Origin of the sequence: Pseudomonas sp. O230, assembly GCF_045447035.1 — a bacterium.
Classification (GTDB): Bacteria; Pseudomonadota; Gammaproteobacteria; order Pseudomonadales; family Pseudomonadaceae; genus Aquipseudomonas.
On sequence record NZ_JBJGXN010000008.1, the window covers coordinates 344755 to 431367 of the forward strand.

General features: G+C 58.2%; 77 protein-coding genes, 1 tRNA gene, 1 rRNA gene and 3 pseudogenes (1 of these 82 only partly in view). 32 read left to right on the plus strand and 50 right to left on the minus strand.

Annotated elements, in window-relative coordinates; genetic code table 11:
* Window positions 1-67, plus strand: the final stretch of a protein-coding gene (locus ACI77H_RS19495; RefSeq protein ID WP_407013341.1) for an AAA family ATPase. Its footprint begins 1130 nt before the window's first position; 67 of the gene's 1197 nt are visible here — the last part of the coding sequence; its start codon lies beyond the left edge, outside the window; its stop codon occupies window positions 65-67.
* Between the two features lie 117 nt (window positions 68-184).
* On the opposite strand, the gene ACI77H_RS19500 is transcribed toward ACI77H_RS19495, so the two are convergent.
* The 10 genes from ACI77H_RS19500 to ACI77H_RS19545 all read right to left on the minus strand — a co-directional run bounded on the left by ACI77H_RS19500 (window position 185) and on the right by ACI77H_RS19545 (window position 8713).
* Window positions 185-1066, minus strand: a complete 882-nt coding sequence (locus ACI77H_RS19500; RefSeq protein ID WP_407013342.1) for a transporter substrate-binding domain-containing protein — start codon at window positions 1064-1066, stop codon at window positions 185-187.
* Window positions 1063-1845, minus strand: coding sequence for an amino acid ABC transporter ATP-binding protein (locus tag ACI77H_RS19505; protein ID WP_407013343.1), 783 nt, complete (start codon window positions 1843-1845; stop codon window positions 1063-1065). Before ACI77H_RS19505 ends, ACI77H_RS19500 begins: the two co-directional genes overlap by 4 nt.
* Entirely contained in the window at window positions 1842-2501 is a 660-nt protein-coding gene (locus ACI77H_RS19510; RefSeq protein WP_407013344.1) for an amino acid ABC transporter permease, read from the minus strand. The genes ACI77H_RS19505 and ACI77H_RS19510 overlap by 4 nt, the downstream gene beginning before the upstream one ends.
* Window positions 2482-3147, minus strand: a complete 666-nt coding sequence (locus ACI77H_RS19515; protein ID WP_008148239.1) for an amino acid ABC transporter permease — start codon at window positions 3145-3147, stop codon at window positions 2482-2484. The genes ACI77H_RS19510 and ACI77H_RS19515 overlap by 20 nt, the downstream gene beginning before the upstream one ends.
* 578 nt (window positions 3148-3725) lie before the next feature.
* A complete protein-coding gene (locus ACI77H_RS19520; RefSeq protein ID WP_407013346.1) occupies window positions 3726-4508 on the minus strand; it encodes a MetQ/NlpA family ABC transporter substrate-binding protein in 783 nt (260 codons plus the stop codon).
* A gap of 364 nt (window positions 4509-4872) precedes the next feature.
* A complete protein-coding gene (locus ACI77H_RS19525) occupies window positions 4873-5802 on the minus strand; it encodes a sigma 54-interacting transcriptional regulator (RefSeq protein ID WP_407013347.1) in 930 nt (309 codons plus the stop codon).
* A gap of 60 nt (window positions 5803-5862) precedes the next feature.
* Window positions 5863-6444 (minus strand): alpha/beta hydrolase, encoded by a 582-nt coding sequence (locus tag ACI77H_RS19530; protein ID WP_407013348.1) that lies wholly within the window; start codon window positions 6442-6444, stop codon window positions 5863-5865.
* A gap of 286 nt (window positions 6445-6730) precedes the next feature.
* Window positions 6731-7132 (minus strand): biopolymer transporter ExbD, encoded by a 402-nt coding sequence (locus ACI77H_RS19535; protein WP_003220570.1) that lies wholly within the window; start codon window positions 7130-7132, stop codon window positions 6731-6733.
* Between the two features lies 1 nt (window position 7133).
* Window positions 7134-7859, minus strand: coding sequence for a MotA/TolQ/ExbB proton channel family protein (locus ACI77H_RS19540; protein WP_407013349.1), 726 nt, complete (start codon window positions 7857-7859; stop codon window positions 7134-7136).
* A gap of 44 nt (window positions 7860-7903) precedes the next feature.
* On the minus strand, window positions 7904-8713 hold the full coding sequence (locus ACI77H_RS19545; protein WP_407013350.1) for an energy transducer TonB: 810 nt from the start codon (window positions 8711-8713) through the stop codon (window positions 7904-7906).
* A gap of 445 nt (window positions 8714-9158) precedes the next feature.
* Here ACI77H_RS19545 and ACI77H_RS19550 point away from each other — a divergent pair, with 445 nt between their 5' ends.
* Window positions 9159-10079, plus strand: coding sequence for a LysR family transcriptional regulator (locus ACI77H_RS19550; RefSeq protein WP_407013351.1), 921 nt, complete (start codon window positions 9159-9161; stop codon window positions 10077-10079).
* An 84-nt stretch (window positions 10080-10163) separates the two neighbouring features.
* Here the strand turns inward: ACI77H_RS19550 and ACI77H_RS19555 are convergent, their stop codons facing one another.
* On the minus strand, window positions 10164-11237 hold the full coding sequence (locus ACI77H_RS19555; RefSeq protein WP_407013352.1) for a fatty acid desaturase: 1074 nt from the start codon (window positions 11235-11237) through the stop codon (window positions 10164-10166).
* 100 nt (window positions 11238-11337) lie between these two features.
* Here ACI77H_RS19555 and ACI77H_RS19560 point away from each other — a divergent pair, with 100 nt between their 5' ends.
* Window positions 11338-12342 carry an AraC family transcriptional regulator gene (locus ACI77H_RS19560; RefSeq protein ID WP_407013353.1) on the plus strand — a complete coding sequence of 335 codons (1005 nt, stop codon included), beginning with the start codon at window positions 11338-11340 and terminating at the stop codon, window positions 12340-12342.
* A gap of 153 nt (window positions 12343-12495) precedes the next feature.
* Here the strand turns inward: ACI77H_RS19560 and ACI77H_RS19565 are convergent, their stop codons facing one another.
* Together ACI77H_RS19565 and ACI77H_RS19570 are read right to left on the minus strand one after the other, a co-directional pair.
* The gene (locus ACI77H_RS19565; RefSeq protein WP_407013354.1) at window positions 12496-12861 is read right to left on the minus strand and encodes a response regulator; all 366 of its coding nucleotides are present in this window, start codon (window positions 12859-12861) and stop codon (window positions 12496-12498) included.
* Between the two features lie 70 nt (window positions 12862-12931).
* Window positions 12932-13618 (minus strand): Crp/Fnr family transcriptional regulator, encoded by a 687-nt coding sequence (locus ACI77H_RS19570; RefSeq protein ID WP_407013355.1) that lies wholly within the window; start codon window positions 13616-13618, stop codon window positions 12932-12934.
* Between the two features lie 84 nt (window positions 13619-13702).
* Here ACI77H_RS19570 and ACI77H_RS19575 point away from each other — a divergent pair, with 84 nt between their 5' ends.
* Complete coding sequence (locus ACI77H_RS19575; RefSeq protein WP_407013356.1) at window positions 13703-14221, plus strand: DUF962 domain-containing protein; 519 nt, start codon at window positions 13703-13705, stop codon at window positions 14219-14221.
* A 139-nt stretch (window positions 14222-14360) separates the two neighbouring features.
* Here ACI77H_RS19575 and ACI77H_RS19580 read toward each other — a convergent pair whose 3' ends face one another.
* The 6 genes from ACI77H_RS19580 to dibA all read right to left on the minus strand — a co-directional run bounded on the left by ACI77H_RS19580 (window position 14361) and on the right by dibA (window position 20783).
* Window positions 14361-15350 carry a sulfate/molybdate ABC transporter ATP-binding protein gene (locus ACI77H_RS19580; protein ID WP_407013357.1) on the minus strand — a complete coding sequence of 330 codons (990 nt, stop codon included), beginning with the start codon at window positions 15348-15350 and terminating at the stop codon, window positions 14361-14363.
* 3 nt (window positions 15351-15353) lie between these two features.
* Window positions 15354-16223, minus strand: a complete 870-nt coding sequence (gene cysW, locus ACI77H_RS19585; protein WP_131060525.1) for a sulfate ABC transporter permease subunit CysW — start codon at window positions 16221-16223, stop codon at window positions 15354-15356.
* Window positions 16224-16235: 12 nt separating this feature from the next.
* Complete coding sequence (gene cysT / locus ACI77H_RS19590) at window positions 16236-17054, minus strand: sulfate ABC transporter permease subunit CysT (protein WP_150633164.1); 819 nt, start codon at window positions 17052-17054, stop codon at window positions 16236-16238.
* Between the two features lie 172 nt (window positions 17055-17226).
* Window positions 17227-18240, minus strand: a complete 1014-nt coding sequence (locus tag ACI77H_RS19595; protein ID WP_407013358.1) for a sulfate ABC transporter substrate-binding protein — start codon at window positions 18238-18240, stop codon at window positions 17227-17229.
* A gap of 69 nt (window positions 18241-18309) precedes the next feature.
* Complete coding sequence (gene oscA, locus ACI77H_RS19600) at window positions 18310-18492, minus strand: sulfur starvation response protein OscA (RefSeq protein ID WP_007945260.1); 183 nt, start codon at window positions 18490-18492, stop codon at window positions 18310-18312.
* Between the two features lie 371 nt (window positions 18493-18863).
* Window positions 18864-20783 carry a phosphodiesterase DibA gene (gene dibA / locus ACI77H_RS19605; protein WP_407013359.1) on the minus strand — a complete coding sequence of 640 codons (1920 nt, stop codon included), beginning with the start codon at window positions 20781-20783 and terminating at the stop codon, window positions 18864-18866.
* Window positions 20784-20930: 147 nt separating this feature from the next.
* Here dibA and desA point away from each other — a divergent pair, with 147 nt between their 5' ends.
* Entirely contained in the window at window positions 20931-22118 is a 1188-nt protein-coding gene (gene desA / locus ACI77H_RS19610) for a delta-9 fatty acid desaturase DesA (protein WP_407013360.1), read from the plus strand.
* A gap of 143 nt (window positions 22119-22261) precedes the next feature.
* The gene (locus ACI77H_RS19615) at window positions 22262-23251 is read left to right on the plus strand and encodes a GGDEF domain-containing protein (RefSeq protein WP_407013361.1); all 990 of its coding nucleotides are present in this window, start codon (window positions 22262-22264) and stop codon (window positions 23249-23251) included.
* 127 nt (window positions 23252-23378) lie between these two features.
* Here the strand turns inward: ACI77H_RS19615 and ACI77H_RS19620 are convergent, their stop codons facing one another.
* The 3 genes from ACI77H_RS19620 to gabD form a co-directional block, all read right to left on the minus strand.
* Window positions 23379-24593: an HDOD domain-containing protein gene (locus ACI77H_RS19620; protein ID WP_407013362.1), complete on the minus strand. Its 1215-nt coding sequence runs from the start codon at window positions 24591-24593 to the stop codon at window positions 23379-23381.
* A 139-nt stretch (window positions 24594-24732) separates the two neighbouring features.
* Window positions 24733-26010: a 4-aminobutyrate--2-oxoglutarate transaminase gene (gene gabT, locus ACI77H_RS19625; protein ID WP_090177104.1), complete on the minus strand. Its 1278-nt coding sequence runs from the start codon at window positions 26008-26010 to the stop codon at window positions 24733-24735.
* A gap of 184 nt (window positions 26011-26194) precedes the next feature.
* Window positions 26195-27637: an NADP-dependent succinate-semialdehyde dehydrogenase gene (gene gabD / locus ACI77H_RS19630; RefSeq protein WP_008148203.1), complete on the minus strand. Its 1443-nt coding sequence runs from the start codon at window positions 27635-27637 to the stop codon at window positions 26195-26197.
* A 348-nt stretch (window positions 27638-27985) separates the two neighbouring features.
* Here gabD and ACI77H_RS19635 point away from each other — a divergent pair.
* From ACI77H_RS19635 to ACI77H_RS19685, 11 genes are all read left to right on the plus strand, one after another.
* Window positions 27986-28062: transfer RNA gene (locus ACI77H_RS19635), tRNA-Arg, on the plus strand.
* Between the two features lie 167 nt (window positions 28063-28229).
* Window positions 28230-29465 carry a tyrosine-type recombinase/integrase gene (locus ACI77H_RS19640; protein WP_407013363.1) on the plus strand — a complete coding sequence of 412 codons (1236 nt, stop codon included), beginning with the start codon at window positions 28230-28232 and terminating at the stop codon, window positions 29463-29465.
* Window positions 29466-29708: 243 nt separating this feature from the next.
* A complete protein-coding gene (locus tag ACI77H_RS19645; protein ID WP_407013364.1) occupies window positions 29709-30629 on the plus strand; it encodes a hypothetical protein in 921 nt (306 codons plus the stop codon).
* A gap of 78 nt (window positions 30630-30707) precedes the next feature.
* Window positions 30708-30974 (plus strand): helix-turn-helix transcriptional regulator, encoded by a 267-nt coding sequence (locus ACI77H_RS19650; RefSeq protein WP_407013365.1) that lies wholly within the window; start codon window positions 30708-30710, stop codon window positions 30972-30974.
* Window positions 30971-31579: a hypothetical protein gene (locus tag ACI77H_RS19655; RefSeq protein ID WP_407013366.1), complete on the plus strand. Its 609-nt coding sequence runs from the start codon at window positions 30971-30973 to the stop codon at window positions 31577-31579. The genes ACI77H_RS19650 and ACI77H_RS19655 overlap by 4 nt, the downstream gene beginning before the upstream one ends.
* Window positions 31576-31917 carry a hypothetical protein gene (locus ACI77H_RS19660; RefSeq protein WP_407013367.1) on the plus strand — a complete coding sequence of 114 codons (342 nt, stop codon included), beginning with the start codon at window positions 31576-31578 and terminating at the stop codon, window positions 31915-31917. Before ACI77H_RS19655 ends, ACI77H_RS19660 begins: the two co-directional genes overlap by 4 nt.
* A gap of 529 nt (window positions 31918-32446) precedes the next feature.
* Complete coding sequence (locus ACI77H_RS19665; RefSeq protein WP_407013368.1) at window positions 32447-32737, plus strand: hypothetical protein; 291 nt, start codon at window positions 32447-32449, stop codon at window positions 32735-32737.
* A complete protein-coding gene (locus ACI77H_RS19670; RefSeq protein WP_407013369.1) occupies window positions 32734-33021 on the plus strand; it encodes a DUF3077 domain-containing protein in 288 nt (95 codons plus the stop codon). The genes ACI77H_RS19665 and ACI77H_RS19670 overlap by 4 nt, the downstream gene beginning before the upstream one ends.
* Entirely contained in the window at window positions 33011-35893 is a 2883-nt protein-coding gene (locus tag ACI77H_RS19675) for a DUF927 domain-containing protein (RefSeq protein ID WP_407013370.1), read from the plus strand. Before ACI77H_RS19670 ends, ACI77H_RS19675 begins: the two co-directional genes overlap by 11 nt.
* 86 nt (window positions 35894-35979) lie before the next feature.
* The gene (locus ACI77H_RS19680; RefSeq protein WP_407013371.1) at window positions 35980-36822 is read left to right on the plus strand and encodes a chromosome segregation protein SMC; all 843 of its coding nucleotides are present in this window, start codon (window positions 35980-35982) and stop codon (window positions 36820-36822) included.
* Between the two features lie 64 nt (window positions 36823-36886).
* On the plus strand, window positions 36887-37072 hold the full coding sequence (locus ACI77H_RS19685) for a hypothetical protein (RefSeq protein WP_407013372.1): 186 nt from the start codon (window positions 36887-36889) through the stop codon (window positions 37070-37072).
* Window positions 37073-37264: 192 nt separating this feature from the next.
* Here the strand turns inward: ACI77H_RS19685 and ACI77H_RS19690 are convergent, their stop codons facing one another.
* Window positions 37265-40564, minus strand: a complete 3300-nt coding sequence (locus tag ACI77H_RS19690; protein ID WP_407013373.1) for a VPA1262 family protein — start codon at window positions 40562-40564, stop codon at window positions 37265-37267.
* A 319-nt stretch (window positions 40565-40883) separates the two neighbouring features.
* On the opposite strand from ACI77H_RS19690, the gene ACI77H_RS19695 reads away from it, so the two are divergent.
* From ACI77H_RS19695 to ACI77H_RS19710, 4 genes are all read left to right on the plus strand, one after another.
* The gene (locus ACI77H_RS19695; protein ID WP_407013375.1) at window positions 40884-41759 is read left to right on the plus strand and encodes a nucleotidyltransferase; all 876 of its coding nucleotides are present in this window, start codon (window positions 40884-40886) and stop codon (window positions 41757-41759) included.
* Window positions 41759-42421, plus strand: coding sequence for a hypothetical protein (locus ACI77H_RS19700; RefSeq protein WP_407013376.1), 663 nt, complete (start codon window positions 41759-41761; stop codon window positions 42419-42421). Before ACI77H_RS19695 ends, ACI77H_RS19700 begins: the two co-directional genes overlap by 1 nt.
* Before the next feature lie 81 nt (window positions 42422-42502).
* Window positions 42503-43774 (plus strand): hypothetical protein, encoded by a 1272-nt coding sequence (locus ACI77H_RS19705; RefSeq protein WP_407013377.1) that lies wholly within the window; start codon window positions 42503-42505, stop codon window positions 43772-43774.
* A gap of 1178 nt (window positions 43775-44952) precedes the next feature.
* The gene (locus tag ACI77H_RS19710; protein ID WP_226298346.1) at window positions 44953-45153 is read left to right on the plus strand and encodes a KTSC domain-containing protein; all 201 of its coding nucleotides are present in this window, start codon (window positions 44953-44955) and stop codon (window positions 45151-45153) included.
* Window positions 45154-45441: 288 nt separating this feature from the next.
* Here ACI77H_RS19710 and ACI77H_RS19715 read toward each other — a convergent pair whose 3' ends face one another.
* From ACI77H_RS19715 to ACI77H_RS19790, 16 genes and pseudogenes are all read right to left on the minus strand, one after another.
* On the minus strand, window positions 45442-45708 hold the full coding sequence (locus tag ACI77H_RS19715) for a hypothetical protein (RefSeq protein ID WP_407013429.1): 267 nt from the start codon (window positions 45706-45708) through the stop codon (window positions 45442-45444).
* Window positions 45709-45728: 20 nt separating this feature from the next.
* Window positions 45729-46331 carry a hypothetical protein gene (locus ACI77H_RS19720; protein ID WP_407013378.1) on the minus strand — a complete coding sequence of 201 codons (603 nt, stop codon included), beginning with the start codon at window positions 46329-46331 and terminating at the stop codon, window positions 45729-45731.
* Entirely contained in the window at window positions 46328-46894 is a 567-nt protein-coding gene (locus ACI77H_RS19725; RefSeq protein WP_407013379.1) for an RNA polymerase sigma factor, read from the minus strand. The genes ACI77H_RS19720 and ACI77H_RS19725 overlap by 4 nt, the downstream gene beginning before the upstream one ends.
* A 1-nt stretch (window position 46895) precedes the next feature.
* The gene (locus ACI77H_RS19730) at window positions 46896-48587 is read right to left on the minus strand and encodes a vWA domain-containing protein (RefSeq protein WP_407013380.1); all 1692 of its coding nucleotides are present in this window, start codon (window positions 48585-48587) and stop codon (window positions 46896-46898) included.
* An 87-nt stretch (window positions 48588-48674) separates the two neighbouring features.
* Window positions 48675-49235 (minus strand): YbhB/YbcL family Raf kinase inhibitor-like protein, encoded by a 561-nt coding sequence (locus ACI77H_RS19735; RefSeq protein ID WP_407013381.1) that lies wholly within the window; start codon window positions 49233-49235, stop codon window positions 48675-48677.
* A gap of 212 nt (window positions 49236-49447) precedes the next feature.
* Window positions 49448-50953, minus strand: coding sequence for a YdgA family protein (locus ACI77H_RS19740; protein WP_407013382.1), 1506 nt, complete (start codon window positions 50951-50953; stop codon window positions 49448-49450).
* Between the two features lie 282 nt (window positions 50954-51235).
* Complete coding sequence (locus ACI77H_RS19745) at window positions 51236-51871, minus strand: NADH:ubiquinone oxidoreductase subunit N (protein WP_407013383.1); 636 nt, start codon at window positions 51869-51871, stop codon at window positions 51236-51238.
* Window positions 51872-51964: 93 nt separating this feature from the next.
* Window positions 51965-53413: an efflux transporter outer membrane subunit gene (locus ACI77H_RS19750; protein WP_407013384.1), complete on the minus strand. Its 1449-nt coding sequence runs from the start codon at window positions 53411-53413 to the stop codon at window positions 51965-51967.
* Complete coding sequence (locus tag ACI77H_RS19755; protein WP_407013386.1) at window positions 53410-54297, minus strand: efflux RND transporter periplasmic adaptor subunit; 888 nt, start codon at window positions 54295-54297, stop codon at window positions 53410-53412. The genes ACI77H_RS19750 and ACI77H_RS19755 overlap by 4 nt, the downstream gene beginning before the upstream one ends.
* Complete coding sequence (locus tag ACI77H_RS19760) at window positions 54294-54503, minus strand: DUF1656 domain-containing protein (RefSeq protein WP_008034684.1); 210 nt, start codon at window positions 54501-54503, stop codon at window positions 54294-54296. The genes ACI77H_RS19755 and ACI77H_RS19760 overlap by 4 nt, the downstream gene beginning before the upstream one ends.
* Window positions 54500-56572 (minus strand): FUSC family protein, encoded by a 2073-nt coding sequence (locus ACI77H_RS19765; protein ID WP_407013388.1) that lies wholly within the window; start codon window positions 56570-56572, stop codon window positions 54500-54502. Before ACI77H_RS19765 ends, ACI77H_RS19760 begins: the two co-directional genes overlap by 4 nt.
* Complete coding sequence (locus tag ACI77H_RS19770) at window positions 56569-56997, minus strand: MarR family winged helix-turn-helix transcriptional regulator (protein ID WP_407013390.1); 429 nt, start codon at window positions 56995-56997, stop codon at window positions 56569-56571. Before ACI77H_RS19770 ends, ACI77H_RS19765 begins: the two co-directional genes overlap by 4 nt.
* A 375-nt stretch (window positions 56998-57372) precedes the next feature.
* Window positions 57373-57619: pseudogene (locus ACI77H_RS19775) on the minus strand (type II toxin-antitoxin system RelE family toxin).
* Window positions 57609-57854, minus strand: a complete 246-nt coding sequence (locus ACI77H_RS19780; RefSeq protein ID WP_407013391.1) for a type II toxin-antitoxin system Phd/YefM family antitoxin — start codon at window positions 57852-57854, stop codon at window positions 57609-57611. Before ACI77H_RS19780 ends, ACI77H_RS19775 begins: the two are co-directional and overlap by 11 nt.
* Window positions 57855-57945: 91 nt before the next feature.
* The gene (locus ACI77H_RS19785; protein WP_407013392.1) at window positions 57946-58191 is read right to left on the minus strand and encodes a DUF2789 domain-containing protein; all 246 of its coding nucleotides are present in this window, start codon (window positions 58189-58191) and stop codon (window positions 57946-57948) included.
* Between the two features lie 139 nt (window positions 58192-58330).
* The gene (locus ACI77H_RS19790) at window positions 58331-58792 is read right to left on the minus strand and encodes an aminoacyl-tRNA deacylase (RefSeq protein WP_407013393.1); all 462 of its coding nucleotides are present in this window, start codon (window positions 58790-58792) and stop codon (window positions 58331-58333) included.
* Window positions 58793-59051: 259 nt separating this feature from the next.
* On the opposite strand from ACI77H_RS19790, the gene ACI77H_RS19795 reads away from it, so the two are divergent.
* Window positions 59052-59582, plus strand: a complete 531-nt coding sequence (locus tag ACI77H_RS19795) for an NfeD family protein (protein ID WP_407013395.1) — start codon at window positions 59052-59054, stop codon at window positions 59580-59582.
* A gap of 2 nt (window positions 59583-59584) precedes the next feature.
* Window positions 59585-60343 (plus strand): slipin family protein, encoded by a 759-nt coding sequence (locus ACI77H_RS19800; RefSeq protein WP_407013396.1) that lies wholly within the window; start codon window positions 59585-59587, stop codon window positions 60341-60343.
* On the opposite strand, the gene ACI77H_RS19805 is transcribed toward ACI77H_RS19800, so the two are convergent.
* The 7 genes from ACI77H_RS19805 to bcsQ form a co-directional block, all read right to left on the minus strand.
* Complete coding sequence (locus tag ACI77H_RS19805) at window positions 60340-61890, minus strand: glycosyltransferase family 39 protein (RefSeq protein WP_407013397.1); 1551 nt, start codon at window positions 61888-61890, stop codon at window positions 60340-60342. The genes ACI77H_RS19800 and ACI77H_RS19805 overlap by 4 nt on opposite strands.
* 43 nt (window positions 61891-61933) lie before the next feature.
* Window positions 61934-62524: a hypothetical protein gene (locus ACI77H_RS19810; protein WP_407013398.1), complete on the minus strand. Its 591-nt coding sequence runs from the start codon at window positions 62522-62524 to the stop codon at window positions 61934-61936.
* Window positions 62525-62638: 114 nt separating this feature from the next.
* Complete coding sequence (locus ACI77H_RS19815; protein ID WP_407013399.1) at window positions 62639-64210, minus strand: efflux transporter outer membrane subunit; 1572 nt, start codon at window positions 64208-64210, stop codon at window positions 62639-62641.
* Window positions 64207-65268 (minus strand): HlyD family secretion protein, encoded by a 1062-nt coding sequence (locus ACI77H_RS19820; RefSeq protein ID WP_407013400.1) that lies wholly within the window; start codon window positions 65266-65268, stop codon window positions 64207-64209. Before ACI77H_RS19820 ends, ACI77H_RS19815 begins: the two co-directional genes overlap by 4 nt.
* 26 nt (window positions 65269-65294) lie before the next feature.
* Window positions 65295-66833 carry an MFS transporter gene (locus ACI77H_RS19825; RefSeq protein WP_407013401.1) on the minus strand — a complete coding sequence of 513 codons (1539 nt, stop codon included), beginning with the start codon at window positions 66831-66833 and terminating at the stop codon, window positions 65295-65297.
* A 218-nt stretch (window positions 66834-67051) separates the two neighbouring features.
* Window positions 67052-69265, minus strand: coding sequence for a UDP-forming cellulose synthase catalytic subunit (bcsA, locus tag ACI77H_RS19830; RefSeq protein WP_407013430.1), 2214 nt, complete (start codon window positions 69263-69265; stop codon window positions 67052-67054).
* 125 nt (window positions 69266-69390) lie between these two features.
* Window positions 69391-70530, minus strand: coding sequence for a cellulose biosynthesis protein BcsQ (gene bcsQ, locus ACI77H_RS19835; RefSeq protein WP_407013403.1), 1140 nt, complete (start codon window positions 70528-70530; stop codon window positions 69391-69393).
* 500 nt (window positions 70531-71030) lie between these two features.
* On the opposite strand from bcsQ, the gene ACI77H_RS19840 reads away from it, so the two are divergent.
* A complete protein-coding gene (locus ACI77H_RS19840; protein WP_407013404.1) occupies window positions 71031-71396 on the plus strand; it encodes a tryptophan synthase subunit beta in 366 nt (121 codons plus the stop codon).
* Window positions 71397-71510: 114 nt separating this feature from the next.
* On the opposite strand, the gene lapD is transcribed toward ACI77H_RS19840, so the two are convergent.
* Both lapD and lapG read right to left on the minus strand, forming a co-directional pair.
* The gene (gene lapD, locus ACI77H_RS19845; RefSeq protein ID WP_407013405.1) at window positions 71511-73457 is read right to left on the minus strand and encodes a cyclic di-GMP receptor LapD; all 1947 of its coding nucleotides are present in this window, start codon (window positions 73455-73457) and stop codon (window positions 71511-71513) included.
* 14 nt (window positions 73458-73471) lie between these two features.
* Window positions 73472-74164 (minus strand): cysteine protease LapG, encoded by a 693-nt coding sequence (lapG, locus tag ACI77H_RS19850; RefSeq protein ID WP_407013406.1) that lies wholly within the window; start codon window positions 74162-74164, stop codon window positions 73472-73474.
* A gap of 194 nt (window positions 74165-74358) precedes the next feature.
* Between lapG and ACI77H_RS19855 the strand changes: the two genes are divergently transcribed.
* The 5 genes from ACI77H_RS19855 (at window position 74359) to ACI77H_RS19875 (ending at window position 81349) form a co-directional block, all read left to right on the plus strand.
* Window positions 74359-75069, plus strand: coding sequence for a GntR family transcriptional regulator (locus ACI77H_RS19855; RefSeq protein ID WP_407013407.1), 711 nt, complete (start codon window positions 74359-74361; stop codon window positions 75067-75069).
* Between the two features lie 639 nt (window positions 75070-75708).
* Entirely contained in the window at window positions 75709-76485 is a 777-nt protein-coding gene (locus tag ACI77H_RS19860; RefSeq protein WP_407013408.1) for a DUF3050 domain-containing protein, read from the plus strand.
* A complete protein-coding gene (locus ACI77H_RS19865) occupies window positions 76482-77411 on the plus strand; it encodes a diiron oxygenase (protein ID WP_150632965.1) in 930 nt (309 codons plus the stop codon). Before ACI77H_RS19860 ends, ACI77H_RS19865 begins: the two co-directional genes overlap by 4 nt.
* A gap of 13 nt (window positions 77412-77424) precedes the next feature.
* Window positions 77425-80841, plus strand: coding sequence for an amino acid adenylation domain-containing protein (locus ACI77H_RS19870; RefSeq protein WP_407013409.1), 3417 nt, complete (start codon window positions 77425-77427; stop codon window positions 80839-80841).
* A gap of 22 nt (window positions 80842-80863) precedes the next feature.
* On the plus strand, window positions 80864-81349 hold the full coding sequence (locus ACI77H_RS19875; protein WP_407013410.1) for an SRPBCC family protein: 486 nt from the start codon (window positions 80864-80866) through the stop codon (window positions 81347-81349).
* 118 nt (window positions 81350-81467) lie between these two features.
* Here ACI77H_RS19875 and ACI77H_RS19880 read toward each other — a convergent pair whose 3' ends face one another.
* Entirely contained in the window at window positions 81468-83348 is a 1881-nt protein-coding gene (locus ACI77H_RS19880; RefSeq protein WP_407013411.1) for a methyl-accepting chemotaxis protein, read from the minus strand.
* Window positions 83349-83659: 311 nt separating this feature from the next.
* Between ACI77H_RS19880 and ACI77H_RS19885 the strand changes: the two genes are divergently transcribed.
* From ACI77H_RS19885 to ACI77H_RS19895, 3 genes and pseudogenes are all read left to right on the plus strand, one after another.
* Window positions 83660-84094 (plus strand): sigma factor-like helix-turn-helix DNA-binding protein, encoded by a 435-nt coding sequence (locus ACI77H_RS19885; RefSeq protein ID WP_407013412.1) that lies wholly within the window; start codon window positions 83660-83662, stop codon window positions 84092-84094.
* Window positions 84094-85098, plus strand: a pseudogene (locus tag ACI77H_RS19890) (FecR domain-containing protein); the annotation flags it as partial. The gene ACI77H_RS19885 and the pseudogene ACI77H_RS19890, both read left to right, overlap by 1 nt.
* Before the next feature lie 6 nt (window positions 85099-85104).
* Window positions 85105-86223 (plus strand): annotated as a pseudogene (locus tag ACI77H_RS19895) (TonB-dependent siderophore receptor); the annotation flags it as partial.
* A gap of 159 nt (window positions 86224-86382) precedes the next feature.
* Here the strand turns inward: ACI77H_RS19895 and rrf are convergent.
* A 5S ribosomal RNA gene (gene rrf / locus ACI77H_RS19900) occupies window positions 86383-86498 on the minus strand.
* Between the last annotated feature and the right edge of the window lie 115 nt (window positions 86499-86613).

Genomic DNA, 86613 nt, shown 5'->3' on the forward strand with positions numbered 1-86613 from the left:
TCTTGGCCAGACCGGGATTGTCGGGCAGCGGCTGCTGGATGAACCGGCGTGGTATTGGCCGGATTGAGCGGGTGCCGTTAAAAACCATTCGCCGGCAAGCCGGCTCCTACAGAATTGAGGTGATCCTTGTAGGAGCCGGCTTGCCGGCGATGACGGCCGAACGATCGCTGCAAAAACTACAGAATCACCCCTGCCACTTCCCACCTTCGACAATCACGCTCTCCGGCTTGGTGTCATCGCTCAGTTCTTTACGCACATATTGGTCGTACAGCTTGAGCAGGTATTTCTCTTCACCCAGCTTGGCCAACTCGGCGTTCACCCAGTCACGCAGCTCGATGTTGCCCTTCTTCACCGCCGGAGCAATCGGCGCTTCGGCGCCCAGCGTCTGGCTCAGCACGCGGTAGCCAGGGTTCTGCTTGGCCCAGCTGAACAGCACCAGATTGTCTTGCGCGTACGCATCGCCACGACCGTTGGCCAATGCTTGCAGGAACTCGGAGTTTTTCTCGAACTTGAGCAGTTTCCAGTCCGGGTGATTCTTGGTCAGCCAGATGTCCGCCGTGGTGCCGGTAGTGACGATGGTGGTGCGGGTCGCCAGGTCATCGAGGTTTTTCACCTCGCTGGCCTGTGGCACCAGCGCCTGCACGGCGACTTTCAGGTTTGGATTGGTGAATTCCACCGCTTCCTTGCGCTCTGGCGTCACGGTCATGTTGGCCAGGATCAGGTCGACCTTGTCACTTTGCAGGAATGGAATCCGGCTCGCCGGCTCTACCGCGACGAATTCGACCTTGCTCTCATCGCCGAGCAGATCCTTGGCGAATTGCCGGCCGATGTCGGTATCGAAACCGACGTAGCGCCCGGCTTCATTGACGAATCCAAACGGCGGTTTGTCGGTGAAGACGCCGACGATCAGCTTGTCCCGCGCTTTGATTTTGTCCAGGTAGCTGGCCGGTGCGGTGCTTTCGCTGGCGACTTTCGGCGTTGCGGGTGTTTCGGTTTTGTTGCAGCCGGCCAGCAGCGCGAGGCCGAGCAGCGGGAGTAGCAGTAGAGAAGACTTGGCAGTTTTCATGGCAGTTGCAGTTCCTTTGTTTGAGTCGTTTTGGGTAGTGCGGCGACGTAGGAGAACTTCTCCAGGAACTGCTGCGCTCGTGCGGTTTGCGGGTTCGTAAAGAAAATCTCGGGAGGGTTTTGCTCAAGGATTCGCCCGGCATCCATGAACACGATGCGGTCCGCCACGGCCCGGGCAAAGGCCATTTCGTGGGTGACGATCAACAGCGTCATGCCTTCGCGGGCCAGGCCCTGAATGACTTCCAGCACTTCCTTGACCATTTCCGGGTCGAGGGCGGCGGTGACTTCATCGAACAACATGACCTTGGGGTTCATGCACAACGAGCGAACGATGGCGATGCGTTGCTGCTGGCCGCCGGAGAGCTGACGCGGGAAGGCATCACGCTTGTCCAAAAGGCCGACGCGCGCCAACAAGGCTTCGGCCTGGACACGGGCTTCGCGGCGCTCGCGTTTTTGTACCTTGAGCGGGCCGAGCAGCAGGTTGTCGAGCACGCTCATGTGCGGAAACAGGTGATAGCTCTGAAACACCATGCCGATCTGCTGGCGCACTTCGCGCCAGTCGGTGCCCTTGTCCAGCAATTCGCGGCCGTTGAATTTCAAGCTGCCGCTGTGCGCGACTTCCAGCCCGTTGAGGCACCGCAGCAACGTGCTTTTGCCGCAGCCACTGGGGCCGAGAATGACGATCACTTCGCCTGACTTCACGTGCAGGTCGATGCCGTCGAGCACCTGTTGCTCGCCGAAAAACTTGTTGAAACCCTTGAACTCGATCAATGCGCTCATGCTTGCGTCCAGCGCCGCTCCAGCACGCGCGAGGCGGCCGAGAGCGGGTAGCAGATGAAAAAGAAAAACAGGAACAGCGCGCCGTAGATCAGCACGGATTCGTAGGTGCGTTCGATGATTTGCTGACCGACCTTGATCACGTCCACCACGCCGATCAGCACCGCCAGGGAGCTGGTCTTGATGATTCGCGTGTAGACGTTGATGGTCGGCGGGGTCATGCGTTTCAGCGCCTGGGGCAGCAACACGTACCCGTAGAGTTGCGGGCCGTTCAGGCCAATCGACAACCCTGCTTCACGCTGACCGCGCGGCAACGAATGCAACGCGCCGCGGACCACTTCGCCGACCTCGCTGGCGCCCCACAGCGACAACACAAGCACCGCGCACCAGAAGCTCGGAATGCTCAGGCCGAAGAAAATCGGCAAACCGAAGAACAGCAAATACAACCAGACCAGCACCGGAATTGCCCGAAACAGCTCCAGATACACGCGCAAAATTGCGTTCAGCCATTTCGAATTCAGCGTGCGCAACACGCCGTAAAGCACACCGCCGAGGGTGCTGATGGCGATGCTCAGAAAAGAGATCGACAGGGTTTGCGCAGCGCCCTTGCCCAGTTGCGGCAACGACACCCACAGCAACTCAAGACCCGAACTGGCCATGCTGGAGCCTCCTTTCCAGACGGCTGAGCAGCAGCGACAGCGGCAAAAACAGCAGCACGCAAATCAGCGTCAGCACGGCGAGCATTTCGTAGGTCTTGTAGTAAAGCGCGATGTAGCTTTTGGTGGTGTAGAGGATTTCCGGAACCGCCACCGCAGAGACCACGGTGGTTTCCTTGAGCAGGAAAATGAAGTTGGCGAACAGCGACGGCAGGCTGAGGATGCCGGCCTGCGGCAGGATCACGTAGCGCAGTAATTGCCCGTGCGACAAACCGATGGAGCGACCGGATTCCAGCTGCGCTTGGGGCACCGCGTCCACACCGGCACGCAGCACTTCCGTGAGGTAAGCGCCGCCCAGGAACGTCATGGTGATGATCGCCGCCGCGAAACCCGAGACCTTGATGCCCAGCGCCGGCAAAGCGAAGTACACAAAAAACAGTTGAATGAGCAGCGGCGTGTTGCGTGCCAGCTCTACGTACAACCCGACCAGGCGTTGCAGGTAAGGCGTGCGAAATACCAGGATCGTCGCGTTGATCAATGCCACCAGCAATGAGGTGCCGATGGCGATGAAACCGACCTGCAGCGTCACACCCACGGCCTTGAGAAACGCCGGCAGGGTACTGAGGATAAAAGCGTAATCGAAGTTCATTGAACATCCTGAACGTCGCTCGGTAAGCGACGGTGGTGCAGTCCATGGGCGGTGGATAACCTCCCGGCAGGCACCGACTTAAAAGGTATAAGAACTGGAATTTAAATACCGTTAAAGCATATTGATATCACGCAAAAAACTATCCCGCGGATTTGCTGAGACCGAGGAAGACGACTATTTTCCTTTTCGCTGTAGGAGGGATCTTTTTTTCAGAATGCCCCTCCAAGGACCCACAGCTTTTGGCCAGACTCCCCCGGCCGAACCATCACAAGGAAGAGAATATGGCTGACGTAAAAGTGCCGGAGAGGTTGGATCCGCAGGACATCGTGAAGTTGCTGGTGGCGTTGCGCAGGGCGTTGAAGGCCAGGGTGGCCTGAACCTCTGGAGCGTGTGTATCCCTGTCGGAGCGGGCTTGCTCGCGAAGGCGGGGGGTCAGTCAACATCAATTTCGACTGACCCACCGCCTTCGCGAGCAAGCCCGCTCTCACATTTGGAATGTACACACTCAATAAAAAACGCCGACGCTATTGCTAGCCGTCGGCGTTCGAAACCTTGAAGGGGTTTAGGGCTGCGTCCAATCAGAACGCCGGCAGTACTGCGCCGCTGTACTTCTTGGCGATGAAGGCTTTCACTTCAGGGCTGGTCAACGCCTTGGCCAGTTTCTGGATAGCTACGCTGTCCTTGTTGTCTGGACGAGCCACCAGGAAGTTCACGTAAGGCGAATCTGCACCTTCGATTACCAGCGCATCTTTAGCCGGGTTCAAACCCGCTTCCAGCGCGTAGTTGGTGTTGATCATGTCCAGGTCAACCTGGTCCAGAACGCGCGGCAACATTGCGGACTCAAGTTCCTTGAACTTGAAGTTGTGCGGGTTCTTGGCGATGTCTTTCGGGGTAGCCAGAGCGTTTTTCGGGTCTTTCAGCTCGATCAGGCCAGCCTTCTGCAGCAGCAGCAGAGCACGACCGCTGTTGCTGCCTTCGTTCGGGATTGCAATGGTTGCGCCGTCTTTCAGCTCAGCCAGGCTTTTGACTTTCTTCGAATAGCCACCGAACGGTTCAACGTGAACGCCGATCACGGTCACCAGATTGGTGCCTTTGCCTTCGTTGAAGTTTTTCAGGTATGGCAGGGTCTGGAAGTAGTTGGCGTCCAGACGCTTCTGGTCAACTTGCACGTTTGGCTGAACGTAGTCGGTGAAGACTTTGATTTCCAGGTCCACGCCTTCTTTGGCGAGGGTTGGCTTGATCAGCTCCAGAATTTCGGCGTGTGGGACCGGAGTCGCCGCAACTACCAGTTTCTCGCCGGCCTGGGCCAGGCCCGCGGTCAGGGCAGCCGCCAATGCGGTGAACAACAGAACCTTTTTCATGCAGTGTCCTTATCGAAAATCACGGTCGCCAATGACGACGGCTAAATGTTGAGGTGCAAGCGAAGTGCTATCGCTGGCGTGAAGCGGACAATACCGAGATTTTTTATTCCCGAACAATATCTTTTATTCACTTTCATATTCCATTTTGTTCATACAGCTCTAATTCGCGTTTTTCCCGGATCCCTCTGTAGGCGCTGGCTTGCCGGCGATGGCGTCTTTCCTGATGCACCGCGTCGTCTGGATCGCGAGCAAGCTTGCTCCTACAAGAGTGCAGTGTTTGCGGATTCATCTGTAGGAGCCGGCTTGCCGGCGAGGGCGTCTTTCCTGATACACCGCGTCGTCTGGATCGCGAGCAAGCTTGCTCCTACAAGAGTGCGGTGTTCTTGAGCAGGTTTTTCAGGGCGGCTTGTTCGGTGGCAGTGCCTTTGGTGAGGATGTGCTGGAGTTGCTGCTCGATCTGCGTCAAGGGTGCCGGTGCTTCGGGCAGGTTCAAATGTTCGGGCAAGATCTCGTCGCCAGTGCTGACCAGCAACGCAAAGTGAATGACGTTTTCCAGCTCTCGGGTATTGCCTGGCCAGCTGTGCTGTTCCAGCAAGCGCTGCGCGGCTTCGCTAATCAACGGCACCGGCAGGTCCAGGCGCTGGCTGTAGATGCCGAGGAAATACTCGGACAACGACAGGATATCGCCCACCCGCTCACGCAACGCCGGCAGTTCCAGCTGACCTTCGCTGAGGTAGTGATAAAGCCGCTCATGGAATTTCCCGGCAGCCACGGCTTGCGCCAGATCAATGCTGGTCGCAGCCACGAGACGCACGTCAACCGGGCTCGGTTGGTGAGCGCCGACACGGGTGACTTCGTGGTTTTCCAGTGCGGCGAGCAACTTGATCTGGATCGGCAACGGCAAGTCGCCGATCTCGTCCAGATAAAGCGTGCCGCCATTGGCCGAACCGAACCAGCCAGCACGACTGCTGGCCGAACCGGTGTAACTGCCGGCGGCGTATCCGAACAGTTCGGCGTCGGCGTAGGTCGGGCTGATTGCGCCGCAATTGACCGACACAAACAACCCACCACGATCACTGGCGCGGTGGATGTGCCGCGCCAACAACTCTTTACCGCTACCGGTTTCGCCACGGATCAACACGGAGATCGAACGCGGGGCCAGTTGCTCCAGTTCGGCGCGCAATTGACGCGAGCGCGGATCGACGAACACCAGCGCCTTGGCGCGGATGCTCAGCGGACTTTTTTCTGCGTCGGGAAAGGTCAGCAGCGGCTGACCGAAGGCTTCAAAACTCATGGCAGACTCCCGCCCAAAACCGCCGGGAGACGGGGGGGCGATGTTAAAAAAAGAAAAGGTTCAAGCGCGGCGCAGGGCGTGATGTTCCATGCGGTTTTGCAGGCGATACAGATAGGCAAAACCCTGCTCCCAACGCTGATGACCGGACTTCACGTTGATGTGCCCGGCACCCGCCAGTATTCCTGCCTCGGCGCCCCAGTTACGTGCCAGTTCCAGCGCACGCGGTGCGCTGACAGCGGCGTCGTTGTCGGAGCTGACAACCTGGCTCGGGAACGGCAAAAGGTTGGTCGGAATCGGCGCGAAATTGCGCAGGGCTGGCGCGCAGGCCGGGCGCTCGACGTCCGCCGGCGCGACCAGCAAGGCACCGCGCACCTGGCGCAGAAAATTCAGCGGTGCAGTGGCCGCCCAATGCGCGACCGTGATGCAACCCAGGCTATGGGCAATCAAAATCACCGGCGTACTGTCGGCGGCAATCGCCTCGGCCAATGCCGCGACCCAGTCTTCACGACGGGGCGTCAACCAATCGGCCTGCTCCACCCGCGCGCTGTTCGGCAGGCTGTTCTGCCAGTGGCTTTGCCAATGATCATCTGGCGATCCTTGCCAGCCCGGCACAATCAGATAGCGAATTGATTCGTTGCGCATGGGGGAGCTCTCCTGCTGCGTGTCTGTTCCTGATCAAGTATAGGGAGGAGAGTTATATCCGTTAAGGAATAAGAAGCTATTTATTAAGACCTATAAAGAATATAAGAAAACACACGACCTGTAGGAGCCGGCTTGCCGGCGATAGCGTTCATTCAGCCAATAGAAATATTGACTGAGGGACCGCTTTCGCCAGCAAGCCGGCTCCTACGGGTCGTGTGTTTTCTCGGGGGAATAAAAAAGGGGCCGCACCCTGCCAAGGAGACGGCCCCGGAAAATCGAAAATCGGTCAGCGCGCGGTAATCACCGACAATTTGGTAATCCCTGCCCGCTCAATCGACGCCATGGCTCGCGCCACTTCGCCGTAATTCACCCCGTCATCTGCCTGCAGTTGCACGCGGACTTCGGGATCCTTGGCCTTCGCCGACTTGAGGTTGAACTCCAGCAAGTCCGGCTGAATCTCGTCCTTGTTGATAAACAGCTTCCCGGCACCGTCGATGCTCACGACCAGCGGGTCCTTCTGCTCCACCGGCGCCACGGCCTCGGTCTTGGGCAGGTTGATCGGGATCGCGTTGGTCAGCAGCGGCGCGGTGACGATGAACACCACCAGCAGCACCAGCATCACATCCACCAGCGGTGTCACGTTGATCTCGCTCAGCACCTCATCGCTGTCTTGCGTGGAGAAAGCCATCTCAGGACGCCTCCTTCACTTTCTGCGCGCCGCCCAACGCGGCGGTTTTGTGCGCCGTCGGGTGAATCAGCACGCGGAACGAACTCTTCTGCGCCAGGCTGTAGAAGTCATGGGCGAAGTCATCCAGGTCCGCCGCCGTCAGTTTCAGACGACGCAAAAAGTAGTTGTAAACCAGCACCGCCGGCACCGCGACGGCGATCCCCACGCCGGTCGCCACCAGTGCCGCACCAATCGGCCCGGCCACGGTTTCCAGGCTGGCTGAGCCCGCAGCGCTGATCCCTTTCAACGCCTCCATGATTCCCCACACGGTGCCGAACAAACCAATGAACGGCGATGTACTGCCAATACTCGCGACCACCGCCAAACCTGTTTCCAGCGAGCGGCGCTCACGCACAATCTGCTGACGCAAGGCGCGTTCAAGACGATCCTGATGGTTGATCGCCTGGCTCAAATCCGCCGCTTGTGGCGCCTCACCTACCTGAATGGCTGCATAGCCGGCCTGAGCCACACGGGCCGCCGCGCCGGGCTGGGTCTCGGCCAGCTCTGCCGCTGAATCAAGGCTCGACGCGGCCCAGAACTGCTTATGAAACTTTCGGTCCTGCACCTTGAGCCGGCCGAACTGCACGCCTTTGAGCAACGCCAGGCCCCAGGTGGCAACGGAAAAAACCACCAGCAGCCAGATCACCGCGCTTTCGATGGATTCAAGTGGAGATGCCAGTAACGTCATGATGAGTTCCTCGTGTAAACGTTTCGCGCGAATTTGGTTGCGGTTTAATGAAGCTTGAAATCGATGGGCACGCTGACCCAGCCGTCCTGGGCGACCTCACCTTGCTTGGCCGGCACGAAACTCCAACGTTTCACGGCATTGATCGCCGCCTCGTCGAGGGAGTCGCGACCGCTGCCTTTCTGGATCTGAATCTCGCCAGGTTTGCCGTTGGCCAACACATGCACCCGCAATAACACCGTGCCTTCCCACCCGCGCCGCACGGCTTGCGACGGGTAGTCCGGCGCCGGGTTTTTCAAGTACGCGGCATTGGCTGAAGCCGGTGTCACCGGTGCGGGCGCCGGAGGTGCAGGTGGCGCTGCAGCCGCGACGGGTGCTGCCGGTTGTGGCGGCGCGGGCGGTTGCGGGGCGACTTTTTGCAGCGGTTTCGGCACGGGTTTGGCGATTGGCTTTGGCTTGGGAATCGGTTTCGGAGGCGGCGGTTTCACGGCCAGTTCGTCTTCCACCGGCGGCGGTGGCTCGATCACGGGTTGTACCGGTTGCTGTGGTGGTGGCTCGACCACGGGCGGCGCCGGACGCGAGAACTCAATCGTCATCGGCGGAATTTCCGGCGGCACAATCGGCAATGCCTTGGTCGGCTGTTGATTGACCCAATAGATGACTGCGCCATGCACCAGCAACGCCAGCACCCCGAGCAGAATCGTTTCCCGGCGACTCAGAATGCCCTTGGGCGCACGCTGCAAACGCAGCTGCCCCAAGGGCACGCGGTGCACCCGGCCGAGGTCGACCAACTCGCCACCTGGCGCCTGGCGCCACAGCACCTCGTGTGCGCTGGCGGCGGTCTGGACATTGCCCATTGATTTACTCCCTGCGGTCTCTTTGTGGATAACCGAAACGCCGTGCCAAACATCCCCCGACGACGCATCGATGGGTGAATCATTGAGGCAGACGCTTATCTCAGAAAGTAATATTTGAAGTTATGCATAGACCAAAAACGAATATAAAAGATCGCCCATCCGCTACAAGCCTTGTCCGGCAAGGGCTGCAGACAACAGACGGAAATCACATGCCTTTCAGGCATCGAAAATATTCACCAAAGGCATGATTCAAGGGCCATTTTCACGGCCACGGGGCCGTGGCGCCTGCCATTGAGCGGCAGAGACAACGCTCTATTTATATTCCTTTATCGTCTAACAGTTATTTGATTGCTTCATTGACGGAATAAGTGAATACCTTTAAAAAACCTCAACCACGCTCGTCGCACCTGCCCTCGAGGTCGTTTCAAGATGCCGGAAAAAACCTATGGATCTTCGTCAACTGCGTTACTTCATTGCCCTCACCGAACACCGAAGTTTCGTACGGGCAGCCGACGCCATGGGCATCACTCAGCCGGCATTCAGTCGCAGCATTCAAGGGCTTGAACAGGAGTTCGGCTGTGCATTGGTGGACCGTGGCAACAAGGACTTGCGCCCCACGCCGGAAGGTCAAGTGGTGCTGCAACATGCGCTGACGCTGGTACAGGGCGCAGCACTGCTCAACGCCGAAGTCACGCAAATGACCAAGCTCGACGCCGGTGAACTGCGGTTCGGCTGCGGCCCGACGCCGGCGGTAAAACTGGTGCCGGATGCGGTGGCGCAGTTCATCCATGCTTACCCGAAAATTCGCACCTGTTTTCAGGTGGATAACTGGGAAAAACTCAGCCGCGCGCTGAGCCGTGAAGAGATCGAATTTTTCATCGCCGACATCCGCCATTTCGAAGCCGATCCGAATTTCCAGACCCGAGCGCTGACCCCCAGACGCGGCGTGTTTTTCTGCCGTCCGGGACATCCGTTGCTGGCCAAGGAAAGCCTGTCGACCAACGACATGTTCGATTACCCGTTGGCGACCACACTGATCCCGCCAGGCATTCGCAAACTGCTGGCAAACCTCAGCGGCCGGATCGATTTCTCACCGACCATCGAAACCGAGCATTTTCCGGCACTCGCCAGGATCGTGCTGCAATCGAATGCCATTGGAGTAGGAACGGAAGAGGCGTTTGTCGAGGACATTGCCCAGGGTTCGCTGGTGCTGCTGCACTGGCGAAACCTGCCGCCGCACATCGAGAGCATGAGCGTGCGCTGCGGGATTGTCAGCCGCACGGGGTTCCGCTTGTCACCGGCTGCGCGGGCGATGATCGAGACGTTGGTGGCGGTGGATAAGCAGGATGTCAGCGTCGCGGTTTGAACAGAACGACCACTTTCACTGGCAACCCGGCACCTACAGAACCACGAAGACCCTGCAGCAGCTGGCTTGCCAGCGAAGAGACCCTCAGACCCGAACGCCCTCTACAGCCTGCCCCTCAATTGCCTCTTTACGAATAAACCGGTTCGCCCGCCCGAACGTCCCGAAATCGTTGAAACGCACGCCCATCTCACGCATCACCTTATGCGCCACCGGCACGGTCATCTGGCGGATGTAAAACGGTTCCTTCACCACGAAGTGATGGATGCCGTGGCTGCTGCCGAAGTTGAAGCAGAACGCCTGCAACGGCCACATCCACCACGGGTTCAGCACCTGGGTTTGCTGGATCACGTTCCCCGGTTCCACATCGCCGTAGTAATGCATGTTCGAGCTGACAAAGTGCAGGCAAAACGTGCGCAGTACGTTCGGGCCGATGATCACCACGGCCGCGATATCGATCACCTGCATCATCGAGAGCGTGGTCGCCGACCATTCAATCGGCGCTCCCAGCAGATGCGCGATGCCGTTGGCGGCGTGGAAGCCGAGAAACACGTACCACGCGCCCCAATGCACCAGCGCGAGTGGCGCATAGACCTTCAAGGCGCGTTTCATGATGCTGAACTTGTGAGCCCAGGTCTTGGCCCGCAGCATGCGGATGAATGCCGACATCACGTTGTCGCCGACCATCAATAGCCGCGCAATCCCCCAAGGTTCGCCGTTGGTGATCGCGCGCTCTTCCATGTCGGCTTCTGTGCCGGACACCTTGTGGTGGTTGAGGTGCAGATGCCGGCGAATCCACGGGTTGATCGTGCTCGGCCGCGCCAGCCACACCAGGCCCATCATCAGGTTGTGCGGCACGCGTTGTTTGCGGAAGTACATGCTATGAATCAGGTCGTGTTCCAGCTCGTGGGTCAGCGACGCAAAAAACGCGTTGAGCAGCAAGCACACCCACCAGGCCATGTGCCCGCTGATGTACAGGGCTGCCGACCCGATCATTCCCGCCAAAGCGAAGGCCAGAATGCCCGCGCCCAAGGCGTCCTGATGGTTGAGCATCGGGTAGCGTTGACGCAGTTCGACCCCTTTGGCCAACACCACTTCGCGAATATGCGCAGATCGCTGAGCTGCATTCAGTCGCTGGGGACTTGCAGAAGTACCGTCCATGCTTCCATCCTCTGGTTATTGATGTTCGCATCCTGCCTTGCGATCTCTCACAAGGCGGTAGCCGTGGACGCCAACCTGTTGACCGGAAGCGCCAATCAGCATGACTGAACCGACCTCCCTCGCCAGCTGGACCCGCGCCCTGCGCAAGCAACTCGATGCGCTGGGCCTCGACAGCACCGCCCTGTGTCACCAGGCGGGGCTCGACCCGCAATTGATGGACGACCCGAACGCCCGTTACCCGTTGTCCGGCACTACGCGGCTGTGGGAAATCGCGGTGCAGGTCAGCGGCGATCCGGCGATCGGCTTGCGGGTGTCGCGATTCGTCAGCCCGACCACCTTTCACGCACTCGGTTATGCGCTGGTGGCTAGCGGCAGTTTGCGCGAGGTGTTCGAGCGCATCGTGCGTTATCACCAGGTGGTCAGCGATGCCCTGGAGCTTGAATTGAGCCGCACCGAGGATCGCTACCGCTTTCGCCTGAAAATCGCGCCAGGCAACCCGGCGCCGGCGTTCGAAGCCATCGACGCCTTCGCCGCGATTTACGTGCGCACCTGCCGCAATCGACTGGGCCGCGACTACGCGCCACTCGCGGTGTACCTGCGACGCCCGGAACCGGCCGACGCCCATCAATGGCACAAAGTCTTCCGCGCTCCGGTGTACTTTTCGGCCGACGAAGACCGCTTGGAGTTTTCTCTGGTGGACTTCGACAGTCACCTGGACGACGCCAACCCGGAACTGGCCGAGCATAACGAAACCGTGCTCAAACGTACCCTGGCGCAGCTCAAACCCCTGACGTGGGAGCGCAAGGTCCGCGACGCCATTGAAGAACAACTGCCCGAAGGCGAGCCCAGCGCCGAACACATCGCCAAGGCCTTGCACCTGAGCCTGCGCAGCCTGCAACGGCATCTGGCAGACGAGGGCTGCCGGTTCGACACGCTGCTCAATGAAAGCCGCGAAAACCTCGCGCTGCTGCACCTGCGCGACCCGCAATGTTCGTTGAGCGAAATCAGTTATTTGTTGGGGTTTGCGGATACGAGCAGCTTCAGCCGCGCGTTCAAGCGCTGGACCGGGATGACGCCGGGGCAGTTTCGGGATGGGTTGCGGTGACAGGTCCGGAAGGTGGGTTGCATGGGCCGGCCTCTTCGCGGGCAAGCCCGCTCCCACAGGGGTCTTGGGTGTGCCAATGATTCTGTGTACGACGCTGAACCTGTGGGAGCGGCCTTGCCCGCGATGGGGCCAGGCCAGACACCGCAGTACTCCCTAACGCCCGCGATCCCGCCTTAACAACTTGCGCACCCGCGCTACCAATTCGCTCACGGCAAACGGCTTGAGCAAGTAATCGTCCTCATGCAACTCCAACCCGCGCAAGCGATCCTCGATGCCATCCTTGGTGGTGAGGAACAGCACCGGCGTCTCGCCGAGCTTGCGGATCTGTTGCTGCAACTGCCAGCCATTCAACCCCGGCAGCATCACGTCGAGAATGATCAGCTCATATTCGCCGGACTCGATGAAGCGGCGGCCGTCCATGCCGTTGAGCGCCACATCCACCGAGTAGCTCGCCTCGTTCAGGCCCTTGGCCAGGAGTTTGGCGATCTCCGGCTCGTCTTCCACTAACAGCACACGCATGGCACACCTCGATTGTCGTTGTCACAGGCTAGGCGCCTTCGCCGACAAAGCCCACCAATAACGCCGTGTTTCAAAAAATCGCCAACGCCCGCAACCGTTCTGCATCGAGAATTTCGATCTCGCCGTACTTCAGATTCAAAATCCCCTGCCCTTGCAACTCCTTGAGGAGCTGATTGGTGGTCTGGCGCGACAGTGACAGCATTGACGCCAGCTGTTCCTGCGGCAGTTGCAGCACCCGTCGCGGCGGGTCGATTTCGCCGTAACCCTCGGCGATCATCAGCAAGCGATGCGCCAACCGTGCAGGCGCCGGCATCAGGCTCAACTGTTCGAGATTGATGAAGGTCAGGCGCAGTTTCTGGCTCATCAGCAATGCCAGGTGCCGCCAGTACACCGGTTGCTCATCCAGCAAGGCCAGCAGCGCGGATTGCGGGATGTGCAGCAGGATGCATTGGCCGACGCCGAACGCATCGTGGGTGCGCGGCTGGCCGTCGAACAGGCAGATTTCGCCAAACCAGTGCGGCGACTCCACAAGGCTCAACAACGCTTCCTTGCCCTGCTCGCTGACGGCGCCGATTCGAACCGAACCTTCGAGCACCGCGTACAAACCGCACGGCGGATCGCCGCGCTTGAACAGCCGCTGCCCCGACGCCAGGCGCCGCACCTTGGCGCCGGCCAACAGACTATTCTGTAAAGGAACAGGTAGATGACTGAACCACTGCCCCGTTTCCAGGCGCGAACGCCAAACCTGCATGTCCATCAAAACTCCTGGAGATTGTCGCCTGGCTGACAGAGCGAGCGCTGAACCCGGGGCATGATCAATCACCCTACAGGAGGAATAACAATGAAAAGCCTCGTTGACCATCTCAGTCAATACGCCGCTTACCACCGTGACCCGCGCAATATTGCCAGCCACTTTATCGGTATTCCGTTGATTGTGGTCGCTGTCGCGGTGTTGCTGTCGCGGCCGCAATGGGCCGGGGGCTGGCTTTCACCGGCGGTGCTGGTCTCGCTGGCGTCGGCGTGGTTTTACCTGCGCCTGGAAGTGCGCCTCGGGGTGTTGATGACTGCGTTACTGGGTCTGTGCGTTTGGGCAGGTCACGTGCTGGCACAGCAAAGCACGCTGGTGTGGCTGGCGAGCGGCATCGGGATGTTTGTGATCGGCTGGGCGATTCAGTTTGTCGGGCATCACTACGAAGGACGCAAACCGGCGTTTGTCGATGATGTGACGGGGTTGATTGTCGGGCCGTTGTTTGTGGTGGTTGAACTGGCGTTTTTGCTGGGGATGCGGCGGGATTTGAAAGAGCAGATCGAGGCGCGGGTGGGTGGGGTACGTCTGCGTCAGAACAACGCTGCGGCGTAGGACGCCATCGCGGGCAAGCCCGCTCCCACAGGGAATTTGTAAACGACGCAAATCACTGTGGGAGCTGGCTTTCCGGCAATTGCGGTGTGTCTGACACACCGCGTTATCGTTAATCGCCAGCAAGCCGGCGCCTACAAAGTTAAATGTTGGCGACTTTCTGCCAGACCTTCGGCTTGAAGAACAACGTTTCGCCCTTCGCCAGGCCGATCAGGCTGTCGTGATCCTTCACCACTTCCGCTTCGATCAACTCGCTCTGGCCTTCGACCTTTAACGTCACCCGAGTGGTCGCGCCCAGCGGACGGATATCGCGCACTTCGGCCGCGTGGTGGTCGTCCAGCTCATGCCGCGACAGCGACACTTCGTGCGGACGGAACAGCACGTGGTTGTCTTCGCCCAGATGCAAACGGTTGGAATCACCGAGGAAGTGATAAACGAAATCGCTGGCCGGATTTTCGTAGACGTCACCCGGTGAACCGATCTGCTCGATCACCCCTTTGTTCATCACCACGATACGGTCAGCCACTTCCATCGCCTCTTCCTGGTCGTGGGTCACGAACACGGACGTCAGGTTGATGTCTTCGTGCAGCCGCGCGAGCCAGCGGCGCAGTTCTTTACGCACCTTGGCGTCGAGTGCGCCGAAAGGCTCGTCGAGCAGCAGAACTTTCGGTTCTACCGCCAGGGCGCGAGCCAGCGCAATACGCTGACGCTGGCCGCCGGAAAGTTGCTCCGGATAGCGATCCGACAACCAGTCCAGTTGCACCATGTTCAGCAATTCGTGAACCTTCACCGCGATCTGGCTTTCGCTCGGGCGCTGGTTTTTCGGTTTCATGCGCAGGCCGAACGCGACGTTGTCGAACACCGTCATGTGGCGGAACAAGGCGTAGTGCTGGAACACGAAACCGACGTTGCGATCACGCACGTCGTGGCCGGAAACGTCTTCACCGTGGAACACGATGCTGCCCTGATCAGGGGTTTCCAGACCGGCGATGATCCGCAACAGCGTGGTCTTGCCGCAACCCGACGGGCCGAGCAGCGCCACGAGTTCGCCGCTTTGAATGTCCAGGCTGATGTCATTGAGCGCCTTGAACGCATTGAAATTCTTGCTGACGTTACGCACTTCGATCGACATGAATTATTCCTCCGCGGCGCTGGCGCGCAGGCGGTTAATACGGTTTTCGCTCCACTGCTTCAGCAGCAGGATGAAGAGCGCCATGATCAGCAACAGGCTCGCTACAGCGAACGCGGCCACGTGGTTGTATTCGTTGTAGAGGATCTCGACGTGCAGCGGCAAGGTGTTGGTCACCCCGCGAATGTGCCCGGAAACCACCGACACCGCCCCGAATTCACCCATCGCCCGCGCAGTACACAGCACCACGCCGTAGATCAGGCCCCATTTGATATTGGGCACGGTGACGTGCCAGAACATCTGCCAGCCATTGGCCCCGAGCAGGCGCGCCGCCTCTTCTTCCTGCGTGCCTTGTTCCTGCATCAGCGGGATCAGTTCGCGCGCCACGAACGGCACGGTGACGAAAATCGTCGCCAGCACGATACCCGGCAAGGCAAAGACGATCTGGATGTCGTGATCCTGCAGCCACGGCCCGAACAGGCCCTGCGCGCCGAACATCAGCACGTAGACCAGACCGGCGATCACCGGCGACACCGAGAACGGCAAGTCGATCAGGGTCACCAGAATGCTTTTACCGCGGAACGAGTATTTGCTCACGCACCACGCGGCGCTGACACCGAACACGAGGTTCAGCGGGACCGAAATCAACACGGCAATGACCGTGAGTTTCAACGCCGACAGCGCGTCGGGCTCAAGGATCGCGGTGAAGAACGAACCCAGGCCATTCTTCAAACCCTGGGACACCACGATCACGAGCGGCAGCAACAGGAAAAGGGCAAACACCAGCCAGCCAAGGCCGATCAGGATTCGCCGTGAGTTGGCACTGCCACGGCGGGCAGCGTTCGAGGAAGCAGCAGCAATAGATGATTGGGACATTTCAGCGCCTCCTTATGGGGTTTCAATACGGCGTTGCAGCAAATTGATCAGCAGCAACAGGACGAAAGAAACCACCAGCATCAGTACACCAATGGAGGTGGCGCCGGTGTAATCGTACTGGTCGAGCTTGACCATGATCAGCAGCGGCAGGATCTCGGTTTTCATCGGCATGTTGCCGGCAATGAAAATCACTGAACCATACTCGCCGACCCCGCGGGCAAAGGCCAACGCGAAACCGGTTAACCATGCCGGCAGTAACGCGGGCACCAGAATATGGCGGAAAACCTGCAAGGGTTTAGCCCCCAGGCACGCCGCCGCTTCTTCGACTTCGCGGGGAATATCGGCCAATACTGGCTGTACGGTACGTACTACGAATGGAAGCGTTACGAACGTCAGCGCCAGCGTGATACCGAGGGGGGTATACGCGATCTTGAAACCCAGGTCCGCCGCAAACTGACCCACCCAACCATTCGGCGCGTACAGCGCAGTCAGCGCGATACCGGCCACGGCAGTCGGCAAGGCGAAGGGCAGATCGATCATTGCATCGATGATCTTGCGACCCGGGAAGGTATAGCGCACCAGCACCCAGGCCAGCAGCGTGCCGATGATGCCGTTGATGATCGCGGCATAGAGCGCGGTGCCGAAGCTGAGCTTCAACGCCGCGAGTACGCGAGGCGCCGAGATGATTGCCCAGAATTGATCCCAGGTGAGTTGAGAGGCGTGCACAAACATCGCCGCCAGTGGAATGAGCACTATCAGGCTGAGGTACACCAAGGTGTAGCCCAGCGTCAGCCCGAAGCCGGGTATGACGGGGGAGATACGACGCGACATAAAAGTCCTTGGTTGAAAGCAATCCGCTAAACGCACCTGTGGGAGCGGGCTTGCTCGCGAAGAGGGCATATCAGTCAACATTTACGTCGCCTGACACTCCGCCTTCGCGAGCAAGCCCGCTCCCACTTGGTGCGCGCCTAAGCATCAGGCTCGTTGTGTGGCTTGAGTCAGATTACTGCGCCTGGTAGATCTGGTCGAACACGCCACCGTCATTAAAGAATTTCGGTTGCGCGGTTTTCCAGCCGCCGAAGTCCTTATCGATGGTTACCAGCTCTAGTTTCGGGAACTGCTGAGCGTACTTGGCGGAGACGTCCTTATCACGTGGGCGATAGAAGTTTTTCGCGGCAATTTCCTGACCGGCCGGGCTGTACAGGTGCTTGAGGTACGCTTCGGCGATCTGCTCGTTGCCCTTCTTCTCGGCGTTTTTGTCGACGACGGCGACTGGCGGTTCGGCAAGGATCGACAGCGAAGGCACGACGATTTCAAACTTGTCGGCGCCACCGTCTTCTTTCAGCGCCAGGAAGGCTTCGTTTTCCCAGGCCAGCAAGACGTCACCCTGACCGTTGTTGACGAAGGTGATGGTCGAACCGCGAGCACCGGTGTCCAGTACGGGCACGTGCTTGAACAGGGTTTGTACGTATTCCTTGGCTTTGGCCTCGTCGCCGCCGTTGGCTTTCAGGCCGTAGGCCCAGGCCGCGAGGAAGTTCCAGCGAGCGCCACCGGAGGTTTTCGGGTTTGGAGTGATGACCGAGACGTCGTTCTTGACCAGGTCGCCCCAGTCCTTGATGCCTTTAGGGTTGCCCTTGCGTACCAGGAACACGATGGTCGAGGTGTACGGCGTGCTCGCTTCCGGCAGACGCTTCTGCCAGTCCGCCGGCAGGGTTTTGCCAAGCTTGGCGATTTCATCGATGTCGCCGGCCAGTGCCAGGGTCACGACGTCGGCACGCAGGCCATCGATCACCGCACGGCCCTGTTTGCCCGAGCCACCGTGGGACTGCTGGATTTTCACGGTGTCGCCAGCATGGTCTTTCTGCCAGAACTTGACGAACTCAGCGTTGTAATCCTGATACAGCTCGCGAGTGGGGTCGTAAGACACGTTGAGCAGCTCGTAATCCTTGGCAACCGCGGAACCCGCAAAAAGGGCACTGGCCAATGCGGCCAAAGCGAAATGACGAATCGACGACATGGTGAAAGCTCCTGGAATTCTTGATGTGTTGGCTTTTTTTATGAAGTGCTGGAATCGGTTGCCGGTTGTTTAGCTCGGTTTGTTGCTCGGGTTCTGCAAACGGAATTTCTCTTTACGCTCGATCTGGACCACTTGAGCGTTGTGCACGGTGATTTCCACGGCGCCAAACCGCAGATCGCGCAGGGCGCTCTGGATCTCACGCAAGATGGTGGCTTCGTCTTGACCGTCAACGCTACGTAGGGATGCGCTCATGGTGCTGCTCCTTCGACTGAGAGGTTGCCTGGCAGTGGGCGGCACTGCTTGCGGCGTGAGGGCAATAGTAGATAGGTGCGGATATTCTTAAAAAGACTATTTAAGAATGTTTATATAACCAAAATAAATTATTTGTCGGGGCGAGGGGTTACGTCTGCGCGACGGATGAGGGATCCAAAAATCGCCCCCTCTCCAGCCCCTGCAAAATCCTTGTAGGAGCCCGGCTTGCCGGCGATGAGGCCCTTGAGATTTACGCAGGACTCGAGACCGCCATCGCTGGCAAGCCAGCTCCCACAGAGGCCTGTTCATGGCGGAGATTTTTGTTCGTACGCAAACTTTTAGTCTCTGGCTGTGCACAAAGTGTGGGGGGGTTAGTGGATTTCCGGAGCATGCATCCAGTCCAGCTGCTCAGCCGGCACCGGTCGGCCGAACCAGTAGCCCTGGCCGAGATCGCACCCCTGCTCAAGCAGGAAACTCGCCTGCTCGACCTGCTCGATCCCTTCGGCATGCACCTGCATGCCCATGCTTTGCGCCAGAGCGATGATCACGCGCACGATGGCCGCATCGTCGTCGTCCAACGGCAATCCGGCCACGAAGCCCTGATCGATCTTGAGTTTCTGCACCGGCAAACGCTTGAGTCGCAACAGTGACGAATAGCCGGTGCCGAAATCATCGATGGCCAGCCGCACGCCGAGTTCGCGTAATCGATGCATCTGCTCCAAGGCCACTTCCGGGTCGTCCATCACCGCACTCTCGGTGACTTCCAGCTCCAGATACGAGGGGTCCAGCCCGGTTTCGTGCAGCACTTTCGCCACTTGCTGAAAGAGCTCACGACGAGCGAACAATCGAGAGGAGACGTTCACCGCGACAAACGACAACGCCACACCTGCCTGCTGCCACAAGCACATTTGCTGACAAGCCTGGCGCATCACCCAGCTATCGATTTCTGCGATCAACCCGGTGCGTTCGGCGATGGGAATGAATTCTGCCGGCGACACCAGCCCGCGCTTCGGATGCTCCCAGCGCACTAGCGCCTCGACGCCAACCAGGCGGCGGGTCTTGAAGTCATGAACCGGCTGGTAATAAACGCGCAGTTCCTGCTGTTCCAGCGCTCGACGCAACTCTACGGCAGTCTCGACCCGAGTCTGGGCATGGGCTGTCAGCTCTTCGGTATAGAGAGCGTAGCCATCGCGACCGGCGCTTTTGGCCTTGAACAGCGCCGAGTCAGCGTTACGCAATAGCTGTTCAGCGCTCAAGGCATCGCCGGGGAACAGGCTGATACCGATGCTGGTATTGATGAACAGTTGATGCCCGCCAATCAGGAACGGCTCTTTGAGACCATCAATGATCCGCTGCGCCAGCGCCGCAGCCTGTATCAACTGCGGACAGCTTTCCGCAAGCACTGCGAACTCATCCCCCCCCAGTCGCGCCAACGTGATCTCCGGGCCAAGCAAGGCCTGCAAACGCTCGGCCACGGCTTTAAGCAGTTGGTCGCCCACCGTGTGCCCAAGGCTGTCGTTGATCATCTTGAAGTGATCCAGATCGATCATCAGCAACGCGCAGCCGCGCTTGTTGATTTGCGCCGACGCCAATGCCTGCTCGGCACGGTCGGTGAACAGCAGGCGGTTGGGCAGATCGGTCAGCGGATCGTGATGCGCCAGGTACTTGAGTTCGTGCTCGGAATCCTTGATCGCGCTGATGTCGGAGAACACCGCGACGTAGTGACTGAGCTGGCCCTGATCATCGTGAACCAGGCGAATCGTCTGCCACTGCGGGTAGATTCCGCCGTTTTTGCGCCGGTTCCAGATTTCACCGCTCCACTCGCCGCAACGGGTGAGCGTGGCGAACATCGCCTGGTAGAAACTCGCCGGGTGATGGCCGGACTTGAACAGGCTGGGTTGCTGGCCCAGCACTTCGTCGGTCTGATAGCCGGTAATTTCCATGAAGGCGCGGTTCACATGGACGATGATCCCATGACGGTCAGTGACCAATACGCCTTCGCGGGTGCAATCGAACACGGCGGCCGCCTGACGCAAACGCTCCCGGTCATCATTGTGCTCACGTAACTTGGCGCCGATCCCCAGGCAACGGAACAATCGCGCCCTGGCGAGGAAGATCAGCCCGGCGCTGAGCACCACCCACGCGTAACCGTTGATCAGTTGCCATCGTAGTCGCTCATCGGAGCTATCGAAGAAACTGTTCAATAAGTAACCACTGAGCTCCAGCCAGACGACGGAAAGCAGCAGGTAAAGCAGCGCTGCACGCATGGCATCGCGATAGGTGGCAGGCATTCGGTCGTCCATGTCCCTACAAAAGGGTCGGAATTATAGTGTAAAGAAACATCCAGCGACTCTTATCTGAAAGGGTGACTGGTTTTATCTGTGGGCTTGGTGATAATGCAACGGCTGTTTTTTTCTTTATCGAGGGCCCTATAGCCTATGTGGTACGAAGGTTTTCTCGGCTTGTCGCCCTGGTCACTGGTGGCAGTCACCCTGCTGATGACCCACGTCACGATTATCGGCGTCACGGTCTATCTGCATCGTTATTCAGCCCATCGCTCACTTGAGCTCAATGCCGGCCTGAAACATTTCTTCCGCTTCTGGCTGTGGCTGACCACGGCGCAGAACACCCGCGAGTGGACCGCCATCCACCGCAAGCATCACGCCAAATGCGAAACCGTCGATGACCCGCACAGCCCGGTCATCAAGGGCTTGTCCACCGTTCTGCGCAAAGGTGCCGAGCTGTACCGCGCCGAAGCGGAAAACCCCGAGACCCTGCGCATCTACGGCAAGAACTGCCCCGAAGACTGGATCGAACGCAACCTCTACAGCCGTTTCCCGCTGTTGGGTGTGGCGATCATGGCCGTCATCGACCTGCTGCTGTTCGGCACCATCGGCATCACCATCTGGGCTATCCAGATGATGTGGATCCCGGTCTGGGCCGCCGGCGTGGTCAATGGCCTGGGCCATGCCGTCGGCTACCGCAACTTCGAATGCCGCGATGCGGCGACCAATCTGGTGCCCTGGGGCATCCTGATCGGCGGCGAAGAACTGCATAACAACCATCACACCTACCCTAATTCGGCAAAACTGTCGGTGAAGAAATGGGAGTTCGACCTCGGCTGGGCCTGGATCCAGGTCTTCAGTTTCCTGCGCCTGGCCAAGGTTCAACGGGTTGCGCCGATTGCCCACCGGGTCGAAGGCAAAGGCAGCCTGGACATGGACACCGCCATGGCCATCCTCAATAACCGCTTCCAGATCATGGCCCAGTACCGCAAATTGGTGATCGCGCCGCTGGTCAAGCAAGAGCTGGAAAAGGTCGATCACTCGGTCCGTCACCAGTTCCATCGGGCCAAACGCCTGCTCTCGCGGGAAACCAGTCTGCTCGATGACAACCACCACCTGCGCATCCAGACCATGCTCGAGCACAGCCAGGCGCTGAAGGTAATTTACGAGAAACGACTGGCCTTGCAGCAGATCTGGGTCAAGACCAGCTCAAATGGTCACGACATGCTGGCCGCTATCAAGGATTGGGTACACGAAGCCGAAGCCAGCGGGATTCAATCCCTGCGCGACTTCGCTGACCAATTGAAGACCTACTCCCTGCGACCTGCCGCTACCGCCTGACACCGTTGATCGGTGCGCCCCGTTCGCGGGCGCACCCTTCGGAACTTAGCTCCAATTCCCCTATCTCAAAGACACTTCGCCACTACGGCGGGCTTTGCTATGGCCGCTGTCGAACACGCGGCACGTCCTTGAGATTTGTGTCGATGGTCAATAAGAACCCGCAAGACTCATCCCTGCCCCAGTGGCCGGAAGCCGCGCAAACCCTGATGGCGCTGATGCATGCCCAAGGCGAAGTCGCGCGCCTGAGCGAACGCGAACAGCTATTCAGCTCGCTGCTGGTGAGCGTCAACGCGGTGCTTTGGGCGTTCAACTGGGAAACCCGCCAGGTGCTCTACGTGAGCCCCGCCTACGAACGGATTTTTGGCCGATCCGCCGGCCTGTTGCTGTCGGACGCCAACCAGTGGCGTGACAGCATCTACCCCGACGATCTGGAGTATGCCGAGCGCAGCCTCGCCGAAGTGCTGGCCAAAGGCGCCGTTGAAGACCGTGAGTACCGCATCATCGCGGCTGATGGCCAAGTGCGCTGGCTCAGCGACAAGTGTTTCATCAACCGGCAAGCCGAGCCGGGTCAACCTGTGATCATCGTCGGCATTGCCGAAGACATCACCGACAAGAAGCAGATGGAAAGCGAGTTACATCGCTTGGCCACCACGGACGTCCTGACCCAGAGCAGCAATCGCCGGCATTTCTTCGACTGCGCCCACCTTGAATTCGAACAGGCGAGACTAAAAGGCGCTCCACTGGCGTTTCTGTTGCTGGACATCGATGACTTCAAATTGATCAACGACACCTACGGCCATCCGGAAGGCGACAACGTACTGCAACGGATCGCCGAGTGCGGGCAAGCGGCGTTACGGCGCGGCGATGTGTTTGGGCGGATTGGTGGCGAGGAGTTTGCCGCAGTCTTCCCCGGTTGCGCGCCGGACATGGCGATGCAAGTGGCCGAGCGCCTGCAACGGGAGATTCAGCGATTGAGCTTCAGCCATGCCGACCAGACGTTCGGCATCACCGTCAGCCAGGGTTTGACCAGCCTCACTGCCGAGGACGAAAACGTCGACAGCCTGTTTTCCCGGGCGGATGCCGCGATGTACGAAGCCAAGCGACAAGGCAAGAACCGGATCATCTCCGGCTGACAGCCCCAACACAGAACCCCGTGTAGGAGCTGGCTTGCCAGCGATGACGGTGTGACAGCCAGCATCAATGTTGAATGTTGTGGACCCATCGCTGGCAAGCCAGCTCCTACAAGGGTTAGCGTCGGGCTCACTTTTTGCGCAAACGTATCAATTCCGGCAAACCAATCTTGAGCAACCGCGCCGTCCGGCTCTTGGCCAGTTCCTCGACGCCATCATGCTCGGTCAACCTTGCCATCTGCGCCGCCATGTTCATCACCAGCGCTTCGCGGGAGTAAACCCCGCCACCGAGCTGGTAGACCGCCGCAATCAGTTCTCGCAGCTCCAGGGGCAAGCGCCAGCGAGTGCGCAACGCCGAACCATAGGCCGCACCGAACTCGGCCAGTGCATCACCGACCTCTTCCCATTCATCCAGTTCTCCGCCGGACAGTCTCCATTCCTGCAGACACCGCAGCAACGCGAGGTCACCCAAGCGATGCAGCATGCCTGCGCAGTAACAGCGCTCCTGGTCCAGATCCAGCAAACGCGCCAGTGTCCGGGCATATTCAGCGGTGTGCAGCGACAAATTCCAGTAACGCTCGGCGTAATCCGCCAGCAACGGATCGCTGAGCCGCGCGCTGCGCTTGAGCGCCAACCCCAGAATCAGATTCATGCTTTGCCCGGTACCCAGCCGATGCAGCGCCTGGGACAGGGTTTGCACCGCGGCGCCGTGATGCTGGGCCGCGCTGTTGGCAGCGGCGATCAGGACAGCGGTGATCTGCGGATCAACACGGATTTCATCTTCCAGCAGATTCAGGTCAAGGCCGTTGGGATTAAGGCTGCGTTTGACCGCCAGTTGCACGTCGGTCATCAGCGGCGCGCCGTCGGCAAATTCACGACAACGCTCCAGGTACGCCGACAAGGTCATGCCCGGCGCCAACGCCGGCATATCACACGACACCTGTTCACCGGCGTTCAGCAGCAGACCCTGCAGACGGAGAGTCAGGCTTTCCATGTTCAGGGGTTTGGTCAGGTACGCCGTGGGCGCCAGGGGTAAGGCTTCGCGCACGCTGGCGCTGTCGTTGCGGCTGCTCATCAGAATAAACGGCAACGGCGGATTGCGTTTGCGCTGGCGGACATTGCGCAAGATATTCAAACCATCGACGCCGGGCAATTCCCAATCGACGATCACCAGGTCGTAAGGATTTTCCGCCAGCAACTCCAGCGCCTGCTGACCGTCGGCACATAGATCCAGGCGTGCGTCGCAGCGCACGTTCAACAGCACCTGCTTGAGCAAGTCGCGAGACCAAGGGTCAGCTTCGGCAATCAGTACACGCGGTACAGCGGGTAAAACGACAGCGGTCATCTGCATACTCCATTGGAACTGCTTGCACCTTAGTCAATGCAGGCCATTTGAAACAGTGCATGTGTTGCGCGGACACGAAAAAACCCGCCGAAGCGGGTTTTTTTGTCAATCAGGTCACAGATCGATCAAAGGCTGGAGATTACAGCTCCGAGAAGCACTCTTCGATGATCGCCAGGCCTTTGTCCAGTTGCTCGTCCGGCGAAGTCAGCGGTACCAGCACGCGCAGAACGTTGCCGTAAGTGCCGCAGGACAGCAGGATCAGACCCTTGTCGCGCGCCTTGGCCACAACCGCTGCCACTGCTGGAGCGTTCGGCTTGTGGCTGTCGCCGTCGACGAACAGCTCGACCGCGATCATCGCGCCCAGGGCACGGACTTCGCCGATCACCGGGTACTTGGCCTGAATCGCTTTGAGGCCAGTAACCAGACGCTCGCCGACTGCCTTGCAGCGGTCCAGCAGGTGTTCTTCTTCAAACACTTCCATCACGGCCAGAGCTGCCGCGCAAGCGATCGGGCTACCGGCGTAGGTGCCGCCCAGGCCGCCTGGCGCGATGGCGTCCATGTATTCGGCCTTGCCGCACACACCGGCCAACGGGAAGCCGCCAGCGATGGATTTGGCGAAGGTGGTCAGGTCGGCAGCAACGCCCATCTGTTCCATGGCGAAGAAAGTGCCAGTACGGCCAGCGCCGGTTTGCACTTCGTCAGCGATCAACAGAATGCCGTGCTGGTCGCACAGGGCGCGCAGGCGTTTCATGAACTCTTTAGGCGCGACGTAGAAACCGCCTTCGCCCTGAACCGGCTCGATGATGATGGCAGCGATGTCACGCGGCTCGGCGTCGTTCTTGAAGATACGTTCGATGCTGGCGATCGAATCGTCGATGCTCACACCGTGCAGTTCGTTCGGGTACAGCGCGCGGAAGATGCCGCCTGGCATCAGGCCCATGCCGGCCGAGTACGGCACGACTTTACCGGTCAGGCCCAGGGTCATCATGGTGCGACCGTGGTAAGCGCCGGTGAACGCGATCACGCCAGCACGGCCAGTGGCGGCACGGGCAATTTTCACGGCGTTTTCTACGGCTTCGGAACCGGTGGTGACCAGCAGGGTTTTCTTGGCGAAATCACCTGGCACCTTGGCGTTGATTTTTTCGCACACTTCAACGTACGGCTCGTAAGCCAGTACCTGGAAGCAGGTGTGGGTCAGCTTGTTCAGCTGCTCGGTCACAGCGGCGATGATTTTCGGGTGCACGTGGCCGGTGTTCAGCACGGCGATGCCGCCGGCGAAGTCGATGAACTCGCGACCTTCAACGTCGGTCACGGTGGCGTTCTTCGCAGACTCGGCGAAGATCGGGTGAATCTGGCCTACACCGCGTGGTACAGCGGCTTCGCGGCGTTTCATCAAAGAAGCGTTAGTCTTGCTCATAAAGTCCTCATTCACCGCTCATCGGGCGGCGTGGTTCAAGGAAAATGCGGCGGGGTGCGACGGCGACAGCATGCGATGATCGACTGCCACAGCGTTCTCGGCCACAGAGAAAATTCCATTTGAAACGCAGAAAGGGTCAGCGCTCTCGTGCCCTTTCCGCTTATTGCATTCCCGTCTGCCGAGCTTAGATGCCCAGGCAGAGGTATTTGATTTCCAGGTAATCTTCGATGCCGTACTTGGAGCCCTCGCGGCCCAGGCCCGACGCCTTGATGCCGCCAAACGGCGCGACTTCGTTGGAGATCAACCCGGTGTTGACGCCGACCATGCCGTATTCCAGGGCTTCCGCCACACGGAATACACGACCCAGGTCGCGGGCATAGAAGTACGACGCCAGACCGAACTCGGTGTCATTGGACATCGCGATCACTTCGGCTTCGTCTTTGAAGCGGAACAGCGGCGCCAATGGGCCGAAGGTTTCTTCCTTGGCCACGGCAGCGTTTTTCGGCACGTTGGTCAGGATGGTCGGCTCGAAGAAGTTACCTTCCATGACCTTGCCACCCGCCAGAACGGTGGCGCCTTTGCTGATCGCGTCAGCAATGTGCTCTTGAACCTTGGCCACGGCTTTTTCGTCGATCAGCGGGCCAGTGGTGGTGCCTTCTTCCAGACCGTTGCCGATCTTGAGTTTGGCCACAGCCACTTTCAGCTTCTCGGCGAATGCGTCGTAGACCGAATCCTGAATGTACAGACGGTTGGCGCAGACGCAGGTCTGGCCGTTGTTGCGGTATTTGGAAATGATCGCGCCTTCGACGGCCTTATCCAGGTCCGCGTCGTCGAACACGATGAACGGCGCGTTGCCGCCCAGTTCCAGGGACACTTTCTTGATGTCCTTGGCGCATTCAGCCATCAACTGACGACCGATTTCGGTCGAGCCAGTGAAGGACAATTTACGCACGATCGGGTTGCTGGTCAGCTCGCTGCCGATGTCGCCGGCACTGCCAGACACCACGCTGAACACGCCAGCAGGAATGCCAGCACGCTGGGCCAGTTCAGCCAGAGCGAATGCGGAAAACGGAGTTTGCGAAGCAGGCTTGAGCACCATGGTGCAACCGGCGGCCAGGGCCGGGCCGGCTTTACGGGTGATCATCGCGGCCGGGAAGTTCCACGGGGTGATTGCAGCGGTCACGCCGATTGGCTGCTTGATCACGATCAGGCGCTTGTCTGGCTGGTGGCCCGGAATCACGTCACCGTAGACGCGCTTGGCTTCTTCGGCGAACCACTCGATAAAGGAAGCGGCGTAAACGATTTCGCCCTTGGCTTCAGCCAGTGGCTTGCCTTGCTCCAGAGTCATCAGGCGAGCGAGGTCGTCCTGGTTCTCGATGATCAGTTCGAACCAGCGACGCAGCTTGTTGGCGCGGTCCTTGGCGGTCAGTGCACGCCAGGCCGGCAGCGCTTTGTCAGCGGCTTCGATTGCACGGCGGGTTTCGGCAGCGCCCATTTTAGGCACAGTGCCCAGAATTTCGCCCGTTGCCGGGTTGTTGACCTTGATCGTCTGACCATTGTCCGCATCGACCCAAGCGCCATCGATAAAGGCTTGCTGGCGGAACAACTGGGTGTCTTTAAGCTGCATGTCGGCTTTCCTTAACAGCACCGCGGCACGCGCGGAGCAAATTATGATTGTAGAAAGGCGCCTCAAAGGCTGCCGTCAGGGAAATCATTCACCGGGCTGAAGCACATAAATAGCGCACGGAATGAACTCGTGCGGTTCAGCACCCAGACAAGAGCGTTTGAAATCTCAAACGAATCCTAGGATCAAAGGGGGTAAAGGACAATAGCCTGTTCGAAAAAAAGAACGAAAACGCCGCATTTGCTGCTTTTTTCTGATCAACGTAGCAAACGCAGGTTACGCTTTGAAAAAGCGCTGTCGATTCAGCAGCATGGACGCCCGCAGTGCATATGAGTATCATGGCGCCCGCTTGCACCAGTAGCTCAGCTGGATAGAGTACTGCCCTCCGAAGGCAGTGGTCGTGGGTTCGAATCCCGCCTGGTGCACCATATAGCAGTCTAGACCTGTCTCAGACAGTCTACGAAATACCCCAAGAAGCCCGCCCTGTGCGGGCTTCCTTGTTTCTGGCTATCCATCCCTGTCTACCCCTATAACTTCACGCCGTGTATGCCCACGTGTATGCTTTGAGATTCATTGAACTGGAGGCATACACGCAGTGAAGCGTACTGAAATCAAACGCCGCCCACTGGCCGACACTACTCTTGCAGGCTTGGAGCCAGAGAGTGCGACGTATCGGGAGCAAGACGGCAACGGCTTGTATTTTCGGGTCAAGGCAAATGGGCAGAAGTCGTGGGAGTTGCGCTACAAAAAACCAGACGGGAAATGGTCCTGGCTGGGCCTAGGCGGTTACCCCGAAATCAGTGGCTCGCTAGCTAGGCAGAAGGCAGCGCAACTGCGGGAGGACGCATCGACTGGTAAAAATCCTTTAGTCAGCAAGCAGGCTCGTAAGGTTGCTGACCGGGTGGCTGCCAACAACACTTTCGAAGCATTAGGGCGCGAATGGTTTGAGGCTAGGCGCTCAAGCTGGGAGGCCGGCACGTCCCGTCGGGTCCTTGGTGCCTTGGAGCTTCACGTATTCCCCGTTTTCGGCAAACGCATCTACACAGAAATACTGCCCCTTGAATGGATGGAGTTTCTGCGCGGCATGGAACAGAAAGGGATCATTGAGCAAATGGGCAGAGTTCGGGCCTTCTGCAAAGAGATCTACGACTTGGCACGCGTGACGGGCCGAGCGATCCACAACCCCCTTGAAGGCCTCAATAAATTTCTACAGACACGCAGTGCTGAAAATTATGCACACGTATCAATAGAAGAGTTGCCTGCGTTACTTCGCGCTATCAACTCTTACCCTCACGCGAAGGATGTCCGTCTAGGCCTCCGATTGCTGGCCTTATTAGCGGCACGCCCGAGTGAGATTCGAGAAGCACGCTGGTCAGAGATCGACCTCAACAAAAAGCTCTGGACGATTCCAGCCGAGCGAATGAAGCGTCGTCGCGAGCATGTAGTGCCTCTATCTCGCCAGGCCATTGAAGCGATAACGGAGCTGCGCACGCTGACAGGGGCATACCCCCTTCTCTTCCCTGGTAGAAAAGATCGAACCATCCCCCGTAGCAATACCGTCTTTCTGATGGCGCTGCGCAGACTGGGATACGCGGGCCGGCAAACTGGCCATGGCTTCCGCCATATCGCGAGCACGATCCTCAATGAACAGGGCTTTGACGAGAACCACATTGAGGCCCAGCTTTCTCATGTAAAAGAGGGGATTGCAGGGGTGTACAACAAGGCGGTGTACCTGCCTCAGCGCAAAGTCATGATGCAGTGGTATGCAGATCATCTTGATGAGCTAGTAACTGGTAATGTCGTGCAAGGCCAATTTGGAAAGGTGGTATGAGATTGTTATCCCGCCCCCTCTCAAAAAACGGTGTTACGCGTGTTACAGGTGTTGCACGCACCTGTAACTCATTGAATGTAATAATATTATTACAAGTTACACGAAGGAATACTCAGCGCCACACGACGTGTTACGTGGTTAAATCGTGTAACAAGAATCACCCAGCCACCTCCCTGTTGGTCGAGAAGGCTCTTGTCGTGAAACGCTGGATTCATGACCCAGAGCGGGGCCAAGGGGCGGTGAATGGACGATGAGAATATGCCGATTGGCCGCCTAGAGATTGCTGGATTCGATGTCAGTAATTTGCTGGGGGAGCTAGACGACATCGAACAGGCCGTGCATGAGTTAGCGTTGTATTCGTCGTTCCGGGAGTATTTCAAAGAGGCGCTGGAGCTGGCCAATTACGCCACCTCATTCTGGCTTGAGGATGGCCGTTATCCTGATCGAGCAGGGTCGGTGGTCGCTGCGATGTTTCGACTCCGCGACGAGATCGAAGAACATGCCAGCTACGCCGATGCAGCCTCATTGCCGAGTGTCATACGACGTTTTCATAGCATTGATCGCAACGCTGCGGATTCGCAACTCGTGGCGACTTACACTCTCGTGCAGAGCATTCAAGCCATTCAAGTTCTCGCCAACTGGCTCTTTGAAACGGAACTCTACGTCTTCGACCTGGATGCAGACCTCATAGCCCAAATGCAAGTAACAGATCCTAAGAAATATTGCGCACTGGCCGAAAAGGAGCGACTAAAGGATCCAGGCGGGGAAATTGACGCTCGCGAATCCTTCCGCACATTCATGGGCGATGCCGACAAGGCGATCATGCTGGCTAGCCTCTACAGACAAGTTGAGGACATCGACGTATCGAAGGGTAACTTCAATGTGGCCAATTTTCTAAGCGAGGCGCTGAGTAAAGCGTTTTCCGCCAAGGCCTCACAAAGAGGCGCTGCTGCGGGCAAGGCCAACAGGAAGCCGGAGTCGGTAAAGCAGCAGAATGCAGCGGATCTCCGCGAGCGCGTCTGCAAGGCAGCTGATCGTCACATTTTGGCCAATCCTACTATTTCAGAGCGGGAGCTGAAAAAAGCATTGGTCGAAAAGGAGAGCATAGCGTCTGAACCTACCGTCAAAAAATACCTGATCATGGGTGGATACTTACCTCGATAAATTTCAATAAAAGCAAACCGTGTTTGCTTTTTTTCCCCTCTCTAGTCTGTGCCTGTCTCTCACCATACAGGCACGACTATGACCTCTTCCATCCAAGTAATTAATACCAAATCCCCAGCTCGCGACCCCGCAACAACCCTCATTCGTATCAACGAAGTCATTGCGATGGTCGGCCTTGCTCGCCCCACCATCTACAAGCTCATGCAGCGCCCTGACTGCAACTTTCCCCTGCCCGTCAAATTGAGCAACAGCAATGCGCGCGGCGCCCCTGTCGCCTGGGTTCTTTCCGAAGTGCAGGCATGGACCCGCAGCCGCATCGAGGCGCGTGACCAGGTGGCCGCATGAAGCGCAATTACTGCCCTTTCAAGGGGCCGTTTCTCGACTCCTACAGCATTGGATTTCGCCTCTATCAAACCGGGGCAATCAACTGGCGGCATCGCACGATTGCGGGTGTGAGCTGGAATGGGGAAGAACAAGAAGCCTTCTTTTTCAACCCTGATGGCCTGGTCCTTCCGCTTAAACCCAATCAGTGGGAATTACCTGAACTGATCCGCAAAAATGCGGTACGTCGAGAGTTTTCCTGCATCCACGGTACTGGCCATTTCGCGATAAAAGAGGGCCGCCACGCCGTTTTGAAATCGCAGGGTTTGACCGACTGGGTCACGTACTGGCTGGTCGATCAATCGGCCGTATTCGCGAACGATCCGGCGGTGTGGCGACAGATCACTGAGCAGGATCTTGCCGTGGAAAAAACCGCAAGCGAACGCCTGCACCGTGAAATGAAGTTGACCTCGGATCTGGCCAGCTATGTGAACGAATGCCTGGCTCAGCAGCGCGAACTGCTCGCGGTAGAACATCGCCGACGGTGCGTCGAGGACAGCAAGATTTTGGCTTGGCTCAAAGGTGAAACACCGCCGCCGCTGTTCACCAATATGCAGGAGGCGGCATGACACCGACCTTTCTCCCCCACCAAGCCTTGGATCTCATCGGCGCACTTCGAGAATCTTTGCCTTCTAGCGCAGAGATCAAGAGTCGCCAGCGCTTGCTTGCCCTGCGCGATCAAGCGATTTCGGCCGGTGCTCAGGTACTGATCGTCCTGTGGCATGACCTGGAGTGGACACTGTTAGCGATTCAGTCGCCAGCAGACGTGGTGATCAGCGACGCTCGCGAACTGATTCCCAACCTGCTGCGCAATCCCGAAGCGCTACAGCAGATGCGGCAACGCGCCGGCCAAGGCAACCACTTGCAATGGCTCACCCTCGCCCGCCCTGTCACCACCCAGCACTAACGAAAACGCCCCCGGGAGCGATCCGGAGGCGTTGAGGTAAATCTACATGCCCGCACAATTTATGCCGCATCGGAAAAATGCGCAAGATCTCCACACAGTTGCACTTTTGAAATCGGGACGCTACTCTTTGGCCGTCGCTGCAAATTCAGCGAACGGGTTTGGCGACCCGAGTACATACAGGCGCACAGGCGTCTCCATACCGATTGCAGGCGCTTTTTTTGTGCCTGCATTCCTGCTTTATGGTAGCTGTGCGTGGGAGACCTTCGGGTCTGCCGGGGTCCTGTATGCCCGGTTCGCCAACCTGCGCACAGCTGCCACCCTTAAATCGTTTGGCGACGATCAGTGGCAGCTCCTCACATACAGGAGCTCGACCAATGTACGCCCTCAATCCATTCAAAAATCGCGCCGCTGCACATCGTGCTATGGCTCTCGCCGCCTTACACGCCAACTCCAGCCTCACTACACGTCTTTCCCGTTACAACGCCCATATGGCCAAAGCCCGCGCTCTCGAAGCCGCAGGCGGTGCCCAATGAACCACGCCCTGAGCTTCTCCCTACCCGAAGATCTGCTCGACGTCAGCAACGATATTGAAGCCGGCATTCCTATCGACGCGATCACCTGCGCCATTGCCCGCGCCGACTCGGTGCTGACGTTGCTTGAAGATCACTTCGAAAGCGAAAGCGACAGACCGCGATTGGCCAATCACGTACTGGCGGCCGTTATTTGGGACGTGCGCGGCACCCTGGGTCTGATCAAAACCTTAACCCTGCACGGTGACGCGACTTCGGCCCCTCGGGCTAAAACCGGGGGTGCGCAATGACCCTTCAAACTAACGTCACCACCCAAGGCGCGACCAAGTTCGCTCGGTGTGGGGACACGACTCAAATGCTGTTCCGTCTCAGTGCCAATGTCCCCCTGACCGACGCGCTTGAACACGCCTCAAATCTGCTGAGCTGCGCGACTCGCATGTCACTCTTGGCCACCCACGGCGACGGTGCAGAATACTGCGCGATGGCTGCTCACTACCTCAGTGAAATGAGCAAGGCAGTAATTGATGATGTGACCACGGCCCTCCTGCGAGCGGAGGCCGGCCATGTCCAATAAGACGCAACGCCCCAGCTTTGCCGACGTAAAAGCGGCCTCTCTGAAAGAGATCTCCCGGGTACTTGCTCATTGGCTGCCCAACGGTAAACGCGTGGACGGTGGCAAGGAATACACCGCTCCCAATCCGACCCGCACCGACAAGCGCGCAGGTTCCCTCAAGGTCAACTTGAGCAAAGGCACTTGGGCGGATTTTGCCACCGGCGACAAAGGTGGCGACCTGATCGACCTGGTGCGCTATCTCGACGGCGGCACCGACGTCGAAGCCTGCAACAAGCTGGCGGATCTGCTGCGCGTTACCGCTGGGGCGGCTGAATCGAAACCAAGCCCTAGCAAAAGCAAAACACCGGAATGGCTGGCCATTCAGCCGATCCCGGCCGAGGCCATGAGCAAGTGCCCGGCCAAACACCGGCAACACGGTACGCCGTCCAAGGTTTGGATTTATCGCGACGCTCAAGGCCAGCCAGTCATGGCCCTCTATCGCTTCGACTTGGGCCCAGAGGAAGACGGCAAACCGCGCAAGGTGTTTGCCCCGTTGACCTGGTGCCAACGGGCCGACGGTCAAACGCAGCAATGGCGCTGGCAGGGTCTGCCGGAGCCGCGCCCTCTGCTGCGCCTGGATGAACTGGCGCAACGCGAGGAGGCTCCGGTCATTCTGTGCGAAGGCGAAAAGGCCGCCGATGCCGCGGCGAAGCTGCTGCCCAGCTACGTGGCCACGTGCTGGCCGAACGGCTCGAACTCCTGGCACAAAGCTGACCTGACACCACTCAAAGGTCGGTCCGTGGTGTTGTGGCCCGACAACGACGTCAGTGGCAAAAGCTGCATGGATACCGTCGCCGAACAACTGCATCAGATCGGCGCCGCGTCGGCGCGCGTGATCGCTCTGGATGTCTTCAAACGCAAGCCCACGTTCAAGAATGACCAACCGACGTTCGCCAAGGGTGGCAAATGGGAAGACGGCGACGACGCGGCCGATGCCCAAGCCAAAGGCTGGACGGCGGCGCATGTCGCCGAGCTGGAACACAGCGGCGAATTGTTCGGTGTTGAGCCTGTGAAAGCATCGGCCGAACCACCCGAAGCCAAGGCCAAGCCAACAACTAAACAGCCAGCGAAACCCAAAAACGATCTGCTGCCCGGTGGCTTTCGCCTCACGCCGGAAGGCGTGTTTTATTCCGGTGACGATGGCGAAGCGCGCCCCGTGTGTTCGCCACTGGAGATCCTGGCTCGTACCCGAGATGCGCAGGGTCATAACTGGGGTTTGCTGGTTGAGTTCGACGATCCCGACGGGGCAAAAAAGCGCTGGAACATCCCGGCGCGGACCATGACCGGCGACTTCGGCAAGGACGTGCTCGGCCCATTGGTGGACATGGGCCTGCGACTGGCCGGCAGTCGTTCCGGGCGCAATGCGCGCAACGACCTGCAAAGTTATCTCGGCGGTTTTGACAGCGCCCAGCGGGCACGACTGGTTACCCGTTTAGGTTGGCACGACAGCGCCTTCCTGCTGCCCGAACAACAGGTCGGTTCGCACACCGAACACCTGCATTTCTATGAAGCCGGTGCGCAGCTTCCACCCATCAGCGAAGCCGGTACTCTGGAGCAGTGGCAAGAGCAGATCGGCGCCTTGTGCATCGGCAATCACCGTTTGGCATTTGTGGCCAGCGTGGCATTTGCCGGTCCGCTGCTGCACATGCTCGGCCATGAGTCGGGCGGCTTTCACCTCTACGGTGACAGCTCAGGCGGCAAGACCACCCACCTGCAAGTGGCCGCCTCGATCTACGGCGGGCCGCGTCTGGTGCGCTCCTGGCGTTCCACGGATAACGCGTTGGAATCCATCGCCGCCGCGCATTCAGACGGGCTCCTGGTGCTCGATGAAATCGGCATGTGCGACCCGCGCATTATCGGTGAAACGGTGTACATGCTCGGCAACGGCACCGGGAAGGCTCGCGCGAATGATCGGGGGCAAGCCGGCCGACAGGTACAGGAGTGGCGCTTGCTGTTTCTCTCGACCGGTGAGAAGACGTTGGCGCAGCACATGGCCGAAGCCAACAAGGAGCTGAAAGCCGGCATGGAAGTGCGGATGCTCGCGGTGCCGGCGGACGCCAGCAAAGGTCTCGGCATGTTTGACGTACTCAACGGCTTCGATGACGCCGCCGCCCTCTCCGATGCGCTCAAGGCACGCGTAGCCAAGTACTACGGCACGCCCCTCACCGCCTTCCTGTCGGCCCTTTGTGAGCCCGGCAAGCGGCATGGTTGGTCAACGATCCTGCGCCACACCCTAGAGGGATTTATCGCCAAGGCGCTGCCGGCTTCGGCCAGCGGTCAGGCGCACCGTGCAGCTGCCCGTTTTGGGTTGGCGGCCGCTGCCGGCGAACTGGCCACCGCGATGGGGATTACCGGCTGGCCAGACGGAACCGCCACCACCGCAGCGCGGGTATGCCTGAGTGCCTGGATGAATGAGCGCGGCGGCGCCGGGAATCTTGAAGGGGACGCGATCATGGCGCGACTGCGCCAAGTCATCGAGCGCTTCGGCGAAAGCCGCTTTACGCGCTGGGAGTCGGCCGCCGCGAAGATCGATGAGCACGGCCCGCGCACCATCGACCGCCTGGGCTTTCGCAAAACGCTGGAGCACGGTTTAGGCGATGCATTGCACACCACCAACACCTACTACGTGTTGCCCGAATCATGGCGCTCGGAGGTTTTCAAGGGCATGAACATCAACGCCGTGAACAAGGAGCTGATACGCCGAGGTGTCCTTGAGCCCGGGCCGGATGGCAAAGCCTCCTGCTCGGTCCGCTTACCGGGCCTGGGCACTCAGCGTTGTTATGTGGTGAAGACCGTGCCGGGAACGGATGAAAGCGAGGTTCAGGCCGCCTGACGGCGGGCCTACTGACTGAGATAGAGCCGGCTCAAGTGGGCCTCGCCAGCCACTCCGAACTCCAATTAAACCATCAGGAAAAACTCATGAACCGAATTGAACAACTGAAAGACACACGCGACAAATTGGTCATTGAAATGGAAGCCATCAAAAAGGAAGTGCCACCTTTTGAGGCTGCGCTTCACAGCGAAGACGTCATTAACCACGGCCGCGAGAGCGACGTCCGCCATGAAATCAGCAGTCGAAAATTAAAGATCGATTCGCTCGATCATCAGATTTTCCGACTGGATCAGAAGTTGGACCGCTTGGAGAGGCTGGCCAACCGAGAAAGCTTGATGGAAGGCTACATTGCCGACATGGCGAACTGGATGGCGGATGAGCTGGAGCTTAACGAAAAACGGCAAAGCCTGAGCACTCGCCTGGAGGAAATTCGCCAGCAAGCGCAGGAAGAGATGGCCAGCGCACGGCAGGCTGAGACTCAGGCGGCTACTGCATACGCACAGGCCGTGGCGTGGGGCGACGTCGACGGCGAAAAAGCAGCCAGCACCGACGCTCAGAAAGCCGCAAAAAACCTCACTACCTCCACCGAACAACATCGCCGCCAGCTCCTAATCATCACCGCCTTGGAGCAAGAGCTGGCCATCGTCGACCGACACATCAGCGAGGCTCAGGTAGAACACCAAAAAATTGAGGACACAGCCTTGCGGCTGGCCCACAACGCCCTGGAGGAAGCATGGAATGAAGCCGCCCAAGCGCTACTAGATGTGGGAGGCAAGCTGTATGCCGCAGCTCGGCTGATAGGCCGTGACCCCGTGTCCTTAATGAAGCTCGACATCCCCGAGCAAGGTGAAAACTTCGGCAGCTGGAGGTGGAGCGAACTGGCGGACCGTGGCCGTCAGCATCGCACGCGCGATCTGCTCTCGATGTAACTCCCGACTCCCTGAAACAGCCTGCTTTCGCGGGCTGTTTAAAATCTCTCCAAGGATCGAAGCCATGAACTCTGCGACACAAAACAGCTCGTCCATATCCGAAGCGCTTAAAGCGAGAAAAGCCCACCTGATCGCCCTACTCAAGATCGTGGATAGTAAAATCGGAACAAGCACAGACATACAGAAGCTCACCATCACTGCGATCAAAGCAGAAATGGGGTTAATCGAGCACAAGCTGAACAAAAGATGATTTAGATAAACGGAAGCTCGCGAAAGCTTCCGTTGCATTCAATTTCGGCAGGCAGCTTCAGGCCAGACCCCTCCATATGAAGCGGAACGCCTCAAAACCCCGCTCCTCGGTGGCCCACAGTCGAGCCACCAAATGAGGCGAAGCCAATGAAGGAGTCATTGACCTACCTTGTTTTGATCACCAGGACCCAAATCAAATATTTCCAACCTCTTCAATAAACGCCGCAAGCGCCCCTCGCTGCACTCCGTTGTAACGCCATTCGTCCAATGTGCGAACCATTGCGACATCCCTCGATGGTTGGCACAAATCAACGAATTGAACCGGTAATTTTGCGGAGTCATCCATGTGATGCTCGACATGTCGGCAAAACGCGTAGATCCACATCGCGATTTCCAAGGAACAATCCCACTTGTTCCAGTTCATCGTGCTGGCCAACGGTTGTTGCACGTTCGTGCGTGCTTTCTTCAAAGTCTTTAGTAGAACATCGATTGCTTTGCCTTGGGTCTCGAAAGAACTTCTCGCAAGGAGAAACGCCGCAACTTCGGTAATTCGTCCTTCGCGCGAACGGTCGAAGCTGACGGTCTTACCAAGCAACTTTTCGTCGAGGTACGAGTACAACTCCTTCATCCACGTACTAGATAGTGCTTCCGGCGTCACTCGCTCTTCTTCCAGGAGCGGCACAATCACCTCGGCAAACAACCAAGGTTCAGACCATCCTAGCTCGCGCATGTGGCCTCGCAGGCTCTCAACAAGAAATTCAGCTTCGTTCTTGTCTAGCTTTGGTGGCAATGTGTAGTAGAGCGCTTGCCGAACAATATCCACTGCCTCACCGTTCCCTTCCTCCCATGCCAGGCCGCTTAACAACCAACACATCGTCCGAATGCTCGTCTGCCGATCAAACGATGCTAGACGAGCTACGACTTGCTTCGCCCCACCATTCTTGGAAGCATCTCTCAGACTGGCCAATCCCATCCATTTCAGAAGCCCGTTCGTGCTCTGCAACAAACTTTCCCTTTGCTCATTCGTAATCCCAAAGGCGATTGCGAGAGACACCTCCCCGACAATTTGACTCAATAGGGATAGCTTGACGGCATCTCTGTGGGGCTCTTCTCTATCGAGTGTGACCGCGCAGCGCTCCGACAAATTCACCAGTTTCTCTGGTGCGGCATTCCACAAGATCTTGATCGCGAAGACATCCGCCCATGTCAATGCTTGGTATTTAATCCGATGGCGGAAATGTTCGTAGGAGTAAGATCCGCGAAGAAAACTTTCCAAATCTTGCTGAAACAAGTGCGACTGGACCGACTCAAAAGAAGTATCTGGCGCTATGTCACTGATCCGAGAGAATGCGTTTTTAAGCGAGCCCTCCAGGAAGTCGCAGAACGCAACTTTCTGGTCGTCAGCAACGCCCCACGGAGAATCTCCATGAGTTGTGTGTGCGAGTATCTCAGCGACAATCTCCCACCTCTGTTGAGAATCGTCCTCCATCGCGTTTGAGCCACTGACACACGCGTCCATACCAGGAGTCTTAGGAAAGCGTAAAGATTCACCATCGAGTAGATCCAGCTCCACCAGTCGAGTACGCAATTCCTCGCCATGTATGCCCCGAAGCGAATTGTCCCCGATCCAAGTCGAGAGAACCGAGCCCGTCATATCCCAGCTCAGGAAACTCAATCGCTCGTTCCGCTTTCGAACAGGCTGCTCCTGACGTTTGGAATCGAAAATTGGCTCTATGTACTCGCCATCCGCGCTCGCCCCGTTCGCAGCTCTCGTTATCAATCGAGTCGCATATTTGAAGACCTCATGCAACGAATCCATAGGGATAGGAGTGATGAGTAGCGGATGATCTTCGTTTGCCTTCTGAATTGAGTTCGAAAGATTGAAACCTGCAACTGGAAGGCCTCGCCGATCCGCAATGAGCATATAGCGATCATGCAAAGCACCCGGCTTGACTCCGAATATTTTGAGGTCAATACGCTGCGCCAACCCTTGGAGTTGCTTGCAGCTCGCCAGCAGGTTGTCGATACGGTTGGAATCAGGGTCAGGGCCGGTAAAAGATTTCTGACTTTGAATTGATGGAGTCGTCGGCAGAGTTGTGGTGAAGACCACATACTCCCCTTTGTCGGACGCATTGGGGAAAAATAGGCCTATCCCAGCGTCTTCAAAGTAAGGGTCGAAGAAGATGATCTGATGGTCTCGGTGCTTCGCAAACTGTTGCTTGATCCACTCTACAAATTGTAGGCGCTCAGTGCCGTCGCCCTCGCTTAGGCGACCGAAGAAACGCGCCTCGGACTTTGGCGGATGTAAAACGCTAATCAATTCATTTATTTTTCGATTGGCCACTACCCAGGGGTCTGCTTTTCTACCACCAATTACCGAGGCAAATCCGCCATGACCGCGATTAGCTGTTTGCGCGGCTTTCACCCTGGGAGACCCTCGCAGCTTCTTCTTTAGCGCATTGTCCAACCAGCCCAATTTAACTTCTGCGTTCAAGCTTCCTAGGGTGTGTCCTGATATTGAGATCTCACGAATATAATGATTCTTCCAGGTGCAGCACGACGTGGCTGCAACGGCTCCGTCCTTCACTCCATGTATTTCGATTTCCACCGAATCGGCAATATCCCAATAACCATCCGGTAATTCGAACGTACACTCGATGACATCCGTTGCTCCTTTATCGACCGACGCAATGCTCGAAAATATGCGTTGTGCGTCGTTCATTATTTGGGCGTGGACGAAGAACTTCGAAAAGCTCGGCAGTTGCGTCAGATTTAGTTTGACCACTAGTGCCTTGCATCCGTCTGCCCAAGACACATCCAAGAGCTCTCTTTCGTGGTCGTCTAGGGTCGGGAACACTAGCAATTCCAAATCGCCAAATCGTGCCGCATCCTTGCTAGAGAAATCCAAACCGGTATCAGCGTTCATCCGTTTAACAAGGAAGCGCGCCATTTCTTGGTCAAGGCCTCGCGCAGTTGTGAACAGTTGCTCCTTGTCGACAGTGGTAATTGCGGCACTAAAAGCGGAAGCACTACCGTGAGGGCTTTGTGGACCAAGATGCTCATGCGCATCGCGATTCAAAAGCAACGCCGCTGGCCTGCATACGTAGCTATCGCTAAAGCTGAAAGTCCCGATACGCCTCTCAAGGGAATCCGACAGCTTGAGGTCGAGCGAGCTACTGATTTCCTTGATGTTGTCTCCTTTTGAAAGCTTGCCCAGCAGTTCACCTGCATGATCGCTATCAATGTAGAGAGTGGCGCGAATCACCTGAGCGCGCCAGTCACCAACAGCTTCAAACTTATCGTCGCTGGAGGCACTCCACCCTCCTAAGGAAAAGCTATACGGAAGAAGTCGACCGTAGACAAATCGATTCTCCAGGCCGTCGTCGGTTTGAATTTGCGCAATCCAAATTTGCAAAGCACACGCACGCCCGGGCATGGAAAACAACCGCGCAAGCCTAGCGTCCTTCATCAAGTCCTTTAATTCGGTTGTCATTTTTACCTCTCAGAACGTTTTTCGATGCCGCTCTCACTAGCGAGGTCCAATTTCCTAAAACCTTGGACGGGCACCGATGGGTCGTAATATGCCCTTCACTACAGGTGGCAATCGAGTAAAGCGGCCGATTTTTTATGGGGAGATTAACCCAAGGCTGGCCATAGACACACAGCCAACGACTTCGTAACCTACCTGCAGGTCTTGTCGCTTTTCTCAGATGCCATTGTCTCGTCTTTAACCAGCGACTCAATTGGCTCAAGAGATTACGAAAGTACAAGGAACGTTATTCGACGCAGTTTACGATTTCAAAGGATAAGCAATGAGCCTAGAAAATAAATTGTCCGGATGGACTGGCCCCTCTAGTGATACCGAACAAGATAAGCAGGATAGAACGGAGCGAATGATTCGCCAAGCGATAGGTGCACACGAACCTTTCAACAATTGTTCGTTGAAGGTTTATGCGAAAGGTTCTTACGCTAACAACACAAATGTGCGTTCAGATAGTGATGTAGATATAGCCGTGGAGTGTACTGAGGTTCTATATTGGGAGGAATCTGAAAAAGGGGATTACACGCCAGGCGAACCATATGATGGAATTTGGACGCCTGCAAAGCTGAGAGCCGAGCTTCTTTCAGCTATGAAGGCAAAGTTCCCCGGGCAAGTAGACTCCACGGGAACTACCGCAATACAAATAAATTCTAACTCATCGCGCGTGGATGCTGATGTCGTCCCATGCTTTAGCTATCAATATCACATGAGCCATGAAACAAGAGATGGGACTAGAATATTTAAGACGGATGGCAGTAGCATTGTTAATTATCCAGCTCAGCAGATGGAAAATGGTATAGCTAAGAACAAACGCACTGGAGGCTCATATAAAAAAGGGGCTAGACTTTTAAAACGAATTGAAAACGCAATGGCAGAAGATCGTATATTTCGCGAATTGCCATCTTTCTTCATGGAATGCCTAGCCTATAACTGTCCAGACGCTGTATTTTCCCATTCGACATGGACGGAATGCCTCAGATCTATGCTTTTTCATATTTGGGATAATCTTCAAGGTGATGAGCCGGACTCCGGGCGCTGGGTAGAAGTGAATGAATGTTTCTACCTGTTCCACTCAGGTCAAAAATGGACTCGTGAAGATGGACGCGAGTTCTCAAAAGCAGCTTGGAACTATTTCGGGTTCAAATAATGCGCAATGTGACATTGAAAAACTCGCTGTATCTGCTAGTCGGAACCTCAGCAATCGCTTGGTTTTCGATCGCTTACTTTAGCGGACTGAATCTATCAAAGGTGCTAGACTTTTTTGGGCTTATTCCAAAAGTGGTCAGCGTCGATCTTTTGGTAATAGCAGTGTTTGTTAAATGGGGATGGAAACTCAAAATATTTAGAGGATGGCTTGTTCCATTTCCGGATTTAAACGGAAGCTGGGTGGGCTTTATTTATTCAGACTGGAGAAATCCAGAGACGGGTGAAAAACCACCACCCATACCCGTTTTGCTGACTGTGAATCAGTCGTTCTTCCACATAAGCTGCATGATGCGTACAAGTGAAATGGAAAGCTCTTCATATTCTGAGGGGTTTCTTATTGACCCTGACCGACAGATTAAAAATGTAGCGTACACCTTCACTAGCAGGCCCAGACTAAGTTTGAACGAGCGGAGTATTCCCCATGACGGATCAGCAGTATTCCAGATCATTGAGAACCCAAAACAAAAGCTAGTGGGTAGATATTGGACGGAAAGACTAACAAAAGGTGAAATAATTCTTAAATATTACTCAAAAGACCTTTTAGATGAGCTTCCAGAAGACTTGGGCGAGCATCCCGTAACAGAAAATGAAAACCGGCGCTAACGAAGCGATGCAATCGTAATTTCAACCATAATCCAAGTCAATGTTTACGCTACTCGCTACGGAGTACCTGACAGGGATAACATGTTAATCGACGAATATAAATTTTTAGCAAAAAACAACTACCACTTGCAATTTACCAAGATTGAAATTTATGGCATCTCCTCTTCACAAGAAATTGCGTATCGGGGAACAGGGGCAATTAGCAGGGGAGTCGACTCCCGCCTGACGATTACGGTTTTTACATCCCCAAACTTATTTTTTGAGGAGGAAAGAGCAGAAGTATTTCGAAAACTCCGGGAGGGCCAAGTAATATCGGAGGAACTCACGTGTAGAATGAAAGCCAAAGACCAACTAGGGCGATGGTGGGATGTTTGCGACATATTTATTACAAACATAGTCAACGATGAGTCACTTTCAACAGTAACCGCTGAGATCGACACGTTTATTTTGAAAACCCCAAACGATAACGCTGACGCCATTGGTGGATCGAGAGTTGAAATTATAACGGTACACAACGGAGATCTGCCACTTCAAATAAAACAGCAGGAAGGAAAAAATTTTGAGTGGGGCGTGAACTTTACAGCTTCTGGTCTGTCGATAAAAATAACAAAGTTCATATCACACACCAAGATCACACTACATAAGAACGGTGAGATCGATCGATCTCAAATAGATATTTTGCTTGAAGCAATTTCGATATGTAGTGGTAGAGTAATAGTCCCTTTGCTGATGTCTTGGCAGGACGAAGAACACTTTAACTTAGAGGTTTCTCATGGCGAAGCCGATGAAAATCGGCTTCCGTCGATACTGGACGAGCTATCCGCTTTCAATATTGACAACTTCAAACTATTTTTAGAATGCTACCTATCAGAATTCAACTCGCCATATGGAGCAACTTACGCCGCTTGGCATCGTGCATACCTTGCATCCGGCGCTAGCATCGAAATTTCTTCATTGGCACTGTGTACGGCGATTGAAGGAATTGTTAAATACCGTTTCACTGAAGCTACTCCAGTCAGTGCTGATATTGACGACAAGCTTATAAAAATTGGAGAACACATCAATACTATAGAGTCAGAGGACTGGATAATCGAGTCAATCCTTAAACACCTTGATCGAATAAGAGAGTCTAAACCCACAATTAAAAAATCTTTAAAGCATTTCGCACAATCTCACAACATATCATCAAAACAGATACAAAGATGGGAGTCATTGCGAAATAAGATCACGCACTTTGATCTCTTGGATGACTCCCCAAAAGAAAACGAAAAACTCCTCAACGATTATAAGACTTGTCTTATTATCTTATTCAAACTAGTTGCGCACTCCGCAGGATGTAAATTGACAAACTAATATACACACCCTCTCAATTACTGCTTGATCAATAATGAAGAAGGAGTTTTTTATGCTCCCTAACACTCGAGAGTTCTTTGCAACCGTCAGCGACCCTCATGGTTAACAGAGTGCTCAAGCTGGAAGCCAGATGGTTTGTTTGTCATCATGAGTTGCTGGTTTTGGCCTAATGCGACCACCGATTTAAACGCTGCTGCAACACCTAAAGGCTTGTTACACCCCATATACCAGAAGAGCGGACGGGGTGTAACACCCAACAAAACCTAACAAATTCATGAAGATAGTGATATTCGTATCACCTGCAACACCTGTAACACGCCTTTTCGTCCCCCCAACGCCCCATAGGTGATCGCGCCGTCAGCGAAAGCAGTACTGGATTGGTATCGACTAATACAAAACTCGAACGGTCGCGGCTAGGTGGGTGCCGTAACCAATAACGGATAGGTGACTGCGGCACCAAAATCGGCTGGGACCCAGGAGGGGTTCATTAAGTACGGGGTCGGAAACCCGCGAGTTCAGGGGGCTAGCCAAAGAAAAAACTCGGGTAACAGTTAACTCAGGTTAACAGCCACCCAAATTGTGCCCGGGGGCCCCTGAGGAATTGCCCTCGACACGGGGCGAGTAACCCGCCGGACTTCGTTAGCGGACAAGTACCCAGCTTAGTGAACAGGTGAACCGGGTGAACCGGGTCAACCGGGTGAACCCAAAGTTCACCAGTGCAATTGCACAAGGTGTTGAGAGATCGCAGGGGCCCCTGGAGACTTCTGAAGGACACGGGGCATAAAACCCGCCGAATCTTGTTAGCGGCTGGATTTTCTAAGTTGGTTGACAGGTTGACGTGGTTGACACCATCCCCAAGGTTGACGGGGCTCAATCGTTCACTATCAACAACACGCTAGCCCACCTTTACCGTTGCGGTAACGATGCCCTTTTCTCTTCTATATCCTTTCAATTTCAACGTTGAAATTTCAGTAAGCTGATGAAACTGCCGCTAGCAAGATCTCGCGGGTTTCCGACCCCGTACCGTGAGAAAAGCCTCAGGGTCCCCGGCAGTTTTCCGGGTTCGGTGACAGGACTTGTCGCTTTCGCCAACAGCACGGCGCCGCGCTGCCGGTCATCGGCTAGTATCAAAAGCCAAGCTACCAGGTCGGTTGGCAATCAGTGTTAGGGAAAGCGCTATGGATATGGTTCGTGTGATCTCGTCGGCAATCACGGCTGTGGGCTACGACGCCACCACAGGCCGGATGAAAATCACGTTCAAACAAGGGCGCACATACGACTTCTGCCGCGTGCCATCAGACGTACATCAGGGTTTGATGGCGGCAGGCTCCAAAGGGTCGTATTTCGACAGAGTCATTAAAGATCGCTACCAGTGCTAGCTCGTTGCATGGGGTAAGTTTTCAAGCCAAGACCCTACCAGCAGCATGGACCGTGTATGCCCACGTGTATGCCTAACCGGAACACCACCAACCAAATCCTTATAGAACGGGGCCCGCAGAGCTCAGTTCAAACGACGCCTGGGCACCATATAGTAGAAACGAGAAAGCCTCAGGCCGTAGGGTCTGGGGCTTTTTTGTGGGCATTCTTTAATGTCACGGGCAGTCAACAAATTCAGTTGTTCGGTTTAACCGAACGACTCCACTGATAGAACCGCCGAAGCGGTTTTTTCATTCTGTCGTCCAATCAAACTCGTCGTAATCATCGTCTCCGTCGTCCTCAAACTCTTCTTCCTCAAGGACGTCCTCCTCCAGAGCTTCCTCTGCCTGCTTGGCCAGTAGAAACTCCTTACGACTCTCAGTCACTGCTCGCCTTAATTCTTCACCCTTGACCGGGCAGTTGAGCATTTGGGCGATGCGGTCGATTTTTTTTGCCACGGCATCCTCCAACGCATCGGCTATGGGTCGATAGTGCGCGCTTTCAGGTGTTGATGCCAAATCGCGGAGCACCGTTGTCCTCAGTTTTTCTTCAATTTCTCGAGTCGGGCGTTGAGGTTTTCCTTGGGAAAGCGTTTGTGCAATGTCGCCATCAAGGCATCCGCCGCGTGTGTCTGACCGGCGCTCTGCAGGCGAATCACTTCAAGCAATTGCTCATCCAGGGTTTTCGCTGGGGTGGCTGCGCGCTTGCTGACTTTTGCTTCATCGGCCATTTCGGCATTGATCGACTCACTCTGCGCAGGGGCGGCAAAATCTGCGATCGGGGCAGCGGGAGCTGGAGCTGCCAGGGAGCGCGCAACCGACGACGGTGCCTGTGCGGCCTCTTTTTTGGCGACCGGTGCGGACGCCTTGGGTGCGAAGTCGTAACTCGCGGGCTGCTCTGGGGTTCGTTGCACCAGCGCCAACATCAATGCAACGCCAACAAGACTGGCAAAAGCCACTTGCCAACGGGGTTTTTGGCATGCCTGAACCCAGCGCTGCCAAACATTCGGTTTCGGCGCGGGGACTTCACGCTGTGCAGCAGCGAGGATGAATGCGTCGAGATGGGCCGGTGGTTCGCCGGTCGAATGCTCGCGAAAATGCTGAAGCACTTGGTCTTCCGGTGTTTTTCGGGCGTCAGTCATGTCAGTACCTCCTCGGCCAGCAGCCGACGCAGTTTTTGCTGGGCGTAGCGCAAGCGACTCTTGACGGTTTCCAGCGGTGTTTCCGTGAGGGTGGCGATCTGTGGCAGGTCGAGGTCGCCGTGGGCGCGTAGCAGGAAGACTTCACGCTGGTCGGCGGGCAAGGTTTCCAGGGCGGTTTCGAGGCGCTGGTTGTCGCGGCTCAGGCTCAGCAGTTGTTCGGGGTCGGCGGCGTCATCGGCCAGGGCGTGGGTTTGTTCGTCATAGCTGTCGTGCAAGGGGTTGCGGATTCCGTGTTTGCGCCAGTGATCGATCAGGCGATTGCGGGCGATCTGGTAAAGCCACGTACGAAAATTCGCCCGACCTTGTGGCTGACTGGTGCTGCGGATCAGGCTCAGCCAGGTGTCCTGGTAAACCTCTTCGGCCAGTTCAGACTTGCCGCTGAGGCTGAGCAGGAACCGATACAGTCCTTGCCGGTGACGGGCATACAGAATTTCGAACGCGGGCCCGTCGCCTGAGCGATAGCGGGCCAGCAGAGTTTCGTCGCTCGGTTCGGGAGCAGACATGTCAGTTGTAGCCTCCTTTATGCGGCTCGCTGTTAGATGCGGTCGTGGTTCGCAGGCTCTGCGCCAACTCCACCAATTGCACGAACTCTGCACGCAGACCAAAGCGATCATCGCCCCGTGCGCCGCGAGCCAGAGTCTCAGTGTCCTTCAGGCTGAAATCACCGGTGTAACGCCCGTCCTTGAGCTGCTGGGAAAACGCCGCTACGGCCGCCGCAAATCGCAGGTCGTCACTGGCTTTGCCTTCAGAGCCAGCCGCAATCGGGCGCTCGATCAGACGACTATTCCCACCTTCCGGCGGTTGATAACGCACACGCAGCATCGCCAATTCCCCAGACTTAGCAGAAGCCGTTGATTCGACGCCGCCATACCGCAACGGCTCCAACCAACCCTTCTCCCCCTTCGGCACGATTTCGTACAACGCCGTGACCGTATGCCCTGCGCCAATTTCACCGGCATCGACCTTATCGTTGTTGAAATCCTCACGCTTCAACACGCGATTCTCATACCCCAGCAACCGGTACTCGCTGACCTGCGCCGGGTTGAACTCCACTTGCAGCTTCACGTTCTTCGCCACCACCGCCAGGGTCGAGCCGAGCTGATCCACCAACACCTTGCGCGCCTCGCGCAGGTTGTCGATGTAGGCGTAGTTGCCATCGCCGGCGTCGGCCAGTTGTTCCATCAGGTGTTCATTGTAGTTATCCACACCAAAACCCAGGGTGGTCAGGGATACGCCGGTCTTGCGTTTATCCACGGCCATTTGCTTGAGGCTGTCGAAGTCGCTGATGCCGACGTTGAAGTCGCCGTCGGTGGCCAGGAGGATGCGGTTGATGCCTTTGGGGATAAAGGCTTGTTGTGCCATTTGATAGGCCAGTTCGATGCCGGATGCCCCGGCGGTGGACCCGCCCGCCGTCAATTGATCGATGGCTGTGCGAATTTTCGCCTTTTCCCGTCCGGAAGTGGGTTCGAGCACCACGCGTGAATCGCCGGCATAAACCACCAACGACACCCGATCCTGCTCGCGCAACTGATCGACCAGCAATTTCAGGGTGCTTTTGACCAGCGGCAAGCCCTCGCGCCGGTCCATCGAGCCGGACACGTCCACCAGAAACACCAGATTCGCCGGGGCCAGTTCCGCCACCGCGCGATCCGATGCCTTGATGCCAATGCGCAGCAGGCGGGTGTGCGGATTCCACGGCGATGGTGCCAGTTCAGTGGTCACGCCAAACGGCGAGCCATCGTTGGGCAAGGCGTAATCGTAGGGGAAGTAATTGACCATCTCCTCCAGGCGCACCGCGCCTTCGGGTGGCAGGTGTCCCTGATTGAGCAGGCGCCGGACATTGGCATAAGCACCGGTGTCGACGTCGGCACTGAAGGTGGAGACCGGCGCTTCAGCGACGCTGTGAATCGGGTTATCCGCCAGCGCTTGATATTGCTCACGCGGCTCATCCTGATAACCCGGAGGTGAAGATTCCGGGGCAAAACCTGCCATGGGCGCCGGACTTACACTGCGTTTGGCCAGGGTCGCATCGGCCATGACGGCCTCACTGCGCACCAACGCACTTTGCACCGGAGGCGAAACCGGAACCGCAGCAGATTCAGGCTTGGACGAAACACCGCAACCGGCAACGGCCAGCAGCATCCCGGCGGCGAAGCCTTGGGCGGCCGGGCGGAGGACATGCAGAGGGAGGGACATGGGGGCTGACCTCAGGAGGAAATTGATCCATTCATCCTCTGAGACGGGCAGCCCGGCCGCTTCGGGTTAAACCCGCTGAAAAAAACTTCAGCGGTGATAACGCCGCACCACGCTGCTGTTTTTCAGCACATGGCCTTTGATTTTTTCCAGCAACTGCGCGCGAGTCAGGCCGGCAGGCAAGGCGTCCGGAGCCAGGTCGAGGGCATAGAGCTGGATGATGTAGTGGTGGGAGCTGTCGCCGACCGGCGGGCAAGGGCCGATGTAGCCGATGGTGCCTTTGCTGTTGCTGCCAGCCACGCCTTCGAGGGCGGATTTGGCGCCGACACCGGGCGGAATCTGGCGGGTCGCGGGTTTGATGCCGTAGTGAATCCAGTGATCGACGCCCTGGCCTTTCTGGCCGTCCGGGTCGTGCATGACGATGGCGTAGCTCAACGTGCCCGGCGGGGGCGCGGTCCAGATCAGCGCCGGCGACTGATTCTTGCCGCCGCAACCGGCCGCATCACTGGCCGCCGCCGAGGTGAACAGGCGGTTGTCGGTGACACCGGGAATGCTGACGGTGAAGCGTTCTGCGGCCTGTGCCGGAAACTGCACGCAAAGGGCGACTGCAACGGCCGCCAGCCAAGGGTTCAGAGAGGTCAATCGGGTCATACCGGAGCACCTTTTGCGGGTGGGGCCGTGGTCGGCGTGCAAACTATAGCTGGACCGTTCGTGCGGTGGCAGTGGGAATTGGCTGAACCTCGGGATAAGCGCCAAACTCTTAAGTGAAGGATGAAGAGTGGGCGATGGCGATGCTGGCCGAGCGAATGAAACAGCCGCCGCCTGTTGACGAGGCATGGCGGCTGATTCGGGAGGTCTAGGCGTTACTGGACGGCGCCAGCACCACCGAGCTTGCTCATCACGAAGCCGACAAACTCTTCGACGGTCATTTTCTGGCCGTTGAATTCCACTTGATTGTTGGCGTAATGCAGCTTGCTGACGATGTCATTGCCGTCCGCTTTGGCGAATTGCGTGCCGACCGCCATGGCGCCGAACATGTCGGCGGTGGCGGTGGCTTGATCGGCAATGACCTTGGCGTCGGCCTGACCATCGATTTGCCCCTGGACGCTAAGCAAATCAACCAGCATCGGCTTGGACACTTTGATGTTGACGTCCAGCAGGGCGATCAGCTGTTTTGTCAGTTGATCCGGTGGCAGGTCCATGGATTGTGGCTTGGTCAGGTCGAGCACCAGGTTGGCGCGGCTTTCACCGTTGGCGGTGGTGAACGACAGGTTTTCCAGAGCCACTTGCGGGCCGGCGGCCAGCAGTTTCTCCAGACCCATTTTTACCTGAGCCTCTTCCTCCGGGGTCAAGACCAGCTCGGGCGATGGCTCACCCGCAGCAGCAGCCTCGGCGGCGGCCTTCTCGTAGGGTTGCAGTTTGGTCTGGTAGATCTGCATCAACGACATCGTCGCCGGGATGTCGAGGTTCTTCAGGCTCATGGCCATCTGCGCGGAGCCGACCGTCTTGCCGTTCAGGGACACTTCGCCGATCTTGTAATCGGCACGCCCGGAAGCGTTGGTGCCCGACTCCTCGGTCTGGTTCTTCATTTCGAATTTTTTGATGCCCAACACCGACTGTTGCGCGCCGAACGTGGTTTTGCTGTCGGTCAGCTCGACGGTGTTCTCGCCGGTGTAGTAGCCGTAGGTGCTTTTGACCAGGTTGCTGGCCAGGGTCAGGCCACTCAATTCGACTTTTACCGGTGTCTGGTCTTCAGCCACGGTAGTCAGTGTGAAGCTGTCCATGTAGCCGTTGGCTTTGACTTTCTGTGCCTGGGCATTGGCCGCAACATCGAGGTTCAGGCCGGAGAATTTCAGCTGGGACTTGTCGTCCAGCGCGACATCCAGCGGCAGCAATTCGAGGGTGCCGTTGGTGGCGTTGTCGTAGCCGATGTTGACCACGCCGGTGAGCGGCGATTTGCCCTTGGCGGCGGCGAACCACTTCTCGGTGATCGGGGTCTTTTCCAGTTCGTAGTGACTGGTGGCCATGACCGGCAACAACTTCAGCGACATCAGGCGCGAGAACGGCAGCGGACCGTGTTCGATGTGATCGACGAAGAGCAATTCGACCGGTGCCTCGCCAAACATCTCGCCCTGGCCCTTGAGGCGGTAGTGCGCGGTGCTGCTGAATACGTGGCGCTCAAGCGACACCAGTTCCAGCGACGCGGTGCCGTTGGAACCGACCAGTGCGGCTTGCAGTTCTTTGTTGGCGTCGGCGATCGAGGTGTTCAGCACCCCTTCGAGTTTGGTGCCGGTGAACCAGGCACCGCCGGCGCTGATTGCACCGATAGCCACGACAATTCCAAGAAGCACGCCTGCTGATTTATTCATGAATGACCTGTTCAATGTCCGTTGTTTGAGGTGTGGTCGTCTTCCCTGAACCCATGAAGGCGTACGGACACGACTGCGCTGAAAGTGCGAAGGAGATTAGCATCAGGCGCACCGGGCGGCCCAATGATTAAAGGTTAAAGAGTGTCTATGGACCGTGCGAAGGGGTTGAGAGTTTCGGTACACATAAAATCGCCATCGCGGGCAAGCCCGCTCCCACAGGTTCAGCGTGATCCTTGTGGGAGCGGGCTTGTCCGCGATGGCGTCAGTGCCGACGACATCAATTCAGGAATACTGCACTTCCATCTCATCCAGCTGATGATCAAAACTTTTCAGCCGCGCGGTCCACGTATACACCAGCACCTCAAAATCCCGATTGATCACCGCCCCGCCCGTCACGTCCGCGCGCGGGTCGCAGAAATCCAGCTGATAGCGCTCACGGGCCATGGCGGCAGCAACGTCGGAGAGTTCACGGGCGTTGTTCAGCCAGTGCCAGTCGTCTTCGGCGATTTGCTTGTCCAGCTCCAGACATTGCTTCTTCAGCGTTTCGAGGCTTTTTTCCAGCGGCGTGCCGGTGAGTTCGCCCATGACTTCCTGGAACGTGCGCCCCGGTTGCCAGTAACTGCCCCAGAAGTAACGATCAAACACCGTTTCGACCCGGCGCAACGCGACCTTGGTGTCCCAGATCAGCACCAGCGTCTTGCCTTGTTCGAGTTGTCTTTTTTTGATGCGCTGGCCCTGGAACGAAGCCCAGGCCACCACCGCAATTGCCATCACGGCGATCAGCGCGGAGGCGCTGTCGAGGAACACCAGTGCTTTGTCGATCTGGTGGGCCAGCATGATGCCGTAGAAATAGGTGGCCGACAGCAACACCAACGCCGCAATAGCGCACCAGAAGCCGGGAGCATAAGGGTTTTTCATTATTAGAGTCCCCATGACCAACGCGAGCCTTGATCTGCGGACTGGCGTGGCTCGTAGCGCGTCAGCCCAACAAATCAAAGCATAGCAACGGCCTCAGGGTTTGCCGGTATTCGAGCCTTGCGTTCGTCCGCTTTCCCAGCCGCCGCCCAACGCCAGGAACAAATCGATCTGACTCATGGCGACTTGCGTGTTGGCGGAAGCCAGTTGTGCCCGCACATCGGTGTAGGTGCGGGTCGCTTGCAGGTCTGCCAGGAACGATTCACGGCCAGCCTGGAAGAAGCGATGCGTCTGGTCTGCCGCCAGTTGCGCCGATTGTTCGGCATCGGCCAGCGCATCGCGGCGTTGCAGCAACGCGGAATACTGGGCCAGACCGGTTTGTGTCTCGCGAATGGCGTTGAGCACCACGCCATCGAAATGCGCCAGCGCGCCTTGGGTCGTTGCTTCGGCCTCGCGGATTCGCGCCCGCGAGCCATTGGACGGCACAGTCCAGGTCAGCAACGGGCCAAAGCCCCAGCGGTTGGTCGCCGGTTTGCCGAGATTTTCCAGAATACCGACGGTGCCGACAGTCGCGCCGATGCTGATGTCCGGGTACAACTCGCCGGTGGCAACGCCGATGCCGGCCGTTGCGGCGGCCAGTCGGCGTTCGGCCTGACGCACATCGGGCCGACGCTTGAGCAACGTGGCGCCGTCACCGACCGGCAACAGTTGCGCGATTTTCGGCAAATCGGCGCACGTGGCGGTGCCGGTCGGCAATTGGCCGACCGGTTTGGCCAACAACATCGACAAACGGAACAATCCCGCCTGACGCGCCGCTTCATAACGTGGCATGTCGGCGCGCAAGGATTTGAATTGGGTTTGCGAGCGGGTGACCTGGGTTTCATCGCCACGCCCCGCATCGCGTAAACGCTGGATCAGCGTGGTGCCCTGGGCTTGCAGGTCGAGGGAATGCTGAGCGATTTCCCGCTCTTCGTTGGCCGCGCAGACTTGGGTGTAGGCCCGGACAACGTCGGCCACGAGGGTGATTCGCGCCGTATCCGCCGCCGCTTGCGTCGCGTCGGCATTGGCCTTGGCCGCTTCGATACCGCGTTGCAAAGTGCCAAACAGGTCGAACTGATACGAGGTGGTAATGCCGATGTCGCCGACGTTGGCCACCGGCACTTTTTCCGGCAGCAAGAACGCTTCACCGGACTCCTGCAAACGCTGGGCGCCGAGCTTCACGCCGCCACTCCAGCCACCTGCGGCCTGGGCTTCATCGACCTGAGCGCGGGCGCGGGACAGGTTGGCGGCGGCCACGCGCAAGTCAGTGTTGGACGCCATGGCTTGCTGCACCAACTGATCCAATCGCGGGTCTTGATACAGGCGCCACCAATCGCTCGGCACCGGCGCGGAAATGACATTTTTGCCGTTCACCGCCAAGTCACCCTGAACGTCTTCCCGGTGCACGGCGGCCTCGTCCGGCAGGTGATAATCCGGCCCGACTACCTGACACGCCGACAGCAGCAGGCCTAATCCGGCCACCGCCAAACCCGAGGCCCTGCTCATTTGCCCGGCTCCTGCTGCTGGTCGTCGATGATCGACACCGTCGCGGTGCGCCCGGCAATCATGCGGAAGTCCGACGGTACGTCATCGAAGGCGATCCGCACCGGAATCCGCTGGGCCAGCCGCACCCAGCTGAACGCCGGGTTGACGTTGGGCAGCAGGTTACTGCCGCTGCTGCGGTCGCGGTCCTCGATGCCGGCGACGATGCTTTCGACGTGCCCGCGCAGGCGAGCGCGGTCGCCAATCACGCGGATATCGACTGACTGGCCGACATGTATGCCGTCCAGTTTGGTTTCCTCGAAATAGCCGTCGATGTGAAAGGAATTGCTGTCCACCACCGACAACACCGGGCGCCCGGCGCTGACGAATTCCTGCGCACGCGGCGCCCGGTCGTTGACGTAGCCATCGACCGGGCTGCGGATGGTCGAGCGGTCGAGGTTAAGCTGGGCGCTGTCTACTGCCACCTGCGCTTCCATCAACGCCACTTCGGCGCGGGCCACCCGCGATTGGCTCTCTTCCAGTTGCTCGCCCGGCACCAGATTGCCGAGGCCGCGGTTACGCTTGGCTTCCCGCTGCGCCTGCGCCAGGGTTTCCTGACGGTCGGCGACCGCCGCTTTGGCCTGACGCAGCGCGAGTTTGAAACGGTCCTGATCGATGCTGAACAGCACCTGGCCGCGTTTCACCAATTGGTTGTCGCGCACGTCCACTTGCTGGATCAGCCCGGACACGTCCGGGGCGATCTGCACGATGTCGGCGCGGATGTGCCCGTCACGGGTCCACGGCGCGAACATGTAATACATCACCATGCGCCAGACCACGACCACGGCGAAGGTCACGATCAGCAGCGTCAGGACCACGCGGCCGAGGGTCAGAAAAGGTTTTTTCATGTCATCAGGTATCGACTGAGTGAGTCCACGGCGCCAAGCAGCAAGGCGTAGAGAGCCACGTTGAACAATGCCCGGTGCCAGACCAGACGGTAAAAGTGCAGGCGCGTCAGCAGCCCGTGCACCAACAGGTAAATCACATACGTAATGCCCATCAACACCAGCAGCGTGGGCAGGAACACCCCGCTGATATCCAGATCACCGATCATAAAGGCGCTCCATCGATGCCATGGGGAAGCGGTTCTTCGAGGTCACCGGTGCCGAGGAATTCCACGCCGGGCAGCAATGCCAGACGCAAGCCGCTCAAGGCATGCAGCAGGTGCAGACGCGCGCCGTCATCGCATTCGCGGTTCAGGGCGCGGCGCGCGCGGTCCATGGTCATCAACAACGCACTGGGCGCCGGCAAACGCTCGCTGGCCTTGAGGCAGGCTTTGAAATACTCGCCGACCTCGGCCACCACTTGGTGCAGCAAAGTTTGCGGCACGCCGAACACACGCGGCGTGTAGGCCAGCAGGTCGAGCAAGTTCAGCGCTACGCGCACTTCGCGCAACGCGATGCCGGTGTCCTGGCCGGTCATGGCCAGACGCGGTAAATGCTGCATCAGGCGGTCGAGGACCTGCACACCCAAGCGACGATGTTCAGCCAGGGAGGCCGGTTCGGTGAGGCTGACGATGTCGCGCCAACTGAAACGGGTCAGGCGCTTGGCCGCCAGTTCGGCGCCGAACGGCCGGGCAATCAGGGTCCAGACAAACGCGAACAGCAAACCGACCGGGCCGGCCAGGTTGGAGTTGGCGAAGCTGAGGAAATCCGCATCGTAAGCACCCTGGATACTGATGAAGGACGAGGTGTTGACCAGCGTCAGCAGCATGCCCAGGTAAAACTGCGGCTTGACCGTCAGGGTGCCGATGCAAATGAACGGCACGGCGAACGCCAGCACCAGCATCGGGAAGTCATGCAGGTTAGGCAGCACCAGGAACAGGTAAAGACTGGCAAACAGTACCGACATCGCCGTCCAGAAAAAGAACCGGTAAATCTGTGGCGCAGGGTCGTCCATCGAGGCGAAAAAGCTGCACGCCACCGCCGCCAGAATCACCGCAGCGCCGCCGTCGGTCCAGCCGAGCAGAATCCACAGCACCGAGGCGACGATGATTGCGGTGACGGTGGACGCTGCCGAATAAAGCATCAGCCCGTGATCCAGAAACGGCGACAGGCGGCCGAGGCGCCAATGCCGATACACCGCGCGCCAACTGTCCTGACTCTCGCACTGAATCGCGTATTGCAGACTGCGGCAGTCTTGCCACAAATCGATCCATTCGCCGAGGCGATACAGCGCGTTGGAGAACAGCAGTTGCTTGCGATCATCCAGCGCTTCGGCGGACGGTTGCAGCGCTTCGAGTTGATCTTTCAGCGTTTGCCAGCGGTCGAGGTCGGCGTCTTTGTGGTCGAGCCATTCAGTGGTCGCCACCAACAACGGCGCGAACTTACCCACAAGCTCCGGCGTGCGTCGTTCGAGGGCGTAGAGCGCATCGTCGAGGGCATCGATCACCGGCAGCAAATGAATCATGCGCCCGCGCAGTTCCTTGGTGTTGCGCACGGTTTGTGGACGCGCGCCCTCGTGGGGCAACTGGCCGATCATCAATTCCAGCGTATTGAACGTTGCGACCATCGCCGAACGCAGCGCGCTGACTTGATCGGGCTGCACGTTGCGACTGAGGAATCGCAGACTGTAAGTCGAGGCATCGGCGAACCATTTGTTCACCGAGTCGTTGAACACCGGCGCCAGCCGCCGCGGCCAGAACATCGCGCCGACCACTGCCGCGACGGCGATGCCAAGGAAGATCTCCTCCGTCCGCGCTTCAGCGACATCCCACACCGCCAGCGGATTGTCGACCACGGGCAAGGCGATCAACGGCAGCGTGTATCCGGCGAGCATCAACGCGTAGCTGTTGGCGGTGCGCAGGTGAAGTGACAGGAACAGCAGAATCCCGGTCCACAGCGCGATGACCACCACCAGCACATAAGGACTCTGGACAAACATCGGCACAAAAAACACCGCCGCCGCCGCGCCGAGAAACGTACCGACCGCGCGGTACAGCGCCTTGGAACTGGTCGGGCCGACGAAGGGGCTGGAAACGATGTAGACCGTGGCCATCGCCCAATACGGACGCGGCATTTGCATGAGCATGGCGATGTACAGCGCGATCATCGACGCCGCGAAAGTGCGCACACCGTAGAACCAGTCTCGCGCCGGAGGAACGCCGGTAAAAAATCCGCTCAAAGGTTCACCGCCGACGGAGCGTTGGCCGCCTCAAACGCTTTTAACACCCGCAACGCCGCTTCCAGATCACTCGGAGCGATGCCTGCCAGCACTTCATTGCGCAAGCGCACCAACTCGATTTCAACCGCCTGCACCAATTCCCGACCGGTGTCGGTCAGGCTCAGGCATTTGGCGCGGCGGTCCTGCGCATCTTCGGTGCGACGAACGTAGCCGGCATGACACAACTGATCGAGCAGCCGCACCAGAGACGGGCTCTCCATTCCGGCCGCCTGCGCCACCGTCACCTGCCGCACACCCTCGCCTAACCGGCCGATCATCAACAACGGAACGGCGCAGGCTTCGGAGATTCCATAGTTGACCAGCGTGGTCTGGCAGATCTTCCGCCAATGCCTGGCGGCCACCACCATGGAGCTGCTGATGTTCATCTGGAGAGCGTCGAGGTTTTTTGACACGAGAGAAAAGACACACTGTTAGTTTGCTAACTATCAATATGTCATTGCAGGGGAAAGTTGGTCAAGTTTTGAAACAATTTGACGGCTAGGACACAGTAAAAAATCAGCAAGGATCGCTCAACCCCTACCTGCCCACCCCCAAGCGAGAACCTAATGACTGAGTGCCCAACACCAGAAACAAAACCTGACACCAATGCCGGAGACGCGGATAGTTATCGCTGTTTCCTGCAACGGAAAGTAGATGCGGCACGGCTCTCGCGGTCCAAGGAGCCGGGCCTCAGCAACGAGGAAATCGAAACTGAGTTCGCTGGCAGACGTGCGAAAGCTGGTGAATGAAAGATGGGTGAGCTACGAGCGTTTCTTCGCCCGCTCGTACACAGTGCTGCGCTCCCGCTTACCGACCGCCACCACGGAAATCACCACACGCTCATCAATGACCTCGTAGACCAGTCTGTATCCCATGCAGGGCGTCGCCCGGAATTCGAGGTAACTCAAGTCGCTCTGCCAATTTCTTTTTGAACTGTTCACGCAACGTATGCCCAAGCTTGTCCCACTCCTTGCGCGCGGACGGCAGGAATTCGAGCTTATAAGTCATCCAGGCTTACCGGTATTGGGGTTTCATTCCTACGGGAGCGAACGATTTCAGCCAACTCAAGATCATCGAGGCGCTCCATCATGGCTTCGAACACATCCGCCGGGACCATATACCCCATGACTCGATTGTGATTTAGCACTGCGACGGGCCCACCATGAGCTCCACTCAGAACCGCAGATGGATTTTTCTTCAGCTCCGACACACTAACAGCCATATCCGCCAGAACACTTTGCATAAATAAGACCTCAATTAAGGTCGCAATTCTGGTCTATTTGTAGCTCATGGGCAACCTTGAAAAACCATACAACTGAGTTTTTCGATGTTCTTCACACCCCTCGCCCCTTCCTCAACAGCACATCCAACTGATCCACCACCTCCGCCCAATCCGCGTCATCAAGAATATCGTCGCGCAAAAACTGCGCCTGGCTCTCGCTCCAGAAAAAAGCATCGGCCAAATGCAATTCCGGCTTGAGCGGTGAGTGGGTAGCGATAAATTTATCGATGCTTTCGGCGTCATCCAGCAGGCCGAGTTGTTTGAACAGGGAGGGGAGGCTGTGGGTTGGGGATTCCATGTCGGGCTCCTTGGGAATGGCAAAGGATGGGCGACTGCTGCGCAGTCAATCGCGGGCAAGCCACGCTCCCACAGGAATGGCGAGACCCCTGTGGGAGCGTGGCTTGCCCGCGAAGGCAATGTAACGGACGCTGCAAAACCTAATAACTCAACTCCCGCACTTCGGCGTGCGGCACCATTTTCAGAAACTCCGGCATGTTCATGTGCAGCAGGTTGGTGTGGTTGCCGGCTTCCAGATAAATGTCTTTCTGCCGGGTCAGCAGTGGGTCAATAACCACGTCCAGCCCATAGGCCTCTCCCAGGGCTGGCACCGCGCCACGTTCGCAATCATCGAACAGGTGCGGCAGATTGCTTTCCCGGGAGACCTGCCATTCGCCACTACTGCGTACTTTGCTCAGGTCCAGGTGACGACTCGCCGGCAGCACGGCCATCAGGTAATGACCGTGGTGATCGTCAAGGATCACCGATTTGGCCACCCGCTCGGCAGGAATGCCCGAGACCCGCGCGGTCTCGAGGCTGCTGGCCGAGTGTGGGTGGGTGACAATGTCATATTCGCATTGAGCCTTTTCCAGGCTTCTCTGCACGGTTCTTGCCATACGCATGATGCACCTCGGTGTCCGCGACAACGTTCGCGGACGATGAATTAACCTTTCTCGCCAATGAAAAGTCTAGGCCTGATGACGACATCGCGCGGGAAATCTGCCCACCGGAACAATGTCGAAAACTGAGCAAAATTCGTACAACCCACAGCTCGACTAGACTGTATTTAGCGATGGCCGTTATCGGGAACGCGGACTGAATGGAAGGGCGAGGCGCGCTCAGGTTCATCGCGAGCAAGCTCGCTCCTGCAAGGAGGGTCGCGTGAACATTCGTTACTGTGCGCTTGTATTGTTGTTGGCCTTGAGCGGATCGGTGTTCGCGGCGGACACCATCGTGCTGATCCCCAACCCCATGGGGATCTGGCTGATCACCTTTGGCGTCGCGTTTCTGATCGCCGAGGCTGCCTTGCCCAACTACGGCGTGATCGGCTTGGGCGGCATCGTGATGTTCGTCATTGGCGCGGTGATCCTGACCAACACCGAGGTGCCGGTGCCATTGATGATCGGCCTGGGATTGATCAGTGCATTGCTGCTGATCTTCCTGCTGATCCGCGCACTGAAAACCCGACCGCGCCAGACCGTCAGCGGCGATGCCGGACTGGTGGGCAGCGTGACCCCGGTGATGTCGTTGCAGCCGGGCAATGCGTGCAACGGCTGGGTGCACCTGCAAGGCGAACAGTGGCAAGTACTCAGCGCCACGCCACTGCAACCCGGGCAACAGGTTCGGGTGGTGGCACGCAAGGGATTAATGCTGAAAGTGGCCGCGGCTGACGCGGCGCCGGGTGGAGAATAACCATGGGCCTGCAATTGGGTTTTGCCGCGCTGCTGTTGTTGGTGATTGCGCTGGCGGGATCGACGTTTCGTATCCTGCGCGAATACGAGCGCGGGGTGGTGTTCCAGCTCGGTCGCTTCTGGCAGATCAAAGGCCCCGGCCTGATCCTGCTGATTCCGGTGGTCCAGCAAATGGTCCGCGTCGATTTGCGCACCGTGGTGCTCGACGTGCCACCGCAAGACGTGATCACCCGCGACAACGTCTCGGTCAAGGTCAATGCGGTGCTGTACTTCCGCGTGCTCGACCCGCAGAAGGCAATCATCCAGGTCGAAGATTTCCTGATGGCCACCAGCCAACTGGCCCAGACCACGTTGCGTGCGGTGCTCGGCAAACATGAACTCGATGAACTGCTGGCCGAGCGCGAACGGTTGAACATCGACATCCAGCAAGTGCTCGATGCCCAGACCGACGCCTGGGGCATCAAGGTCGCCAACGTCGAAATCAAGCACGTGGACCTCAACGAATCGATGGTCCGCGCTATCGCCAAGCAGGCGGAAGCCGAGCGTGAACGTCGGGCCAAGGTCATCCACGCCGAAGGTGAATTGCAAGCCTCGGAAAAACTCATGCAGGCTGCCGAAATGCTCGGCCGTCAGCCGGGCGCCATGCAGCTGCGGTACATGCAGACACTGAGCTCGATTGCCGGGGACAAGAGTTCGACCATTGTCTTTCCGCTGCCGATCGAATTGCTCAAGGGCATGGCGGATTTGTCGTCGAAACCTTAAGGACAACCCTCGTCCGGACAGATGGCGTACAGCCGCGCCATTGTGTCGTCGACTTTCAGCTCATCGATGGCTTTCCAGCCACTGGGTACCGGCGCGAAATCATAAGGTGCTTCGCTGCTGCTGATCAGCCAGACCCGCCCGGTGCCACGCGGTAAGTCCGTCAGTGTGTCGAGGTAGGTTTTTTCGCCACTGTCCTCTACCAACGTGCCAAATCCGTATGCATTGGGGCGCCCCGAACGTCCGTCGGGCTGCGGCGGCGTGTAAAGCATCGGCGCAGCAGCCGTGCGGTTGTAATAGACGTAACTGAAGTACCAGAACAGATCGCTGACCACGATGCGATCACCGGCGACGTACTGCTGGTTCACGTAGTCGACCATTCGATCGATTCGATCCGGAGCGGTGGTGTAAATGTTCTTCAGTCCGACACCTTGCACGCCGATTACCAGCAGCAACCCCGCCAGCGCCCACACCCGGTAGTGCTCGGCGAGCCGATCAAGCGCTATGGCCAGAATGATCGGCAAGCCCAGCGCCGCAAACATCAGGTAACGATCCACCAACAGCGGGGTCGCCAGCGAAGCCAGCGCAATCACCAGCAACGGGACGAGCGTGTACGCCGCAATCAGCGCGTTGAATCGGTATTCGCTGCGGTCCGCTCGAAGGATCAACATCGTCACCAGCCCCACCACCAGCGGCAACAGGACAAAGACCAGCCTTGGGTGCCCAAGGCCTTCGTCATAGGTCAGAAATTGCCAGAGGACCGACGGCATCGACGTGAGGGTTTCCGGCTCGATCCAGCCCACATCACCGCCGAGCTTGAGTTGCTCCAGGTGCTGCAGTTGATCCACCAGACTGGGAATCCACGGCATATAGAGCGCGACGATGGCGACGTTGGCCAGCCACCACGCCGGGCGCGTGATCAGTTTGTTGCCCGAGCCGCTTAGCCGAAGCACCAGCAGATACGCCCAGTGCGACATAACGCACAGCGCCGTGAAGTAATGGGTGTAGAAACTGGCCGTCATCAGCACGGCGTAGATAACCAGATAACGATGACGTTGCGGATGCTTGACCCAAAGTACCAGGGCAATGGTCGCCCCGATCAGCCAAAAGCCCATCAGCGAATACATCCGCACTTCCTGGCTGTAACGCACGGCAATCGGCAGCAATGCCACCAGCACTCCGGCCAACACCGCCGCACGCCGCGTTGCGATCAGACGCACCAGCCAGATCACCAGTGCGACGGTGCCCAGCGCGGGCACAACGCTCATGAATCGGATCGAAAAGAGGCTGTTGCCAAACAGGCTCATCCAGCCGTGCAACAACAGGTAATACAGCGGCGGGTGTACATCGTGAGCGGTGTGAAACCAGGTCAGCGCGGGTGAGTATTGGCTCAGCAGCAGGCTGGAGCCTTCATCGCACCAGATGGCTGAGTCAGTGAGGCCATAGAGCCGAACGACAGCGGCGAGGATCAGGATCGGCAACAACCCGCATTCGCGAGCCGACTGAAGCCATCTCTGCACCATCGAGTTGACCTGCCCCACAGCAGCCATCCGCCCTTCCTTGTCCACGAGGTTCACACATTCACAGGCTATTTCACGGGTTTGCACCCTCTAACGGTCCGCCCTGCACAAGAAAATAGTAGGTGAGTATCACCACCCCCCACCAGCTCAAGCCCAGGCCTACCCAGATACCGTTAGCGAACGTCAGCGTCGAGTTAATCGGCTCTTCAACACCATACTCCGAGAAATTGATTGCCGCTTGCACGCGCATGAGGCAACAGGTCAGCAAGAGCAAAACCAATAGAAACAAAGCGAAGCTGACGTGCGCGTCCAGCACCCATACCCGCGTTGCACCTGCACACGCCGTCAGGATCACAGCCAGCGCCAGGCTGCGTGGATACCAGCGGTATTGTCGGCCTGAAGCGAGTATTCGTCGGTCGACTTTCATGAAGAGCGAGTACACAAAGAAAACACCCATAACAGTGCGTACCAATGGCAGAACCTTAGTGCCGGTGGCCGCACGGTACAGCCTCCAGTTTTTGTAGGTCCAATAGGTCCAGTAGAAACCGAATGTCGAGACAAACAGCAGTGCAAACTTACTTTGGCCAACGACATAAAAGGCTGGACGCTTTGGCGATGTTTCCAGCAGTTCGACTGAAAAGGGCTTACCGGAACTGGCGATCATAGAAGTGCGCAACCTTGCTCAAGGAATTCGCGAAAATGCTAACGCTCGAATGGCCTGGACAATGCCCACACAAAAAAAACAGGACGATTCCTACTTTCAGGTTCCCGAATTCACTCATCGCTGCACCGACAGCGGATAAACCGACTCCCATCCACCACCCAACGCCTTGTACAACCCGACCATCGCCAGCGACACCCCGGTCGAGCTCTCGACCCATTGCTGCTGCGTCGCCAGCAACTCGCCTTGCACGGTCAGGACATTGACGAAATCCACCACGCCTTCCACGTACTGCTGTTGCGCGGTGCGCAGGGCGATCTGGTTTTGCCGTACGGCTTCCGCGAGGCTGTCGCGGCGCAGTTGGCTGGCGTTGTAGGCGCTCAGTTGATCGTCAATTTCATGCCAGGCGCGCAGCACGGTTTGTTGGTAGGCGATGGCGGCTTCCTGTTGTTGCGCTTCACGCAGGTTCAACACTCCGCGCAGACGTCCACCGTCGAACAGCGGCAGGCTGAACTGTGGGCCAATGCCGAACGCGCGCGAGCCCCATGAGCCGAAGTCGCTCAATTGCATGGCTTGTGAACCGATATTGCCCGACAGGGTGATGCGCGGATAGAAATCGCCCTTGGCCACGCCGATATTCGCGGTGGCGACGTGCAAACGGGCTTCGGCCTGACGGATGTCCGGGCGGCGCTCGGCCAGTTGCGACGGCAGGCCGATGGCGACCTGACGTGGGGTTTGTGGCACTGGCGCGTCGGTGGATAACTCGGCGTGCAGCGCTTGCGGTGGCTCGCCCATCAACAGGCTCAGGGCGTTGATCAGTTGCGACTGACGCTGCTCCAACGCCGGTAGGCGCGATTCGATGGCCGCGACTTGCGCGGCAGCTTCGGCGACATCCAGATCGGTGGCGACACCGTCGGCCAGGCGCAGTTGCGACAGTTTCAGGCTATGGCGGGCGACATCGAGGTTCTGCTCGGTAACGGCTCGCGTGCTTTGCACCCCACGCAGTTGAATGTAGTCCTGGGCGGTTTCGGCGAGCACCGACAACAGCACACCGCGTTGATCGTTTTCCGCGACTTCAAGGGTGGCGTCGGCCGCTTCGGTTTCGCGCCGCACACGGCCCCAGAAATCCAGTTCCCAGGAGGCCGAGAAACCTGCGTCCCACAGGTTGAACGCCGAGTCACCGTTGTGCCCCGAAGGATCGCTCAGACCTTCACCGCTGTTGCGTTTGCGCCCGTAGCTGCCCGTGGCGGCGGTGTTGGGATAGCGTTCGGCGGTGATCACCTGGCGCGCAGCGCGGCTTTGCTGCAAGCGGCTGCTGGCGAGTTTCAGGTCGAGGTTGTCGGTCAGTGCGCGTTGGGTCAGGGCCGAGAGTTTCGGGTCCTGGAAGACTTCCCACCAGCGTTCGTCCATGGCAGCGGTTTTCACTTCGCTGGCGGCCGCTTTCGACGGTTTCGACCACTCGGCCACTTGCCGGGTTTGAGGCTTCTGGAAATCAGGGCCAACGGTGCAGGCAGTGAGGCTCATGACCAACAAGGCACAAAAGGTCAGTTGAGGCAGACGGCCTCTTCGCGAGCGGGCTCGCTCCCACATTGAGGTTGAGTCATGCACACAATCACTGCTCAAAACGAGATCCCCAGTGGGAGATCCCCTGCTCGCGATGAGGCTAGCCCGGTCAACAAACATTTTCATCGCTGAGCAACCTCATGCTTCCCGGTTTCAGCCGTATCAATACTCGCCTCCACGGACATCCCCACCCGCAGCCGATCAGCCAATGGCTGTCCCGGATCGAGGACGATTTTCACCGGAATCCGCTGCACAACCTTGGTGAAGTTACCGGTCGCATTGTCCGGTTTGATCGAAGCGAAGGTGACCCCGGTGGCCGGCGCAATGCTCTCGACGCGACCGCGCAACGCTTGGCCGCCAAGGCTGTCGACGCGCACCTGCACGCCTTGCCCCGGTTGCACGTCGGTCAATTGGGTTTCCTGAAAGTTGGCGACCACATACGCCTGCGCCAGCGGCACCACCGCCAGCAGCTTGCTGCCCGGTGTGACATACGCACCGACCCGCACGGCGCGCTCGCCGACCATGCCGTCCTGCGGCGCGACGATGCGCGTATAGGACAGCTCAAAGCTGGCCATTTCCAGCGCTGCTTGCGCGCGTTTCAACCCACCATCTGCCGCATCGCGCTGGGCGGTGAGGATGTCCACCTGCTTGCGTTCCGCCGCCAACACCGCGGTGGCATTGGCCAACCGGGCGCTGGCTTGATCAATGCGCGTGCGCGCTTGCTGAGCATTCTGCACCGTCCCCGCGCCAACGCCGGCCAGGTGGTTGTAGCGGTTCAATTCATGCTCGGCGAACGCCATCTCTGCCTTCGCTGACACAACCGTGGCTTGCGCCTGAGCGATCACCGACGTCTGACGTTCGAGGGTCGCGTGAGCGTTTTGCAGTTGCGCTCGCGCCACCAGCGTTTCGGCGTCGGCGGCTTGCGCGGCGGCGCGCAGGTCGCGGTCATCGATCAGCGCCAGCAATTGCCCGGCCTGGACCTGTTGATTGTCCTCCACCAACACTTCCTTGATGAACCCGGCGACGCGGGGCACGACCAAGGTGAAGTCGGCAGAGACAAAGGCGTCATTGGTGTTCTGTTGCGTGCGCTTGCCGAAAATCCCCGGCGCAAGCAAATACACCAGCACGCCGACCACCGCTACGACTGCAATGCCGACGGCCACTTTTTGCTTGGATTGAGTCATAAAAACCTTCTGTTTCAGTGAAGCATTCATGTCGGCGCACGCGGCGGATAGATCCGCGTCGGCAGCCAGAAAATCAGCAGGATCAGCGCCAACGCGATGCCGCTCATGCACAGATAAAGGTCCGAGGCGGTCAGCACCACGGCTTGCTCATGCAGCCGGTGGGCAAGGCCCGCGCTGTCGCTGTCGGCCAGCGGCGAGTTGCCGAGGCGGTCCACCAGCATGGTCGAGTGAAAGTGCAGCCTCGACGTGGTCAGCGCGTCGATCACTCCCGTGGCAATCACCGCCGACAGGCCTTTGACGGTGTTGAACCAGGCGGAGGCGAACGGGCCTTCCATCGGGCTGATGCTGCCGGTGGAGAGCATCAACAGCGGCAATACCGCCATCGGCTGACCGAAGATTTGCAGCAGTTGCAGCACGTAGAAATCGTCGCGAATCCACGCTGACGTCAGCTGCGAGCCACCGATGCACGACAGCGCCAGCATGCTCAGGCCGATCCCCAACACCCAGCGGCAATCGACCCATCGCAGGTTGCACAGCGCTGCCACCAACGGCAGCGCGAGCAACTGTGGCAGCGCCGCCAGCAGCATGATCGGCGCAGTCTGCACCGGGCGATAACCCTGAACCTGCGCGAGGTAACTGGACGGAATGATGATCACCGCCAGCAAGATCACCAACACCCCGGCCAGGGTCAGCAAGGCGAACGACAGGTTGCGGATGCCGAGCATCTGCATCTTGAAAAACGGGATCGGTTGCGACCACTCGTTGATCAGGAACAGCACCAGCAACACCAGCCCGCCGCCGAGCAAGCCGCAGATCAGACTCGACTCAAACCAGTCCAGCCGATTGCCCTGCAGGATGCCGATCACCAGCATGCAGATCGCCGGAAATCCCAGCAGCAATCCGCGCCAGTTGAACTGCTTGAAACGCTCGAGGCGCAGCGGATCCTGGGGCAAGCCGTAGGCCACCGCCGCCATGGCGATCAGGCACGGCGCGATGATTTGCCAGAACGTCCATTGCCAGCCGACATGCTCGGTCCACAACCCGGCCAGCGGCGTTCCGAGCCCCGGACCGAAGGTGGCCGTGAGGGCATACCCGGCCAGACCGTAGAGCTTCACGTTAGCCGGCAAAAAACGCAGGGCGGCAGTCATTAACATCGGCGGCAAGGCACCGCCCGCCAGACCTTGAATAATGCGCATGAGCAGCAGGCTTTCGTAGTTCGGGGCGAACGGACAAAGCACGCCCAACACCGTGAACACGCTGATCGCGCAGAGGGTGAAGCGCCGCAACGAGAACGTCACCGAACACCACGGCGCGAACGCCATCGCGGCCACCGAGGTCGCGGTGTAACTGGCAACCAGCCAGGTGCCTTCGTCATAGCCGATGGCCAATGCGCCGCGAATGTCGGCCAGCGCAACCTTGGTCACCATCTCGTTGAGGCCCGACACCAGCACCGCCAGCAATACGCCCACCAGACCGATGATGATTCGCGGGCCAAAGACCGCTGGCGTCACGGCGGCCGTTGGACTGGCCACGGCGAGAGGTGCCGTGACCGTGAGGGAAGTCATTACTGCAAGCTCCGGGGGGTGAATTCGGATGCAGTTTAAGAAACGTGGGGACTGACGAAAATCAACTTATCGGCAGCTTATAAGTGCGTTTCATGCAGCAATACAAAACCCTTGTGGGAGCGGGCTTGCTCGCGAATGCGGCGGCACATCCAGCGTCTATGTGACTGACACACCGCTTTCGCGAGCAAGCCCGCTCCCACAGGGATATGCGATCAGCTTCAAGTCGGTTGCGCGGCCAGCCACGTCGCATCGCAGCATGCCTTGAGCGTTTCACGCATCCAGCGATGCGCCGGGTCTTTGTCGAAACGCGGGTGCCAGGCTTGGGTTAGCATCAGGGTCGGCAACGGGATTGGCAGGGTGAACGAGCGCAATTTCAAGCCCAGCCGTCGCACGCTCAACAGCGCTTCCTTGGGCACCGGCAGAATCAGATCGGAATCAGGCAAGGCAAACATCGCCGCATGGAAACTCGGCGCGATCACCGCCACCCGTCGCTCCAGGCCCAAGGCATTGAGCGCGCTATCGATCGGGCCGCGAGCAATCCCGCGCCGGGACATGCTGATGTGAGAAAACCCGGCAAACCGTTCGGCGGTGATTTCTTCGTCGAACAGCGGATGGTCTTCGCGCACCAGGCCGACAAAATGGGTGGAGAACAGGTTCTGGACCTTCTGCACCCGCTCGCCCTGGGGAACCATCACCCCGTCAGGCAAACGAAAGCCCAGGCCTTTTTGCGAGAAGTCCAGGGTCGTGCCTTCGATGACGCTGCCATCGGCACGGGTCAAGCGCATCGGCAGCGCCGCCGCGACCCGCGGTTCGGAACGCATCTGCCGGGTTTCACTGGCCACCGCCACCGAGGCGCTGGTGATGATGATGTTGTAAACCGTCCATGCGAGGTTGATCAGAATCGTGGTCGCCGCATCGTCCGCGCCCTCGGCCAGCTTCACCAGACCAATGATCATGCCGGCGACGTTCAACGCCAGCAGGATGATGTACGGACGCGCCAGCTTCCATTCGAAGTATTTCTTGTCAATGATCCCGCCCTTGTCGGTCACGTTGAACCCGCCGAACTTGGGATTGACCAGCGCCATCAGCACCGGGCCCATGATGTACCAGGCCAGTACCGTCTCGTAGACCTCGTTCCAGAAGGAATGACGGAACCGCCCCTGAATGCAGGAGTTGGTCAGACTGGCGTGGAAGATATGCGGCAGCACATAAGCGGTAATCATCAATGCCGAGGCGTGGTAGATCCGCGCGTCGAAAATCAGAAAGGCCAGCGGCGCGGTAAGGAACGCCAGACGCGGCAAGCCATAGAAAAAGTGCAGCATCGCGTTCACGTAGCACAGACGCTGGCCGAGGCTGAGGCCTTTGCCGAACAGCGGGTTATCGGTACGGAAAATCTGCGCCATGCCCCGCGCCCAACGAATGCGCTGGCTGATGTGGCGTGAAAGGCTTTCAGTCGCCAGGCCCGCCGCCTGAGGAATGGCCAGGTACGCGGTGTTGTAGCCGGCACGGTTGAGTTTGAGCGCGGTGTGGGCGTCTTCGGTCACGGTCTCGACGGCTACGCCACCGACTTCCAGCAACGGCTCACGGCGGATGACCGCACAGGAACCGCAGAAGAACGTCGCGTTCCACAGGTCGTTGCCGTCCTGTACGAGGCCGTAGAACAGCTCGCCTTCGTTCGGCACGGAACGGAAGGTGTCGAGGTTTTTTTCGAACGGATCGGGCGAGAAAAAGAAGTGTGGCGTTTGCAGCATCGCCAGCTTCGGGTCCTTGAGGAACCAGCCGATACTCACCTGCAAGAACGAGCGCGTCGGCACGTGGTCGGCGTCGAAAATCGCCACGAACTCGCCACTGGTGACTTTCAACGCTTCATTGAGGTTGCCCGCTTTGGCGTGACGGTTGTTGTCACGCACGATGTAGTTCACGCCGATCTGCTCGCAGAACTCGCGGAAGTCTTCGCGGCGCCCGTCATCGAGGACATGCACGCGCAGTTTGTCGCGAGGCCAGTCGATGGCCTGAGCGGCGAAGATGGTGACTTTGACGATATCCAGCGTTTCGTTGTACGACGGGATGAACACATCGACCGTCGGCCATTCACTGGGTGGGCCGCTCATCAATATCGGTTTGCGGCGCAGCGGCCAGGCGGTCTGGATGTAACCGAACACCAGCACGATCATCGCGTACAGCTCGGCCATGACCAGGCCGTAGCCAAACAACATGTCCAGCCAACCTTCGAAACCGAGGGTGGACGTCAGCCGCCAGTACAGATAGCGCAGCGATGCCGTCAATGACAGGCCGATCATCACCATCACCGTCAGGCGCCCCGGGATCTTGCGCAGCACCAACGCGGTGGCGAAACAGCCCGCCGCAAAGATGCACTGCGAGTACAGATCGAACGGCACCGTGATGATAAAAACAGCCAGCAGCGCGCACATCAAGGTGACGCCGAGGGTCAACGCTCGACGCAATGCCTTGGGCAAGTTGTCCACGCGCTCGGACAACGCTTGAGCCCAGCGCTGTGAACGGTTCAGGACTTCGGTATCGGGAGCTGAGGCCGTAATCACGACGCGTATGACTCCGCAATATCCATCGATTTCAACTGCGCCTTGAGCGTGTCACTCAGTACTCGCATGTCTCGGCAAGCCGGTGAAAAACCCGGTTCCAGCAACGGGTTTTGACCGTACGCCAATGCCTCTCCGACGCTGTGATCCAGCGCCACGGTCTCCAGCAGATGGTCACCGAGACGGCGCTTGAGCACCTCGTGCATATCCCGGCAAAACGCTCGGGAAGCGTCGAATTGGTTGATCACGTAATTGCACAGCGGTGCCTGCCCCTGGGCTTTGCGCTCGTCAAGCAAGCGCTGCATCGGGTCCAGCGTCAGGAAGCACGCGGCGTCGGCGGTAACCACCACCAGCACCTGATCAGCCACCATCAAGACCTGGTCCAGGTATGCCGTGCGACCGGGTGGTGTGTCGAGAATCACCACGTCGTTTTCGCCCAGGGCCATGCTTGCCAGCTGACGGGCCAGCCAGAATCGATCGTTTTCCAGGTAGCGTTCCAGCGTCCGGCGCTCATCTTCAGTGACTGCACCATAAGGCAGCAACAATGAGCCTGCCGGCCCGGCCAACAACAGCGAATTCCAGTTTTCACCCTGAAGGCTGGCGTTGCCCATGCCGGCCACATCCGGCTCGGCACCCAGGTGATGCTGCAAGGCATTTTGCGGATCGAGGTCGATGGCCAGCGTCTGCCCGTGCTCAACCCGCAAGAGGGTGGCGAGCGCCGAGGCCAGGGTGCTTTTGCCAACGCCGCCCTTGCTCGATATCAGCGCGATGACATGCGCTTTGGTTTTGCTCGGGCGACCATTCGGCAGCACTTGGCGCAGTGCCTCTTCGTTACGTGCCTGCGCCTCCGCCTGGCGCGCCAGCGCGACCTCGGCCAGTAAATGACGAAGCGGTGCGCCGACCTGGGGGATTTTGGCCGGCGACAGTTCAGCAGCATCTTGGATCGGGCGATCGACCGGTGCGGCTTCAACCACCTCAACAACGGCCTGAGGGGCGTCAATCACCACGGACACAGACGTAGTCGGTACCAGCGCCAACGGCTTTTCTTTGTAGTCAAAATGGCTATCAAACTCGAGATAGCTGTCCGCACTTGCCCCGAACCTGTTGAACAGGTTCGATATATCGTCTGTACGATTCATAAGACTGCCTAAGGCGCTTTGCTGAGATGGAACACGAAGCTCGAGACGGTCCGTCGAACTGAGCCACTAAAATGATATCGTCAATATTTTGAACCACACTAGCCTAATACTTAATCGCGATCAAAATTATTTTTTAATCGCCATTTTTTTGACTTGGCGCAGTTTTTTTGGCTGCCGATCTATGCATGCATTCCGCGAAAAAACGGCTCGCTTCGACGGCGGGCGATTATCCGCTCAAGCTTGGAAGGCTGCTCATTTTTTCGCCGAATGGCAGGCTCTTTGAATCGCTACCAACTTCATGGCAACCAGAAACAACCCAGCAATAAGCGGACCATCTACCCAGGCAATTAACCAGCAACCGTTTAGTTGTTTCGTATATATCTTTTAAATCAATTAGTTACTTAGATAATAAGGTTGTTTTGCGACGGTCCAACACCAGACAACGCTCCGTTGGCTATGCTGCTGACAGACCGCTGCGGGTCATTCATGAGGGATGCTCAATGTTCTACGTGCAACGCAATGCAGAGGGCCAACTGATGCGCGTGGAAGCCGAGGCCTATATCGGGGCCAGCGAAACTCTGCCGGCCGACCACCCCGATCTTCAGGCCTGGTTCGCCAGCGAAGTCATGGCCACCAGTCACAAACAACTTCAGCAAATCAAACAACTCAAGCAATTGAGGCAAAGTGACCTGGACATGATCCGGGTGCTCGACGACTTGATTCAGGTGCTGACCGATAAAGGCGTGATCCGCGTCACCGATCTGCCGGCCGCCGCACAAGCCAAACTGATGGACCGGTCACAGGCTCGGGAAGCGTTGGGGGGGTTGAGTCAGTTGATTGGTGATGATGAGACGGGTTTGATCTGACACGTTGCGGTCAGCGATGCCTGCACTGACGCCATCGCCGGCAAGCCGGCTCTTACTCTGTCTACCGGGTTATCCGCGATGGCGGTCTTTAGATCATGCGGAGCATGGGAACGATCACTGCCACGGCTTCGGCTCACCAAACAACTGCCCCTGCACGCCGAAAACCCCCATCTCACGAATCACCGCCAACTCCCCGTCCGTCTCGACCCGCTCGGCAATCAACGGCAAGTCGATGCTGTGCGCCGCCCGCTGAATCGCCTCGATGAACAAACGCTTGTCGCTCTCCTGATCAATTGCGCGGATGTAAACGCCGTCGATCTTCAAATACGCCAACCCGAGCCGCGCCAGGTTGCCGATCATGCTGAAGCGCCCGCCAAAGTGTTGCAGGCTCAACGAGAAGCCGAGTTCACGTAGCTGCCGCGTCAGTTCTTCCAGCTCAGCCTGCTCGGGTAGTTGCTCCTCACCGATTTCCAACGTCAGCCGTGGCCCAAAATTGGAATGCGCACGCAAAATATCAAAGACTTTACCCAGCGCCTGCGGATTGGCCAGCGTCGCCGAGGACAGGTTCAATGCCAACGATGCGTCATGGTCGGCCATCTGTTCGAGCACCCGTTCCAACATCAGGCGATCCAGGCGCGCGCTCCAGCCAAAACGCTCGAGCCACGGCAGGAACCGGCCGGCGGGAATCGCCTGGCCCTGCTCGTCGATCAAGCGCGAAAGCACCTTGTAATGCAGCACCAGCGCCGTGTCCTGGCTGGCCACCACCGGCTGAAAATACAGCTCGAAACGCTGCTGATTCAGTGCCTGATCGAGCAAGCTGTGCCACGCATGATGATCATCGCCGACAGTCGCAGACGCCGCGTGGTCCAGGCATACCCACCGCGAATCACCCTGGCCTTCGGCCTGCGCCAAGGCCTGATCCGCCAGCCCAAGCACCGCTTGCGGGGCGTCGCCATAGACAAACGGCGCCAGCCCGATGTAGGCCACGGCGGCCATGTCGGTGGCGCCGGTCGCATGCAGGCTGGCCAAGGCACTGTCGAGGTGTTGCGCCAGTTGCAGCGCTTCTGCGCGCAGCAGTCCCGGCGCCAGCACGGCAAATTCGCCGCCACGGATCCGCGTAACGAGGTTCAGCGTTTCGGGGTATTTGGCACACTCGCGGGACAGTTGCTCGCCGACCGCTATCAACAAATCATCGGTGTGTTGACCGCCCAGACGCTGATTCAGGCCGGCCAGGTCCTTGACCCGCAGCAGCAACAAATAACCCGAACTCGCCTTTTCCGGATTGCTCACCCGCGCGTTCAATTGCATCTCGAAATAGCGCCGGTTGGCCAACCCGGTCAGGCTGTCCTGATAGGACTCGGCGCGCAACTTTTCACTGCGTTCGGCCTGCTCCTGGAACAACGCCTTGAGCTTCTCGACCATCTGGTTCATGGCCTGCACCACCCGACGCAATTCCGGTGTGCGCGGCAGGTCCGGCAGGCTGAGGAATTCCCGGCGGGCAATGGCGTGGGATTGCTGGACCATGTAGTCCAGCGGTTTCAATTGCCGGCGCAGCAGCAACGCGCCCAGCGCCGCACTCGCCGCGCCGCAGAGCAACAACCAGCCAAGGCTGCCCAGTGCGCTCTGCCAAAGCTTGGCCAGCGCGAACATCGGATGGCTGACCACTTCGACCCGCGCCGCCTGCTCCCAGCCACGGCTGACAATCGCATCGCCGCCCGCAGGTTCCAGGCCGATCAGTTTGACGAACCAGTCCGGCACATTGGTTACCGCCGGGATGCCGCTGCGTTCGACCAGGGTCTTGTCGTTCGATAGATCGACGACGCGAATGCTCGCGTAATAACCGCTGTCGAAGATCGAGCTGACCAGCAGCTCGACCATTGCCGGGTCGTCGATGTTCGGCGTCAGCGACAGCGCCAACGCCGTCGCGGCGTCCTGGGCATGGGAGCGCAACTGGTTGACGTACTGGGTGCGCGAGCTCTCGAGGCTGACCATGAAGCTGCCGGTGAAGGCGACCACCAGGAACAGACAAATAGCGATCAATAGTTGTTTGAACAATGACATCTGAGCGCGTGCTCCTAGTTAATCGTTTCGACCGGGAATCCTTCCGCCTGCATTTTCTTCAACACATCCTGCCAACGGGACAACCGCTTGGTATCGCCCACTTTCTTGTTGCCCTTGGCACCCGGCAACCACAAGCCTTCGGCATTGAAAGCGTAGACCGGCAATAGATCGGTACGTTGGCTGGCAGGCTTGATTGCATCGATGAGACTGTCGAGCACCAGCGGCATGGCGTCGGGACTTGCGTAGTAGGTCAGCACCATGTGCGCGCGATTCAGGCTCAAGGCCTTTACGTAAGTAATGCGCAGCTTGTCGCTGGAAACGCCGAGACGGCGCAGGCTGAAATACTTGGCAATGGCGTAATCTTCGCAATCACCGGCGCCTTTCCACAGGGCTTGGATCGGGGTTTCCCAATAATCGACCTCGTGCCACAGGTCGATGTCCTCTTCATAGCGCATCTGTTTGTTGAAGAATTGGTTGACCACATTGAGCTGGTCCAGCTCACTGAGTTGCTTCTGCGTGGCCAACAAGTGCTGCCAGGCATCGATGCGCTGCTGACCTTCACCCAATGGCCCGTACAACGCCTGCGCCCGGCGGCTGATCAGGGAAAAATCCCAGTCGGCATGCAGACCGCCCGAAATGACACCGGCCAGCAGCAGCGCGCAGCACAACCAGCGCAAGGTCCGAGGGATCGCGAAACGTGCCGCCAAGGCGAGGCATCCAGGGTGGGCAGGTGGAATCGATTGATGGTGAAGGTTAGCCTGTTAAAAGACAATGGCACGGTGAGATCACTGTGGGCCGGCTAAACTGGGAGTGTGGCCCGCTGTGCGTTTGACAACCCATCAGGCAGTCACTAGTGTCCTCTTGGATCCAAATTTTTCTCCGTCATTCAGGGTGCGTTGTAGTGACACAGAAGCCCAACCCTCTCAGCAGTATCAAGGTCAACGGGCCAATTCCCGCTCATCTGGCTCGCTCAGTCATCGAAGAAACCCTGCGGGCCGCCATTCTCGATGGTCGCATTCCTTGCGGCACGGCCCTTCGCCAGCAAGACCTGGCCGACCTGTTCGGCGTCAGCCGCATGCCCGTCCGTGAAGCCTTGCGCCAGCTCGAAGCGCAAGCGCTGCTTAACGTGGTCGCCCACAAAGGTGCGGTGGTCGCGCCGTTGGTTCAGGGCGACGCCGCGGAGACTTACGCGTTGCGGATCCTTCTGGAGTCCGAAGCTCTGCGCCTGTCGATCCCTTTGCTCACCACCGAAGACTTCGAGCAGGCAGCCCGCTGCATCGACGAACTGGAAACGGAACACAACTACACCGAGATCGGCCGGCTTAATCGCCTGTTTCACATGGCGATGTATTGCAAGGCGCCTAACCGTCGGCTCTTGAGACTGGTCGAAGACGGCCTGAACGAAGAGGAGCGCTTCCTGCGCTTCAACCTGGAAGCCATGGGCCTGGGCAAACTGTCCCAGGAAGATCACCGTGCGCTGTTGCGCGCAGTGGAAGATCGCGACATCGAGCGCTCGGTGGCGTTGCTCGAACAACACCTCAACCGGGGTGTCGAGGTCATCACCCGTTATCTCGCCAGCCCCGAAGCACAAAGCAGAAAAACCTCGAAATAAATCACCCCCGGCAAGCGCCGGCGAGCAAATTGACCTGCTTGCCGGCGCTTGCCGCGCCTCACCTTCTTTCTCCCAAGCCCGTCCCTTGCCCCGCCCCTATGACGCGTCGGTGATAGCGGCTGCCTTGATTTACGCTCACTCTTGGGCTGCCAACGAATAACAAACGGGCGACGCCCCGCATGAGCGGCGCAGTCCTCGCATCAAGAACCTAAGGAAGGAGTCTTGCCACGGGAAAGGAAGCAGCGGCGTCCCGGCCAACTTCCACCCCTCAAATCACACTAACGATCACCCTTAGAAAGTTGCTTCGAGTGAGGCATTCACTCTTTATTTCGATTTCGACTTATATAAGCCGGAAGGAGCAACTACGCCCAAATAAAACTTAATCAAAAAGTCTTATTGGAACTTGTCACGCCCGAAAAAGTTAAACTTTAAAATAGTATAAAAATAACTTGCCCAGCACTTTATTCGTGTATTAGTTTTTCTCCGCCACCAGTGGCCGAGGCCTGCAAGCCCTAGCCACAGGACTTACATGCAACTAATACCGATCAATTCATTTGAGGCACCCGCTCGCCATCAGACAACTTAAAACACTCATTAGTTATTAATCGCACCTCATTCCGAATCACTTATAGGCTCGCCATGAAATCGACTAAAGACCGTCTTGATCAGAAAAAAGCAGAACTTAGCGCGCACCCGATTTTCTCTGAAATACGCTCGCTCTCGGTACTTCAACGCTTCATGGAATCTCATGTGTTTGCGGTATGGGACTTCATGTCGCTGACCAAACGCCTGCAGCAGGAACTGACCTGCGTTCAGTTGCCCTGGCTGCCGCCACGTGATCCTCAGGCGGCGCGCCTGATCAACGAGATCGTACTGGGCGAAGAGTCTGATGATCGTCCTTCCCACGGCCATTACAGCCATTTCGAACTCTATCTGGATGCAATGCGCGAAGTGGGTGCCAGCACGGCCGCCATCGAACGCTTCGTGGCGCTGCAGCAAGAGGGCGTGAGTTATGACGTGGCGTTGCAGAGTGTGGATGTCGATCCGGCCGCTGCGCAGTTCGTGCGTCACACCTTGCACACCGCCCTGCATGCGCCCGGCCACAGCGTGGCGGCGGCATTTTTGCACGGGCGCGAGAGCGTCATTCCACAAATGTTCCAGCGCATTCTCGACGATTGGGGCATCGGCATCGAACAGGCGCCGACCTTCCGTTACTACCTGGAACGGCACATCGAAGTCGACTCCGAAGACCACGGCCCGGCAGCGGAAAAACTCCTCGCGCGCTTGGTCAATGGCGATCCGCAACGCGAAGAAGACGTCTACGCCAGCGCCCTCGCTGCCGTGGAGAACCGCATTGCCCTGTGGGACGGCCTGCGCCTGAGCATGAGCGAGCCGGTGGCAGAGGTGAACGCATGAACGCCGCCGACTACCAATCCTTCGCCGATGCCTGGGAAAGCCGCGCGACCATCCGCACCCGTCCGCGCCGCGTGCTGGAGAACGACGCGAAGCTGATCTACCCGCTGAGTCGCCAACCGCTGGTATTGAGCGAAACTTTTCTACGCGAATGCCCGGAGCAAAGGGATTTCGCCCTGGTGCAGACGCTCTACAAATTCATCAACGACGTGGTGATTTTCGAAACCGAGATCGTCGACAAAACCGCGCGCAGCATCGCCAAAAACCGCTTTGCCGTGGCCTTCCCGTTCGCCTGCCGTTACGACGCGATGACCGTGGTGGTGGACGAGGATTACCACGCGCTGGTGGCGATGGATTTCATGCAGCAAACCGTCGCCATGACGGGCATCACGCCCATCGACCTGCCGGATGAAATCGAACTGAGCCGGGCGATTCCGGCCGCCGTGGCGCTCGCACCGGAACACCTGCGCAGCGCCGTGGAATTGATCTGCGTGGCCATCGCCGAGAACACCGTCACCGGCGATGTGGCGGCGTTTGCCAAGGACGACACGGTCAAGCAATCGATCAAGGGTTTGATGGCCGATCACTTGCTCGACGAGGGCCGTCACTCCGGGTTCTGGGCGCGGCTGGTGCGCATCTACTGGCACACCGCAAGCGAAGAAGACCGCCAATGCATCGCGCAGATTTTGCCGGTGTTCATCGGCCATTACCTGACCAACGACATTCAGAAATCGTTCGACTTCCGCCTGATCGAGTCCTTGCAAATCAGCGAAGCCGCGCGCGGCGCACTCAAGCGTGAAGTGTCGGGACTGGCCTTCCCGATCAACCGCCATCACCCGTTGGTCGCCAACATCGTGCGGTTTTTCCGCAGCAGTTCGCTGCTCGATTCGCCGTGCGTTCAAGAAGCCCTGAGCGACTACCTGGTTTAACGAGGAGCACATCATGAGACGTCTCGACATTCTGCTCATCGGGCAGAGCCAGGCCCAGACCGACCTGGCGCTGGAGCTCGAACAACACGGTCATTCACTGACGCGGCTTGAGGAGGTTGGTCAGCCTGCGGGGGGCACGTTCGATCTGCTGATCGACGACACAAGCCTGCCGTTTGCGGACTTCGGCGCGACATCGCGACTGACGCTGCAACTGGGCATCGACGTGCCGCAGGCTTCAGGCCTTCCGTCGTTGGACCTGCTGTGTTTACACGGTTCGACACTGCTCACGCGCGTGCCGATTGCCGACGAACCTTCGGGCAACGGCCAGGCATTGCGCCTACGGGCGGTGGCGGAACTGGTGGACCATGTAGCACTGCTGGTCAGTCGCTTCTCGCGGGACGCCGACTATTTTCTACTGGCCGAGCCAGCGACCCCGGCGCCTTTCAAGCAGGTGGAAAGTCTGCGATTTCTGGAGCACCTGGCCTTCATCCATCGGCTCAATTCCACTGCTGATCCTCGGTTGCTGCAACTCGCTCAGGTGCCGATGATCGAGCGGCTTGAACAGCGCTTCATGCAGTCCGCCGAAAGACCCGCGCTAAACCTTGCCGGCACGTCCCTCAGCTATCGGCAACTGCATGCTCACAGCCGCGCCATCCAGCAGCGTTTGCAGCCGATGCTCGAACAACTCGACGGGCCGTGGGTGATCGGCATTTGCCTGCCGAAATGCAGCGCGTTGTACGCGGGGATTCTGGCGATTCTCGGCAGCGGCGCGGTGTATCTGCCGCTGGAACCGAGCCATCCGCTGCAACGTCAGCACTACATTCTGTCGAATGCCGGCGCCGTGTTGCTGCTGCACGACGGGCAGCATCCACTGGCGTGCGAGATGCCCAGTCTGGACATCAGCGCCATCGACATCGACGGCGTGGATCTCGACCAACCGTTGATGCGCCAGCGCCCGGACCTCGATGCGCCGTGCATGGCGCTCTACACCTCCGGCACCACCGGCCGTCCCAAAGGGGTATTGCTCAGCCAGGCCAACCTCGCGCACTTCACCGCGTGGTACGCCGACTATGTGCAACTGACCGAGCAGAGCCGCGCGTTGCAGTTTTCGTCGTTGAGTTTCGACTCGTCGCTGATCGATATTTTCCCGACGCTGTTGCAGGGCGCCGAACTGATCGTGCCCAGCGATGACCAACGCCGTGATCCGCTGCAACTGGTGGAGCTGATCCGCCACCAACGTTTGAGCCACGCGTTTTTGCCGCCGGCCTTGTTGAGTATTCTGCCGCTGGAGCAGTTGCAGGTGCTCGATCACGTGATGACCGGTGGCGATGTGTGCGAACCCTATGTCATCGAGCAGCTCACCCAGCAGGGCAACCTCTACAACCTCTACGGCCCGACCGAAGCCACGGTGCTGATCACTGCGCGGCAATTGCGCGCTGGCGACAGCAATCGCACCCTTGGCGCGCCGATTGCCAACAGTCAGGTGCTGATTCTCGACGAGGACTTTCAGCCGGTGGCCGAACAGACCGTCGGCGAGTTGTACATCGTCGGACCGGGCGTGTGCCTGGGATATCTGAACAATCCGCAGCAGACCGCCGAGCGCTATTTGAACGTCAGCCTGCCGAGCGGTGAGCGCCTGCGGGCCTACCGCACCGGCGACATGGCGAAGTGGACCGGCGCCGGCATCGAGCTGTGCGGACGCCGGGACAATCAGGTGAAGATTCGCGGCTTTCGGGTCGAGCCTGAGGAGATCGAACGTTGCCTGCGCGACAGTCAGCTGTACCGCCAGGTGGCCGTGGTCATCGACAGCCAACGGCGGATTCTGGCGTTCCTCGCCCAGCCTCAGGAAGAGCAACCGGGCGCTGCCCGTGAAGCGCTGAAAGCGCACGCCACTCAGTTTCTACCGGACTACATGCAACCCACGGCCTGGACCGAACTGGCGAGCATGCCGTTCGCCAGCAACGGCAAGACCGATCGCCAGGCGCTGCTGAGTCTGCCCGTCAGCCTCGCCGAAAACAGCGAGCGACGCTTGCCGGCCAGTGCCGATGAAGCGCTGCTGCTGGAGATCTGGGCCGAGCTGCTGGAACTGCCGGCCAGCGACATTTCCACCGATGAAAGTTTCTTCAATCTCGGCGGCCACTCGATCCTGCTGTCGCGCATGCTGTTGCGCCTGCGTGAAGAGTTCGGGCGCAGCATCTCGATCAACCGCTTCATCGAACTGCCGACGATTACCAAACTGGCGACGCTGGTGCGCGGCTCCGGCACTGAAGAGGTGTTGAGCGAACAGGCCATGGCGGATGCCTTCCGCGAACTGGATATCGAGCCGTTGCCCGTCAGCCGCATGGGCGATGTGCACAAGGTAATCGTCACCGGCGCCAACAGTTTTGTCGGTGTGCATATTGTCGAGGCATTGTTGGCGTGGGGCGCCAGCGAAGTGGCGTGTCTGGTGCGCGATGGCGGCGGGCAATCGGCGGCGGAACGCTTTGCTCATGCACTGCGGGAAAACCGTCTGGAGCATCTGGATTTGAGCCGGGTGCGGGTTTACGCGGCGGACATCACACAGCCCTCGCTGGGGCTCGCGGTGGAGGTTTATGAGCGCCTGGATCGCGAGTACGGCGCGCTGGTGCACAACGCCGCCAACGTCAATCACGTGCTGGATTACGAGTCGCTGGCGCGGGACAACGTCGAGCCGATTTTCGAGTGCCTGCGTCTGTGCGAAGGACGCAGTAAAAAAATCTTCAATTTCGTCTCGACGCTGTCGGCATCAAGCACCATTTCTGCTGACGGCCGGGTGCTCGAATTGCCCGCCGCGCAGACCCCGCCGATCTACATCAAGAACGGCTACAACCTGTCCAAGTGGGTCGGCGAACGAATCCTGGAAAGGGCTCGGGAGCGCGGGGTTCGGGTCAATCTGTACCGTCCCGGCAACATCAGCTTCAACAGCCTGAGCGGCGTTTGCCAGCCGCATAAAAACCGTTTGATGCTGATGCTCAAAGGCTCGATCCAGCTCGGTCAGGTGCCGGAATTCGCCCTGAATTTCGACCTGATGCCGGTGGATTTCCTCGCCCGTTTCATCGCCTTCCACGCCAGCCGATATGCAGCGGAAAAAGCAGTGTTCAACCTGCACAACCCCGAACCGCTGAGTTGGGACGATTACGTCGCGTCCTTCCGTGAGGCGGGGCGGGAATTTTCCATGGTCAGCGTCGCCGACTGGCAGCAGCAATTGGGCCGGGTCGACAGCGACAACGCACTGTTCGGCGTGCTCGGTTTTTACCTCAACGGTTTCGAAGAAGACATCGGCGACATCTCGATGATCGGCCATGACAACGCTCAGGCCGGCGTGCGGCAGATGGGTGCGCACTACCCGGAAAAATCCCCGGCGCTGCTGCGTCGCGGCTGCGATTACCTCAAACAAATCAACTTCATCTGACTCACTCAAGCGGAGCAAAACCATGAAAAACCTGCAACCCGATACCCTGGTCAAAAACCCTCAAGGCTGCCACGTCGTGTCTTCAGTGGACGTGCCGGCGCAGGCCGTAAAAGTCTGGGCGGTGGTCGGCAACTTTGCCGGCTTCGATCAGTTCATCCCGGCGTTGTCGCACATCGAGATGACCGGCGAAGGCGTGTCATCGCTGCGCAAGAAATTCTTCAAGGACGGCAACCTGGTGGTCGAGCAACTCAACTCGCGGGATGCCCAGGCGCGGAGCATGACCTGGACCACGATTTACAACACCTTGGGCGTGGCCAATTTGTGGGCGGCGATGACGGTTGAAGCGCTGGGTGAGGGCAAGTCCCGGGCGACGTGGACCATCATCGCCGAACCGGCCCAGGGCGGTGCCGAGGCGCTGCCAGGGTTCAAGGATTTTGTGCAGGGGTTTGCCGATGATGCGATGAATAATGTGCTGAAGTTGTTTATTTATAACTCAGCCTGTTGGTGATTGAGCCATCGCTTTCGCGGGCAAGCCCGCTCCGACAGTATCCCGGCTGGACACAAACTTTGTGTTCGCCAAAAAATCCTGTGGGAACGGGCTTGCCCGCGATTGAACGATAACGCGGTCAGATCTTGAAGCTATCAACCAACTGCTTCAACCGATTCGCCTGCAACGACAACGCATCGCAATCCTTCAACGTTTCATTGAGGTTGGCCACGCTCTGCTGGTTCAGCAGATTGATCTGGTTGACGTCGACGTTGAGCGTTTCCACCACCGCAGTCTGTTCTTCGGTTGCCGCGGCCACCGACTGGTTCATGCCATCGATTTCGCCGATGCGCTGAGTCACGCTGACCAGGCGCAAGCCCGCCTGGTTCGCCACCTCGACGCTCTGTTCGCTGGAAGCCTGACTGGCGTTCATAGTGGTCACCGCTTCACGCGAGCCGATCTGCAACGACGTGATCATCTTGTGAATCTCTTCCGCCGACTCCTGCGTGCGATGCGCCAGATTGCGCACCTCGTCCGCCACCACCGCAAAACCACGACCGGCCTCACCGGCGCGGGCCGCTTCGATGGCGGCGTTGAGCGCTAACAAGTTGGTCTGCTGGGAGATGCCTTTGATCACATCGAGAATGTGCCCGATGTTATCGGTGCTCGCGTTCAGGGTTTCGATCTGCGTGCACGACAGGCTGATTTTCTGCGACAGCTCGGTCATCGCCAGAATGGTTTTTTCCACCACCTGACGACCGTCGTCCGCCTGCTCGCTCGCGCCGCTGGCGTGCTGCGAGGCATCAGCGGCGTTGCGAGCGATTTCCTGGGTGGCGGCACCCAATTGGTTGATCGCCGCCGCCACACTGTTGGTGCGCGCACTTTGCTCGTCGGAGCCGACAATCGACGCGTTGGACGATGCCATCACCCGTTGCGACAGGTCATGGACCTGACGCGTGGCTGAGGACACTTCGGAAATCGACGCGTGAATTCGCTCCACGAATTGGTTGAAGGAACCGCCCAGTTCGCCGAATTCGTCTTTGCTTTCCACGGACAGACGACGGGTCAGGTCGCCTTCGCCCTGCGCAATGTCCTGCATCGCGCGGCCCATGGTGGTCAGTGGACGCATCAGCACGTTGATCAGCAGGCTCAGCAGCACCGCAATGACGGCGACAGCGATAAACATCGCGATCAACGCCGAGGTGCGGAATTGGCTCAATGGTGCGTAGGCCTTGTCCTTATCAATCGACAGACCGATGAACCACGCCGCATTCGGCAAACCGTTCACCGGAGTGAACGAGAGGATGCGTTCCTGGTTGTTCAGGGTGACTTGCTGATTACCCTTCTCGATTCGCAGGCCGGCGTTGGGGTAGATGTCCTTCAGGTTCTTCATGACCTGGTCTTTGTCCGGGCTGACGATCACCTGGCCGTCGGCACTGACCAGAAACGCATGGCCAATCCCGCCGAAGTCCACCGAGTTGATGATCTTCACCAGGGTTTCCAGACTCAGGTCACCGCCGACCACGCCAAGCAATTCACCGTTCTTTTTCACCGGCATGGCGATGGTCACGACCAGGCCACCGACGGCGGCCATGTAAGGCGGGGTCAGCATGGTTTTGTCAGCGGTAACCGCTTGCTTGTACCAGGGACGCTGACGCGGATCGTAGCCGTCCGGCATCTTCGCGTCCGGGCGCTGAGTGAACACGCCATTGGTCTGGCCGACGTACGTGAACTGGAAGTTCGAGGTGAAGGCCGGTTGATCAACCAGACCCGGCAGATCGGCGTTGGCGCCTTGATGAGCGACGTTTTGCGCGAGGTTTTCCAGCACCAGCACGCGGCCGCTCATCCAGTTCTGCACGCTACTGGCGGTCAAGTCACCGGCCTGTTGCACAGAGGATTCGAGGTTTTGCCGAATGGTATTTCGCTGCAGATAGTCGTTGTACAAAGTGAACAACGCAAAAGCCAGCACCACGACGCCGGAGGCGGCCAACAGGATTTTATGGCTGAACTTGAGATTCATTTCATGGGACTTCTATGCAGAAAGTGGGGATGCGTTCCGGGTTGCAACATTCCATGTACAGCTCAAGCGGCTTCTACGGCCGCTCTACTTTGGTGCACGCATGTCTCACCAGTCTGTCGGCACAAACGGGATAAAGCTTAGGAACATGTACGAAATGGCCGACATTTCCGTCAGATACCCGCTGAAAGGCGTGCTAGAGCGCCTGAGTAGCATTTGGGTGATGACGGTTGTTCGAGCGGCTGTTGCACATTCCCCGACCATTGATAACAATGCGACTTATTATCATTTGTAACGTTGGGACTGCTGCGTTCATGTCCTCACCTGAGTTTGCAGTACAGGCGCTTTACGGTAGCAATTACGGTTGGCTCAACACGTGGCTGCGCGCCCGACTGGGCAATGCGGCCGATGCGACGGATCTGGCCCAGGACACCTTTGTGCGTCTGCTGCAAAAAACCGAACGCCTGGAACTCAAGGCCCTTTGCGCGTTTCTGCGCACCATCGCCCATTTGCCCGAGGCCGAAACGCCGAGCGCTGAAGCCCGCGCGTTGGTGATTGAGTTGCTGGAAAGCATCGCGCGCATGCTGGAAGGACTGAAGCCGAAAGTGCGTCAGGCAGTTCTGCTGGCGCAGTGCGAAGGGCTCACTCACAAACAGATCGCCGAGCAGATGGGCTTGTCCCTGCGTTCGGTGGAGCGCTATGTCGCCAATGCGCTCTATCACTGTTACCTGCTGCGGTACGAAACATGATGCCTGTGGATAATCCATCACTCGGTCGGCGTGGCGAACCTCATCAACAAGTGGTCAAACAAGCCATCCACTGGCTGCTGCGCTTGCGTAACAACGCGAGCAATTCCAGGCTGCGTCAGCAATGCGATGTCTGGCGGGCCGAACATCAGGAACATGAACTGGCCTGGCAGCGGGTGCAGTCCCTGCACGCCGAGCTAAGCAACAATCTGCGTGCGGTACCCGGCGCCCACGTCGCTTTCAACACGCTGGAAAACAGTGCTCAAGGACTGGGCAGGCGCCAGGCCTTGAAACTGTTGTCGGGCGCATTGCTGATGGGATCGGCAGCCTGGCTGGGCAGGGACCTGACGGGCTGGCAACAGTGGACTACGGATTTCGCCACCGCTACGGGCGAGCGCCGTGGTTTCCAGTTGCCAGATGGCACGCGACTGGAGCTGAACACCGCCACGGCGGTGGATCTGGACTACACCGCGCACCAGCGTCTGATCAAATTGCCCGGTGGCGAAATCATCGTGACGTGCGGCGGCGTCGATGAAGGATCTTCGCTGGATCGACCGCTACACGTGCACAGTCGCCACGGTGTGTACGAGGGCATGGCCGCACGTTTTATCCTTCGCCAGGAAGCCGACTGCACGCGGCTCAGCGTGACCAGAGGCATGGTCGCGATTCATTCGCCGCTGCCGGCCGATGGCGTACCGACTCAGGTGCAAGCAGGTCAGAGTTATGTGATTGATCACCAAAGGGCGCGCTTGGCCCCACCGCAGGACATGGACGTCGGCGCCTGGGTCGACGGCCTGATCGTCACCCGCAACATGCGTCTTGGCGATTTCCTGCAGGAGGTCGGACGCTACCGCCATGGTTATCTGACGTGCGCAGCAGATATTGCCGACTTGCGACTGTCCGGCGTCTTCCGGCTGGAGGACACCGAAAAACTGCTGGCAATCCTTCCACGAACCTTACCGGTACAACTGCGCTACCGCACCCGATGGTGGGTGACGCTGGAGCGGCAGGTCAACGCACTCGGCAGCATGGATGGCTACAACGTGACGCACAGCCAGATCGCCACCAAAACCAGCACCGCGCTGCTGGAAACATCGCAAAGTGTGTCGGTAGTGACTCGCGAGCAAAGGGACGACCAAGGCTCACAAACCGTCTCCCAGGCGATGCGCTACACCCCCGGCGTATTGACCAACCCCTACGACGCAACCTATCGCTACGACTACGTGGCGATGCGCGGTTTCAATGACGGCTCGGTGGAAAACATCTACCTCGATGGTCTCAAATCCATGGGTGACAGCGGCACCTTCAGCACCATGCAAGTGAACCCGTATTTCCTCGAGCGCGTGGATATTTTCAAAGGGCCGTCGTCGGTGCTGTACGGCCGTAGTTCGCCTGGCGGCCTCGTGTCGTTGACCAGCAAGAAGCCGCTCTACGAGGCCTATCATCAGGTTCAAGCCACGGTGGGTACGCAAGGGCAACGGGGGGTGGGTTTCGACTTCAGCGGCCCAGTAAATGATGACAAACACATTGCCTATCGCCTGACAGGTTTGGTGGATCAGTCCGACACACAGTTCGACCACAACAAGGAAAAGCGCTTCGCGTTGGCACCGACGGCAAGCATCTATTTCACCGAAGATACTTCGCTGACCGTTCAAGCCTATCTGCAACACGATACAGATGGCGGTTATGACGACGGCGTTCCGGCCGACGGAACGATTCATCAACGCAATGGCAGTCGTATCTCCCGCCACTTCTTCGAGGGAGAGCCGGGTATCGACGGTTACCGCCGTGATCAACAGTCCTTCGGGTATCAGTTCGAGCACCGTTTCAATGATGCTTTCACCGCACGGTAGAATTTGCGCTACCTCGACTCCAAGGTGAAAATCGATCAAGTGTATGCCTATGGCTGGACTACACCGACCAGCAATGAGTTGAACCGCTATTACACCGGCGGTGACGAAAAGCTCCACGCACTCATCGTCGATAATATGCTGCAAGCGGAGTTCTTCACCGGAACGACCAAGCACACCGTGTTGATGGGGGCGGACTATCAGCGCCGCAAAACCGTGGTCGACTGGAACAGCGGCGGACTTGCGCCGATTGATGCGTTTAATCCGGTGTACGGCAATTCGGACAGTTACCAGTTCTAAATACCCGACCTATAAAAAAGCCAGCCCTTGATTTCCAAGGGCTGGCTTTTTTGTTTCTCCGAGACGGCCAGTCGGGCTTTTATCAAGCCCAAAACGACAAAACCCCTGTCTGCGTTAGCAGACAGGGGTTTCGGAGTTCAATCTTGACGATGACCTACTCTCACATGGGGAAACCCCACACTACCATCGGCGATGCATCGTTTCACTGCTGAGTTCGGGATGGGATCAGGTGGTTCCAATGCTCTATGGTCGTCAAGAAATTCTGTGACCAGACCGTTACATCGTAACGTGCCAGCAAAATTGGTGACTTCTACTAAAACAAAACCCCTACCTGCATACGCAGATAGGGGTTTCGGAATTTAATCTTGACGA

What these genes read in the sequence shown, in the direction of transcription:
- ACI77H_RS19680 (WP_407013371.1), top strand. Translation starts at nt 35,980, where the DNA reads ATGAACCGAATTGAACAACTGAAAGACACACGCGACAAATTGGTCATT.
- ACI77H_RS19885 (WP_407013412.1), top strand. Translation starts at nt 83,660, where the DNA reads ATGTCCTCACCTGAGTTTGCAGTACAGGCGCTTTACGGTAGCAATTAC.
- desA (WP_407013360.1), top strand. Translation starts at nt 20,931, where the DNA reads ATGTGGTACGAAGGTTTTCTCGGCTTGTCGCCCTGGTCACTGGTGGCA.
- ACI77H_RS19595 (WP_407013358.1), bottom strand. Translation starts at nt 18,240, where the DNA reads ATGTCGTCGATTCGTCATTTCGCTTTGGCCGCATTGGCCAGTGCCCTT.
- ACI77H_RS19785 (WP_407013392.1), bottom strand. Translation starts at nt 58,191, where the DNA reads ATGGAATCCCCAACCCACAGCCTCCCCTCCCTGTTCAAACAACTCGGC.
- ACI77H_RS19535 (WP_003220570.1), bottom strand. Translation starts at nt 7,132, where the DNA reads ATGGCTTTCTCCACGCAAGACAGCGATGAGGTGCTGAGCGAGATCAAC.
- ACI77H_RS19690 (WP_407013373.1), bottom strand. Translation starts at nt 40,564, where the DNA reads ATGACAACCGAATTAAAGGACTTGATGAAGGACGCTAGGCTTGCGCGG.
- bcsA (WP_407013430.1), bottom strand. Translation starts at nt 69,265, where the DNA reads ATGTGCGCGCTGCTGGCTGTTTTTATCATCACGGTGCCGTTCGATCTG.
- ACI77H_RS19790 (WP_407013393.1), bottom strand. Translation starts at nt 58,792, where the DNA reads ATGCGTATGGCAAGAACCGTGCAGAGAAGCCTGGAAAAGGCTCAATGC.
- ACI77H_RS19550 (WP_407013351.1), top strand. Translation starts at nt 9,159, where the DNA reads ATGGATCTTCGTCAACTGCGTTACTTCATTGCCCTCACCGAACACCGA.
- gabD (WP_008148203.1), bottom strand. Translation starts at nt 27,637, where the DNA reads ATGCAGCTTAAAGACACCCAGTTGTTCCGCCAGCAAGCCTTTATCGAT.
- oscA (WP_007945260.1), bottom strand. Translation starts at nt 18,492, where the DNA reads ATGAGCGCATCCCTACGTAGCGTTGACGGTCAAGACGAAGCCACCATC.
- ACI77H_RS19575 (WP_407013356.1), top strand. Translation starts at nt 13,703, where the DNA reads ATGAAAAGCCTCGTTGACCATCTCAGTCAATACGCCGCTTACCACCGT.
- ACI77H_RS19810 (WP_407013398.1), bottom strand. Translation starts at nt 62,524, where the DNA reads ATGATCGCCAGTTCCGGTAAGCCCTTTTCAGTCGAACTGCTGGAAACA.
- ACI77H_RS19510 (WP_407013344.1), bottom strand. Translation starts at nt 2,501, where the DNA reads ATGGCCAGTTCGGGTCTTGAGTTGCTGTGGGTGTCGTTGCCGCAACTG.
- ACI77H_RS19565 (WP_407013354.1), bottom strand. Translation starts at nt 12,861, where the DNA reads ATGCGTGTGCTGTTAGTGGAAGACGAGCCGGAGATCGCCAAACTCCTG.
- ACI77H_RS19860 (WP_407013408.1), top strand. Translation starts at nt 75,709, where the DNA reads ATGAAATCGACTAAAGACCGTCTTGATCAGAAAAAAGCAGAACTTAGC.
- ACI77H_RS19745 (WP_407013383.1), bottom strand. Translation starts at nt 51,871, where the DNA reads ATGAAAAACCCTTATGCTCCCGGCTTCTGGTGCGCTATTGCGGCGTTG.
- ACI77H_RS19705 (WP_407013377.1), top strand. Translation starts at nt 42,503, where the DNA reads ATGTTAATCGACGAATATAAATTTTTAGCAAAAAACAACTACCACTTG.
- ACI77H_RS19815 (WP_407013399.1), bottom strand. Translation starts at nt 64,210, where the DNA reads ATGAAAATGTTTGTTGACCGGGCTAGCCTCATCGCGAGCAGGGGATCT.
- ACI77H_RS19580 (WP_407013357.1), bottom strand. Translation starts at nt 15,350, where the DNA reads ATGTCGATCGAAGTGCGTAACGTCAGCAAGAATTTCAATGCGTTCAAG.
- ACI77H_RS19800 (WP_407013396.1), top strand. Translation starts at nt 59,585, where the DNA reads ATGGGCCTGCAATTGGGTTTTGCCGCGCTGCTGTTGTTGGTGATTGCG.
- ACI77H_RS19805 (WP_407013397.1), bottom strand. Translation starts at nt 61,890, where the DNA reads ATGGCTGCTGTGGGGCAGGTCAACTCGATGGTGCAGAGATGGCTTCAG.
- ACI77H_RS19520 (WP_407013346.1), bottom strand. Translation starts at nt 4,508, where the DNA reads ATGAAAAAGGTTCTGTTGTTCACCGCATTGGCGGCTGCCCTGACCGCG.
- ACI77H_RS19540 (WP_407013349.1), bottom strand. Translation starts at nt 7,859, where the DNA reads ATGACGTTACTGGCATCTCCACTTGAATCCATCGAAAGCGCGGTGATC.
- ACI77H_RS19710 (WP_226298346.1), top strand. Translation starts at nt 44,953, where the DNA reads ATGGATATGGTTCGTGTGATCTCGTCGGCAATCACGGCTGTGGGCTAC.
- ACI77H_RS19750 (WP_407013384.1), bottom strand. Translation starts at nt 53,413, where the DNA reads ATGAGCAGGGCCTCGGGTTTGGCGGTGGCCGGATTAGGCCTGCTGCTG.
- bcsQ (WP_407013403.1), bottom strand. Translation starts at nt 70,530, where the DNA reads ATGAATCGTACAGACGATATATCGAACCTGTTCAACAGGTTCGGGGCA.
- ACI77H_RS19525 (WP_407013347.1), bottom strand. Translation starts at nt 5,802, where the DNA reads ATGAGTTTTGAAGCCTTCGGTCAGCCGCTGCTGACCTTTCCCGACGCA.
- ACI77H_RS19840 (WP_407013404.1), top strand. Translation starts at nt 71,031, where the DNA reads ATGTTCTACGTGCAACGCAATGCAGAGGGCCAACTGATGCGCGTGGAA.
- ACI77H_RS19675 (WP_407013370.1), top strand. Translation starts at nt 33,011, where the DNA reads ATGTCCAATAAGACGCAACGCCCCAGCTTTGCCGACGTAAAAGCGGCC.
- ACI77H_RS19685 (WP_407013372.1), top strand. Translation starts at nt 36,887, where the DNA reads ATGAACTCTGCGACACAAAACAGCTCGTCCATATCCGAAGCGCTTAAA.
- ACI77H_RS19645 (WP_407013364.1), top strand. Translation starts at nt 29,709, where the DNA reads ATGGACGATGAGAATATGCCGATTGGCCGCCTAGAGATTGCTGGATTC.
- ACI77H_RS19700 (WP_407013376.1), top strand. Translation starts at nt 41,759, where the DNA reads ATGCGCAATGTGACATTGAAAAACTCGCTGTATCTGCTAGTCGGAACC.
- ACI77H_RS19820 (WP_407013400.1), bottom strand. Translation starts at nt 65,268, where the DNA reads ATGACTCAATCCAAGCAAAAAGTGGCCGTCGGCATTGCAGTCGTAGCG.
- ACI77H_RS19555 (WP_407013352.1), bottom strand. Translation starts at nt 11,237, where the DNA reads ATGGACGGTACTTCTGCAAGTCCCCAGCGACTGAATGCAGCTCAGCGA.
- ACI77H_RS19875 (WP_407013410.1), top strand. Translation starts at nt 80,864, where the DNA reads ATGAAAAACCTGCAACCCGATACCCTGGTCAAAAACCCTCAAGGCTGC.
- ACI77H_RS19515 (WP_008148239.1), bottom strand. Translation starts at nt 3,147, where the DNA reads ATGAACTTCGATTACGCTTTTATCCTCAGTACCCTGCCGGCGTTTCTC.
- ACI77H_RS19505 (WP_407013343.1), bottom strand. Translation starts at nt 1,845, where the DNA reads ATGAGCGCATTGATCGAGTTCAAGGGTTTCAACAAGTTTTTCGGCGAG.
- ACI77H_RS19660 (WP_407013367.1), top strand. Translation starts at nt 31,576, where the DNA reads ATGACACCGACCTTTCTCCCCCACCAAGCCTTGGATCTCATCGGCGCA.
- ACI77H_RS19570 (WP_407013355.1), bottom strand. Translation starts at nt 13,618, where the DNA reads ATGGACATGCAGGTTTGGCGTTCGCGCCTGGAAACGGGGCAGTGGTTC.
- ACI77H_RS19870 (WP_407013409.1), top strand. Translation starts at nt 77,425, where the DNA reads ATGAGACGTCTCGACATTCTGCTCATCGGGCAGAGCCAGGCCCAGACC.
- ACI77H_RS19755 (WP_407013386.1), bottom strand. Translation starts at nt 54,297, where the DNA reads ATGAAAAAACCTTTTCTGACCCTCGGCCGCGTGGTCCTGACGCTGCTG.
- ACI77H_RS19770 (WP_407013390.1), bottom strand. Translation starts at nt 56,997, where the DNA reads ATGAACATCAGCAGCTCCATGGTGGTGGCCGCCAGGCATTGGCGGAAG.
- ACI77H_RS19665 (WP_407013368.1), top strand. Translation starts at nt 32,447, where the DNA reads ATGAACCACGCCCTGAGCTTCTCCCTACCCGAAGATCTGCTCGACGTC.
- ACI77H_RS19825 (WP_407013401.1), bottom strand. Translation starts at nt 66,833, where the DNA reads ATGACTTCCCTCACGGTCACGGCACCTCTCGCCGTGGCCAGTCCAACG.
- ACI77H_RS19670 (WP_407013369.1), top strand. Translation starts at nt 32,734, where the DNA reads ATGACCCTTCAAACTAACGTCACCACCCAAGGCGCGACCAAGTTCGCT.
- ACI77H_RS19725 (WP_407013379.1), bottom strand. Translation starts at nt 46,894, where the DNA reads ATGTCTGCTCCCGAACCGAGCGACGAAACTCTGCTGGCCCGCTATCGC.
- ACI77H_RS19695 (WP_407013375.1), top strand. Translation starts at nt 40,884, where the DNA reads ATGAGCCTAGAAAATAAATTGTCCGGATGGACTGGCCCCTCTAGTGAT.
- ACI77H_RS19615 (WP_407013361.1), top strand. Translation starts at nt 22,262, where the DNA reads ATGGTCAATAAGAACCCGCAAGACTCATCCCTGCCCCAGTGGCCGGAA.
- ACI77H_RS19500 (WP_407013342.1), bottom strand. Translation starts at nt 1,066, where the DNA reads ATGAAAACTGCCAAGTCTTCTCTACTGCTACTCCCGCTGCTCGGCCTC.
- ACI77H_RS19650 (WP_407013365.1), top strand. Translation starts at nt 30,708, where the DNA reads ATGACCTCTTCCATCCAAGTAATTAATACCAAATCCCCAGCTCGCGAC.
- ACI77H_RS19530 (WP_407013348.1), bottom strand. Translation starts at nt 6,444, where the DNA reads ATGCGCAACGAATCAATTCGCTATCTGATTGTGCCGGGCTGGCAAGGA.
- ACI77H_RS19620 (WP_407013362.1), bottom strand. Translation starts at nt 24,593, where the DNA reads ATGACCGCTGTCGTTTTACCCGCTGTACCGCGTGTACTGATTGCCGAA.
- ACI77H_RS19865 (WP_150632965.1), top strand. Translation starts at nt 76,482, where the DNA reads ATGAACGCCGCCGACTACCAATCCTTCGCCGATGCCTGGGAAAGCCGC.
- ACI77H_RS19545 (WP_407013350.1), bottom strand. Translation starts at nt 8,713, where the DNA reads ATGGGCAATGTCCAGACCGCCGCCAGCGCACACGAGGTGCTGTGGCGC.
- ACI77H_RS19740 (WP_407013382.1), bottom strand. Translation starts at nt 50,953, where the DNA reads ATGAATAAATCAGCAGGCGTGCTTCTTGGAATTGTCGTGGCTATCGGT.
- dibA (WP_407013359.1), bottom strand. Translation starts at nt 20,783, where the DNA reads ATGCCTGCCACCTATCGCGATGCCATGCGTGCAGCGCTGCTTTACCTG.
- cysW (WP_131060525.1), bottom strand. Translation starts at nt 16,223, where the DNA reads ATGTCCCAATCATCTATTGCTGCTGCTTCCTCGAACGCTGCCCGCCGT.
- ACI77H_RS19760 (WP_008034684.1), bottom strand. Translation starts at nt 54,503, where the DNA reads ATGATCGGTGATCTGGATATCAGCGGGGTGTTCCTGCCCACGCTGCTG.
- ACI77H_RS19880 (WP_407013411.1), bottom strand. Translation starts at nt 83,348, where the DNA reads ATGAATCTCAAGTTCAGCCATAAAATCCTGTTGGCCGCCTCCGGCGTC.
- lapD (WP_407013405.1), bottom strand. Translation starts at nt 73,457, where the DNA reads ATGTCATTGTTCAAACAACTATTGATCGCTATTTGTCTGTTCCTGGTG.
- gabT (WP_090177104.1), bottom strand. Translation starts at nt 26,010, where the DNA reads ATGAGCAAGACTAACGCTTCTTTGATGAAACGCCGCGAAGCCGCTGTA.
- ACI77H_RS19780 (WP_407013391.1), bottom strand. Translation starts at nt 57,854, where the DNA reads ATGCAAAGTGTTCTGGCGGATATGGCTGTTAGTGTGTCGGAGCTGAAG.
- ACI77H_RS19720 (WP_407013378.1), bottom strand. Translation starts at nt 46,331, where the DNA reads ATGACTGACGCCCGAAAAACACCGGAAGACCAAGTGCTTCAGCATTTT.
- ACI77H_RS19730 (WP_407013380.1), bottom strand. Translation starts at nt 48,587, where the DNA reads ATGTCCCTCCCTCTGCATGTCCTCCGCCCGGCCGCCCAAGGCTTCGCC.
- ACI77H_RS19655 (WP_407013366.1), top strand. Translation starts at nt 30,971, where the DNA reads ATGAAGCGCAATTACTGCCCTTTCAAGGGGCCGTTTCTCGACTCCTAC.
- ACI77H_RS19735 (WP_407013381.1), bottom strand. Translation starts at nt 49,235, where the DNA reads ATGACCCGATTGACCTCTCTGAACCCTTGGCTGGCGGCCGTTGCAGTC.
- cysT (WP_150633164.1), bottom strand. Translation starts at nt 17,054, where the DNA reads ATGTCGCGTCGTATCTCCCCCGTCATACCCGGCTTCGGGCTGACGCTG.
- ACI77H_RS19560 (WP_407013353.1), top strand. Translation starts at nt 11,338, where the DNA reads ATGACTGAACCGACCTCCCTCGCCAGCTGGACCCGCGCCCTGCGCAAG.